The sequence below is a fragment of the Noviherbaspirillum galbum genome (assembly GCF_010974945.1).
Taxonomy (GTDB): domain Bacteria; phylum Pseudomonadota; class Gammaproteobacteria; order Burkholderiales; family Burkholderiaceae_D; genus Noviherbaspirillum; species Noviherbaspirillum galbum.
In genome coordinates, this window is record NZ_JAAIVB010000036.1 from 1 (window position 1) to 109747 (window position 109747).

115 protein-coding genes and 1 pseudogene are annotated in these 109747 nt (G+C 63.1%); 38 read left to right on the forward strand and 78 right to left on the reverse strand.

Translation table 11 applies throughout. The features are described from left to right. Nucleotides 1-140: 140 nt before the first annotated feature. On the reverse strand, nt 141-2372 hold the full coding sequence (locus G3574_RS09960) for an LPS-assembly protein LptD (protein WP_163962582.1): 2232 nt from the start codon (nt 2370-2372) through the stop codon (nt 141-143). A 119-nt stretch (nt 2373-2491) separates the two neighbouring features. Between G3574_RS09960 and G3574_RS09965 the strand changes: the two genes are divergently transcribed. From G3574_RS09965 to G3574_RS09980, 4 genes are all read left to right on the forward strand, one after another. Continuing rightward, a complete protein-coding gene (locus tag G3574_RS09965; protein WP_163962584.1) occupies nt 2492-3517 on the forward strand; it encodes an aminoglycoside phosphotransferase family protein in 1026 nt (341 codons plus the stop codon). Nucleotides 3518-3626: 109 nt separating this feature from the next. Beyond that, nucleotides 3627-4322 (forward strand): N-acetylmuramate alpha-1-phosphate uridylyltransferase MurU, encoded by a 696-nt coding sequence (gene murU / locus G3574_RS09970; RefSeq protein WP_163962586.1) that lies wholly within the window; start codon nt 3627-3629, stop codon nt 4320-4322. Nucleotides 4323-4372: 50 nt separating this feature from the next. Continuing rightward, a complete protein-coding gene (pepP, locus tag G3574_RS09975; protein WP_163962589.1) occupies nt 4373-5707 on the forward strand; it encodes a Xaa-Pro aminopeptidase in 1335 nt (444 codons plus the stop codon). A 4-nt stretch (nt 5708-5711) separates the two neighbouring features. Continuing rightward, nucleotides 5712-6848 (forward strand): FAD-dependent monooxygenase, encoded by a 1137-nt coding sequence (locus G3574_RS09980; protein ID WP_163962591.1) that lies wholly within the window; start codon nt 5712-5714, stop codon nt 6846-6848. A 121-nt stretch (nt 6849-6969) separates the two neighbouring features. Here the strand turns inward: G3574_RS09980 and pntB are convergent, their stop codons facing one another. The 3 genes from pntB to panD all read right to left on the reverse strand — a co-directional run bounded on the left by pntB (nt 6970) and on the right by panD (nt 10438). Further along, nucleotides 6970-8391: a Re/Si-specific NAD(P)(+) transhydrogenase subunit beta gene (pntB, locus tag G3574_RS09985; protein WP_163962592.1), complete on the reverse strand. Its 1422-nt coding sequence runs from the start codon at nt 8389-8391 to the stop codon at nt 6970-6972. Nucleotides 8392-8404: 13 nt separating this feature from the next. Next, nucleotides 8405-9994, reverse strand: a complete 1590-nt coding sequence (locus tag G3574_RS09990; protein WP_163962594.1) for a Re/Si-specific NAD(P)(+) transhydrogenase subunit alpha — start codon at nt 9992-9994, stop codon at nt 8405-8407. 78 nt (nt 9995-10072) lie between these two features. Then, nucleotides 10073-10438, reverse strand: a complete 366-nt coding sequence (gene panD, locus G3574_RS09995) for an aspartate 1-decarboxylase (RefSeq protein WP_163962596.1) — start codon at nt 10436-10438, stop codon at nt 10073-10075. A gap of 357 nt (nt 10439-10795) precedes the next feature. On the opposite strand from panD, the gene G3574_RS10000 reads away from it, so the two are divergent. The 6 genes from G3574_RS10000 to bfr all read left to right on the forward strand — a co-directional run bounded on the left by G3574_RS10000 (nt 10796) and on the right by bfr (nt 16148). Then, nucleotides 10796-11281 (forward strand): NUDIX hydrolase, encoded by a 486-nt coding sequence (locus G3574_RS10000; RefSeq protein WP_163962795.1) that lies wholly within the window; start codon nt 10796-10798, stop codon nt 11279-11281. Further along, nucleotides 11274-12386: a tRNA 2-thiouridine(34) synthase MnmA gene (gene mnmA / locus G3574_RS10005; RefSeq protein WP_163962598.1), complete on the forward strand. Its 1113-nt coding sequence runs from the start codon at nt 11274-11276 to the stop codon at nt 12384-12386. The genes G3574_RS10000 and mnmA overlap by 8 nt, the downstream gene beginning before the upstream one ends. 202 nt (nt 12387-12588) lie before the next feature. After that, nucleotides 12589-12828 (forward strand): (2Fe-2S)-binding protein, encoded by a 240-nt coding sequence (locus G3574_RS10010; protein ID WP_163962600.1) that lies wholly within the window; start codon nt 12589-12591, stop codon nt 12826-12828. A 278-nt stretch (nt 12829-13106) separates the two neighbouring features. After that, nucleotides 13107-13670, forward strand: a complete 564-nt coding sequence (gene ahpC, locus G3574_RS10015) for an alkyl hydroperoxide reductase subunit C (protein WP_163962602.1) — start codon at nt 13107-13109, stop codon at nt 13668-13670. 192 nt (nt 13671-13862) lie between these two features. Continuing rightward, complete coding sequence (ahpF, locus tag G3574_RS10020; RefSeq protein WP_163962604.1) at nt 13863-15446, forward strand: alkyl hydroperoxide reductase subunit F; 1584 nt, start codon at nt 13863-13865, stop codon at nt 15444-15446. A 231-nt stretch (nt 15447-15677) separates the two neighbouring features. After that, nucleotides 15678-16148: a bacterioferritin gene (gene bfr, locus G3574_RS10025; RefSeq protein WP_163962606.1), complete on the forward strand. Its 471-nt coding sequence runs from the start codon at nt 15678-15680 to the stop codon at nt 16146-16148. Between the two features lie 89 nt (nt 16149-16237). Here bfr and G3574_RS10030 read toward each other — a convergent pair whose 3' ends face one another. Further along, the gene (locus G3574_RS10030; RefSeq protein WP_163962608.1) at nt 16238-16846 is read right to left on the reverse strand and encodes a glutathione S-transferase N-terminal domain-containing protein; all 609 of its coding nucleotides are present in this window, start codon (nt 16844-16846) and stop codon (nt 16238-16240) included. 189 nt (nt 16847-17035) lie between these two features. Between G3574_RS10030 and purB the strand changes: the two genes are divergently transcribed. The 6 genes from purB (at nt 17036) to G3574_RS10060 (ending at nt 21340) form a co-directional block, all read left to right on the forward strand. After that, nucleotides 17036-18403 (forward strand): adenylosuccinate lyase, encoded by a 1368-nt coding sequence (purB, locus tag G3574_RS10035; RefSeq protein ID WP_163962611.1) that lies wholly within the window; start codon nt 17036-17038, stop codon nt 18401-18403. A gap of 113 nt (nt 18404-18516) precedes the next feature. Then, complete coding sequence (locus G3574_RS10040; RefSeq protein ID WP_163962613.1) at nt 18517-19038, forward strand: cytochrome b; 522 nt, start codon at nt 18517-18519, stop codon at nt 19036-19038. 79 nt (nt 19039-19117) lie between these two features. After that, nucleotides 19118-19639 carry a YceI family protein gene (locus tag G3574_RS10045; protein ID WP_235953279.1) on the forward strand — a complete coding sequence of 174 codons (522 nt, stop codon included), beginning with the start codon at nt 19118-19120 and terminating at the stop codon, nt 19637-19639. A gap of 67 nt (nt 19640-19706) precedes the next feature. Then, nucleotides 19707-20285 carry a YceI family protein gene (locus tag G3574_RS10050; RefSeq protein ID WP_163962616.1) on the forward strand — a complete coding sequence of 193 codons (579 nt, stop codon included), beginning with the start codon at nt 19707-19709 and terminating at the stop codon, nt 20283-20285. Between the two features lie 88 nt (nt 20286-20373). Continuing rightward, complete coding sequence (locus G3574_RS10055; protein ID WP_205609728.1) at nt 20374-20826, forward strand: MarR family winged helix-turn-helix transcriptional regulator; 453 nt, start codon at nt 20374-20376, stop codon at nt 20824-20826. A gap of 49 nt (nt 20827-20875) precedes the next feature. Continuing rightward, nucleotides 20876-21340: a c-type cytochrome gene (locus tag G3574_RS10060; protein WP_163962619.1), complete on the forward strand. Its 465-nt coding sequence runs from the start codon at nt 20876-20878 to the stop codon at nt 21338-21340. Nucleotides 21341-21483: 143 nt separating this feature from the next. Here the strand turns inward: G3574_RS10060 and G3574_RS10065 are convergent, their stop codons facing one another. The 7 genes from G3574_RS10065 to queA all read right to left on the reverse strand — a co-directional run bounded on the left by G3574_RS10065 (nt 21484) and on the right by queA (nt 28908). Continuing rightward, nucleotides 21484-22527 (reverse strand): putative 2-aminoethylphosphonate ABC transporter substrate-binding protein, encoded by a 1044-nt coding sequence (locus tag G3574_RS10065; RefSeq protein ID WP_163962621.1) that lies wholly within the window; start codon nt 22525-22527, stop codon nt 21484-21486. A gap of 100 nt (nt 22528-22627) precedes the next feature. Further along, a complete protein-coding gene (locus G3574_RS10070) occupies nt 22628-23290 on the reverse strand; it encodes a cytochrome b/b6 domain-containing protein (protein WP_163962623.1) in 663 nt (220 codons plus the stop codon). A 119-nt stretch (nt 23291-23409) separates the two neighbouring features. After that, nucleotides 23410-24348 carry a protein translocase subunit SecF gene (gene secF / locus G3574_RS10075; protein ID WP_163962625.1) on the reverse strand — a complete coding sequence of 313 codons (939 nt, stop codon included), beginning with the start codon at nt 24346-24348 and terminating at the stop codon, nt 23410-23412. Nucleotides 24349-24368: 20 nt separating this feature from the next. Then, on the reverse strand, nt 24369-26228 hold the full coding sequence (gene secD, locus G3574_RS10080) for a protein translocase subunit SecD (RefSeq protein WP_163962627.1): 1860 nt from the start codon (nt 26226-26228) through the stop codon (nt 24369-24371). Nucleotides 26229-26301: 73 nt separating this feature from the next. Then, a complete protein-coding gene (gene yajC / locus G3574_RS10085; RefSeq protein ID WP_235953284.1) occupies nt 26302-26568 on the reverse strand; it encodes a preprotein translocase subunit YajC in 267 nt (88 codons plus the stop codon). 196 nt (nt 26569-26764) lie between these two features. Continuing rightward, entirely contained in the window at nt 26765-27892 is a 1128-nt protein-coding gene (gene tgt / locus G3574_RS10090) for a tRNA guanosine(34) transglycosylase Tgt (RefSeq protein WP_163962632.1), read from the reverse strand. Continuing rightward, the gene (queA, locus tag G3574_RS10095) at nt 27886-28908 is read right to left on the reverse strand and encodes a tRNA preQ1(34) S-adenosylmethionine ribosyltransferase-isomerase QueA (RefSeq protein ID WP_163962634.1); all 1023 of its coding nucleotides are present in this window, start codon (nt 28906-28908) and stop codon (nt 27886-27888) included. Before queA ends, tgt begins: the two co-directional genes overlap by 7 nt. Before the next feature lie 227 nt (nt 28909-29135). On the opposite strand from queA, the gene recG reads away from it, so the two are divergent. Beyond that, complete coding sequence (gene recG, locus G3574_RS10100) at nt 29136-31253, forward strand: ATP-dependent DNA helicase RecG (RefSeq protein ID WP_163962636.1); 2118 nt, start codon at nt 29136-29138, stop codon at nt 31251-31253. A 100-nt stretch (nt 31254-31353) separates the two neighbouring features. Further along, a complete protein-coding gene (locus tag G3574_RS10105) occupies nt 31354-32301 on the forward strand; it encodes a hydrogen peroxide-inducible genes activator (protein ID WP_163962638.1) in 948 nt (315 codons plus the stop codon). Nucleotides 32302-32889: 588 nt separating this feature from the next. Here G3574_RS10105 and G3574_RS10110 read toward each other — a convergent pair. The 4 genes from G3574_RS10110 to ugpB all read right to left on the reverse strand — a co-directional run bounded on the left by G3574_RS10110 (nt 32890) and on the right by ugpB (nt 37342). After that, nucleotides 32890-33960: a sn-glycerol-3-phosphate import ATP-binding protein UgpC gene (locus G3574_RS10110; protein ID WP_163962640.1), complete on the reverse strand. Its 1071-nt coding sequence runs from the start codon at nt 33958-33960 to the stop codon at nt 32890-32892. Between the two features lie 48 nt (nt 33961-34008). Beyond that, the gene (gene ugpE, locus G3574_RS10115; RefSeq protein WP_163962642.1) at nt 34009-34860 is read right to left on the reverse strand and encodes a sn-glycerol-3-phosphate ABC transporter permease UgpE; all 852 of its coding nucleotides are present in this window, start codon (nt 34858-34860) and stop codon (nt 34009-34011) included. A 9-nt stretch (nt 34861-34869) separates the two neighbouring features. Further along, nucleotides 34870-35754: a sn-glycerol-3-phosphate ABC transporter permease UgpA gene (gene ugpA, locus G3574_RS10120; protein WP_163962644.1), complete on the reverse strand. Its 885-nt coding sequence runs from the start codon at nt 35752-35754 to the stop codon at nt 34870-34872. Between the two features lie 277 nt (nt 35755-36031). Beyond that, nucleotides 36032-37342, reverse strand: a complete 1311-nt coding sequence (gene ugpB / locus G3574_RS10125) for a sn-glycerol-3-phosphate ABC transporter substrate-binding protein UgpB (RefSeq protein WP_163962646.1) — start codon at nt 37340-37342, stop codon at nt 36032-36034. A gap of 220 nt (nt 37343-37562) precedes the next feature. Here ugpB and ubiA point away from each other — a divergent pair, with 220 nt between their 5' ends. The 4 genes from ubiA to G3574_RS10145 all read left to right on the forward strand — a co-directional run bounded on the left by ubiA (nt 37563) and on the right by G3574_RS10145 (nt 39544). After that, nucleotides 37563-38429, forward strand: a complete 867-nt coding sequence (gene ubiA / locus G3574_RS10130) for a 4-hydroxybenzoate octaprenyltransferase (RefSeq protein ID WP_163962648.1) — start codon at nt 37563-37565, stop codon at nt 38427-38429. Between the two features lie 106 nt (nt 38430-38535). Further along, on the forward strand, nt 38536-38856 hold the full coding sequence (locus tag G3574_RS10135; protein WP_163962650.1) for a DUF883 family protein: 321 nt from the start codon (nt 38536-38538) through the stop codon (nt 38854-38856). Then, nucleotides 38857-39222, forward strand: coding sequence for a phage holin family protein (locus G3574_RS10140; RefSeq protein ID WP_163962653.1), 366 nt, complete (start codon nt 38857-38859; stop codon nt 39220-39222). A 4-nt stretch (nt 39223-39226) separates the two neighbouring features. Next, a complete protein-coding gene (locus G3574_RS10145) occupies nt 39227-39544 on the forward strand; it encodes a YqjK family protein (protein ID WP_163962655.1) in 318 nt (105 codons plus the stop codon). 29 nt (nt 39545-39573) lie between these two features. Here G3574_RS10145 and proC read toward each other — a convergent pair whose 3' ends face one another. Then, nucleotides 39574-40398, reverse strand: a complete 825-nt coding sequence (gene proC / locus G3574_RS10150) for a pyrroline-5-carboxylate reductase (protein WP_163962657.1) — start codon at nt 40396-40398, stop codon at nt 39574-39576. Next, nucleotides 40388-41092, reverse strand: coding sequence for a YggS family pyridoxal phosphate-dependent enzyme (locus G3574_RS10155; protein WP_163962659.1), 705 nt, complete (start codon nt 41090-41092; stop codon nt 40388-40390). The genes proC and G3574_RS10155 overlap by 11 nt, the downstream gene beginning before the upstream one ends. Before the next feature lie 102 nt (nt 41093-41194). On the opposite strand from G3574_RS10155, the gene G3574_RS10160 reads away from it, so the two are divergent. From G3574_RS10160 to G3574_RS10170, 3 genes are all read left to right on the forward strand, one after another. Then, nucleotides 41195-42238 carry a type IV pilus twitching motility protein PilT gene (locus tag G3574_RS10160; protein ID WP_163962661.1) on the forward strand — a complete coding sequence of 348 codons (1044 nt, stop codon included), beginning with the start codon at nt 41195-41197 and terminating at the stop codon, nt 42236-42238. A 164-nt stretch (nt 42239-42402) separates the two neighbouring features. After that, nucleotides 42403-43539: a PilT/PilU family type 4a pilus ATPase gene (locus G3574_RS10165; protein WP_163962663.1), complete on the forward strand. Its 1137-nt coding sequence runs from the start codon at nt 42403-42405 to the stop codon at nt 43537-43539. After that, nucleotides 43536-44021, forward strand: a complete 486-nt coding sequence (locus tag G3574_RS10170) for a glutathione peroxidase (protein ID WP_163962665.1) — start codon at nt 43536-43538, stop codon at nt 44019-44021. Before G3574_RS10165 ends, G3574_RS10170 begins: the two co-directional genes overlap by 4 nt. A 22-nt stretch (nt 44022-44043) precedes the next feature. On the opposite strand, the gene G3574_RS10175 is transcribed toward G3574_RS10170, so the two are convergent. Together G3574_RS10175 and G3574_RS10180 are read right to left on the reverse strand one after the other, a co-directional pair. Next, entirely contained in the window at nt 44044-45543 is a 1500-nt protein-coding gene (locus tag G3574_RS10175) for a hypothetical protein (protein WP_163962667.1), read from the reverse strand. A gap of 294 nt (nt 45544-45837) precedes the next feature. Continuing rightward, nucleotides 45838-47067 carry a sensor domain-containing phosphodiesterase gene (locus G3574_RS10180; protein ID WP_163962670.1) on the reverse strand — a complete coding sequence of 410 codons (1230 nt, stop codon included), beginning with the start codon at nt 47065-47067 and terminating at the stop codon, nt 45838-45840. Nucleotides 47068-47358: 291 nt separating this feature from the next. On the opposite strand from G3574_RS10180, the gene G3574_RS10185 reads away from it, so the two are divergent. Beyond that, entirely contained in the window at nt 47359-48024 is a 666-nt protein-coding gene (locus tag G3574_RS10185; RefSeq protein ID WP_163962673.1) for a GNAT family N-acetyltransferase, read from the forward strand. On the opposite strand, the gene glcF is transcribed toward G3574_RS10185, so the two are convergent. From glcF to G3574_RS10210, 5 genes are all read right to left on the reverse strand, one after another. Next, nucleotides 47981-49207, reverse strand: a complete 1227-nt coding sequence (glcF, locus tag G3574_RS10190) for a glycolate oxidase subunit GlcF (protein ID WP_163962677.1) — start codon at nt 49205-49207, stop codon at nt 47981-47983. The two genes, G3574_RS10185 and glcF, sit on opposite strands and share 44 nt — an antisense overlap. Further along, nucleotides 49208-50272 carry a glycolate oxidase subunit GlcE gene (gene glcE, locus G3574_RS10195; protein WP_163962679.1) on the reverse strand — a complete coding sequence of 355 codons (1065 nt, stop codon included), beginning with the start codon at nt 50270-50272 and terminating at the stop codon, nt 49208-49210. A 27-nt stretch (nt 50273-50299) separates the two neighbouring features. Next, nucleotides 50300-51790, reverse strand: a complete 1491-nt coding sequence (locus tag G3574_RS10200) for an FAD-linked oxidase C-terminal domain-containing protein (RefSeq protein WP_163962681.1) — start codon at nt 51788-51790, stop codon at nt 50300-50302. Between the two features lie 241 nt (nt 51791-52031). Next, a complete protein-coding gene (locus G3574_RS10205; RefSeq protein WP_163962683.1) occupies nt 52032-52922 on the reverse strand; it encodes a LysR substrate-binding domain-containing protein in 891 nt (296 codons plus the stop codon). A gap of 35 nt (nt 52923-52957) precedes the next feature. Then, entirely contained in the window at nt 52958-54367 is a 1410-nt protein-coding gene (locus tag G3574_RS10210) for an FAD-binding oxidoreductase (RefSeq protein WP_163962685.1), read from the reverse strand. A gap of 168 nt (nt 54368-54535) precedes the next feature. Here G3574_RS10210 and G3574_RS10215 point away from each other — a divergent pair, with 168 nt between their 5' ends. Both G3574_RS10215 and G3574_RS10220 read left to right on the forward strand, forming a co-directional pair. Next, on the forward strand, nt 54536-55099 hold the full coding sequence (locus tag G3574_RS10215; protein WP_163962688.1) for a cob(I)yrinic acid a,c-diamide adenosyltransferase: 564 nt from the start codon (nt 54536-54538) through the stop codon (nt 55097-55099). A 162-nt stretch (nt 55100-55261) separates the two neighbouring features. Beyond that, entirely contained in the window at nt 55262-56152 is an 891-nt protein-coding gene (locus tag G3574_RS10220; protein WP_163962690.1) for a hypothetical protein, read from the forward strand. Between the two features lie 15 nt (nt 56153-56167). Here G3574_RS10220 and G3574_RS10225 read toward each other — a convergent pair whose 3' ends face one another. Then, nucleotides 56168-56857: a GNAT family N-acetyltransferase gene (locus G3574_RS10225; RefSeq protein ID WP_163962692.1), complete on the reverse strand. Its 690-nt coding sequence runs from the start codon at nt 56855-56857 to the stop codon at nt 56168-56170. A 223-nt stretch (nt 56858-57080) separates the two neighbouring features. Here G3574_RS10225 and G3574_RS10230 point away from each other — a divergent pair, with 223 nt between their 5' ends. Next, the gene (locus tag G3574_RS10230) at nt 57081-58199 is read left to right on the forward strand and encodes an ABC transporter substrate-binding protein (RefSeq protein ID WP_235953278.1); all 1119 of its coding nucleotides are present in this window, start codon (nt 57081-57083) and stop codon (nt 58197-58199) included. Nucleotides 58200-58245: 46 nt separating this feature from the next. Here G3574_RS10230 and G3574_RS10235 read toward each other — a convergent pair whose 3' ends face one another. From G3574_RS10235 to G3574_RS10245, 3 genes are all read right to left on the reverse strand, one after another. Further along, nucleotides 58246-59469, reverse strand: a complete 1224-nt coding sequence (locus tag G3574_RS10235; RefSeq protein WP_163962696.1) for a multifunctional CCA addition/repair protein — start codon at nt 59467-59469, stop codon at nt 58246-58248. Nucleotides 59470-59472: 3 nt separating this feature from the next. Next, nucleotides 59473-60186: a glutathione S-transferase family protein gene (locus G3574_RS10240; protein WP_163962698.1), complete on the reverse strand. Its 714-nt coding sequence runs from the start codon at nt 60184-60186 to the stop codon at nt 59473-59475. Between the two features lie 123 nt (nt 60187-60309). Further along, a complete protein-coding gene (locus G3574_RS10245; RefSeq protein ID WP_205609730.1) occupies nt 60310-62286 on the reverse strand; it encodes a lytic transglycosylase domain-containing protein in 1977 nt (658 codons plus the stop codon). 61 nt (nt 62287-62347) lie between these two features. On the opposite strand from G3574_RS10245, the gene G3574_RS10250 reads away from it, so the two are divergent. Continuing rightward, the gene (locus G3574_RS10250) at nt 62348-62908 is read left to right on the forward strand and encodes a 5-formyltetrahydrofolate cyclo-ligase (RefSeq protein WP_163962700.1); all 561 of its coding nucleotides are present in this window, start codon (nt 62348-62350) and stop codon (nt 62906-62908) included. 750 nt (nt 62909-63658) lie between these two features. Here the strand turns inward: G3574_RS10250 and G3574_RS10255 are convergent. The 8 genes and pseudogenes from G3574_RS10255 to G3574_RS10290 all read right to left on the reverse strand — a co-directional run bounded on the left by G3574_RS10255 (nt 63659) and on the right by G3574_RS10290 (nt 73839). Then, nucleotides 63659-64792: a deoxyguanosinetriphosphate triphosphohydrolase gene (locus G3574_RS10255; protein ID WP_163962702.1), complete on the reverse strand. Its 1134-nt coding sequence runs from the start codon at nt 64790-64792 to the stop codon at nt 63659-63661. A gap of 10 nt (nt 64793-64802) precedes the next feature. Further along, nucleotides 64803-66453, reverse strand: a pseudogene (aroKB, locus tag G3574_RS10260) (bifunctional shikimate kinase/3-dehydroquinate synthase AroKB); the annotation flags it as partial. A 34-nt stretch (nt 66454-66487) separates the two neighbouring features. Further along, nucleotides 66488-68671 (reverse strand): Ig-like domain-containing protein, encoded by a 2184-nt coding sequence (locus G3574_RS10265; RefSeq protein WP_163962704.1) that lies wholly within the window; start codon nt 68669-68671, stop codon nt 66488-66490. Between the two features lie 45 nt (nt 68672-68716). Then, nucleotides 68717-70876, reverse strand: coding sequence for a type IV pilus secretin PilQ (pilQ, locus tag G3574_RS10270; RefSeq protein WP_163962706.1), 2160 nt, complete (start codon nt 70874-70876; stop codon nt 68717-68719). Next, nucleotides 70873-71391, reverse strand: a complete 519-nt coding sequence (locus G3574_RS10275) for a pilus assembly protein PilP (RefSeq protein ID WP_163962708.1) — start codon at nt 71389-71391, stop codon at nt 70873-70875. The genes pilQ and G3574_RS10275 overlap by 4 nt, the downstream gene beginning before the upstream one ends. A gap of 65 nt (nt 71392-71456) precedes the next feature. After that, nucleotides 71457-72125: a type IV pilus inner membrane component PilO gene (locus G3574_RS10280; RefSeq protein WP_163962710.1), complete on the reverse strand. Its 669-nt coding sequence runs from the start codon at nt 72123-72125 to the stop codon at nt 71457-71459. A 14-nt stretch (nt 72126-72139) separates the two neighbouring features. Next, a complete protein-coding gene (locus tag G3574_RS10285; RefSeq protein WP_163962712.1) occupies nt 72140-72760 on the reverse strand; it encodes a PilN domain-containing protein in 621 nt (206 codons plus the stop codon). Then, nucleotides 72760-73839, reverse strand: coding sequence for a pilus assembly protein PilM (locus G3574_RS10290; protein WP_163962713.1), 1080 nt, complete (start codon nt 73837-73839; stop codon nt 72760-72762). The genes G3574_RS10285 and G3574_RS10290 overlap by 1 nt, the downstream gene beginning before the upstream one ends. Before the next feature lie 332 nt (nt 73840-74171). On the opposite strand from G3574_RS10290, the gene G3574_RS10295 reads away from it, so the two are divergent. Beyond that, on the forward strand, nt 74172-76520 hold the full coding sequence (locus tag G3574_RS10295; protein WP_163962715.1) for a penicillin-binding protein 1A: 2349 nt from the start codon (nt 74172-74174) through the stop codon (nt 76518-76520). Nucleotides 76521-76583: 63 nt separating this feature from the next. Here G3574_RS10295 and cyaY read toward each other — a convergent pair whose 3' ends face one another. Continuing rightward, nucleotides 76584-76919 (reverse strand): iron donor protein CyaY, encoded by a 336-nt coding sequence (cyaY, locus tag G3574_RS10300; RefSeq protein WP_163962717.1) that lies wholly within the window; start codon nt 76917-76919, stop codon nt 76584-76586. 29 nt (nt 76920-76948) lie between these two features. Here cyaY and lptM point away from each other — a divergent pair, with 29 nt between their 5' ends. Genes lptM through G3574_RS10315 form a run of 3 tightly spaced genes read left to right on the forward strand, consistent with a single transcriptional unit; the run spans nt 76949 to nt 79272 of the window. Continuing rightward, nucleotides 76949-77197: an LPS translocon maturation chaperone LptM gene (lptM, locus tag G3574_RS10305; RefSeq protein ID WP_328804775.1), complete on the forward strand. Its 249-nt coding sequence runs from the start codon at nt 76949-76951 to the stop codon at nt 77195-77197. Between the two features lie 12 nt (nt 77198-77209). Further along, nucleotides 77210-78496 carry a diaminopimelate decarboxylase gene (lysA, locus tag G3574_RS10310; RefSeq protein WP_163962718.1) on the forward strand — a complete coding sequence of 429 codons (1287 nt, stop codon included), beginning with the start codon at nt 77210-77212 and terminating at the stop codon, nt 78494-78496. Between the two features lie 8 nt (nt 78497-78504). After that, entirely contained in the window at nt 78505-79272 is a 768-nt protein-coding gene (locus G3574_RS10315) for a transporter (RefSeq protein ID WP_163962720.1), read from the forward strand. On the opposite strand, the gene G3574_RS10320 is transcribed toward G3574_RS10315, so the two are convergent. The 5 genes from G3574_RS10320 to G3574_RS10340 form a co-directional block, all read right to left on the reverse strand. Beyond that, nucleotides 79239-79901: a protein-methionine-sulfoxide reductase heme-binding subunit MsrQ gene (locus tag G3574_RS10320; protein WP_163962722.1), complete on the reverse strand. Its 663-nt coding sequence runs from the start codon at nt 79899-79901 to the stop codon at nt 79239-79241. The two genes, G3574_RS10315 and G3574_RS10320, sit on opposite strands and share 34 nt — an antisense overlap. Nucleotides 79902-79926: 25 nt before the next feature. After that, nucleotides 79927-80901, reverse strand: a complete 975-nt coding sequence (gene msrP, locus G3574_RS10325) for a protein-methionine-sulfoxide reductase catalytic subunit MsrP (RefSeq protein WP_163962724.1) — start codon at nt 80899-80901, stop codon at nt 79927-79929. A 111-nt stretch (nt 80902-81012) separates the two neighbouring features. Then, nucleotides 81013-82185 (reverse strand): c-type cytochrome biogenesis protein CcsB, encoded by a 1173-nt coding sequence (gene ccsB / locus G3574_RS10330; RefSeq protein WP_163962726.1) that lies wholly within the window; start codon nt 82183-82185, stop codon nt 81013-81015. A gap of 72 nt (nt 82186-82257) precedes the next feature. Continuing rightward, the gene (locus G3574_RS10335) at nt 82258-84354 is read right to left on the reverse strand and encodes a cytochrome c biogenesis protein ResB (protein WP_163962728.1); all 2097 of its coding nucleotides are present in this window, start codon (nt 84352-84354) and stop codon (nt 82258-82260) included. A 150-nt stretch (nt 84355-84504) separates the two neighbouring features. Continuing rightward, nucleotides 84505-85173: a c-type cytochrome gene (locus tag G3574_RS10340; RefSeq protein ID WP_163962730.1), complete on the reverse strand. Its 669-nt coding sequence runs from the start codon at nt 85171-85173 to the stop codon at nt 84505-84507. A gap of 197 nt (nt 85174-85370) precedes the next feature. Between G3574_RS10340 and yihA the strand changes: the two genes are divergently transcribed. The 4 genes from yihA (at nt 85371) to G3574_RS10360 (ending at nt 89776) form a co-directional block, all read left to right on the forward strand. Beyond that, a complete protein-coding gene (yihA, locus tag G3574_RS10345; protein WP_163962732.1) occupies nt 85371-86060 on the forward strand; it encodes a ribosome biogenesis GTP-binding protein YihA/YsxC in 690 nt (229 codons plus the stop codon). 218 nt (nt 86061-86278) lie between these two features. Then, entirely contained in the window at nt 86279-87310 is a 1032-nt protein-coding gene (gene hemB / locus G3574_RS10350; RefSeq protein WP_163962733.1) for a porphobilinogen synthase, read from the forward strand. Nucleotides 87311-87483: 173 nt separating this feature from the next. Continuing rightward, a complete protein-coding gene (locus G3574_RS10355) occupies nt 87484-88740 on the forward strand; it encodes a sterol desaturase family protein (RefSeq protein ID WP_163962735.1) in 1257 nt (418 codons plus the stop codon). Then, on the forward strand, nt 88718-89776 hold the full coding sequence (locus G3574_RS10360; RefSeq protein WP_163962737.1) for a magnesium transporter CorA family protein: 1059 nt from the start codon (nt 88718-88720) through the stop codon (nt 89774-89776). The genes G3574_RS10355 and G3574_RS10360 overlap by 23 nt, the downstream gene beginning before the upstream one ends. A gap of 73 nt (nt 89777-89849) precedes the next feature. Here the strand turns inward: G3574_RS10360 and G3574_RS10365 are convergent, their stop codons facing one another. The 35 genes from G3574_RS10365 to G3574_RS10535 all read right to left on the reverse strand — a co-directional run. Continuing rightward, on the reverse strand, nt 89850-90488 hold the full coding sequence (locus G3574_RS10365; protein ID WP_163962739.1) for a peroxiredoxin: 639 nt from the start codon (nt 90486-90488) through the stop codon (nt 89850-89852). 124 nt (nt 90489-90612) lie between these two features. Further along, nucleotides 90613-92475: a protein-disulfide reductase DsbD gene (dsbD, locus tag G3574_RS10370; protein ID WP_163962741.1), complete on the reverse strand. Its 1863-nt coding sequence runs from the start codon at nt 92473-92475 to the stop codon at nt 90613-90615. Next, on the reverse strand, nt 92468-92803 hold the full coding sequence (gene cutA, locus G3574_RS10375; protein ID WP_163962743.1) for a divalent-cation tolerance protein CutA: 336 nt from the start codon (nt 92801-92803) through the stop codon (nt 92468-92470). The genes dsbD and cutA overlap by 8 nt, the downstream gene beginning before the upstream one ends. A gap of 30 nt (nt 92804-92833) precedes the next feature. Next, nucleotides 92834-93619, reverse strand: coding sequence for an ABC transporter permease (locus tag G3574_RS10380; protein ID WP_163962744.1), 786 nt, complete (start codon nt 93617-93619; stop codon nt 92834-92836). A gap of 1 nt (nt 93620) precedes the next feature. After that, nucleotides 93621-94553: an ATP-binding cassette domain-containing protein gene (locus G3574_RS10385; RefSeq protein ID WP_163962745.1), complete on the reverse strand. Its 933-nt coding sequence runs from the start codon at nt 94551-94553 to the stop codon at nt 93621-93623. 220 nt (nt 94554-94773) lie between these two features. Beyond that, nucleotides 94774-95169 carry a 50S ribosomal protein L17 gene (gene rplQ / locus G3574_RS10390; RefSeq protein ID WP_163962746.1) on the reverse strand — a complete coding sequence of 132 codons (396 nt, stop codon included), beginning with the start codon at nt 95167-95169 and terminating at the stop codon, nt 94774-94776. Nucleotides 95170-95398: 229 nt separating this feature from the next. Beyond that, nucleotides 95399-96376, reverse strand: coding sequence for a DNA-directed RNA polymerase subunit alpha (locus G3574_RS10395; RefSeq protein WP_163962747.1), 978 nt, complete (start codon nt 96374-96376; stop codon nt 95399-95401). A gap of 98 nt (nt 96377-96474) precedes the next feature. Next, nucleotides 96475-97098 (reverse strand): 30S ribosomal protein S4, encoded by a 624-nt coding sequence (rpsD, locus tag G3574_RS10400; protein WP_163962748.1) that lies wholly within the window; start codon nt 97096-97098, stop codon nt 96475-96477. A gap of 149 nt (nt 97099-97247) precedes the next feature. After that, nucleotides 97248-97652, reverse strand: coding sequence for a 30S ribosomal protein S11 (gene rpsK / locus G3574_RS10405; RefSeq protein ID WP_163962749.1), 405 nt, complete (start codon nt 97650-97652; stop codon nt 97248-97250). Between the two features lie 40 nt (nt 97653-97692). After that, entirely contained in the window at nt 97693-98058 is a 366-nt protein-coding gene (gene rpsM, locus G3574_RS10410) for a 30S ribosomal protein S13 (protein WP_163962751.1), read from the reverse strand. A gap of 27 nt (nt 98059-98085) precedes the next feature. Beyond that, on the reverse strand, nt 98086-98199 hold the full coding sequence (rpmJ, locus tag G3574_RS10415) for a 50S ribosomal protein L36 (RefSeq protein WP_014004415.1): 114 nt from the start codon (nt 98197-98199) through the stop codon (nt 98086-98088). A 31-nt stretch (nt 98200-98230) separates the two neighbouring features. After that, nucleotides 98231-98449 carry a translation initiation factor IF-1 gene (infA, locus tag G3574_RS10420; protein WP_005663428.1) on the reverse strand — a complete coding sequence of 73 codons (219 nt, stop codon included), beginning with the start codon at nt 98447-98449 and terminating at the stop codon, nt 98231-98233. A 37-nt stretch (nt 98450-98486) separates the two neighbouring features. Continuing rightward, the gene (secY, locus tag G3574_RS10425) at nt 98487-99818 is read right to left on the reverse strand and encodes a preprotein translocase subunit SecY (protein ID WP_163962753.1); all 1332 of its coding nucleotides are present in this window, start codon (nt 99816-99818) and stop codon (nt 98487-98489) included. A 25-nt stretch (nt 99819-99843) separates the two neighbouring features. Further along, the gene (gene rplO / locus G3574_RS10430) at nt 99844-100275 is read right to left on the reverse strand and encodes a 50S ribosomal protein L15 (RefSeq protein ID WP_163962755.1); all 432 of its coding nucleotides are present in this window, start codon (nt 100273-100275) and stop codon (nt 99844-99846) included. Nucleotides 100276-100302: 27 nt separating this feature from the next. Continuing rightward, nucleotides 100303-100482: a 50S ribosomal protein L30 gene (gene rpmD / locus G3574_RS10435; RefSeq protein WP_163962757.1), complete on the reverse strand. Its 180-nt coding sequence runs from the start codon at nt 100480-100482 to the stop codon at nt 100303-100305. A gap of 9 nt (nt 100483-100491) precedes the next feature. Continuing rightward, nucleotides 100492-101013: a 30S ribosomal protein S5 gene (rpsE, locus tag G3574_RS10440; RefSeq protein WP_163962759.1), complete on the reverse strand. Its 522-nt coding sequence runs from the start codon at nt 101011-101013 to the stop codon at nt 100492-100494. Nucleotides 101014-101025: 12 nt separating this feature from the next. Further along, nucleotides 101026-101388, reverse strand: a complete 363-nt coding sequence (gene rplR, locus G3574_RS10445; RefSeq protein ID WP_163962803.1) for a 50S ribosomal protein L18 — start codon at nt 101386-101388, stop codon at nt 101026-101028. 11 nt (nt 101389-101399) lie between these two features. Next, entirely contained in the window at nt 101400-101933 is a 534-nt protein-coding gene (rplF, locus tag G3574_RS10450) for a 50S ribosomal protein L6 (protein WP_163962762.1), read from the reverse strand. Nucleotides 101934-101943: 10 nt separating this feature from the next. After that, nucleotides 101944-102339 (reverse strand): 30S ribosomal protein S8, encoded by a 396-nt coding sequence (gene rpsH, locus G3574_RS10455; RefSeq protein ID WP_163962764.1) that lies wholly within the window; start codon nt 102337-102339, stop codon nt 101944-101946. A gap of 14 nt (nt 102340-102353) precedes the next feature. Further along, the gene (gene rpsN / locus G3574_RS10460) at nt 102354-102659 is read right to left on the reverse strand and encodes a 30S ribosomal protein S14 (protein ID WP_163962766.1); all 306 of its coding nucleotides are present in this window, start codon (nt 102657-102659) and stop codon (nt 102354-102356) included. A 7-nt stretch (nt 102660-102666) separates the two neighbouring features. Next, on the reverse strand, nt 102667-103209 hold the full coding sequence (gene rplE, locus G3574_RS10465; protein WP_163962768.1) for a 50S ribosomal protein L5: 543 nt from the start codon (nt 103207-103209) through the stop codon (nt 102667-102669). A gap of 3 nt (nt 103210-103212) precedes the next feature. Continuing rightward, the gene (rplX, locus tag G3574_RS10470; RefSeq protein WP_163962770.1) at nt 103213-103527 is read right to left on the reverse strand and encodes a 50S ribosomal protein L24; all 315 of its coding nucleotides are present in this window, start codon (nt 103525-103527) and stop codon (nt 103213-103215) included. Between the two features lie 11 nt (nt 103528-103538). Then, nucleotides 103539-103907 (reverse strand): 50S ribosomal protein L14, encoded by a 369-nt coding sequence (gene rplN, locus G3574_RS10475; protein WP_163962772.1) that lies wholly within the window; start codon nt 103905-103907, stop codon nt 103539-103541. Between the two features lie 242 nt (nt 103908-104149). Next, a complete protein-coding gene (gene rpsQ / locus G3574_RS10480) occupies nt 104150-104422 on the reverse strand; it encodes a 30S ribosomal protein S17 (RefSeq protein ID WP_163962774.1) in 273 nt (90 codons plus the stop codon). Beyond that, nucleotides 104422-104613: a 50S ribosomal protein L29 gene (gene rpmC, locus G3574_RS10485; protein WP_163962776.1), complete on the reverse strand. Its 192-nt coding sequence runs from the start codon at nt 104611-104613 to the stop codon at nt 104422-104424. The genes rpsQ and rpmC overlap by 1 nt, the downstream gene beginning before the upstream one ends. 12 nt (nt 104614-104625) lie before the next feature. Next, on the reverse strand, nt 104626-105045 hold the full coding sequence (gene rplP, locus G3574_RS10490; protein WP_163962778.1) for a 50S ribosomal protein L16: 420 nt from the start codon (nt 105043-105045) through the stop codon (nt 104626-104628). A 2-nt stretch (nt 105046-105047) separates the two neighbouring features. After that, nucleotides 105048-105872 carry a 30S ribosomal protein S3 gene (gene rpsC, locus G3574_RS10495; protein ID WP_163962781.1) on the reverse strand — a complete coding sequence of 275 codons (825 nt, stop codon included), beginning with the start codon at nt 105870-105872 and terminating at the stop codon, nt 105048-105050. 9 nt (nt 105873-105881) lie between these two features. Next, nucleotides 105882-106211 (reverse strand): 50S ribosomal protein L22, encoded by a 330-nt coding sequence (gene rplV / locus G3574_RS10500; RefSeq protein ID WP_163962783.1) that lies wholly within the window; start codon nt 106209-106211, stop codon nt 105882-105884. A gap of 8 nt (nt 106212-106219) precedes the next feature. Further along, the gene (gene rpsS / locus G3574_RS10505; protein ID WP_163962785.1) at nt 106220-106495 is read right to left on the reverse strand and encodes a 30S ribosomal protein S19; all 276 of its coding nucleotides are present in this window, start codon (nt 106493-106495) and stop codon (nt 106220-106222) included. A gap of 10 nt (nt 106496-106505) precedes the next feature. Then, nucleotides 106506-107333 carry a 50S ribosomal protein L2 gene (gene rplB, locus G3574_RS10510; RefSeq protein WP_163962787.1) on the reverse strand — a complete coding sequence of 276 codons (828 nt, stop codon included), beginning with the start codon at nt 107331-107333 and terminating at the stop codon, nt 106506-106508. Beyond that, a complete protein-coding gene (gene rplW, locus G3574_RS10515; protein ID WP_163962789.1) occupies nt 107333-107650 on the reverse strand; it encodes a 50S ribosomal protein L23 in 318 nt (105 codons plus the stop codon). The genes rplB and rplW overlap by 1 nt, the downstream gene beginning before the upstream one ends. Next, nucleotides 107647-108267, reverse strand: a complete 621-nt coding sequence (rplD, locus tag G3574_RS10520) for a 50S ribosomal protein L4 (protein ID WP_163962791.1) — start codon at nt 108265-108267, stop codon at nt 107647-107649. The genes rplW and rplD overlap by 4 nt, the downstream gene beginning before the upstream one ends. A gap of 3 nt (nt 108268-108270) precedes the next feature. Then, the gene (rplC, locus tag G3574_RS10525) at nt 108271-108927 is read right to left on the reverse strand and encodes a 50S ribosomal protein L3 (protein WP_163962793.1); all 657 of its coding nucleotides are present in this window, start codon (nt 108925-108927) and stop codon (nt 108271-108273) included. Nucleotides 108928-109103: 176 nt separating this feature from the next. Beyond that, complete coding sequence (gene rpsJ, locus G3574_RS10530) at nt 109104-109415, reverse strand: 30S ribosomal protein S10 (protein WP_019139724.1); 312 nt, start codon at nt 109413-109415, stop codon at nt 109104-109106. Nucleotides 109416-109502: 87 nt separating this feature from the next. Continuing rightward, nucleotides 109503-109747 (reverse strand): EF-Tu C-terminal domain-related protein (locus G3574_RS10535; protein WP_456237892.1); only part of this gene is annotated, 245 nt, incomplete at its 5' end.

A 109747-nucleotide genomic window follows, 5' to 3' on the forward strand; every position in this document is an offset into this window, starting at 1 on the left:
GCCTGGGCCAGGACGGACGGCGCCGCCGCTGCGCCGAGCAGGCCTGCCGCGAGGGCAAGGGTGGCGCGGCGCTGCGAAGGCCGGAAGAAAGGACGCTGGAATCTCGAAGTTGTCATCATTCAAACTGCAATCAAAGGTTGCTAGCGTGGGCTAGGAGTCGTGGGCTGGTTCACCAGCTGGTAGCCAGGGATGCTGGTGCGCAGGGCTTCCAGCGGGTTGGAACCGAGGCGGGTCAACCCGTTCAGTTCCAGTTGGAAATACAGTGAGGTCGTTGCCTTTTCGGTGGCGGTCGGCGTGCGCTGCGCCACCACGCGGAATACCCAGCAATCCGCCTTGTATTCGAAGCCGGCCAGGCCTTCGGCGACCTTCCGGTCCGGCAGCGAGTAGTTTACACGACCTACCCCGTACCAGCGGCGCGCAATGGGCCATTGGGCGGACATGTCGACCTGTTCCAGGTTGTTGAGCACGTCGCGCCGGTATTGCAGGTTGAGCACGCTGCGCGGCGCCGGCGACCAGCGCGTGCCGTAGTTGGCCCGGCTCATCTGGTGCGCGGTCTGGCTGTACTGGATGTTGCCTTCCACGCTCAGGGTGTCGGTCAGCTGGCCGTTGGCCGAAAGCAGCAGGTCGGAGCGGCTGTCGTTGCGCGCGGTGCCCAGCGTCACGCGCTGGTCGGTGAAGTAGAAGCGCTGGCCGATGGCGAAGCGCATGCGTTCCGCGCCGTTTTCCTCGATGTAGCGCGAGATGACGGCAGCGGTGAGCTGGTTGGCATCGCTGATGCGGTCGCTGCCGACGAAGCGGTTTTCGCTGAAGAGCTGGGCGAAGCTCAGGTCGGCTTCGGCGGTGTCGAAGAGCGGGAACGCGCTCTGGTCGCGGTAAGGCGTGTAGACGTAGAACAGACGCGGCTCCAGGGTCTGGGTCATGCGCTGCCCGAAGAAGCTGGCGTTGCGCTCGAATATCAGGCCGCTGTCCAGCGAGAAGGTCGGCAGCACGCGCGACAGGCTGGTCTCGCCGGTGGGCAGGGGGCTGTCGAGCCGGTAGGTGGTGGCGTGCAGCGACACCCGGGGCGTCACGAAATAGCCGGGCTGGATGACCGGGTAGGACAGGCGCGGATTGATGACCAGGCGGTTGGCGCGCAGCAGGTCGGGATGCCAGAAGCGCGTCAGTTCCGAGTCGATGTTCCAGTCGAAGCCGTTCACGTCCTGGCGGCCGGCGTTGATGTTGATCTGCGGCAGGCGGTCGTAGGGCCGCACGATGGGCGCGGCCGGATCCTGCAGCACCTGGTAGTTCGACAGGCGCACTGTGGTGCTCAGCATGGGGCTGGGCACGTAGTTGAAGTTGAAGTCGCGCAGCAGCAGGCGCTGCGACCCGGCGGTGATGGTGCGCGAGAAGTCGCTCGGGTAATCGTCGTCGGACGCGGTGTTGATGTTCCAGTTGTACCAGAGGCCGGGGCCGAGGATGTGCGTGTGCAGCGAGCTCAGCGAGTAGCGCGTGGTGCGGGTCTGCTGGTCGTTCGGCAGCACCTCGACCCTTGTCTGGCCGTTGTAGCTCTCACCCAGGTAGCGCCCTTCCGCCCCGAGCTGCAGGCCGCGCCGCGCGAACAGCTTGGGGTACAGCGTCAGGTCGCGGTTGGGCGCGATGTTGACGTAGTACGGCACGGTGACTTCCACGCCGCCCTTGTTGGTGGTGCCGATCGTCGGCGGCAGGAAGCCGGACTTGCGCGCATCCGACAGCGGAAAGGACAGTGCCGGCGCGCCGAGGATGGGCAGGCCCTTGAAATACACCACCGAGGAGCGGGCGATGCCTTCGTCGCGCCCGGTGTCGAGGTCGAGCTTGCTGGCCTTGAGGTACCAGTCCGGGTCCGGACCCTCGCAGGTGCTGTAGGTGCCATCGGTGACGGTGGCCTGTTCCTGCGAATAGAAGTCGATGCGATCCGCCTTGCCCTGGGCATTGTTGCGCTCCAGGCGGTAGGACGGGTTCAGCACGTAGCCCTGGCCGGCGTCCATGCGCAGCTTGAGTTCGTCGCCGGAATACCGGTCGCCGAAGCGGCGCATGCGCACGTTGCCCTCGGCCTCGACCTCGTCCTCGGGAATGCGGTAGGTCGCCCGGTCGGCATTGACCGTGGTTGCGCCGCGGATGATCTCGACGTCGCGCTCGAGGATGACTTCGCGGTCAGGACGGCCGGTCATCTGCTCGGCGCTGACGTTGGCCGGCGCGTTCTTGTCGTCGGCCACGCCGGGCTGCGGCTGGGCTGGAGGCTGTGGTGCAGGCTGGGGGGATGACTGCGCAAAGGCCGGCGGAAAAGCCGCCGCCACCGCGAGGGCGATGCAGGTCAGCAAGAATTGCGAAGGTGGAAAGGCGGGAAACCGGTTCATGTAAGGCGGGGCTGGCCTGACGCTTTTTTAGGATGAATCCCTTATTATATGGGAACTCCGAACCGGTCCCGGTTCTCCATCCGACTCTTTCAACAACGAATCATCGATCCCTGCTTTACATGTCTTCAACACCTTCCCACGATGCGCGCCTGCTGCAGTTGCAGGAATGGCTTTCCGCCCAGGCCGAACCGGCCCTGAACGTCGCCACCATCCGCCCGGCGTCTTCCGATGCCAGTTTCCGCCGCTACTTCCGCATCGATGGCGCGGACGGCCAGACCTACATCGCCATGGACGCGCCGCCGCCCCAGGAAGACGTGCGGCCCTTCATCCATGTGGCCGAGGTGTTCGGCGCGACCGGCGCCTCGGTGCCGAAGATCCTGGCGCGCGACGTCGAGCGCGGCTACCTGCTGCTGTCCGACCTCGGCAACGCCACCTACCTGAACCGGCTCAGCCCCGACACCGCACACAAGCTCTACCTTGACGCCATCGACGCGCTGGTGCTGATCCAGGCCCAGAGCAAGCCCGGCCTGCTGCCCGAGTACGACCGCGCCCTGCTGCACCGCGAGCTGATGCTGTTCCCGGACTGGTACATCGGCAAGCACTTGGGCGTGACGCTCAGCGACAAGCAGACGGAGTCGCTCAACAAGGTCTTCGACGCCCTGCTGGCCAACAACCTCGCCCAGCCGCAGGTGTACGTGCACCGCGATTATCATTCGCGCAACCTGATGGTGCTCGACCAGGGCAACCCCGGCATCCTCGATTTCCAGGACGCGGTCTACGGCCCGATCACCTACGACCTGGTGTCGCTGCTGCGCGACGCCTACATCCAGTGGGACGAGGAAATGGTGCTGGACTGGGCCATCCGCTACTGGGAACGCGCGCGCCGCGCCGGCCTGCCGGTCAGCCACGACATCGACGGCTTCTACCGCGACTTCGAGTACATGGGCCTGCAGCGCCACATCAAGGTGCTGGGCATCTTCGCCCGCCTCTACCACCGCGACGGCAAGGACGCCTACCTGAAGGACATGCCGCTGGTGATGGAATACACCCGCAAGGCCGCCGGCCGCTACAAGGCGCTGGCGCCGCTGATCGTCCTGCTTGACGAACTCGAGAGCAAGGGCGAGTCGGTCGGCTTCACCTTCTAAACGTGGGTAAAATACCCTATCCCGATGTTGCGGCGGGGCGGCGGAACACATCCTGTATCCTTCGCCCCGCCGTTCGCCACGACATGGCTCCCAACAGGACGTCACCTCCATGAAAGCGATGATTTTCGCCGCGGGCCGCGGCGAGCGCATGCGTCCCCTGACGGACACTTGCCCCAAGCCCCTGCTCACGGTACGCGGCCGGCCGCTGATCGTCTGGCACATCCTCAACCTGGTGCGCGCCGGCATCACCGACATCGTCATCAACCACGCCCACCTCGGCCACCTGATCGAGCAGGAACTCGGCGACGGCTCCCGCTTCGGCGCGACCCTGCGCTATTCGGCCGAGGGCACGGCGCTGGAAACCGCCGGCGGCGTGGCCAAGGCACGCCACCTGCTGGGCGAGGAACCGTTTGTCGCCATCGCCGCCGACATCTTCTGCCCGCACTTCGACTACGAGCAGGTCAAGGACGTGCTGAAGGACGACGACGTCTGGGGCAACCCGCATCCGCACGACAAGCGCGACGTCGCCTGGCTCTTCCTCGTCAAGAATCCGCAGCACAACCAGAAGGGCGACTTCGCGCTCAACAGCTTTTCCATCGCCAACGACGGCGATCCCCGCTATACCTTCTCGGGCATCGGCGTGTACCGCATGGAAATCTTCGATGGAATCCAGGCGGGGCAGTCCGCGCCGATCGCGCCCATCCTGCGCCGCTACGCGGAGCGCGGACAGGTTGGCGGCGAGGTGTTCCGGGGCGACTGGACCGACGTCGGCACGCCGGAACGGCTGGCGCAATTGAACGCATGACGGATCGGAATGAAGCGGGCAACCACGACATCAACGAACAGGACAGAGACATGACTTCCTACGTAGCGCGACGCAATACCCTCCTCAAACAGATGCAGGCCAAGGGCGGCGGCGTGGCCATCATTCCCACCGCGCCCGAAGTGCCGCGCAACCGCGACTCCGATTTCCCCTACCGCCACGACAGCTACTTCTACTACCTGTCCGGCTTCACCGAGCCGGAAGCGGTGATCGTGCTGGTGGCCGGCAAGACCAACCAGGCCATCCTGTTCTGCCGCGAGAAAAACCTCGAGCGTGAAATCTGGGACGGCTACCGCTACGGCCCGGAAGCCGCACGCGAGGCCTTCGGCTTCGATGCCGCCCATCCGATCGCCGCGCTCGACAGCGAGATGCCGAAGCTGCTGGCCGACGCGCCCGCGCTGTTCCATTCCCTTGGCAGCTCTCCGGCGCTCGATGCCCAGTTGCAGACTTGGCTTTCCAGCGTGCGCATGCAGGCGCGCGCCGGCGTGTCCGCCCCGTCCGTGGTGCACGACGTGCACGTGCTGCTCGACGAGATGCGCCTGTTCAAGGACGCGGCCGAGGTCGGCATCATGCAGCGCGCCGCCGCCATCTCCGCGGAAGCGCACCGCCGCGCCATGCGCATGTCGCGCCCGGGCCTGCGCGAGTACCATCTCGAGGCCGAGCTGCTGCACGAATTCCGCCGCCACGGCTCGCAATTCCCCGCCTATACGTCCATCGTTGCCACCGGCGCCAATGCCTGCGTGCTGCACTACCGCGCCGGCGACGCCGAGCTCAAGGACGGCGACCTGGTGCTGATCGACGCCGGCTGCGAACTCGACGGCTATGCCTCCGACATCACCCGCACCTTCCCCGCCAACGGCAAGTTCAGCGCCGCCCAGCAGGAACTCTACGAAATCGTGCTCGCCTCGCAGCAGGCGGCGGTGGAAGCCACCCGTCCCGGCAAGCGCTTCATCGACGGCCACGACGCCGCGGTGCGCGTGCTGGCGCAAGGCATGCTCGACACCGGCCTGCTCGACAAGAACGCGGTCGGCTCGCTCGACGACGTCATCGAGAAAGGCAGCTACCGCCAGTTCTACATGCACCGCACCGGCCACTGGCTGGGCATGGACGTGCATGACGTCGGCGACTACCGGGAAGGCAACGCCGCTCCCGGCCAGGAAAAGCCTTGGCGCACGCTGCAGCCCGGCATGGTGCTGACGATCGAGCCCGGCATCTACGTCCGTCCCGAGCACGGCGTGCCCGAGAAATACTGGAACATCGGCATCCGCATCGAGGACGACGCGGTGGTGACCGCCAACGGCTGCGACCTCATCACGCGCGACGCGCCCAAGACGGTGGCCGAGATCGAAGCCGCGATGAAGCAGTGAACCGATGACGGTGGACATCGACATCGCAATCTGCGGCGCCGGCCCGGTTGGCCAGGCGCTGGCGCTGCTGCTCGTCAGGCGCGGCGTCGATGGCGCGCGGATCTTGCTAATTGATGCCAAGCCGCTCGACAAGGCAGCCGCGGATCCGCGTTCGATCGCCCTCTCCCACGGCAGCCGCCAGGTGCTGGAAGACATCCGCGCCTGGCCAATTGCCTGCGCCGCCATCCATGACATCCACGTTTCGCGGCGTGGCCACTTCGGCCGGACGGTGATCGACCGCAACGACTACGGCGTGCCGGCGCTCGGCTACGTCGCCCGATACGGCGAGCTGGTCGGACGGCTGGACGCCGAGTTGCGCGCGACTTCCGTGGTGTCGTTGCGGCCGGCCACGGTGACCGGCATCACCGAGCGAGACGACGCCGTGGAACTGCGCTTCGCGGACGGCGGCAGCAAGCTCGCCCGCATCCTGGTACAGGCGGAAGGCGGCGTCTATGCCGAGCAGGAGGCCCGCCCCTTGGCGCGCGATTACCGCCAGACCGCGCTGATTGCCCACGTCACCGCAAGCCAGCCGGTGCCGCACCGCGCGTTCGAGCGCTTCACCGAAGAAGGCCCGCTGGCGCTGCTGCCCGAAGGCGACGGCTACGCCATGGTCTGGTGCGCGCGGCCCGACACGGCCCTGCGTCTGCAATCGCTGTCCGATACGGAATTTCTCGCTGCCTTGGGCGACACCTTCGGCACGCGCCTTGGCCGTTTTCTCTCCGCTTCGCCGCGCGCGGCGTTTCCGCTGGGGCTCAACGCCCGCCACGCGGTGGGCGCGCGCACCGTCGCCATCGGCAATGCGGCGCAGACCTTGCATCCCGTGGCGGGGCAAGGGCTCAACCTCGGCTTGCGGGATGCGGTCGTGCTGGCGCGGCTGCTGGCGCAGGACTTGTCTTCCGGTGCGCTGGAACGGTTTGCCGCTCAGCGGCAGCGGGATCGCGGCATGACCATCCGGGTGACGGACGCAATGGCGCGGGTGTTTGCCAGCGCGCCCGATGGGGCGGTGTCGCAGGCCTTGCTGGGGGCGGGGTTGGGGCTGATCGATGTGGTGCGTCCGGCCAAGCGAGTGCTGGCGGAGCAGATGATGTTTGGGGTGAGGTAGGGGGTGGTTGTTGGCGCTGTTTGTCGTTTCCGCGTACCCCTGTCATCCCCGCGCAGGCGGGGATGACAGGGGTAGTCGGTGGTGACAGCCGTGGTCAATGATGACGCGGCCGTCTTCCCCACTACGCCTTCAACGCTCCCAGCACCTCATCCAGCATCTTCTTCGCATCGCCGAACAACATCCGGTTGTTCTCCTTGTAGAACAGCGGATTGTCCACGCCCGCATAGCCGGAGGCCATCGACCGCTTCATCACGATGGAGGTCTTCGCCTTCCACACTTCCAGCACCGGCATGCCGGCGATGGGGCTGGAGGGATCTTCCATCGCCGAGGGGTTCACGATGTCGTTAGCGCCGATCACCATGGCGACGTCGGCATCTGGGAAGTCCTCGTTGATCTCATCCATTTCCATCACAATGTCGTAAGGCACCTTGGCTTCGGCCAGCAGCACGTTCATGTGGCCGGGCATGCGGCCCGCGACGGGGTGAATGGCGAAGCGCACGTTGACGCCCTTTTCGCGCAGCGTCTTGGTGATTTCATACACCGTGTGCTGGGCCTGGGCGACGGCCATGCCGTAGCCGGGAACGATGATCACGTTCTTCGCGTCGCGCAGCAGTTCGGCGGTTTCCTGGGGCGTCACGGAGACCACTTCGCCCACCGGTTCGGCGGCGGCGCCGGCCGCGGCCTTGGGCTTGCCGGAATCCGAGCCGAACCCGCCGGCGATCACGCTGATGAAGTTGCGGTTCATCGCGCGGCACATGATGTAAGACAGGATCGCGCCGCTGGAGCCGACCAGCGCGCCGGTGACGATCAGCAGGTCGTTGGAGAGCATGAAACCGGTCGCGGCCGCGGCCCAGCCGGAATAGCTGTTGAGCATCGACACCACCACCGGCATGTCGGCGCCGCCGATCGCCATCACCATGTGGATGCCGAACAGCAGGGCAATCACCGTCATGATGATGAGCGGCGTCATTCCGGCCTGGATCGTTTCCGCCCGCATGAACTGCACGCCGAAGAAGATCACGATCAGCAGCGCGGCGAGGTTGAGCCAGTGGCGGCCGGGGAGCAGCAGCGGCTTGCCGCCGATGCGGCCGGACAGCTTGCCGAAGGCGATCAGCGAACCGGAGAAAGTGATCGCGCCGATCAGCACGCCGATGTAGATCTCCATTTCGTGGATGGCTTTCTCGGCGCCGTTGAAGCCGGCGGACGATGCCGGGTCGATGTAGCTGGCATAACCGACCAGGGTAGCGGCCAAGCCGACGAGGCTGTGCATGAGCGCGACCAGTTCCGGCATCTGCGTCATCTGCACGGCGCGCGCGGCGTAGAGGCCGATGGCGCCGCCGACGACCATCGCGCCGACGATCCAGGGAATGCCGGCCGAGGTCACGTGCGTGCCGAAAATGGTGGCCAGCACGGCGATTGCCATGCCGATCATGCCGTAGAGGTTGCCTCGCCGGGCGGACTCGGGATGCGCGAGGCCGCCCAGGCTCAGGATGAACAGGATGGTGGCGCCCAGGTAGGCGACGGTGGTGAGACTTTCAGACATGCGCGTCCCCTTCTTATTTACGGAACATCGCCAGCATGCGGCGGGTCACGGCGAATCCGCCGAACATGTTGATGGTGGTGAGCACGATGCCGATCACCGCGAGCCAGCGGATCCAGTCGCCCGGACGCTCGATGCCGCCCGCAATGGGCGGCGCGATCTGCACCAGGGCGCCGATGGCGATGATGCTGGAAATGGCGTTGGTCACGCTCATCAGCGGCGTGTGCAGCGACGGTGTGACGTTCCAGACCACCATGTAGCCGACGAAGCAGGCCAGCACGAAGACCGTGAAGTGCCCGAGGAAGGCGGCGGGCGCGAAGGCGCCGATGACCCAGAACAGGACCGCGGCGACGCCGAACAGGATGGCGGTGCTGGTAGCGGAAGCGGGCGCGCCGCCTCCGCCGTGGCCATGCGCGCTCTTGGCGGGCGGAGCCACGGCCGGCTTGGCGGGAGCCGCGGCCGGCGCGGCGGACAGCTTGGGCGGCGGCGGCGGCCAGGTGATGTTGCCTTCCTTGACCACGGTGGCGCCGCGGATGACCTCGTCGTCGAAGTTGACGTTGATGTTGCCGTCCTTGGTCTTGCAGAGTTCCTCCAGCAGGCGCAGCAGGTTGGTGGCGTAGAGCGTGCTGGACTGCTTGGACAGGCGGCTCGGCAGGTCGGCGTAGCCGATGATGGTGACGCCATGCCTGACCACGACCTTGCCGGGTTCGGTCAGCTCGCAGTTGCCGCCCTGCTCCGACGCGAGGTCGACGATCACGCTGCCGGGACGCATGGATTGCACCATCTCGGCAGTAATCAGCTTGGGCGCGGGCTTGCCGGGAATCAGCGCGGTGGTGATGATGATGTCGACTTCGCGGGCCTGCTTGGCGAAGGTATCGCGCTGGGCCTGCTGGAAGCCTTCGCTCATGACCTTGGCGTAGCCGCCCACGCCCGAGCCCTCTTCCTTGTAGTCCACGGCGACGAACTCGCCGCCCATGGACTTGACCTGGTCTGCCACTTCCGGACGGGTATCGTTGGCGCGCACGATCGCGCCCAGGCCGGATGCCGCGCCGATGGCGGCCAGGCCGGCGACGCCCGCGCCGATGACGAAGACCTTCGCAGGCGGCACCTTGCCGGCGGCAGTGATCTGGCCGGTGAAGAAGCGGCCGAAATGATGGGCCGCCTCGATGACGGCGCGGTAGCCGGCAATGTTGGCCATGGAGCTCAGCGCATCCATCTTCTGCGCGCGCGACATGCGCGGCACGCTGTCCATCGCCAGCACCGTGGCGCGCTTGGCCGCGAGTGCCTGCATGAGTTCCGGATTCTGCGCCGGCCAGATGAAGCTCACCAGCGTGCCGCCCTCGCGCATCAGCGCCACTTCTTCCATGCTGGGGCCGCGCACCTTGAAGACGATGTCCGACATGCTCCACAGTTCGGCGGCGCTGCCGACGACCTGGGCGCCGACGGCGCGATAGGTGTCGTCGGCGAAATTGGCTTCGTCGCCCGCGCCCGACTCGACCGCCACGGTGAAACCGAGCTTGATGATCTTTTCGACGACGTCAGGGACGGTTGCAACGCGTTTCTCGCCCGGGAAGGTTTCCCGGGGTATTCCAATCATGAGAGGCATACGCTTACCCTTGCTAAGGAAGATGGTGAAACTGGTCTGGCGAAGCGGGCCGGGCATTCGTCATGGCCGGCCGGGTCTTCATCTGTCGTTTTTCATGCCGGTGATCTGGTTCTTCTCGTCGACGAAGACGATCTTGGGAACGTAGGTTTCGGCATCCGCCTCGCCCATCGGCGCAAAGGTGCAAATGATCAGCAGGTCGCCGAGGTGGGCCTTGCGGGCGGCCGCGCCGTTGAGGGAAATTTCGCCGCTGCCGCGCTTGCCCTTGATGGCATAGGTGGCAAAGCGCTCGCCATTGTTAATGTTGTAGAGCTCGATCTTTTCGAATTCCTTGATGTCGGCCGCGTCCAGCAAATTCTGGTCGATGCCGCAGGAACCTTCGTAGTGAAGGTCCGCCTGTGTCACCGTGACGCGGTGGATCTTGGATCGAAGCATGACGCGTTGCATAGTTTCTCCTGTGCCGGCAGCGGGCGGTGCCGTTTGGGGCGGGGAATGCTGCCATATGATTAATTGTGGTGCTGATCTTACACGGAAAATAAAAAAAAGAACAACCGTTCGATTTTCCGCGCAATGGAGGAAATCCTCCATTTTTCGTTCATTCACTTTTAATCGTGCGCAGAACAAGACCAAAAAAACCGCATCATGCGGCCGTTTTTGCGTTGCAGCGAAAGTGGATCCATGGAATATTGTCCGGCGTCAAGCAGGGGCACGCCGGTTGTTGAACCATGCGGTTTTCAAGCAGTCGCCGAGCGTGACATCATGACGCCTTCTCGCATGTACAATGACGCCCTCGCCGGGGAAACTATGTCTGAAGTCTGGAAACCATCTGTCACCGTAGCCGCCATCATCGAGCGCGCGGGCCGCTTTTTGCTGGTCGAGGAAGAGACCAGCGACGGCATTCGCTTCAACCAGCCCGCCGGGCACCTCGACCCCAACGAATCGCTGATGGACGCGGTCGCTCGCGAGACGCTCGAGGAAGCCGCGCACGATTTCACGCCGACCGCCCTGGTCGGCATGTACATGTCGCGCTACCTGTCCTCGCGCACCAAGCAAGAGGTGACCTACCTGCGCTTCGCCTTCTGCGGTGACCTCGGCATGGAACACAACCGCCCGCTCGACGAAGGCATCCTGCGCACCGTCTGGATGACCCGAGACGAGATGGTGGCCTGCCAGGAAAAGCACCGCAGCCCGCTGGTCCTGCAATGCGTGGACGACTACCTTGCCGGCAAGCGCGCGCCGCTTTCCGTCATCTATACCCATCCCAGCGTCATCGGGGAATTGCATGGCTAGGAAGCGCGTGGTCATCGGCATGTCCGGCGGGGTTGATTCCTCGGTATCCGCCTGGTTGCTGAAGGAACAGGGCTACGAGGTCATTGGCCTGTTCATGAAGAACTGGGAGGACGACGATGACTCGGAGTATTGCTCCACCCGGGAAGACTGGATCGACGCCGCCAGCGTGGCCGACGTGGTCGGCGTGGACATCGAGGCCGTCAATTTCGCCGCCGAATACAAGGACCGGGTGTTCGCGGAATTCCTGCGCGAATACCAGGCGGGCCGCACGCCCAATCCAGACGTGCTGTGCAACGCCGAAATCAAGTTCAAGGCCTTCCTTGACCATGCCATGAAGCTCGGCGCAGACCTGATCGCCACCGGCCACTATGCGCGCGTGCGGCAGGCGCCCTCCGGCCGCTTCGAGCTGCTCAAGGCGCTCGACGCCAGCAAGGACCAAAGCTATTTCCTGCATCGCCTGAACCAGGCGCAGCTGTCCCGCACACTGTTTCCGCTGGGCGAGATCCCGAAAACCGAAGTTCGGCAGATCGCCGAGCGCATCGGCCTGCCGAATGCTAAGAAGAAAGATTCCACCGGCATCTGCTTCATCGGGGAACGGCCGTTCCGCGAGTTCCTGAACCGTTACCTGTCATACAAGCCGGGACCGATGAAGACGCCGGACGGCAAGACCGTGGGTGAACACGTCGGGCTGAGCTTCTATACCCTCGGCCAGCGCAAGGGCATCGGCCTCGGCGGCATCAAGTCCTACCAGAACGCCGACGGCAATGGCGACGCCTGGTATGTTGCCCGCAAAGATGTGGCCGAGAACACGCTCTACGTCGTCCAGGGGCATGACCATCCCTGGCTGCTGTCCCCGGCCCTGGAAGCCGGCCAGATCAGCTGGATCGCCGGCGAACCGCCTCAGGACGGCCCGCTCTCGGCAAAGACGCGTTATCGTCAGGCGGACGTTCCCTGCGTCTACAGGACGGAAGCGGACGGCTTTTCGCTGGCGTTCCCGCAGCCGCAATGGGCGGTTACGCCCGGCCAGTCGGCGGTGCTGTATGACGGCGATGTCTGCCTTGGCGGCGGCATCATCTCCGCTGCCATGGCGCCTGTTGAGGCTTGAGGGGCATCAGTCCGCCGCATTCCCTTCCTTTGCATTTCCCTGAAAACCGCCAGTCCGGCGGTTTTTTTTCGCGCTGGCGCATCGCCCGTAAAAAACCGCTTGCAATCGCTTCTCGAATGCCGAATAATCTGAATACGAACAATTCGCATTTGCAAAAGCGTCCAGGCCTTCCGGCCTGCCGGCGCTCATCGAAGGAAATGGAATGATTGTCTGCGTTTGCCACAATGTTTCCGATCGCAAGATCCGCCAGGCGGTGGAGGAAGGCGTGACCACCATGCCGGAACTGCGCGCCCAGCTTCAGGTAGGTACTTGCTGCGGCAAATGCCATTCCTGTGCCAAGACGGTACTCCGGGAGTGCCTGGAAGACCGGGCGCTGGAACCACAATCGGTGGCTTCGCCCGTCTTCCATGCGGTTTCTCGCGCGGGCGCCCTCGCCGCCTGATCCTGCTGTCTTCGCTTTCCCTGGGCCCCGTTCTACATGGGGCCCATGCTATCTCGACCGGCCGGCCAAAGATTGATCCAGGCCGCTGAACTCGCGGTCATGTGCCCTGTCTCTTGCTTGCGGTCCCGTAAGCAATACATCAACAAATCCCGGATAATCGTCTTCCCCTATCGGGACCATATAAATTACCAATTTTACAGTCCGATAGCCGGCATCTATCATAATCACACACGCAATAACTTTTTCCCTTCAACCCGTTACTACAACGAGAGGCAAACATGTCCCTGATTAACACCGAAATCCTGCCGTTCAAAGCCCAGGCATTCCATAACGGCAAGTTCGTCGAAGTCACCGAAGCCGATCTGAAGGGCAAGTGGTCCGTCGTCGTGTTCTACCCGGCCGACTTCACCTTCGTCTGCCCGACCGAACTGGGCGACCTGGCCGACAACTACGACACCTTCAAGTCCATGGGCGTCGAAGTGTACAGCGTCTCGACCGACACGCACTTCACCCACAAGGCATGGCATGACACTTCCGACACGATCAAGAAGATCCGCTATCCGATGATCGCCGATCCGACCGGCGCGATCACCCGCAACTTCGACGTCATGATCGAGGAAGAGGGCCTGGCACTGCGCGGCACCTTCGTGATCAATCCGGAAGGCCAGATCAAGCTGTGCGAAATCCACGACAACGGCATCGGCCGCGACGCCAAGGAACTGCTGCGCAAGGTGCAGGCAGCCCAGTACGTCGCTTCCCACCCGGGCGAAGTCTGCCCCGCCAAGTGGACCCCGGGCGATGAGACCCTGGCCCCGTCGCTGGACCTCGTCGGCAAGATCTAAGCAAGATGCAGTAGCAAGCCGCCGCGCCATCGCCGGCGCGGCGCGCGAACCCCGGGGCGATTCCCGCCCCGCAGTCCCACTCCCAGATCGCGAACACCGGTCCGGCAGGTCGATCCTGATCCGGAAGTGGCATTGCTCACCCCGAGAATGACCGTATCACCTTAGTCGTACAAACTTGAAAGCGAGACCGACATGCTAGACGCCAATCTCAAGAATCAACTGAAAGCCTACCTGGAGCGGGTCACCCAGCCGATCGAGATCGTCGCCTCGGTGAACGACAGCGACAAGTCGCGCGAGATGCTGTCGCTGCTGCAGGACATCGCGAGCCTGTCCTCCAAGGTCAGCGTGCGCGAGTCGCGCGACGACAATGAGCGCAAGCCTTCCTTTTCCCTGAACCGCACCGGCAGCAACATGGGCGTGCGCTTCGCGGGCCTGCCGATGGGCCACGAATTCACCTCGCTCGTGCTTGCGCTGCTGCAGGTCGGCGGCCATCCGCCCAAGGCGGAGCAGGACGTGCTCGACCAGATCCGCAACCTGGAAGGCGAGTTTCTGTTCGAGACCTACATCTCGCTGTCCTGCCAGAACTGCCCGGACGTGGTGCAGGCGCTGAACCTGATGGCGGTGATCAACCCGAATGTCCGCCACGTGATGATCGACGGCGCGCTGTTCCAGGATGAAGTCAGCGAGCGCCAGATCATGGCGGTGCCGACGGTGTTCCTGAACGGCCAGACCTTCGGCCAGGGCCGCATGAGCCTGGAGGAAATCCTGGCAAAGCTCGATACCGGCAGCGCGGAACGCGAAGCCGCGAAGCTTGCGCAGAAGGACGTGTTCGACCTGCTGGTGGTGGGCGGCGGTCCGGCCGGCGCGGCGGCCGCCATCTATTCGGCGCGAAAGGGCATCCGCACCGGCGTGGTATCGGAGCGTTTCGGCGGCCAGGTGCTGGATACCATGGGCATCGAGAACTTCATTTCCGTGAAGGAAACCGAGGGTCCGAAACTTGCGGCCGCGCTCGAGCAGCACGTGAAGGAATACGAGGTCGACATCATGAACCTGCAGCGCGCCGCGGCGCTGGTGCCGGGTAATGATCAGGTGGAAATCAAGCTGGAAAACGGCGCGAGCCTGAAGGCGAAGACCGTGGTCATCGCTACCGGCGCGCGCTGGCGCCAGATGAACGTCCCGGGCGAGGACGAATACCGCAACCGCGGCGTGGCCTACTGCCCGCACTGCGACGGCCCGCTGTTCAAGGGCAAGCGCGTGGCGGTGATCGGCGGCGGCAACTCGGGCGTGGAAGCGGCGATCGACCTGGCCGGCATCGTGGCCCATGTCACGCTGATCGAGTGGGACACCAAGCTGCGCGCCGACGCGGTCCTGCAGCGCAAGCTGCACAGCCTGCCGAACGTGACGGTGATCATGAATGCCCAGACCACCGAAGTGACCGGCGATGGCAACAAGGTCAATGGCATCCGCTACAACGACCGCGCGACGGGCGCGCCGCACCACATCGAGCTCGAAGGCATCTTCGTGCAGATCGGCCTGCTGCCCAACACCGACTGGCTCAAGGGCACGGTGGAATTGTCGCCGCGCGGCGAGATTGAGGTCGATGCGTATGGCCGCACCTCGGTACCCGGCGTGTTTGCCGCGGGCGACGTCACGACCGTGCCCTACAAGCAGATCGTGATCGCCATGGGCGAAGGCTCGAAGGCCGCGCTGTCCGCCTTCGATCACCTGATCCGCATCACCGCGCCGGCAGAAGAGAAAGTGGCCATCGCCGCCTGATCCCCAGCCTCGCAGGAAAAAAACGCCGGCAATATGCCGGCGTTTTTTTATGGCCGTGCGCGGGACCGTGCCTGGAAGCAAGCCGACGATGCAAATGATTCGTGCTAACGAAATGCATGGGACGCCACCCGGAGCGATGGCAAAAACACCATCCTGCGCTATCATGAATTCCACGCTAGATACTCGTCCCGCCGCGGGGCGGATCACACCACCATTACCACCGAGGAATGCATGAAAGGCGACCCGAACATCATTCGTCTGCTCAACGCCCAGTTGACCAATGAGCTCACCGCGATCAACCAGTACTTTCTCCATGCGCGCATGTACAAGCACTGGGGGCTCAACAAGCTGGGCAAGAAGGAGTATGACGAATCCATCGGCGAGATGAAGCATGCCGACAAGCTCATCGACCGCATCCTGATGCTCGATGGCCTGCCCAACCTTCAGGCGCTGCACAAGCTGATGATCGGCGAGGACACGCCGGAGATGCTGGAATGCGATCTGAAGCTGGAACTCGCCGCGCAGCAGACCATCAAGGACGGCATCGCGGCCTGCGAACAGGCGGGCGACTACGTGTCGCGCGAGCTTCTCGTTTACATCCTCGACGATACCGAGGAACACATCGAATGGCTCGAGACCCAGCGCGACCTGATCAACAAGATAGGGCTGCAGAATTACATGCAATCGCAGATGGACGAATAACGTCTGCCGCATGAGGCCGGCAACCGCCGGCAAATGAAAAGGGCAGCCTGAACGGCTGCCCTTTTTCTGACCGCGCCAGGCGCGAATGACTACTGTGGAATCGTATCCTTGAAGGACTGGCGCTCCGACAGCTTGTCGAAGAGCTTGGCGAGATTCGGATGGTCGCCGCGCCAGTCGATCTCGGGAAAGCGGAACGACAGCCAGCCCAGTGCACATGCGACGGAAATATCGGCCAGCGTGTAGTGGTTGCCGCTGCAATAGGCGGTGTCCTTCAGGCCGGCGGACATGGCCTTGAGGCCGGCGCTCACCTTGTCGAGCTGGCGCTTGATCCACTCCGGGCTTTGCTGCGATTCGGGACGCTGGGTGCGTTCGATGCGGACGAGGATGGCGGCGTCGAGCACGCCATCGGCAAGCGCTTCCCAGCACTTGATCTCGGCACGTTCGCGGCCATTGGCGGGGATGAGTTTGCCGACCGGCGTAAGCGTGTCGAGGTATTCAACGATCACCCGCGAATCGAACATCGCGCCGCCGTCTTCCATGATGAGGCAAGGCACCTTGCCGAGCGGATTGGACTGCTGGATTTTCGTGTCCGGCGACCAGACGTTCTCGAGGACGAGCTCGTAATCGAGTTTCTTTTCCGCCATCACGACTCTGACTTTGCGGACGTAAGGACTGGCAAGGGAACCGATGAGTTTCATAGAAGGCCACGGGGTGAAGTGAAACCGATTATAACATTGCGGGTTGCCACTTTTGCCAAGCTGTGGCCGCCGCGCCTCGTCCGGCGGGGCCGAAATGCGCCGATGGTAAAATGCCGGATTGCGCCGCCGGGCCGGCCGCACGGCCATTCCGGCAGTCCGTCATCCTTCCATCATCACGAACGCACCATCATGTCGCTTTCCTCCCTTTCCGCCTTGTCGCCGCTCGACGGCCGCTATGCCGCCAAGACCGACAAGCTCCGTCCCCTGCTGTCCGAAGCCGGCTTCATGCACCATCGCGTGAAGGTTGAAATCGCCTGGCTGCAGGCCTTGTCGCAAGCCGGCTTCGACGAGATCAAGCCCTTCTCCTCCGAGGCGAATGCCCTGCTCGACAAGCTTGCCGCCGGATTCGGCGAGGCCGATGCGCAGCGCATCAAGGACATCGAGGCGGTCACGAACCACGACGTGAAGGCGGTCGAGTACTGGCTGAAGGAGAAGGTCAAGGACGTGCCGGAACTGGTTGCCGCCTCGGAATTCATCCATTTCGCCTGCACCTCGGAAGACATCAACAACACCTCGCACGGCATGATGCTGAAGGCCTCGCGCGACGAGGTGCTGCTGCCCGCGCTGCGCGGCGTGATCGCCAAGCTCACCGAGATCGCGCACGCCAACGCCGCCCTGCCGATGCTGTCGCGCACCCACGGCCAGCCCGCCAGCCCGACCACGCTCGGCAAGGAAATCGCCAACGTCGTGGCCCGCCTCAAGCGCGCGGAGCAGCGCATCGCCGGCGTGGAAATCCTGGGCAAGATGAACGGCGCGGTCGGCAACTACAATGCCCACCTCTCGGCCTATCCCGAATTCGACTGGGAAGGCTTCTCGAAGAACGTGATCGAGCAGCGTCTCGGCCTGACGTTCAATCCCTACACCATCCAGATCGAGCCGCACGACTACATGGCCGAGCTGTTCGACGCGATCGCCCGCGCCAACACCATCCTGCTCGACCTGAACCGCGACATCTGGGGCTACATCTCGCTGGGATATTTCAAGCAGCGCACCAAGGCGGGCGAGATCGGTTCGTCCACCATGCCGCACAAGGTCAACCCGATCGACTTCGAGAATTCCGAGGGCAACCTCGGCCTGGCCAATGCGGTGCTCAAGCACCTGTCGGAAAAGCTGCCGGTCTCGCGCTGGCAGCGCGACCTCACCGACTCCACCGTGCTGCGCAACATCGGCGTGGCCTTCGGCTACGCGGTGCTGGCGTATGACAGCTGCTTGCGCGGCCTGAACAAGCTGGAAGTCAATCCGCAGCGCCTCGCGGAAGACCTGGACGCCACCTGGGAAGTGCTGGCCGAGCCGGTGCAGACGGTGATGCGCCGCTTCGGCATCGAGAACCCCTACGAGCAACTGAAGGAACTGACACGCGGCAAGGGTATCTCGAAGGAAGCGCTGCGCGACTTCGTGCAGGGCCTGAACATTCCGCAGCAGGCGAAGGATCAATTGCTCGCCATGACCCCGGCGAACTACATCGGCCGCGCCGCGGAGCTTGCCGGCCGCATCTAGCTTTCCTGCAAGCGGACCGGTTCCGGCTGCCAGGCGCGATCCTTCGCGCCATGCCAGCCGGAATTTTTTTGTGCTATATTAGTTCGCACTCGAACTAATTAACAAAAAGCAACATGAAGTACACCAAGACTGCGGTGTCCCTGCACTGGCTGATCGCGCTGCTGATCGTGGCCGCATTCGGCCTGGGACTGACCATGGTGGACATTCCCGGCATCACGCCCACCAAGCTGAAGTATTTTTCCTGGCACAAGTGGCTGGGCGTGACGGTGCTCGGCCTGGCCTGCGCCCGGTTGTTCTGGCGCCTGGGCCACAAGGCGCCGGCCTACCCGCCGGGCATGCCGGCCTGGCAGCGGCAGGCGGCGCATGGCCTGCACGGACTGCTGTACCTGCATATCTTTGCCGTTCCCGTGTCGGGATACGTCTACAGCCTCGCCGCCGGGGTGCCGGTTGTCTACCTCGGCATCCTGCCCCTGCCTGTGTTCATCAACCCCAATCCCGAACTCAAGCCCGCGCTCAAGCAACTGCACTACGTGCTCAACATGACGATGCTCGCCGCCGTGGCGCTGCACGTCCTCGCCGCCCTCAAGCACCAATTCGTCGATCGTGATGGCGTCCTGCGCCGCATGATGCCCTGAACCCCGTAAGGAGAATTCCATGCGTTTCACCCTGACGCCATCCCTGCGCCATGCCGCCGCCATCGGGCTTGCCGCCGCCATGGCGACCGTTGCCGCCTCGGCGCTGGCCGCCGCCCTCAAGACCGACGCCGCCAAAAGCGCGGTCTCGGCCACGTTCAAACAGCTCAACGTGCCGGTCGAAGCGAAGTTCAAGAAGTTCAATGCGCAGATCGATTTCGATGCCGCCAGGCCGGATGCCGCGAAGGCGAGCGTCGAGATCGACGTGCCGAGCTTCGATCTCGGCGATCCGGAATACAACAAGGAAGTGCAGAAGAAGGAGTGGTTCAACGGCACGCAATTCCCCAAGGCCAGCTTCGTCTCGTCTTCCATCAAGCCTGCCGCCGGCGGCAGGCTTGACGTGGCCGGCAAGCTCACCATCAAGGGCAAGAGCGCCGACGTGGCCTTTCCGCTGACGGTGAAGAAGGAAGGGAATGCCCAGGTCTTCGAAGGCACCTTGCCGATCAAGCGCCTCGCCTTCAACATCGGCGAGGGCGAATGGAAGGACACCAGCATGGTTGCCGACGAGGTGCTGATCAAGTTCCGCGTCGTCACCGCGCAGTGAGCGCAGCCTGAGGCCGCGCCGCCGATTTTCCGTTTCACCGATATTCACCAGAAAACCAGGAGTCACCATGCAGTTCAAGCAGATCCTCGCCACCCTCATCGCCGCCGGCGCCATGTCCGCCGCCGCATCGGGTTTCGCGCAGACCTACAACATCGAACCCAACCATACCTACCCCAGCTTCGAAGCCGACCACATGGGCATCTCGGTCTGGCGCGGCAAGTTCACCAAGACCAGCGGCACCATCAACCTCGACCGCGCGGCCAAGACCGGCAGCGCCGACATCGTCATCGACGCCAACTCGATCGATTTCGGCCATGCCAAGATGAGCGAGCACGCCAAGTCCAAGGACATGTTCAACGCCGCGCAATACCCGACCATCACCTACAAGGGCAAGTCGGTCAAGTTCGACGGCGACAAGCCGGTGTCCATGGATGGCGACCTGACCATGCTGGGCGTGACCAAGCCGGTCACCCTGGCGATCAACAAGTTCAAGTGCATCCCGCATCCGATGCTCAAGCGCGAAGTGTGCGGCGCCGATGCGACCGCCGAATTCAAGCGCACCGATTTCGGCCTGAACTACGGCACGCCGATGTTCGCGCCGGAAGTGAAGCTGGCGATCCAGGTCGAAGCCCTGAAGGCGGACTGAGTGGCCGGACCCGCCGATTTCGATCGTCCCGATTGAACCTGCCGAGCCGGCCCAGCAATGGCCGGCTTTTTCATTTGCCCCATTGCCGATGACCACCATCAACAAGCGCTACATGCGCAGCATCCGCCTCCTGGCCGAGTGCTATCACGCCTTCAGCCAGGTCTCGGATGCCCACGTCCGCACCCTCGGCTTGACGCCGCCGCAGTTCGACATCATCGCCACCCTCGGCAATACCGAGGGCATGTCCGGCAAGGACCTGGGCGAAAAGACCCTCATGACCAAGGGCACCCTGACCGGCGTGCTGGACCGGCTCGAAGCGCGCGGCCTGCTCACCCGGAGCATGAACCCGGACGACCGCCGCTGCATGATCGTGCAGCTCACGGTTTCCGGACAGGATCTGTTCGACCGGATCTTCGCGCCTCATGTAGAATTTTGCAGGCAGCCGCTGGCGGGTTACACGGAAGAGGATTTCCTGGCGCTCGAACGGGAACTGGCGAAACTCAAGCGCCATCTCGACTCGGCTGGCATCGAGGGCACCTAGCAGAATGCCGGCGGCGCAACGCCGCGACACACAACCACAAGGAGCGAGTATGAGACAGTTGCTGGCCATCGCCTCAATGGCGGCCATGATCGCAGTTCCGTTTTCCGTCCAGGCCCAGGCGCAATCGCCGTTCGCCAAGCCCGAGGATGCGGTGAAGTACCGGCAGTCGGCGTTTTCCATCCTGGGCACGCATACCGGCCGCGTGGGCGCGGTGGTCAAGGGCGACAAGCCCTACGACAAGGCAGCGGTCGAGGCCGACGTCGCGGTGATGGAAACGATGTCGAAGCTGCCGTGGTCCGCCTTCCCGGCCGGCTCCGACCTGCCGAATTCCAAGGCAAAGCCGGAAATCTGGAAGGAGCAGGACAAGTTCAAGGCGGCCGCGGAAAAGATGCAGGGCGAGGTGTCCAAGCTGTCCACCGCCGCCAAGTCGGGCGACCTGAACGCCATCAAGACCGCCTTCGGCGCCGTGGGACAGAGCTGCAAGGCTTGCCACGATAACTATCGCAATAAATGATGTTGGAAATGGGACCCCCGCCTTCGCGGGGGTGACAGCGGCGGATGCGCTGGCGCATCCGGACAAGGCTGACTTCCTCTGCCCCATCTCTGTCACTCCCGCGAAGGCGGAAATCCCATTTCAGCCAACCCGCCAACCGCCCCTCAGGACTTCGCCTCCGCCTTCGCGCCGTAGCGTTTGTTCCACTCCTTGATCAGCCGGTCACGGTTCTTCGCCGCCCAGTTGAAGTCGTTCTTCTTCATCAGCAGGCTTTCGTAATTGTCGGGAATCCCTTCCATCTTCTTCGCCTGTCCAGGATAGGCGACGATGGTGAAGAAGTTGCCGTGGATGGCGTTGGCTTCCTTGCTCGCCATCCAGTCGACCAGCTTCCTGGCCGCGTCCGGGTTCTTCGCCTTCTTCATGATGCCATTGGCTTCGATGTCCCAGCCCAGGCCTTCGGAAGGAAAGACGGCCGCCACCGGCTTGCCGCTGCGGATTTCCAGGCCCGCGCGGAAATCGAAGGAAATCCCGATCGGCACTTCTCCCGTGCCGGCCAGCTTGCAGGGCTTGGAACCGGAGTGGGTGTAGTAGGCGACATTCTCGTGCAGGGCGTCCATGAACTTCCACGCTTCCTTTTCACCCCACATCTGCACCCAGGCGCTGACGTCGAGGTAACCGGTGCCGCTCGAGCCGGGATGCGGCATCACGATCTTGCCCTTGTAGACCGGATTGGCGAGGTCCTTCCAGCTCGACGGCTTGGGCAGGTTCAGCTTGGCGGCTTCCGCGGTGTTGAAGCAGATGGTGGCGCCATAGACGTCGTTGCCGACCCAGGCCGGCGGCCGGGCGCTGTCGGCATAGGCGGGATTCAGCTGGGAAAAACCCTTCGGTTCGTAGGCCATGAGCATGCCGTCCTGCGCCAGCAGCGCCAGCGTGCTCGCGGCGAGACCGACCACCACGTCCGCCTTCGGATTGGCGGCTTCCGCCAGAAGGCGGCTGGTGATGACGCCGGTGGATTCGCGTTCCCAGCGTGTTTCGATGTCGGGATGCGCCTTTTCGAAGGCGGCGCGGTAGAACTTGATGGTCTCCGGTTCGAGGGCGGTGTAGACGGTGAGGACAGTTTGCTGGGCGTGCGCGCCCTGGCAGGCCAGGGCGGCGGATGCGAGCGCCGCGGCGAGGCAGGCCGCGGTCAGGGAAGGTTGGCGTGACACGGTATTCTCCAGGAAGTAGTTCCGGGAGAAGTTACCTTTCGTCGAAAATGCGAACGACGATTATTAATTAAGTTTAAGTTTGTACCCGGTCACGTGGCGCCTAGTGCGTGACCAGCAGGTACACCAGTCCGCCGCATACGGCCAGCAGCGCCAGGGCCAGCAAGCGCGTGGCCGCCGAATCGGCCGCCGGCGGCGCATCGACCGTTGCCGGCGCATCGCCGGTGATCATCGGCTTGACCAGGTTTTCACGCTTTTTCAGGAAGTAATAGGCGATCGTCGCCACATGGAGGGCGACGAGGAAGTAGATCAGCGTGGCGCCCACGTCCTTGTGCAGGCCGGTGATGCGGTCGGACACTTCCTTGCTGATGTATTTCACCAGCGGTCCGTCATAGGCGATGTCGTCGTTCGAGAACAGGCCGCCGACGGCTTGCGCGAGGAGCACGCCGATCATGGTCAGGATGGATAGGCCGCCCAGCGGGTTATGCCCGAGCGCCTTGTCCCTGAGCGCGGCCTTGCCGTTTCGGATGTAGCCGGCGATGGTCGACGGACCGTGGATGAAGCTGGAAAAGCGCGCGTAGCGGCTGCCCACCACGCCCCACAGGATGCGGAACAGCAGCAGCGCGAGAATCGCGTAGCCGCAGCGGAAATGCCATGCCATCGCGTTGCCGCCGATCTTCTGCGTCACCACGGCGGCCAGGACCAGGAGGGCAAGCGCCCAGTGGAACAGGCGGACCGGCAAGTCCCAGACACGTATGGTTTTCATCCACTCCGACCTTTCAAGGAAATCATCGCTTGTCATTCCCGCATGGGCGGGCATGCCATTTTTCACGGCCAAAAAAAACCGGCTCGCAAGCCGGTTTTTAACATATTTTCGAAACGCGTTCAGACTACCGCGCCATCGGCCGCGTCCTTTTCCTTGACCGGCTTCACCAGGTCTTCGCGCTTCACGCCGAGCCACATCGCCACCGCCGCCGCCACGAACACCGAGGAATAGATGCCGAAGCAGATACCGATGGTCAGCGCCAGGGCGAAGTTGTGCAGCGTGGGACCGCCGAGCAGCAGCATGGACAGCACCATCATCTGGGTGCAGCCGTGGGTGATGATGGTGCGGGAAATCGTGCTGGTGATGGCGTTGTCGATGACTTCGGTGACCGAAGCCTTGCGCAGCTTGCGGAAGTTCTCGCGGATCCGGTCGAAGATGACCACGGACTCGTTGACCGAGTAACCCAGCACCGCCAGCACCGCCGCCAGCACCGAGAGGGAAAATTCCCACTGGAAGAAGGCGAAGAAGCCGAGGATGATCACCACGTCGTGCAGGTTGGCGATGATGGCGGCGACCGCGAACTTCCATTCGAAGCGTACCGCGAGGTAGATCATCACGCCCAGCACCACCATGCCCAGCGCCATCAGGCCGTCGTGCGCGAGTTCCTCGCCGACCTGCGGGCCGACGAATTCCACGCGCTGCAGCTTGACGTCCGGCGCCTGGGCCTTCAGCGTGCCCATGACCTGCTCGCTGAGCTGGGCGGAGGTTTTGTTCTTCTGACTCGGCAGGCGGATCATCACGTCCTGCGCGGTGCCGAAGCTCTGCACCTGCACGTCGGAGAAGCCGAGGCTTTCCACCGACTTGCGCACGCCTTCGATGTTCGCCGCCGAGGGATACTGCACTTCCATCACGGTGCCGCCGGTGAATTCGATGGAGAGATGCAGGCCTTTGTGGAAGAGGAAGAACACCGCCGCCAGGAAGGTGATCAACGAAATGACGTTGAACACCAGCGCGTTGCGCATGAACGGGATGTCTCTCTTGATGCGGAAGAATTCCATGTCGTTTCCTTTCAATCAGCTCAGGCTTGGCCCGGCTTCCAGATCTGGCCGATGGAGACCGAGGCCAGTTTCTTCTTGCGTCCGTACCAGAGGTTGACCACGCCGCGCGACACGAAGACGGCGGAGAAGATCGAGGTCAGGATGCCCAGCGTGTGGACCACGGCAAAGCCGCGGATCGGGCCGGAGCCGAAGATAAGCAGCGCGAGGCCGACGATCAGGGTGGTGACGTTGGAGTCGAGAATCGTCGCCCAGGCTCGCTCGAAGCCGGCGGAAATGGCCGCCTGCGGCGTATTACCGTTGCGCAGTTCCTCGCGGATGCGCTCGTTGATCAGCACGTTGGCGTCGATCGCCATGCCCAGCGCCAGTGCGATTGCGGCGATGCCGGGCAAGCTGAGCGTGGCCTGCAGCAGCGACAGCAGGGCAACCAGCAGCAGCAGGTTGACCGCCAGCGCCAGCACGCTGAAGAAGCCGAAAAGCATGTAGTAGGCCATCATGAAGAGCGCGATCGCGCCGAAGCCGTAGAGCGTGGAGTTGAAGCCCTTCTGGATGTTGTCGGCGCCGAGCTGCGGGCCGATGGTGCGTTCCTCGACGATTTCCATCGGCGCGGCCAGCGAGCCGGCGCGCAGCAGCAGCGCGAGGTCGGTCGCGGCCTCGGAGGTGCCCATGCCGGTGATCTGGAAGCGGGAGCCGAGTTCGTCGCGGATGGTGGCCACGGTCAGCACCTCGCCCTTGCCCTTCTCGAACAACACGATGGCCATCAGCTTGCCGATGCGCTCGCGGGTGGCGTCGCGCATCTTGCGGCCGCCGTCGCCGTTGAGGTCGATCGAGACGGAGGGCTGCTGGTTCTGGTCGAAGCTGGCGGTGGCGCTGGAGATGTAGTCGCCGGTGATGATCGGGTCCTTGTAGAGCACGACCGGGGCGCCCTTGCCGACCTTGAACAGTTCCGAGCCGAAGGGGATGGTGGCGCTTTCCTCGGTGCCGCGCGCCACGGTCTCGTCGACCAGGCGCACTTCCAGGGTGGCGGTGCGGCCGATGATGTCCTTGGCGCGGGACACGTCCTGCACGCCGGGCAGCTGCACGACGATGCGGTCCGCGCCCTGGCGCTGGATGACCGGCTCCGCCACGCCGAGCTCGTTGACGCGCTTGGACAGGGTGGTGATGTTCTGCGCCACCGCGTCTTCGAGGGTCTGCTTCAGGGCCGTCGGCTTCATGGAAGCGACCAGCTTCGGCTCGCTGACGTCATCGACGTCGGCCAGGTTGATCTCGGCCAGCGTGGACGCCAGGACTTCCTTGCCCTTGGCGCGGGTCTCGGCGTCGCGGAAGCGCACCTCGATGTTGTCGCCGTTGCGCGAGATGCCGGCATGGCGGACGTTCTTGTCGCGCAGCAGGGTGCGCACGCTGTTCTGCAAGCCCTGCATGCGCTTGTTGAGCACCGCTTTCGTATCCACCTGCATCAGGAAGTGCACGCCGCCGCGCAGGTCCAGGCCGAGGTACATCGGCAGGGCATGCAGGTCCTGCAGCCACTTCGGCGTGTTGGACAGGAGGTTGAAGGCGACGATGTAGGTCGGGTCGGCCGGGTCGGCGTTGAGTTCCTTTTCCAGCAGCGCCTTGGCGGTGAACTGGGTATCGGTGTTGCCGAAACGCGCACGAACCGAACCGTGGGTGCCGCCGTCGAACACGATGCCGTTGGATTGGATGCCGCCCTTCTGCAAGGCCTGGGCCACGCGGTCGACCATGTCGGGACCGACCTTGACCGTCGCCTTGGCGCTGCTGACCTGCACGGCCGGGGCCTCGCCGAAGAAGTTGGGCACCGTGTACAGCGCGCCGAAGACCAGCGCGATGGCGATGATGATGTATTTCCAGAGAGGATAGCGATTCATGGTGTTCTGGCGTGGTTGATGCGGGGCGGGAAACTGGCCCGGGCGCGCCGGGCGCGCCCGCCATGGCGCCTGCTTACAGCGACTTCAGCGTGCCCTTGGGCAGGAGCGTGGAGATGGCTCCCTTCTGCACGACGACTTCGGTGCCGTTGGCCACTTCCAGGGTGACGTAGGCGTCCGCGACCTTGCTGACCTTGCCGAGCATGCCGCCGGCGGTGACGACTTCGTCGCCCTTGGCCAGCGCCTCCATCATGCTCTTTTGCTCTTTCTGGCGCTTCATCTGGGGACGGATCATCAGGAAGTAGAGCACCACGAACATCAGGATGATGGGCAGGAAGCTCATCAGGGGATTGTCTGTGCCCCCTGCGGCGGTTTGCGCGAACGCATTGGAAATGAACACGGCTTGACTCCGGGTTGAGGATGGAAACAACCCGGCATTTTAGCATTGCGTTTCACGGGCAGGTTCCATGATGCATGCCTTGCGAAAACGTCCACCGGCGCGGGCGCATCCGGCCCTGCCTATTCCTGCCCATCCATGCCTATACCCCGCGCTCCCGGTCCGCCTTGAACCTTGCCACGAAGGACTGGAATTCCCCGGCGTCGATGGCCGCCCGGATCTCGCGCATGAGCTGCAAATAATAGTGCAGGTTGTGGATGGTGTTGAGGCGCGCGCCCAAGATCTCGCCCGCCCGGTGGAGGTGGTAGAGATAGGCCCGGGAGAAATTCTTGCAGGCATGGCAATCGCAGCTTTCGTCGAGCGGCTTGTCGTCGTCCTTGTAGCGGGAGTTCTTGATCTTGACGTCGCCGAAGCGGGTGAACAGCCAGCCATTCCGGGCGTTGCGGGTGGGCATCACGCAATCGAACATGTCCACGCCGTTGGCCACGCCGGCGACCAGGTCCTCGGGCGTGCCGACGCCCATGAGGTAATGCGGCTTGTCGGCCGGCAGGCGCGGGCCGACGTGTTCGAGCACCCGCATCATGTCTTCCTTCGGCTCGCCCACCGACAGACCGCCGATGGCATAGCCCTCGAAGCCGATCTCCTGCAGGCCGGCCAGGGATTCGTCGCGCAGCCGCTCGAACATGCCGCCCTGCACGATGCCGAACAGGGCATTCGGGTTTTCGCCCTGATTGAATTCGTTGCGCGAGCGTTTCGCCCAGCGCAGCGACATGCGCATGGACTGGCCGGCTTCCTGCTCGGTGGCCGGGCGGCCGTTGATTTCATAGGGCGTGCATTCGTCGAACTGCATGACGATGTCGGAATTCAGCACCTTCTGGATCTGCATGGAAATCTCGGGCGACAGGAAGAGCTTGTCGCCATTGATCGGCGAGGCGAACTTCACGCCCTCCTCGGTGATCTTGCGCATCGCGCCGAGCGAAAACACTTGGAATCCGCCGGAATCGGTCAGGATGGGCTTGTTCCAGCCCATGAAGCGGTGCAGGCCGCCGAACTTGCCGACCACGTCGAGGCCGGGACGCAGCCACAGGTGGAAAGTGTTGCCCAGGATGATCTGTGCGTCGATTTCCTCGAGTTCGCGCGGCGACATGGCCTTGACGGTGCCATAGGTGCCGACGGGCATGAAGATCGGCGTCTCGATAACGCCATGGTTGACGACGAGGCGGCCGCGGCGGGCAAGGCCGTCGGTTTTCAGCAGGGTGAAATTCAGCATGAGGTATTGGTCAGTAGCATCGCGTCGCCGTAGCTGAAGAAGCGGTAGCGCTGCGCGATCGCATGCGCATAGGCGCGGCGGATGGAGTCATACCCGGCGAAGGCCGACACCAGCATCAGCAGGGTCGACTTCGGCAGGTGGAAGTTGGTGATCAGCCGGTCCACGGTCTTGAAGACGTAGCCCGGGGTGATGAAGAGTTCAGTGTCGTCGCTGCCGGCCGCCAGCGCGCCCGACTGCGAGGCGGATTCGAGCGCGCGCATGCTGGTGGTGCCGACGGCAACCACCGACTTGCCGGCGGCCTTGGCGGCGCGCACGGCGGCGACGGTGTCGTCGGAGATGGTGTACCACTCGCTGTGCATCTTGTGCTCGGCGAGGTTCTCGGTGCGCACCGGCTGGAAGGTGCCGGCGCCCACGTGCAGCGTCACATAGGCGAAGCCGACACCCCTTGCCTGCAGGGCATCGAGCAGCGGCTGGTCGAAATGCAGGCCGGCGGTGGGCGCGGCGACCGCGCCGGGTTCCTTCGCATAGACGGTCTGGTAACGCTGTTCGTCCACCTGGTCGGCGGCGTGCTCGATATAGGGCGGCAGGGGCAGGCGGCCGTGGGCGTCGATCAGGTTGAACACGTCGCCCGGAAAATGCAGGGTGAAGAACTCGCCGGCGCGCTCGCCCACGGTGACGTCGAAGGCATCGGCGAGGCGGATGCGGGTGCCGGGCGGAGGCGACTTCGAGGCACGGACCTGGGCCAGCACGGTGCGCGGGTCGAGCACGCGTTCCACCAGCGCCTCGATCCTGCCGCCAGTTTCCTTGACGCCGAAGAAACGCGCCTTCAGCACCCGGGTATCGTTGAACACCAGCAGGTCACCGGGCGACAGCAGATCGACGATGTCGGTGAAGACCCGGTCGCGCAATGCCTGTTGTCCCACCTCCAGCAGGCGCGACGCGCTGCGCGTCGGCAAGGGAAACTGGGCGATCAGGTCGTCGGGCAGGTCGAAATCGAAGTCGGATAGCGAGTACATGGGTTCGGGATGGCGTGGCGGCTGAAGCAGCCACCGGATCAAGCACTAGGCAAACAATGAGGCAAACATTCAGGCAGGCATTGAAAACGATTGAAACTGTGACCACATATCTGTGAAGATATACAGTGGTTTTGCCAGAGTTGCCCTACAATGGCACCTGCCGGTCCGGCGGGCCAAACCCGCTATTTTAACGCTTCCCGCGAACTTTACCGACCCGAACGCCAGACATGTCCGCATCGAACAGCCTTGCCAGGAAAGCAGCCGCCGGCACTCCCGACCAGACGGCGTCAGGCAAGGCCGCCGCGAAACCGAAAAAGGCGGCGTCCACCGCCCAGAGCAAGCTCGCCAAGCTCGGCCTGCGCACCGACATGGACCTGGTGTTGCACTTGCCGATGCGCTACGAGGACGAGACCCAGGTGGTGCCGATCCGCGACGCCGGTTTCATGGCGGGCGCGCCGTCGCAGGTGGAGGGCGTGGTGACGGAATGCGACGTCCAGTACCGGCCGCGCCGGCAGCTGGTCGTCACCATTGCCGACGATTCCGGTTCGCTGGTGCTGCGCTTCCTGAATTTCTACGGCAGCCAGCTCAAGCAGCTCGCGGAGGGCACGCGCATCCGGGCGCGCGGCGAGGTGCGGCATGGCTTTTTCGGCATTGAAATGGTCCATCCCACCTACAAGCCGGTCGAGGAAGGCGCGCCGCTGCCGAGCTCGCTCACGCCGGTCTATCCCGCCGGCGAAGGCTTGTCGCAGGCCTTCCTGCGCAAGGCCATCGCCAATGCGATGACGCGCGTCGACTGGCGCGACACCTTGCCTGCGACACTGCGCGACAGCCTGCAACTGCAAGCCTTCGATGCATCCGTCAGGCTGCTGCACAATCCGCCGCCCGACGTGGATGAACATGCGCTGATGGAGCGCACCCATCCCGCCTGGACCCGCATGAAATTCGACGAACTCCTGGCGCAGCAGCTGTCGCTCAAGCGGGCGCAGGAGGCTCGCCGATCCAAGGGCGCGGCGGCGCTGCCGGTGGTTGGCGAATTGTCCACGTCCTTCCTTGCCGCCCTGCCATTCCAGCTGACGCCGGCCCAGCAGCGCGTGCTGGAGGAAATCCGCGGCGACCTGCGACAATCCTTTCCGATGCAGCGGCTGTTGCAGGGCGACGTCGGCAGCGGCAAGACCGTGGTCGCAGCGCTTGCCGCGGCGCAGGCGATCGACAGCGGCTATCAGGCAGCCCTGATGGCGCCTACCGAAATCCTTGCCGAACAGCATTTCCGCAAGATCGCCACCTGGATGGAACCCTTGGGCGTGCGCGTCGCCTGGCTGACCGGCAGCCTGCGCAAGAAGGAAAAGACGGAAGCGCAGGCCGACATCACTTCCGGCGAGGCGCGCCTGGTGATCGGCACCCATGCGCTCATCCAGGAGGGCGTGGAATTCGAGCGGCTCGGCCTCGTGATCGTTGATGAGCAGCATCGCTTCGGCGTCGGCCAGCGCCTGGCGCTGCGCAACAAGGGCCAGGAAGGCAATGCCGTTCCGCACCAGCTCATGATGTCGGCCACGCCGATTCCCCGCACGCTGGCCATGACTTACTACGCCGACCTCGAGGTGTCGGTCATCGACGAATTGCCGCCGGGCCGCACGCCCATTGTCACCCGCGTCATCGACCAGAACCGGCGCGACGAAGTCATTGCCCGGGTGCATGCCGCCGCGCTCGAAGGCAGGCAGGTGTACTGGGTCTGTCCTCTGATCGAGGAATCGGAGGCATTGCAGTTGCAGACCGCGACCGATACCCACCTCGCCCTGAGCGCAGCCTTGCCGGATTTGAAAGTCGGCCTCGTGCACGGCCGCATGAAGCCGGCGGAAAAACAGATGGTCATGGATGCCTTCATCCGCGGCGACACGCATGTGCTGGTGGCGACGACGGTGATCGAGGTCGGCGTCGACGTGCCCAACGCATCCCTGATGGTGATCGAGCACGCCGAACGCTTTGGCCTGTCGCAGCTGCACCAGCTGCGCGGCCGGGTAGGACGGGGCTCCGCCGCGAGCGTCTGCCTGCTGCTCTACCAATCTCCCCTCGGCCCGGTCGCGAAGCAGCGGCTGATGACGATGCGCGAAACCACAGACGGCTTCGAGATCGCCCGGCGCGACCTGGATATCCGCGGCCCGGGCGAATTTCTCGGCGCGCGCCAGTCGGGCGAGGCCATGCTGCGTTTCGCCGACCTGCAGACCGATCAATGGCTGGTGGACAGCGCCCGCGAGGTCGCGCAAGCCCTGCTGCGCACGGATCCGGCGACGGTCGACGCCCATCTTGCGCGCTGGCTTGGCGGCCGGGAAGAATTCCTGAAGGTATGAGGCGGATCCACCCTCTTCCATCCTGACTTCCCCGGACGACTCCCCTTATACTTGACCTATCGGACGCCGCCCGGCGATTGCTCTGCCAGCAAGGAAACGCATGACTCTGACCGAACTGAAATACATCGTCGCCGTTGCCCGCGAAAAACATTTCGGCCACGCGGCAGAAGCCTGCTTCGTGGCGCAGCCCACGCTGTCGGTCGCCATCAAGAAGCTCGAGGACGAACTCGGCGTGACCATCTTCGAACGCGGCGGCACAGAGATCTCCATGACGCCGATCGGCGCACAGATCGTGACCCAGGCCGAACGCGTACTCGAGCAGACCGCCGCGATCAAGGAAATCGCCAAGCAGAACAAGGACCCGCTGGCCGGACCGCTGCGCCTCGGCGTGATCTACACCGTCGCCCCCTACCTCCTGCCGCCCCTAGTCAAGACCATGATCGAGCGGACGCCGCAGATGCCGCTGGTGCTGCAGGAAAACTTCACCGTCAAGCTGATCGAGCTGCTGCGCCAGGGCGAACTCGACGCCGCCATCATGGCCCTGCCCTTCGCCGACCAGGGATTGATGGTGCAGCCGCTGTACGACGAGCCTTTCGTGGTCGCCGTGCCCAGGACCCATCCCTGGGCCAAGCGCGACGCGGTCGATGCGGAAGAACTGAAATCCGAAACCATGCTCCTGCTCGGCAACGGCCACTGTTTCCGCGACCAGGTGCTGGAAGTCTGCCCGGAGATGGCGCGCTTCTCGACCAGCGGCGACGGCATCGCCCGGACCTTCGAAGGCTCCTCGCTGGAAACGATCCGCCACATGGTGGCGTCCGGCATCGGCATCACCGTGCTGCCCAAGGCCTCGGTGCCGGACATGGATGCGCAGGATGGCATGCTGCGCTACCTGCCGTTCAAGGGCGACGGCCCGTCGCGCCGGGTGGTGATCGCCTGGCGCAAGAGCTTTACCCGGCGGCCGGCGATCAATGCCGTGCGGGATGCGGTGTTTGGGTGTGATCTCCATGGAGTGGAGATGCTTGAGGAAGCGGAGATCGCGGAGAGTTGAGGGTGTGGGGGCGGGAATCCCATTGTTGTTTTTCTCCGGTGAACCGGTTGCGGTTCCCACTCCGCGGGAGCTTGCCGGGACTGGCCCCCGCGGGCCAGTTCGTTTCTTTGGACTCGCCCCCTTGGTGGGCCCCACGAAACGAACCAAAGAAAAGCGCCCTCCTGCCGTCGCCCCTGCGGCGTACCCGAAAGGGACACCGTAGGCTCGCCTTCGGCATCGCGTGACGGCGAATGATGAACTGAGGCGACCGCTATGGCCACTACACCCGCGCCCTGACTGCCAGGCTCCCTCCCTTTCAAGGGGAGGGTTGGGGTGGGGATGGGTTTCCGACGCGAGCAAAGGACAGCGTTGAAATGATCAGCGAAATAAATACTGTTCTTTAAGCACGACCGAAACCCATCCCCACCCTAGCCCTCCCCTTGAAAGGGAGGGGACAGGGCGGAGGGGGCTTGAACAGGAGGAGGTGCTGACTTTCCTGCGGCGCCGTGCTCCGCGTCGTCGGGACAAACTCGAGTCATGCCGATGCGGAAGGAGGTCGAGTCATCGAATGCTTTTCAGGTACTTACTGCGGCAGAGAACGGCATCCCCTCAATCCATCCGCTTCGTCGTCTCCGCATCAAACCAATGCACCGTCCCCGCATCGAAGCCGGCGCTGACATTCTCCCCCGCCTCGACGTTCACGCCCGCCGGCGCCCGAATCACCACGCCCTGTCCGCCGACATCACCATGCACCAGCACGTCCGCGCCGAGCGCCTCGACCATTTCCACCCGCATGTTCATTCCGCTTCGTCCCAGCACCAGGTGCTCCGGCCGCACGCCCAGGATGCATTCCTTGCCGGCCAGGGCGGTATGCAGCGCGGGCAGCATGATCTCCGCGCCGCTGGCGTCGAAGCGCGCGCCGTCGCCGCCGACGCGGCCGCGCAGCAGGTTCATAGGCGGCGAACCGATGAAGCTGGCCACGAAGGTCGTGGCCGGCCGGCCATAGACTTCGGCCGGCGTGCCGATCTGCTCGGCGCGTCCGGCGTTCATGACGATCATGCGCTGGCCCAGCGTCATCGCCTCGACCTGGTCGTGCGTCACGTACAGGCTGGTGGTGCCGAGCGCGCGATGCATCTTCTGGATCTCGAGGCGCATCTGCACCCGCAGCTTGGCGTCGAGGTTGGACAGGGGCTCGTCGAACAGGAACACCGCCGGCTCGCGCACGATGGCTCGTCCCATGGCCACGCGTTGCCGCTGGCCGCCGGATAGCTGGCGCGGCGTGCGCTGCAGCAGCGCGCCGAGTTCGAGGATCCGGGCCGCCTTCTGTACACGCGTGTCGATGTCCGCCTTGGAAAAGCCGCGGATCTTCAGGCCGTAGGCCATGTTTTCGTACACGCTCATGTGCGGATACAGCGCATAGTTCTGGAACACCATGGCGATGTCGCGGTCCTTGGGTTCGAGCTGGTTGACGACCCGGTCGCCGATCACGATGTCGCCGCCGGTGACTTCCTCCAGCCCGGCGACCATGCGCAGCAGCGTGGATTTGCCGCAGCCCGAGGGACCGACCATGACGATGAATTCGCCGTCGGCGATGTCCATGGAAATGCCGTGTATGACCTCGACCGCCTTGGGGCCCTTGCCGTAGGTCTTGGTGATGTTCTTGAGATGGACTTGTGCCATGAATGCCTTACCTGTCTTCGTTGCCTGTGCGCGCGCCGGGCCGGCGGCTTATTTTTCGGAATCGACCAGACCCTTGATGAACCACCGCTGCATGATCACCACCACCAGCCCGGGCGGCAGCATCGCCAGGATCAGCGTGGCCATGACCATGTTCCATTCGATCGCCGCGTCGCCGCCGGCGATCATGGTCTTGATGCCGATGCCGATGGGGTACATGGCAAGCTCGGTCGACACCAGCAGCGGCCAGAGGTACTGGTTCCAGCCGTAGATGAACATGATGACGAAGAGCGCGATGACGTTGGTGCGCGACAGCGGCCAGAGCACGTCCTTGAAGAAGCGCAGCGGTCCCGCGCCGTCGATGCGCGCCGCCTCCGCCAGCTCCTCGGGAACGGTGAGGAAGAATTGCCGGAACAGGAAGGTCGCGGTGGCAGAGGCGATCAGCGGAATCGTCAGGCCGGCGTAGCTGTTGAGCATGCCGAGGTCGGACACCACCTTGTAGGTCGGCGTGATGCGCACCTCCACCGGCAGCATCAGCGTCACGAAGATCATCCAGAAGAACAGCGAGCGCGCCGGAAAGCGGAAGTAGACGATGGCGAAGGCCGACAGCATGGAGATGGCGATCTTGCCGATGGCGATCGCCAGCGCCGACACCAGGCTCACCCACATCATGCGCGCCACCGGCGGCACGGCAGCATTGCCGGAAGCGCCCTGGACGATGACGGCGGAGTAGTTCTCGATGAACTGCGTGCCGGGAATCAGGGACAGCGGCGCGGCGTTGGCCTGCTCCGGCGTCTGCGTGCTGGCGACGAAGGCAACGTAGATCGGAAAGGCGACGATGGCGACGCCGAGGATCAGCACCAGGTGACTGATCAGGTCAAGGATGGGTCTTCTTTCAATCATGGCCATTCCTCACGAATACTGGACCTTGCGTTCGACATACTTGAATTGCACCACCGTCAGCGCGACCACGATGGCCATCAGCACCACCGACTGCGCCGCCGAACTGCCGAGGTCGCCGCCGCGGAAGCCGTCGGTGAACACCTTGTAGACCAGGATCTCTGTTTCCTTGCCGGGGCCGCCGTGGGTGGTGGCTTCGATGATGGCGAAGGTGTCGAAGAAGGAATAGACGATGTTGATGACCAGCAGGAAGAAGGTGGTCGGCGACAGCAGCGGGAAGACGATGGTGAAGAAGCGCCGCACCGGGCCCGCGCCATCGATGGCGGCGGCTTCGATGAGGGACTTCGGAATCGCCTGCAGGCCGGCCAGGAAGAACAGGAAGTTGTAGCTGATCTGCTTCCAGATGGCCGCCATGACGATCAGGATCATCGCGTGCGTGCCATTGAGCAGGTTGTTCCACTCGATGCCGAGGTGGCGCAGGCCATGCGCGAGGATGCCCAGCGTCGGATTGAGCAGGAACATCCAGAGCACGCCGACCACCACCGGCGACACGGCATAGGGCCAGATGAGGAAGGTCTTGTACACCGCCGAGCCGCGCACCACCCGGTCGGCGAACACGGCGAGGATGAGCGAGAGCGAGAGGCCGAAAAAGGCCACCATCACGGAAAACATGGCCGTGGTCTTGAAGGATTCGAGGTAACCCGCGTCGGCGAACAAGTCCTTGAAGTTGTCGAACCAGACGAATTGCGAGGAAGTGCCGAAGGAATCCTGGATCAGGACCGACTGGTACAGCGCCTGGGCCGCCGGCCAGAAGAAGAACAGCAAGGTCACGATGATCTGCGGGGCAACCAGCGCGTAGGGCAGCCAGGCGGACTTGAAGCGGGCGCGTTTTTCCATGTGATTGGATGATAGCGTTGGAAGTCATGGCATGCGTGCGGCTTTTGGCCGCCGGATGCCTGGTCGTTGCCGCGCGGGGCGAGGCATGGAAATGGGATCCCCGCCTGCGCGGGGATGACAGGGGATGGGGTTCTCGCCGCCATCAACGCCGTCATTCCCGCGCAGGCGGGGATCCCATCACGATGCAGCGCCCCGCGACGGGATGACAAAGGATAAAGCGAAGGATGCAAGCAGGCAATAGCGTTGAGCGCAATTGCCTGCGTGGCGCCACACCCGCTTACTTGTTGGCCTTCTCGAATTTCACCAGCAGTTCGTCGCCGCGCTTGACCGCCGCGTCGAGGGCTTCCTTCGCCGTCTTCTTGCCGTTCCACACGGTTTCGAGCTCTTCGTCGATGATGGTGCGGATCTGCACGAAGCTGCCGAGGCGGATGCCGCGGGACTTGTCGGTGGTCTTGACGATCATTTGCTGCACCGCGATCTGCGGACCCGGGGTCTTCTCGTAGAAACCCGATTTCTTGGTCAGCTCATAGGCGGCGTTGGTGATCGGCAGGTAGCCGGTCTCCTGGTGCCACTTGGCCTGGACTTCCGGCTGGGACAGGAACTTGTAGAACTTAGCCACGCCCTTGTACTCGTCGGGCTTCTTTCCGGCCATGGCCCAGAGGGAGGCGCCGCCGATGATTGTGTTCTGCGGCGCGCCCTGCACGTCGTTGTAGTAAGGCAGGGTGGCGACGGCAAACTTGAACTTGGCGTTCTTCGCGATGTTGGCGTAGGCCGAGCTCGACGAGGTCAGCATGGCGCACTCGCCGGAATAGAACTTCGCCTCCGGCTCGTTCTTGCGGCCGGCATAGACGAAGTAGCCCTGCTTGGCCCAGTTCGCCAGGTTTTCGATGTGCTTCACGTGCAGCGGGCTGTTGAACTTCAGGCGCGCGTCGAGGCCGCCGAAGCCGTTGTTCTTGGACGCGAACTCGACGTTATGCCAGGCGGAGAAGCTCTCGAGCTGGGTCCAGGATTGCCAGCCGGTGGTGAAGGGGCATTTCTCGCCGCTGGCCTTCAGCTTGGCGGCGGCGGCAACGACTTCCTGCCAGGTGACCGGCGGCTTGTCGGGATTGAGGCCGGCCTTCGTGAACATGTCCTTGTTGTAGTAGAACACGGTGGTCGAGCTGTTGAACGGGAAGGACACCATGTCGCCCTTGGGCGAAGTGTAATAGCCCGCGACCGCCGGGATGTACACGGAAGAGTCGAATTTTTCACCAGCGGTCTTCATGACCTCGGTGACGGGAACGATCGCCCCTTTGGAATACATCATGGTGGCGGTGCCGACTTCGAACACCTGCAGGATGTGCGGCGCGTTGCCGGCGCGGTAGGCGGCGATCGCGGCGGCCATCGCCTCGTCGTAGCTGCCCTTGAACACGGGCGTGACCTTGTAGTCGCTCTGGCTCTTGTTGAACTGGTCGGCGAGGCCGGCGACGCGCTCGCCGAGGGCGCCGGTCATGGCGTGCCACCAGGTGATTTCAGTGACCGCGTGGGCCGACGAAGCGGTGGCGGCGAGCGCCAGGGAAGCAAGCAGGGGCTTGAAGGGAATGCGCATGGGGTCGTCTCCAAAAATTTCCGATTTTATATGTTGTAAATGTCGGTATTGTTACGATAACTGAAAGGCCACATCGACCGCTTATAATTCGATTTTGCAGCGCAAAAAAGCGGCGTGACGCAGCGGGTGCCGGAATTCGGCGATGGCCTGGCAGGCGCGTAAGTGTAGCGCTAGTCTTGCCATAGCGTCATGCGTTACCCGAATGTTTTGTTCATCTTCCATGAATCGACTCTCCCTCTACATCCGCCTGGTCCGGCTCGACAAGCCGATCGGCATTCTGCTGCTGCTCTGGCCGACGCTGTCGGCGCTCTGGCTGGCCTCGGCGGGCAGGCCCGATCCCATGCTGGTGTTCATCTTCACGCTAGGCACGGTGCTGATGCGCTCCGCCGGCTGCGCCATCAACGACTACGCCGACCGCGACTTCGACCGCCATGTAAAGCGCACAGCCGAGCGCCCTCTCACGAGCGGCCGCATCCGCGGCTGGGAAGCGGTCATGGTGGCTGCCGTGCTGGCGATCGTTTCCTTCGCGCTGATCCTCCCGCTCAATGCGATCACCAAGGAACTGTCCGTTGCAGCGCTCCTGATTGCCGCCTCCTACCCCTACTTCAAGCGCTTCTTTGCCATTCCCCAGGCCTACCTCGGCATCGCCTTCGGCTTCGGCATCCCGATGGCCTTCGCGGCGGTGCAGGAGGCCGTGCCCCCGGCCGCATGGCTGCTCCTGCTGGGCAACATCTTCTGGGCCGTCGCCTACGACACCGAATACGCCATGGTGGACCGCGACGACGACCTGAGGATCGGCATCAAGACTTCCGCCATCACATTCGGCCGGCACGACGTGGCGGCGGTCATGACCTGCTATGCGGCGAGCTTCGCCATCACCCTGCTCGTCGGATGGCAATACGGCTTGCGCGGCTGGTTCCTGGCCGGCATGGCGGTGGCGGCCGGCTGCGCCTGGTACCACTACACCCTGATCCGCGAACGCGACCGCATGCGCTGCTTCGCCGCCTTCCTGCACAACAACTGGCTCGGCGCCGCGGTCTTCGCCGGCATCGCGCTCGACTACGCGCTCGGCCGCGGCGCAGCCTGATTGCGCTTGGCGGAATTCGCCCCGGCGTCGCCTTGAGGGGCCGCAAACACGCCCGCCGCCCTCTGCTTACACTGGATCCACCTCATGACAAAGGATGGAGAACACCATGGCATCAATGGACCAGGAAGCCGGCAGCGTGCGCGACCGGCTGATGAGCGACCTGAAGCTGATCATCAAGGACGCGGAAGACTTGCTGCGCAGCAGCGGCTCGCAGGCCGGCGACACATACCAGAACGCGCGCGCCCGATTCGAAAGCACCATCAGCACGGCGCGCGACGGCTTGTCCGACCTCGAGCAGCAGGTCATGGACAGCGGCCGCGAAGCCATTTCGCAGGCGGACGAGTATGTCCAGCAGAACCCCTGGCAGGCGGTCGGCATCGGTGCCGCGGCGGGACTGCTGATCGGCTTGATGCTGGGACGCAGATAAATGGCGATTGCGGATGCCGCGGCGCAGTTCGCCGCAACGGTGCTCGCCTCGCTTCAGACCCGCGTCGAACTGGCGGCCACCGAGGTCGAGGAACATTCGCTGCGCTATTTCGGCACCCTGGTGCTGACCCTGGCGGCGATGTTCTTCGCCGGACTGGCGATCGTGATGGGCACGCTGCTGCTGATCGTGACGTTCTGGGAATCCAGCCGCGTGGTTGTGCTATCGGTGCTGACCCTGCTGTTCGCCGTGGCGGGTTTCCTGCTGGCCCGGCAGGCGCGCGTGCGCATGGCGCACCAGCCCAAGCTGCTCGCCCACACCGTCGGCGAACTCGGGCGCGACGCCGAACTGCTCCAGCCCCCGGCGTGATGCCATGAACGAACGCGCCCTTTACCTCGCCCGGAAACGGCAGATGCTGCTGGTGGAATGCGCCATGCAGCGCGAGGACCTGCTGCAGCAGGCCGTGCCGCTCGCCTACACCCTGCAGGCGGCGGAAACCGGCGTCCGCATCGTCGACCGCGTGCGCCGCCATCCGGGATGGATCGCGGCGGCCGTGGCGGGACTGGCGATCATCCGGCCGAAGCGCCTGTCCGCCGCGCTGCGCCTGGGAACGACCGGCTTGCGGGCATGGCGGCAGTGGTCACCGGCCGTGATGCGCATCGTCGGCGAGGCGCAACGGCGCCTGGAGTAATCTACCGCGCCAGCTTCCAGCACCGGCCGTCAATCACGGCCGAATTCTTCTCCCAGTTCCTTGCCGCGCGCGGCCGCGGCCTTCAGCGCCTTGACGATGGCTTCCTTCACGCCGCTCGCTTCCATGCTGGTCAGTGCAGCGTAGGTCGTGCCTCCCTTCGACGTCACCCTTTCCCGCAGCAGCGACACCGGCTCGTCCGACTGCGTCGCGAGCTGCGCCGCGCCGGTGAAGGTGGCGATGGCGAGCTGGTTGCCCTGCTCCGCGCTCAGGCCCATTTCCTGCGCTGCCTGCTGCATCGCCTCGATGAAATAAAACACGTAGGCCGGACCGCTGCCCGACACGGCGGTGACGGGATCGATGAGGGTTTCGTCGTCGAGCCAGACCGTCTTGCCGACCGCGCGCAGGATGGCGTCGGCCGCGGCGCGCTGGCTGTCCGACACGCCATCGGTGGCCACCATGCCGGTGATCCCCTGGCCGATGAGCGCCGGCGTGTTGGGCATGGTGCGCACGATGGCGCGATGTCCGTTGAGCCAGCGCGACAGGTCGACCGCGCGGATGCCGGCGGCGATCGAGAGGATGAGTTGCGATGCGACGTGCGGCTTGAGCTGGGCCGCCACGTCCTTCATCTGCTGCGGCTTGACCGACAGCACCACCACGTCGGCACGGGCCAGCGCGTCGTCGATCTGCGGCGCGGTGGTCACGCCGAATTGCGTTTCCAGCCGGCGCAGCGCGTCGGCGTTGGGATCCACCACGTGGATGTTCGCGCCGGCGGTAAGCTTGCCGGCCAGTCCGCCGATGAGGGCGCCGGCCATGTTGCCGCCGCCGATGAAAGCGATCTTCAGTTCAGGTTGCATAGTGACGATGTCCAAAAATGGCGGTGCCGATGCGCACGATGGTGGCGCCTTCGGCAACCGCGGCTTCGAGATCGGAAGACATGCCCATCGAGAGCGTGTCCAGGTTGAGTCCCTGGTCCTGCAGCAGGGTCTGCAATTCACGCAGGCGGCGCAGCGGCACGCGCTGCTCCTGCGGGTCGTCGGCGGGTTCGGGAATGGTCATGAGCCCGCGCAGCCGCAGACGGGGCATGACCGAGATGCGCCGGGCAAGCTCGGGCACGTCGCCCGGCGCGGCGCCGCTCTTGCTGTCCTCGCCGGAAATGTTCACCTGCAGGCAGACGTTCAGGGGCGGCAGGTCGGCGGGGCGCTGGTCGTTCAGGCGCTGCGCGATCTTTTCGCGGTCGACCGAATGCACCCAGTCGAAATTCTCGGCGATGGGGCGGGTCTTGTTGCTCTGTATCGGTCCGATGAAATGCCATTCGAGCAACAGGCCGGGATGCGCGGCGCGCACCGCGGCCATCTTGTCGAGCGCTTCCTGCAGATAGTTTTCGCCGAAGGCGCGCTGTCCGGCCTGCGCGGCAGCGATCACCGCGTCGGCGCCGAAGGTCTTGGACACCGCCAGCAACGATACGCTTTGTGGCGCGCGCAACGCCGAGGCGGCGGCAGCGTCGATGCGCTGACGCACGGCTTGCAAGTTCTGGGAGATTGAGACCATAATCAGTTTACTTCAGGCAACATTGGGCACGCCGGCCGGTATTGTGCATGTGTCATGCCACAAACGCCAGCCTGGTGATTATGCCAGCCCCTAGGATCATCAATGGACATCTCCGAACTTCTCGCCTTCTCCGTCAAGAACAAAGCCTCCGACTTGCACCTCTCTTCCGGCCTGCCGCCGATGATCCGCGTGCATGGCGACGTGCGCCGCATCAACGTGCCGCCGCTGGAACACCGCGACGTGCACGGCATGATCTATGACATCATGAACGACGGCCAGCGCAAGGCGTATGAAGAGTCGCTGGAGTGCGATTTTTCCTTCGCGATTCCCGGCCTGGCCCGCTTCCGGGTCAATGCGTTCAACCAGGATCGCGGCGCGGCCGCGGTGCTGCGCACGATTCCTTCCAAGGTGCTCACCCTCGAGCAGCTCAACACGCCCAAGATCTTCGCCGACCTGGCCCTGAAGCCGCGCGGCCTGGTGCTGGTCACCGGTCCGACCGGCTCGGGTAAGTCGACCACGCTGGCGGCGATGATCAACCATCTCAACGAAACCGAGTACGGTCACATCCTGACGGTGGAAGACCCGATCGAATTCGTGCATGAATCGAAGAAGTGCCTGATTAACCAGCGCGAGGTGGGCCCGCATACCATGTCGTTCCAGAACGCGCTGCGTTCGGCGTTGCGCGAAGACCCGGACGCCATCCTGGTTGGCGAATTGCGCGACCTTGAAACCATCCGCCTCGCGCTCACCGCCGCCGAGACCGGCCACCTGGTGTTCGGCACCCTGCACACCTCTTCCGCCGCCAAGACCATCGACCGTATCGTCGACGTCTTCCCCGCCGAGGAAAAGGAAATGGTGCGCGCGATGCTGTCCGAATCCCTGCAGGCCGTCATTTCCCAGACCCTGCTCAAGACCAAGGATGGCGCCGGCCGCGTCGCGGCGCACGAAATCATGCTCGGCACGCCCGCGATCCGCAACCTGATCCGCGAAGCGAAGATCGCGCAGATGTATTCCGCGATCCAGACCGGCAGCAACGTCGGCATGCAGACCCTCGACCAGAACCTCACCGACCTTGTTCGCCGCAACGTGATTGCGCCCTCGGTGGCGCGCGCCGCCGCGAAGATTCCGGAAAACTTCCCGGGTTGAGGCGGAATCGCGCACTGGCTTGTCATTCCCGCGAAGGCAGGAATCCCATTTTTGCCTTCCCTCGTCTGGTTGAAATGGGATTCCTGCCTTCGCGGGAATGACAGGTAGAGCGCGGAAATAACGGGTTGCAGGGCAGAGATTCAACGATACAAAAGGACATCCACATGGAACGCGATCAAGCCACGAAATTCATGCACGACCTGCTGCGGCTGATGCTCGGCAAGAACGGCTCCGATCTGTTCATCACCGCCGACTTTCCGCCGGCCTTCAAGATCGACGGCAAGATGACGCCGGTCTCCAACCAGCCGCTGTCGGGCCAGCACACCGTCGAACTCGCGCGCGCGATCATGAACGACAAGCAGGCGGCGGAATTCGAGGCCACCAAGGAATGCAACTTCGCGATCAGCCCCGGCGGCCTGGGGCGCTTCCGCGTCTCCGCCTTCGTGCAGCAGGGCAAGGTCGGCATGGTGCTGCGCACGATCACCACCGCCATTCCCCGGCTGGAAGACCTGGGCGTGCCGGAAGTGCTCAAGGAAGTGGTCATGACCAAGCGCGGCCTCGTCATCATGGTGGGCGCGACCGGTTCCGGCAAGTCGACCACGCTGGCCGGCATGATCGGCTACCGCAACGAAAACAGCTATGGCCACATCATCACCATCGAGGATCCGGTGGAGTACGTGCATCCGCACAAGAACTGCATCATCACCCAGCGCGAAGTGGGCGTCGATACCGCCGACTGGTTCGCCGCGCTGAAGAACACGCTGCGCCAGGCGCCGGACGTGATCCTGATCGGCGAAATCCGCGACCGGGAAACGATGGACTATGCGGTGTCGTTCGCCGAGACCGGCCACCTCTGCCTCGCGACCCTGCACGCCAACAGCGCGAACCAGGCGCTGGACCGCATCATCAACTTTTTCCCGGAGGAACGGCGCGGCCAGCTGTTGATGGACCTGTCGCTCAACCTCAAGGCCATGATCTCGCAGCGCCTGATCCCCCTGAAAGACACCAAGGGCCGCTGCGCCGCGGTGGAAGTCATGCTAAATTCGCCATTGATCTCCGACCTCATCTTCAAGGGCGAGGTGCACGAGATCAAGGAGATCATGAAGAAATCGCGCGAACTGGGCATGCAGACCTTCGACCAGGCCCTGTTCGACCTGCACGAGTGCGGCAAGATCAGCTACGAGGACGCGTTGCGCAACGCCGATTCGGTCAATGACCTGCGCCTCGCCATCAAGCTCAACAGCAAGGACGCGAAGAACCGCGACCTGAGCAGGGGCACCGAACATCTGGGGATCGTATGACGAGCGTGTATGACTTCAAGGCCAAGGGCCTGGACGGCAAGGACATCGACCTGAAGCAGTTCCAGGGCAAGGTCCTGCTGATCGTGAACACTGCCAGCGAATGCGGCTTCACGCCGCAGTACAAGGGGCTGGAAGAGGTCTACCGGCAGTTCAAGGACAAGGGCGTGGAAGTGCTCGGCTTTCCCTGCAACCAGTTCGGCGGCCAGGAACCGGGCAGCGCGCCTGAGATCGGCGCCTTCTGCGAAAAGAACTACGGCGTGAGCTTTCCGCTGTTCGACAAGATCGACGTCAACGGCGACCATGCCCATCCCCTGTTCAATCACCTGAAGCAGGAAGCTCCCGGCCTGATGGGCTCGAAAGCCATCAAGTGGAACTTCACCAAGTTCCTCGTCGGCAAGGATGGTTCGGTCTACAAGCGCTACGCGCCGCAGACCGAACCCAAGGAACTGATGAAGGACATCGACAAGCTGCTGGCGCAATAGGCGCCCGGGTCGGGGACGTCATTCACTCCTCGTTCAAGAGCTTGAGCAGATTCAGGCGCGGTTCGCCGGGCTGCAGACCCGGAACCGGTTTCCATGCCGCGTGCGCGGCTTTCCTTTCCTTCTCGCCGGTCATCGCGTCGGGCAGCTTCCATTCCTTGTTGAATTGCAGATGGACCAGGCGGCCGTCCGTGTCGTAGCAATCCACGATGCCGCCAGTGCTGAAGTTCTGGCTGAAACGCGCGTCGGCGATGAAATTCAATTCGCGGCGTAGCGCCGCGGCCATGCTCTCCCATTTCTGCCTTGCCTGGAATCGCATGTCGTTCTCCCGAAAGCGGTCCAGCCTCTCGCCATTCGCCACCCGTTTTTCATGAGGCAGCGTGAAGAAGCTTTCACGCAGCGAATACCCGTATGCGTTCATGAATCTCGTGAATTCCCGGCACTGCGACCGATACCGGCGCAACCCCTCCGCCGTGCATTCCAGCTGGGAGCGCCGGCATGCCATCAGGTCGGAATACAGCGCATACATCCGGCGGTATTGGCGCGCGAGCGCATAGTCCACCGCGGCGAAGCGCGGTTCGCGCAATCCGAGCGAGGGATTGGGACGACTTGGCAGGTGCTCGTCCTTCAACAGTTCGATAAGTGCCCGCTCTTGCAGGATCGCGGGTCGTCGATTGCCGCGCAGGATGAGGCTGGGGCTTTCGGGGCGCGCGCCGCCGTCGAAGCCGGCCCGGCCGGGGGAAGGCGCAGCGGGCGGCGGCGCGGCGAGGGCATCCGCGCTTTCGTTCGCCGTGCCCAGCCGCTTTCCCAGCCAGGAACGCAGCCGCTGCCATCTGCCTGGCTGGGCCGCCGCGCGGATCGCCTCCCTGTTCGTCAGCCCAAGCAGGAATTCGTCCTCGACGCCATCGACCCGGGTTACAACCCGGATTCCGTGCAGCCGATGATGCTCGTCGAATTGCGGGGTGAAGCGTCCGGCCTGCTCCGCCCGCAGTGCCTGGAACCGGGCATTCAGGTCGCCGTCGCGCTGCCTGAGCGCGAGCAGGCGGCCGATCGCCTGCCTGCCGATGCGCTTGCCCTGCCCGTCATCAAGCGACTTCCACGGAGCCGTCATGGCAGCCAGGTCGTCCGGGAGGGGGACGCTCAGGACCTGGTCAGGACGTGCGCCGTCCCTGTCATCAGCAGGCAGGTTGTAGGTCTCGTTGGCGATTGCCGCTGCGTATGCCCGCTTCAGCTTGTGGAGCAGCATGAGCTGGTGGCGGATGGCGCGCCTTGCCGGGCATGACCGGCCCACGCCGCCGAACCGCTCCTCCAGGCCGAGCTGTTGGAGCAGCGTCATGATCTGCGCCGACAGGCGCTTGGCATCTTGCCGGAAGCGGCGGGAGCCGGGTTCGGGATCGACCAGCAGTTCCTGGAGGCGGTTCGTGAGGAAGCTCATCTCGTTGATCTTCCGGCGGACGTACTGCGCGATTTCCGGAGAGCGTTCGCTGATGCGCGGCAGTTCCGGCTGCAGCAGGCGCGGCTGCATTTTCCGCGATCGCTGAAGCCGGGCGCCGAGAAGGCCCGGCTGGCCGGATGTCGGCTGGCGGTTGCTGATGCTCGGTCCCTGCACCGGGCCAGGGACCGGGACCGGAGGCGGGTAGACGTAATGTATCCGGCCCGGGAGGTCTTTTACCGTGGGCAACATGGTGGCGCTCCTGTTTCTGCATTGACATGGCTAAAGTGACAAGTCGCCATGCAACGTTGCAGGAAGGAAGGCGCCGGTTGCCGGTCCTCAGTGGCAAGTTCAGTGGCAATTTCAGTGACCGCCTCGGCGAGCGCGTCAGCGGCAGCGCGCCACCGCCTCGGGCAGCCCTTCCGGACGCCCGATGTAGAAGCCCTGCACCGTCGAGACGCCGATGTCGAGGAGGGTGCGCAGTTCGGATAGCGTTTCCACGCCCTCTGCCACGATCGAGGTGCCGGTCACCTCGGAAAAGCGCGAGAACGCGGCCGCCAGGGCCCGGCGCGCGCCGTCGCGGTCGATGTCGCGCGTCAGGCTGATGTCGAGCTTGATGCGGTCGGGAGCGAGATTGAGGATGTGGCGGAAGCTGGCATAGCCGGCCCCGGCGTCATCCACCGCGATGCGCAGTCCGCGTCGTCGAAAGGGAGCCATCAGCGTGGCCAGGCGGTCGTAGTGTTCGACGGCGGCATGCTCCGTGATCTCCAGCACCACGCGTTCGAGCACGCGGTCGCTGAAGACCTCGTCGAGCGCGCCTTCGAGGATGTATTCCGGCGAGATGTTTGCCGAGACGAAGACGTCGGCGGGCAAGGCATCCAGGGCTGCCAGCCCGCGCTGGATGGCGCGCTCCTCCAGTTCCCAGCCGAGTCCGGCCTCGCGCGCGTCGCTGAACCAGAGGTCCGGCGGGCGCTGCGCCTCGCCCTCGGAGCGCGACGGGAAGCGGGAGAGCGCCTCAAATCCGACGACGCGGTCCGACGGCACGTCATAGATCGGCTGGTACACCATCGACAGGCCATCCTCGTCGAGCACGGTACGAATGCGCTGCGCGATCTGGCGATGTCCCCGGTCGCGCTTCTGCTCCGATTCGATGAACTGCGCCGCGACGTCGGCGAACACCTTCATCATGTTGTGGTCGCGCTGGTCGAGGGTCTGGTCGGCATGATGGCTGAAGCAGCAGAAGGTGCCGTACAGGCTGCCGTCCGAAAGCCGGATCGGCACGCTCAGGTGCGCGCCCACCGGCAAGGAAAAGGTCACCGGCAGTTCGGCGGCGGCGGGGTAATCCTTGGCGTCCCGCATCAGTTGCGGCAGGCGGCCCTCGGCCACGCGCATGCAGTAGGTTTCCTCGAGCGGATCGCCGGCGCCGGCCTGGATCGGGTTGCCCGGGTCCGCCGGATCCACGTGCCGGAACACGCGCCGTCCCTCGAAGAATTCCGCCACGAAAGCGACATCCATTTCGAGGTGCTGGCGAATGGCCGAGAGCAACTGGGGAAGCGATGCGCCGGACGCGAAACCGTTGCCGGCAAGACTTTGTTTAAGAAGATCCGAAAGAGCCATGACCGAGATCGTCGTTGTGCTTTTTGTATGAAGGCAGGGCCTTCCAAAGGTTCAGTCCCGGGGACGAACATGCGCGCTTCGCAACCGCGTCTCTCCAATCATTAGCTGCCTCGCCGCAAATATTAGGGTTCGGGCGGATACAAGGCACGAACCCCGCCGCGCCGGCCGTCACTCACCGCCATGTCCTCGTGATGCCGCCTTGCGCCGGGTTCCGGCCATCCCGCAAGCTGCGCGCCGGTCACGAGCCGCCAGCCACATCGACAGTCATCGTTCGCCTGTCCAGGACAGCCTATGCAAGCCCCCTTCTTTCCCGAAATCGAAACGCCGCGCCTGCGCATCCGGCCCATGACGGCCCGCGACCTGCCGGCGCTGGTGCGCGTGAATGCCGATGACCAGGTCACCCGCTACCTGCCCTTCCCTTCCTGGCGCTCGATGCATGATGCGGAAGGCTGGATGGGCAGCATGCTCAGGCTGCAGGAGCAGGGAAACACCTTCTGCTTCGTCGTCGCCGAACGCGACGGCCGGGTGATCGGCAACTGCTTCCTTTTTCATCTCGAGCGCGACAATGCACGCGCCGAGATCGGCTACGCCCTGGCAAGGGCCTACTGGGGAAGGGGTTACATGCGGGAAGCGATGACGGCCTTCATCGACCGCGCCTTCGGCGACTTGCGGCTGCGCCGCCTCGAAGCGGAGATCGACGTGCGCAACGCCAGTTCGGCGGGCCTGCTGGCACGCCTGGGCTTTCATCAGGAGGGTCTGCTGCGCGAACGCTGGAACCTGCGCGGCGAGGTCTCGGACGCCAGCCTGTACGGCCTGCTGCGGGGCGAATGGGAGGCGCGCCGCGACATACTGACAGCCACCACCACCGGGGCGGCCATGCAGCAATCGCGGCTGCGCCCGGCCGGAGCGCCGGTCAGGTGGCCAGCGCCTGATCCACGAGTTCGATCCAGTGCCTGACCGCCGTGCCGGTGCCCGACTGCAGGTGGGTGATGCAGCCGATGTTGGCGGATACGATGACATCCGGCCGGGTCGCCTCAAGCTGGGCGAGCTTGCGGTCGCGCAGCGCATAGGCGATGTCGGGATGCAGCACCGAGTAGGTGCCCGCCGAGCCGCAGCAGAGGTGGCTTTCGGTGCATAGCTGCACGTCGACGCCGATGGCGCGCAATACGCCTTCGACCTTGCCGCGGATCTGCTGGCCGTGCTGCAGCGTGCACGGCGGATGGTAGCTGACGCGCTGCTTGATGCGGCCGGCCATGGTTTTCGCCAGCTCTGCCTCGAATGCCGGCATGATCTCGCTGAGGTCCTTGGTGAGCGCGGAAATGTGCGCCGCCCGCTCGGCGTATTTCGGATCGTGCGCCAGCAGGTGGCCGTATTCCTTCACCGTCACGCCGCAACCCGATGCGGTCATCACCACGGCTTCGACGCCGGCTTCCACGTAGGGCCACCAGGCATCGACGTTGCGCCGCATGTCGTCGAGCCCGCCTTCCTGGTCATTCATGTGGTAGCGGATCGCGCCGCAGCAGCCTTCCTTGGGCGCCACGATGAGCTGCACGCCGAGCGCGTCGAGCACGCGGGCGGTGGCGGCATTGATGTTGGGGGACATGGACGGCTGCACGCAGCCGTCGAGCAGGAGCATCTTGCGGGCATGCTGGCGCGCCGGCCAGGCGCCGGAGGGCTGCTTCGCCGGCACCTTGTTCTTCAGCACCGCCGGCAGCAGGCCGCGCAGCGACTGGCCGGTCTTCATCGCCGGCTTGAAGAGCCACTTGCGCGGCAGGGTTTCCTTGAGCGTGCTGCGCAGCATGCGGTCGGAGAATGAGCGCGGCACCTGGTCGTCCACGATCTTGCGGCCGATGTCCACCAGGCGGCCATAGCGCACGCCCGAGGGACAGGTGGTTTCGCAATTGCGGCAGGTCAGGCAGCGGTCGAGGTGCAGCTGCGTCTTTTGCGTGGCCGGCTTGCCTTCGAGCACCTGCTTCATGAGATAGATGCGGCCGCGCGGGCCGTCGAGCTCGTCGCCCAGCAGCTGGTAGGTCGGACAGGTGGCGGTGCAGAAGCCGCAGTGCACGCACTTGCGCAGGATGGCATCGGCTTCCTTGCCTTCCGGCGTGTCCTTGATGAAGTCAGCGAGATTGGTTTGCATTTAGAACTCGGCGTACATCCGTCCGGGATTGAAGATTCCCGCCGGATCGAAATTGGATTTGAGTCGTTGATGGATGGCGGCGACCGCCGGCGCGAGCGGATGGAACACGCCCGCCGACTTGTCGCCCTGGAACAGGGCGGCATGGCCATCGGCGCGGCGCGCGGCCTCGCGGACGGCCTGCGGGCCGGCGTCCGTGCGCAGCCAGCGCTGCGCCCCGCCCCACTCGATCAGCTGTTCGCCCGGCAGCCCCAGCGGCTTGGCGACCGGGGCCACCGAGACGCGCCACAGCGGCTGGCCGCCGGATTGCGCGTCGAGGAAGGCATTACGGTGGTCGCGCAGTTCCTCCCAGAACGCACCCGCCTCGGGCTCTTCCTCGCCGCCCATCTTTTGCAGGGCGCTCTGCACCGCCGCCTGGGCGCCGGAGAGGCGCACGATGAGCACGCCGCCGAACCAGGCGGTGGCGGAAACCGGCAAGGGCTGGCCGCCCCAGCGGTTGAGCTGCTCGATGGCCTTGGCCTCGTCCATCTCGAAGCGCACCGTGGTTTCATGCAGCGGCCGCGGCAGGACCTTGATGGACAGGTCCAGCATCAGGCCAAGCGTGCCAAGCGAGCCGGCAAGCACGCGCGAGACGTCATAGCCGGCGACGTTCTTCATCACCTGGCCGCCGAAGCGCAGCAGCTCGCCGCGGCCGTCCATGAGCGTGACGCCGAGCACGAAGTCGCGCGCCGAGCCGACCGCGAGCCGGCGCGGGCCGGAGAGCCCGGCCGCCACCACGCCGCCGATGGTGGAAGCGGGGCCGAAGCGCGGCGGCTCGAAGGCCAGCATCTGGCGGTGTTCCGCGAGCGCGGCTTCGACTTCGGCCAGCGGCGTGCCGCAGCGGGCGGTAATGACCAGCTCGGTGGGATCGTAGGCAACGATGCCCTGGTAGGCACGGGTATCGAGCGTCTCGCCGCGCAGCTCCTGGCCATACCAGTCCTTGGTGCCGCCGCCGACGATGCGCAACGGCGTCCTGTCCGCCGAGGCGGCGAGGATGCGGGCGCGGAAATCCTGTACGACTTGTTCCATGTTGTTGTTCTTTCTTCCCCTGGAAAATCAGAAGCGCGGCAGGTCGGCGAACTTCATCTGGCCGTTCTTCACATGCATGCGGCCGAATTCGGCGCAGCGGTGCAAGGTCGGAATCGCCTTGTCCGGATTGAGCAGGAACGCGGTGTCGAAGGCGCGCTTGACGCCGCGGAAGCAGTCCAGCTCGGCCGCCGTGAACTGCACGCACATCGAGTTGATCTTTTCGATGCCGACGCCATGCTCGCCGGTGATGGTGCCGCCGACCTCGACGCAAAGTTCGAGGATGTCCGCGCCGAAGGCTTCGGCGCGCTCGAATTCGCCGGGCATGTTGGCATCGAACAGGATCAGCGGATGCAGGTTGCCGTCGCCGGCATGGAACACGTTGGCGCAGCGCAGGCCGTATTTCTGTTCCATCTCGGTGATGCGCACCAGTACTTCGGCGAGGCGCTTGCGGGGGATGGTGCCGTCCATGCAGTAGTAGTCCGGCGAGATGCGGCCGGCGGCGGGGAAGGCATTCTTGCGGCCCGACCAGAAGCGCAGGCGCTCCAGGTCGTTCTGCGACACCGCGATGGCGGTCGCGCCCGATGACTTGAGCACCTCGCTCATGCGGGCGATTTCGTCCTCTACTTCTTCCGGAAGGCCGTCGGATTCGCACAGCAGGATGGCTTCGGCGTCGATGTCGTAGCCCGCCTTCACGAAGGGCTCGACCATGCGCGAGGAAGTCTTGTCCATCATCTCGAGGCCGGCGGGGATGATGCCCGCGGCAATGACGTTCGCCACGGCGTCGCCGCCCTTCACCACGTCGTCGAAGGAGGCCATGATCACGCGCGCGACCTGGGGCTTGGGCACCAGCTTGACGGTGACTTCGGTGACCACGCCGAGCATGCCTTCCGAGCCGATGAAGAGGGCCAGCAGGTCCAGGCCCGCCGCGTCGAGCGCGCCGCTGCCGAGTTCCACCACCTCGCCTTCGATGGTGACCATGCGCACGCGCAGCACGTTGTGCACGGTGAGGCCGTACTTGAGGCAATGCACGCCGCCGGAATTTTCCGCGACGTTGCCGCCGATGGTGCAGGCGATCTGCGAGGATGGATCGGGCGCGTAGTACAGGTTGAGCGGCGCGGCGGCGTCGGAGATCGCCAGGTTGCGCACGCCGGGCTGCACGATGGCGGTGCGGCTATAGGCATCGACCTGGAGGATCTTGTTCAGGCGCGCGGTCGACAGCACCACGCCATCGGCGATCGGCATCGCGCCGCCGGACAGGCCGGTGCCCGCGCCGCGCGGCACGATGGGCGCCTGCAGGTCGCGGCAGGTCTTGAGCACGGCGATGACCTGCTGCTCGTTCTGCGGCAGCACGACGACCATCGGCAACTGCCGGTAGGCGGCCAGGCCGTCGCACTCGTAGGGTCGGGTATCTTCCTCGTTGAACAGCACCGCGCCTTCGGGCAGCAGCGGACGCAGGGCGGCCACGACCTGGCGCTGGCGCTCGAGGGTGAAGGTGGGTACGTTGGCGGGAGCGTTCATGGCGGTTCCTCGGTGTTTCGAACGTATTGCCGTTTGCTGAACCCAGCGCTCGCCGCCGTCATTCCCGCGCAGGCGGGAATGACGGCGGTTGCGCATGATCTGTTGAAAACTAACGGCAATACGTTCGTGGTTCTTCCTGGTTTGACAGGCTTACCGCCCAAGTGTATCCAAAAACACACGCGCAAATCCGCCCGCCGGGCCTGAAAAGCTTGGCACGGGCGCATGAAATCTTTTCACGGGGCTAGATCGACCGGAACGTCGATTTCAGCCAGGCAAGGAAATGCTCGACTTCCGGCCGCGAGGTCTCGGCTTGCTCGTAAACAACGTAATAGGCATGGGGCGGCGTCTTGAGCTGGATGTCCGGGAACAGCTGCACGACTTCGCCGGACGCCAGCATCGCCTGCACGAAGTGCTGGCGCGTGAGGGCGACGCCATGGCCCTGGCGCACCGCTTCCAGCAGCAGCCCGAGATCGTCCACCCGCAGGCCGGCGGAGGGCTCGGCCCAGTCGAGGCCGGCCACTTCGAACCAGGGCTGCCACGGTTCGAGCGCAGAGCGCAGCAAGGCCGCCTTGCGCAGGTCGGCCAGGGTATCGATGCCGCCGATGCGTTCCAGGTAGGTACGGCTTGCCACGGCGAAGGTTGGCTCCTCGAACAGCTTTTCCGTCACGAGGTCAGGGTACTTGCCTGCACCGAAGCGGACTTCGAGGTCGCTCTCCGACAGGCTGAGGTCGTACAGCGGCACCGACAGGAAGATCTCCACCGCGACATCGGGATGCAGGGCGCCGAATTCCGCCAGCCGTGGCAGGAGCAGGTAGCGGGCGAAGGTCGGCGGTACCGTGATCTTGATGCGCGGCTGGGCGGCGGCGCTGCGATGCGGCAGGGGAAAGTCACTGAGGGCGCGCAGCGCGGCCCGGACCACGTCGAGGTAGCGGCGTCCGAATTCCGACAGGCTGACCGTGCGGCCGTCGCGCAGGAACAGGCGTTCGCCGACGAACTCTTCGAGCAGGCGGATGCGGTGGGACAGCGCGGAAGGAGTGATGCACAGCTCGTCGGCGGCCAGCGCGAAGGAGCCATGGCGCGCGGCCGCCTCGAAGGCGGAGAGCGCATGGACGGGCGGAAGTCGGATTGCCATTGAATGAGTCGTTGCCTGGTCGTTGTCTTCCAGCGTTACCAGCGGATGATCTTGCCGGGATTCATGATGTTTTTCGGATCGAAGGCATGCTTGAGGACGCGCATGGTCTCGATGGCTTCCTCGCCATGCTCCTGGATCAGGAAATCCATCTTGTGCATGCCCACGCCGTGCTCGCCGGTGCAGGTGCCGTCCATGGAGATCGCGCGCGCGACCATGCGGGCATTGACCGCCTCGGCCTTGGCCACGTCGGCCGGGTCATGCGGATCGACCAGCATCAGCACGTGGAAATTGCCGTCGCCCACGTGGCCGATGATGGAATGGATGATGCCGCTCTTTTCGCAATCCGCCTTGGTGTCGAGGATGCATTCCGCGAGGCGCGAGATCGGCACGCAGCAGTCGGTGGAAATGGCGCGCGCGCCGTGGCGCATCTGCAGCATCGCGAAGTAGGCGTTGTGCCGCGCCTGCCAGAGGCGGGTCCGGTCTTCCTGGCGGGTCGCCCACTCGAAGCCGATGGCGTTGAACTCGGCGGCGATTTCCTGCACCGTCTGCGCCTGCTCCTGCACGCCGGCATCGCTGCCATGGAACTCGAACAGCAGCAAGGTCTTTTCGGGCAGGGAAAGCTTGTCGTGGGCATTGATGGCGCGCACGCTGTTTTCGTCGAGAAACTCGACGCGCGCCACGGGAACGCCGAGCTGTATGGTGCGGATGACGGTATTGACCGCCTCTTCGGCCGTCGGGAAGGAGCAGATCGCCGCCGATACCGCCTCGGGCTGTGGATAGAGCTTGACCGTGACCTCGGTGATGATGCCAAGCGTGCCTTCGCTGCCGACGAAGACGCGCGTCAGGTCGTAGCCGGCGGAGGACTTCTTGGCGCGTGTGCCGGTCTTGATGATGCGGCCGTCGGAGGTCACCACGGTCAGCGCCAGCGTGTTTTCGCGCATGGTGCCGTAGCGCACGGCATTGGTGCCCGAGGCGCGGGTGGCGGCCATGCCGCCGAGCGATGCATCGGCGCCGGGATCGATGGGAAAGAACAGGCCGGTGTCGCGGATTTCCTGGTTGAGCTGCTTGCGCGTCACGCCGGCCTGCACCGTGGCGGTCAGGTCTTCGGGATGCACCGCGAGCACCTGGTTCATCTGCGACAGGTCGATGGTGATGCCGCCGCGCAGCGCGAGGATGTGCCCTTCGAGCGAGGTGCCGGTGCCATAGGGGATGACCGGCACGTCATAGGCGTGGCACAGCTTGACGGCCTCGGCGACTTCCTCGGTGGTCTGGGCGAACACCACCGCATCCGGGAGCATGGGGTCGTAGGAAGATTCGTCACGGCCGTGATGTTCGCGCATCGCGTGCGAGGTGGTGAAACGGTCTTCGAACAGGGAAGCCAGGGCCTGGAGCAAGGCGTCGGGCACGGGCTTCTTCAGGGCGGCGGGATGAACGGGCTGGTTCATGGCTGTCTCCATGTGGTTTGCTCGATTGTACTCCGCAACCCCGGCCGCAGGGCACCGCGCCGCCCTTGCGGAACCGCATCCCGATCAAGGCGACGGCCCGGGTTTTATCGTATGCTGGCGCTCTTTCCGGACTTGCGTCCGGTTCCGCACCTGCTTACGAGGCCAAACATGGGAAACCGACTTTCGAAGATCGCGACGCGCACCGGCGACAACGGCACCACCGGACTGGGCGACGGCTCGCGGGTCAGCAAGGACAGCCTGCGCGTGCATGCGATGGGCGACGTGGATGAACTCAATTCCCACCTCGGCCTGCTGCTGTGCGAAGACCTGCCGCAGGCGCTGCGCGAGGAACTGGTATCCATCCAGCACGACCTGTTCGATCTCGGCGGCGAGCTCTGCATCCCGGGCTACACGCTGATCACCGACGAACACGTGGCGCGGCTCGATGCGTTGCTGGCGAAGTACAACGCCGATCTGCCGCCGCTCAAGGATTTCATCCTGCCCGCGGGTTCGCGCGGTGCGGCGCTGGCGCATGTCTGCCGCACCATCTGCCGCCGGGCCGAACGCGCCATCGTCACGCTGGGCAACAGCGAAACCCTCAACGCCAATCCCCGCCAGTACATGAACCGGCTGTCCGACCTGATGTTCGTGCTGTCGCGCGTGCTCAACCGCTTCGCCGGCGGCAGCGACGTGCTGTGGGAAAAGGACAGGAAGCGCGAGGTCGGCGCATAGGCGTTGCTTGTTGCGGGAGACAGACACGGCCGGATTCTTTCCGGCGCTGGAACCGGACTTCGGGGCACGTCACTGAGAGCGGATTCTCACTCCAGACTGATCCTCATGCCCCCTCCACTGCTTCGTTTTTCGCCGCATCTTCCGTTGCGTTGCGCGGCTTCCATGCCCGCCGGCAAGATCTCCGCCCCGATTGTCTCCGGCGCTTGCCGGCAACCCCGCATCGTCCCGTCTTGCCCGCCGGCGCACGCCTTCGGCACCTTCGCCATCCGCCGTCATCCCGCCCTGCATTGGGCGATGCCCGAGCCGACCCAGCTCGTCGAGCAACGACACCCTGCCATCCGCTGGGCGATACCGGCGCCGCGCGCCGCATCCGGCGGGGAAGCGCGCCTCGTTTCTCCTGATGGCTCGCGCGCCTGCTGGCGCGAGCATGGAAGCCTGGTGATCCAGGCCGGCGACCAGCCGCCGACGCATTACCAGACCGAGCCGGGCGGACATTGCTTCTGGCATCCGGACAGCCGCCATCTCTTCCTCGAACGGATGCAAGACAACGGCAACCGCCAACTCGTCCGCTTCGATACCGACGCGCCCGGCCAGGGCGGGCAGGATCTCGTGGCCTGGCCGGGCGCCGTGCAGCGCGGCGCGCAGGAAGGGGAAAGCAATGATTGGCTGATGCCGGTCCGCCTCGCAAGCAATGCGCGCGACGGCGCGCTGCTCGACATCCGCGCCGGCGCAGGCGACACCGCCCAGAACGACGGCACGGTGCTGCAGTGGCTGACCGGAGCCGACGGCAGGATCGCGGGCCGCGTGCGGCAGCTTGGGGAAGAAAATGTTTTCGAGGTCGCCTTGCCCGGCCAGGAGGGACAGCAGGACAAGCGGGCGCTGGCATTTGCCGAAGCGCGGCGCTGGCGCAATGAGGGTGGCGGCGGTGGAGAAAAGCCGGGGAACGGCAATCCGGAGGGAGCGCGCTACAGCGCCCTGGGATATGTCACGCCCGAAGGCAAGCGGCATTTGCTGTGGAGCGTGCGCCCGCCCCAGCGCCCGGGGAGCGAATGAGCCGGAAACCGGGCATCAGGCCCGTTTCTTGAAGCCCGGGAAACGCCGCCACCATTTGGCCGCGGCCTTGGTATTGGCCTTGACCGTGAAGTCGAGGGTGGCGACCTGTTCTTCCACCGCTTCCTGCAGCATGGTGGCGGGGCTCGCAGGCAGGAGCTTGAGATAGGCATCCGCCTCGCCGTATGCCCGCTGGATTTCCATGCCGGCCTTGCGCGCGATGTGAATCATCGTGGCGTTCGAAGACAGGCAATGCATGTAGAGCGTGTCGATGTCTTCGTTGCGGCAATGGATGGCGGCGCGCTCGAACAGCTTCGAGCCGATGCCGAGGCCGCGCGCATGGGAAGCGACCGAGACGCCGAACTCCGCGATGCGCGACTTGTCGGTTGCATCGCGCAGGGCCGGCATGCTTTCCCGGTCGGCGAAGGCGAGATGTCCCACGCCGAGCAAGCGCAGGTTGTCGTCGTACACGCCGAACACCGTGTCCCGTGAAAAATCCAGCATCTGCGCATAGCGCGTCACGAGCTCGTCGGGCAACACGGACCCGAAGCGCAGCAGGCGGTCGTCGCGGTCGAGCGCCAGGAAATGCATCAGCAGGCGCCGCCGGTCGCGCTCCGACAGTTCCTTCACCCGCACCGCGGGTTTCTGGGCTGTCGGCTTGTCCGCTTTTCGCAGCGGCTCGATTTCTCGTTGCTCGTCGGAACGCATGATCACTTCCTTTTCATGTTGCATTGCACAATGCATTGTAGGCGAAATCGCCGGCAGGTGCCCGGAACGCGAGGCCGGTCGAGTGGGGTTTGCGAACTGTCAATCGGCCCGGCGTTTCATGTGACAGGAAAGCCACAGGTCAAAAAGTGTTACACCTGTTCAACATTTCCGATGTGTACACTCGACGTACTTTGCAACAACGGGAAAGATCATGAATCGACTGATGACGAAATTGGTTGGCGTCCTCCTCCTGGCGATGTCCGTCGGCGCCGCAGCCGAAGAGGGAGTGAGCGATGGCGCCATCGTGATCGGCCAGACCATCGGCCTGACCGGTATCATCGCCGCCCCCGTCAAGGAAATGAACGAAGGCGTGAATGCCTACCTCGCGACCGTCAACCAGCAGGGCGGCGTGCATGGACGCAAGATCGAGCTGCGCGTGCTCGACGACAAGTTCGATCCCAAGCTGGCCGCCGCGAATGCTGAAACCCTCATCAAGAACGAGCACGTCTTCGCCCTGTTCCAAAGCCGCGGCACGCCGCATACCGAAGCCATCCTGCCGCTGCTGGACCAGAACAAGGTGCCGCTCATCGCGCCCAGCACGGGAGCGGCCATCTTCCACACGCCGGTGAACCACTGGGTCTTCAACGTGCGCGCCAAATACCAGGACGAAGTGATCCGCGGCGTGGAGCATTTCGCCACCGTCGGCGTGGACCGCATCGGCCTGCTCTACGTGGACGATTCCTTCGGCAAGGACGGGCTGGAAGGCTATGAAAAAGCCATGGCGGCGCGCAAGCTCACCTCGCCCGCCATCGTGAAGTTCGCGCGCGTGAATCCCGACTACGACGCCACCGCCGCGCAAGTCATCAAGGCGCAGCCGAATGCCCTCATCATCGTCAGCTCGTCGAAGAACACCATCGACATCATCAAGGCGATCCGCAAGAATGGCGGCGCCATGCAGATCATGACCTTGTCGAACAATTCCTCGCAATCGTTCGTGAAGGACCTGGGCCCGGCGGGCGTGGGCGTGATCGTTTCGCAGATCACCCCGGCGCCGCACCTGCTGTCGACCAAGCTCGGCCAGGAATTCAAGGCAGCAGCCAAGGCGAACAACGCCACCCTGTCGTATGCCGCGATGGAAGGCTTCGTCAATGCCAAGGTGCTGGTGGAAGGCCTGCGCCGCGCGGGACGCAACCTGAACCGCGAAGGATTCGTTCGGGCCATGGAATCCATGCAGCGCACGGACTTCGGCGGCCTGATGGTGACCTACGGCCCGGACGACCATACCGGCAGCGAGTTCGTGGAGCTCACGATGATCGGCAAGGACGGCAAGTTCGTGCGCTGAACATCGCTCCAGGGTGGAGGCCGCACAGGCGCCTTCACCCGCCGGCTCACTCCCCCTCTTCCCTCATCGCTCCCTTTACCGCCGCCACCCGCACGGCATGCACCGCCTCCGGAATGCGCTTTGGATCGGCGCAGCCCTTCGCCACCTCTCCCGCATTGACCGCCAGCGCCGCGCCGAGCGCCTCGCTCAGCCGCGCGGCCTGCGGAAACGGCTGATCTTCGAAACCGGTCCGGCCGCGGTGATCGCATTCGCAGGCCAGCAGGCAATCCCGGAAACGCTGCGGCTTGCGGAAAGCGTCGCAGCGTTCCAGCAGGCTGACGATGGTGGCGGCGCGCAGCTCGAACGCGCGCGCCACGTTGCCATGTTCGCGCGCGGTCATGACCGCCAAATCGCGGCAATCGTTGGGAATCTTCAGCCGCTTGCAGACCTGCTCGACAAGGGCCACGCTCTTGCCTTCATGCCCGTGGTGGGCCGGCCACCTCTCGGCCGGCGTGAGTCCCTTGCCGAGGTCGTGCATGAGCGCGGCGAAGCGCACCGGCAACGAATGCCCCTGCCGCGCGGCGCAGTCGACCACCATCATCACGTGCACGCCGGCATCGATCTCGGGATGATGCTTCTCCGGCTGCGGCACGCCCCACAGGACATCCAGCTCGGGCAGGATGCGCGCCAGCGCACCGCAGTCGCGCAGCACCTCGATCATGCGCGAGGGACGCTGCTCCATGAGGCCGCGCGCCAGTTCCTGCCATACGCGCTCGGGCACGAGCGCATCCACCTCGCCGGCCTGCACCATGGCGCGCATGAGTTGGTTGGTTTCCGGCGCGACGCTGAAGTCGGCGAAGCGCGCGGCGAAGCGGGCGAGGCGCAGGATGCGCACCGGATCTTCAGCAAAGGCATCGGAGACATGGCGGAACACGCGCGCGCGCAGGTCGTCCTGACCATGGAAGGGGTCGATGATCCCGCCGTCCTCCCCCTTCGCCATCGCATTGATGGTGAGGTCGCGGCGGACGAGGTCTTCTTCCAGCGTGACGTCGGGCGCGGCATGGAAAACGAAGCCCTTGTAGCCGGGCGCGGTCTTGCGCTCGGTGCGCGCCAGGGCATATTCCTCGTGGGTTTGGGGATGGAGGAAGACCGGGAAATCCTTGCCGACCGGGCGGAAACCGCGCTTCAGCATCTCGTCGGGCGTGGCGCCGACCACGACGTGGTCATGGTCCTGCACCGGCAGGCCGAGCAGCTCGTCGCGCACCGCCCCGCCGACGATGTAGGTCTTCATGATTTACCCGGGATAGGTTTCGTACTTGTCGAGCCGGTCCTGCTCGGCCACGGCTTCCTCGATCCACTGCGCCACGGCGGGATGCGCCGCCACGCGGTCGACATAGCCCTGCAGCACAGGCGGCAGCCAGACGCCGAAGGTGCGGAAGCGCATCGCCACCGGCGCATAGAACGCGTCGGCGATCGAGAAGTCGCCGAACAGGAAGCCTTGCGACCCGGAACGCTCGAGGCAGGTTTCCCAGATTTCCGAAATGCGCCCGATGTCGCCCTGCGCCTCGGGCGTGCGTCCCTTGCCGGGGAAGCTGGCGCGGATATTCATGAACATCGCCGTCCGCAGGCCGGTGAAGCCGCTGTGCATCTCGGCGCAGATGGAGCGGGCCACGGCGCGCGCTTCGACGTCATGCGGCCACATGCCCTTGTCGGGAAACTGCTCGGCGAGGTATTCGCAGATGGCCAGCGAATCCCAGATGGTGATGTCGCCGGCCACCAGCACCGGCACGCGTCCGGCCAGCGAATAACGGGAAATGCGGTTCGCGGTATCGGGCTGGCCGAGCGAGATGCGCACTTCTTCGAAGGGAATGCCGAAGGCGGTCATGGCGACCCAGGGTCGCATCGACCAGGAGGAATAGTTCTTGTTGCCGATGACGAGCTTGAGCCCGGCCTTGCCGGCGGCATCGAGGGTCTGGGACAGGGTCGGGTCGAGTTCGGTGTTTTGCATGCTGGCGGTCCTGCGCTACGGAAAGAAGGTCCGCCAGGAGCGTGGCCGGCGGAACAGCCGAGGATAATGCTTTTGCCGGCGTTTGCCAAATCGGCAAGCCGCCGGCGCGAGGCGGCTTGCCTGTCAGGGAAGGTCGCTGGGCGCGAAGCCGCGCGGCGCCACCATGCCGAGCCGGGCCTTGAGCGACTGCGGCGCGTTCTCGAAGAGGGCGGCGTAGTAGGTGGCGTTGGACAAGACCTTCTTGACGTAGTCGCGCGTCTCGGCGAACGGAATCGATTCGGCGAAGACCGCGCCCTCCACCGCCCGCGGCAAGGTGGAACGCCAGGCGCGCGGACGGCCCGGGCCCGCGTTGTAGGCCGCCGTGGCGAGTGCCTGCGAGCCGTCGAGATCGTTGAGCACCATGTTCAGGTAGTTCGTGCCCAGCGTGATGTTGGTCTGGGTCTCGTTCATCTGCGCCTGCGAATAGCCGCTCAGGCCGATCTTGCGCGCCACGAATTGTGCGGTGGCGGGCATGACCTGCATCAGGCCGGAGGCGCCGACGTGCGAGCGGGCGTTCTGCACGAAGCGCGACTCCTGGCGGATCAGGCCGTAGACCCAGGCCATGTCCAGGCCCAGCTTGCTGGTTGCCTGCGTCATGATGTCGCGGTGGGGCGAGGGAAAGCGCTGGGTGAAGTCGACCTCGTTGCGCGTGCGGTCGGAGGTGTTCACCATGCGGTCGAGCACGTTCCTCTGGCGCGCGAACTCGGCCGCGGCGAGGTGCTGGCGTTCGTTCATGCGGCGCAATTCCCAGTTCCACTCGCGGTAGCCTTCGAAGCGCATGTTCAGGTCGAAGAACTTGAGGGCGCGGCGAAAACCCTGGTTGTCGGCCATCGGCGCGATTTCGTCGGCGGTGGCCGCTTGCGCGCGGGGCGGGATGGCGATCTTCTGGTTCAGTTCCTCGAGCGCGAGCTGGCCGTAGAAGTTGGTCTGGTCGGCAATGGATTCGAATTTCGCGCGCGCTTCATCGGCCTGGCCTTCGGCGCGCAGGGCGCGGCCCAGCCAGTAGACCCAGGTGGCGTCGTTCGCCAGCTGCGGCGGCATGGCTTCCACGGCCTTGCGCACCAGCTTCCAGTCGCCGGCGCGCAGCGCGGCGCGGGCCTTCCACTGGTGGCCGTCGAGCGACAGCGGCGCGCCTTCGGTGCGATGCCAGTAGACGGCGGCGTCCGGCCCCAGGGCGCGCGACACCGGCAAGGCGATCTGCGACCAGGCGATGGCGCGCTCGCGGGCGCTCAGCCGGTCGGCATGGGAAGTCAGCGAGCTGACCGCGAGGTCGACGTTGCTCTTCGCCGCGCGGCCCAGCGCCATCAGGTAGATTTCACGGCCGACGCGGCTCTGGCCCGGCCCGAGCTTGAGCACCCGCTCCGGCTTTTCCAGCGCTTTCAGCAGCACCGTGTCATCCGCCTCCACCAGCGGCGCCAGCCGGCGTATCGTTCCGCCATAGCCGCTGTCGGCCACCAGCCGCATGTGCTCCCAGACGTCGTTCAGGTCGAACTGGCCGGCCTGGACCAAGGCCGTGATCAGCGAGGCGCAGGCTTCGCCGTAGCTGGCCGGATTGGTCAGCGCGGCGCGCGCCTCGTCCGCCACCTTCTGGCCCTTGAGCACGCGCGAGGTCAGCGCATAGCACTTGACCTGCGGGTCGTCGTTGAGCACGAACTGCGGATACTGCTCGTCGAACACCGTCCAGTTGCGTCCGCGGCCGAGTTCGAGAAGCCAGTCGTTGCGCAGGCGGTCGGCGATGGCCTGTCCGTCGTAGCGCTGCAGGAAATCGCGCACCTCTTGTTCCGACGCGATGTTGAGCGCGATGCGCGGCTTGAGGCGGAAGTAGTCGACATAGGACGGGATGGCATAATTGCCAAGGCGCGACGCCAGGTCGGCGGCGCGGCCGGCGTCATTGTTGCGCGCGGCTTCGCGCAGCGCCGCGAATACTTCGTCGTCGTTGGCATAGACGGGCGCGGCGGCGCGCTTTTCCGCGTGGACGGGCGGCGCATACAGGATGGCGCCGGCCAAGCCGGCGGAAATTGCCACTGCGGCCAGGCTGGCGATACGGCGTGGAGAAGACATCGGATGAAGCTTTCTGAAAGACAGGGTTAGTCCTAGCATATACGAAACAGGCTTGAAAATCATGACCGAAACGACAAGCGACAAGGCAGAATTGCGGCGCGCGCTGCTCGCGAAAAGACAGGCGATTCCCGACGAAGTTCGTGCCTTGTGGAATGCCCTCATCGGCACGCGGGTCATGGCTTGGTGGAATGCCAATCCCGTCGGCACGCTGGGCGTGTACTGGCCCATACGACGCGAACCCGACTTGCGCGATACGTACGAGATGCTCGCCGCCCACGGCGTGCGGCTCGCCTTGCCGGCCGTCGTGGCGCCCGACGCCCCGCTGGTCTTCCTCGCCTGGGAAGCCGGCGCGCCGCTGGTGAAAGACAAGCTGGGGGTGATGATGCCGGCCCGGCGGGTCGAGATCGAGCCCGATGCCCTGCTGGTGCCTTGCGTGGGGTTCAATGCGGCGAAGTTCCGGCTGGGGTATGGCGGTGGCTTCTACGACCGGACGCTGGCGGGGCCGGCCAGGCCGGTGGCGGTAGGGATTTCTTATGCCTGCTGCGAAGCGGTGTTTGCGGGGGATGCGCATGATGTTGCGCTGGATGCGGTGATTACGGAGGAGTCGGAGTTGGGGTATTGAGGAAGGTTGCGTTTTTTTCTCCGTTGAACCGGTTGCTTTTCCCAGTCCGTGGGGGCTTGCCGGGACTGGCCCCGGTGGGCTCGCCTTCGGCATTGCGTGACGGCGAACGATACGACCACCACACTCGCGCCCTGAATACCAAGCTCCCTCCCTTTCAAGGGGAGGGTTGGGGTGGGGGTGGGTTTCTTCCGCAAGCAAAGAACAGCGTCGGCATGATCATCGAAATAAATACTGTTCTCTACATGCGGCCGAACCCCATCCCCACCCTAGCCCTCCCCTTGAAAGGGAGGGGACAGAGCGGAAGGTGCTTGAAAGGACGGAGGTGCTAATTCGTCTGCGGCACCGTGCTCCCCGTCGTCGGAACAAACTCGAGCCATGCCGATGCGGCAGGAGGTCAAGTCATCGGATGCCTTCCAGGTGCTTACTACCGCGGAGGACGGCATCCCCTCAACCCATCGAGCAAGGCCACCCGAAGTGACTCCCACATGGGGGTTGAAGCAGCTTTCTTTGGGTACTTTCGTAGGGCCCGCCTAGGGTCTGCTGATAAAGAAAGTACCTGGGCCGCCGGGACCAGCCCCGGCAAGTCCCCACGGAGTGGGAGCCGCAACCGGTTCACCGGAGAGAAACCGAAATGGGATTCCAGCCTGCGCGGGAACGACGGCGTGTTGTAGAAGTTCATGAGGTGGCGCGAACGACACCGCAAGTCCGCGACGGCAAAAGCCGCCAGCAACAAAACCCCAACTCCTGCCCTCAAATCTCATCCACCGTAAACAACCTCCGATGCTCCCGCATCGCATACCTGTCCGTCATGCCGGCAATGTAATCCGCCACCTTCCTCGCCTGCCGCTGCCGGTCGCCCGGCACGTGATAATCGGGCGGCATCAGGCTCGGCTCTTCCATGAAGGCATCGAACAGCTGCGTCACGATGCGCCTCGCCTTGCTGGTCATGCGGTTGACCTGATAATGCTGGTACAGGTTCTCGCGCAGGAAGCGCTTGAGCAGGGTGGCTTCGTTGCGCATCGCCTCGGAGAAGGTGATGAGCGGCGGCGCGTAGCGCACGTCGTCGATGCTGCGCAGCGTGGTGTGCTCGATGCGTTCGCGCGAGGCTTCGATCAGGTCGATCACGAGCGCATTGATCATGCGGCGGATGGTTTCGTGGATGGCGCGGCGGCCGGTAATGCCGGGAAAGACGGTTTCGACTTCGTGCCGGTGGCGCGAATAGAAATCGACTTCGTCGAGCTGGGCGGTGGTGATCAGGCCGGAGCGCACGCCGTCGTCGATGTCATGGTTGTTGTAGGCGATTTCGTCGGCGAGGTTGGCGAGCTGGGCTTCGAGGCTGGGCTGGGTTTTCTCGATGAAGCGGCGGCCGACGTCGCCGAGCGATGCCGCATTCTTGACCGAGCAATGCTTGAGAATGCCTTCGCGGGTTTCGAAGGTGAGGTTCAGGCCGTTGAAGGCGCCGTAGTGTTCCTCCAGCTCGTCCACCACGCGCAGGCTTTGCAGGTTGTGCTCGAAGCCGCCATCGTTCTTCATGCAGTCGTTGAGCGCGTCCTGGCCGGCATGGCCGAAGGGCGTGTGGCCGAGGTCGTGCGCGAGGGAAATCGCTTCCACGAGGTCTTCGTTGAGGCAGAGGTTGCGGGCGATGGAGCGGGCGATCTGCGCCACCTCGATGCTGTGGGTCAGCCGGGTGCGGAACAGGTCGCCCTCGTGGTTGACGAAGACCTGGGTCTTGTATTCGAGCCGCCGGAAGGCGGTGGAATGGATGATGCGGTCGCGGTCGCGCTGGAACTGGCTGCGCAGCGCCGGCGCGTCTTCCGGGAAGCGCCTGCCCCGCGATGCCTCGGAACGGGCGGCGTAGGGGGCGAGGTGGGCTTCGATGTGCATGGACGCGGCGTCAGGCGGTGCGAGCGGTGCAGGCGGCGATGGTGGCCAGCAGCGCGTCCTGCGGCGCCGGCATGATGACCGAGCGACCCAGCGGCTTGAGCAGGATGAACTTGATCTGTCCGCCCTCGTTCTTCTTGTCGACCTCCATCAGTTCCAGCCAGCGCGCTGCACCGAGGTCGGGCGCGGTCACGGGCAGGCCGGCGGCCTTGACCAGCGCCGCGATGCGCTCGCGCGTCGCGGCGTCGATGAAGCCGAGCCGATGCGACAGGTCGGCCGCCATGACCATGCCGCAGCCCACCGCTTCGCCGTGCAGCCATTCGCCGTAGCCCATGCCGGCTTCGATGGCATGGCCGAAGGTATGGCCGAAGTTGAGGATGGCGCGCAGGCCGCCTTCGCGTTCGTCCTGGCGCACCACATCCGCCTTGATCTCGCAGGAACGCTGGATGGCATGCGCCAGCGCGACCGGGTCGCGGGCCATGAGGAGGCCGATGCTGGCCTCGATCCAGTCGAAGAAGGCGGGGTCGATGATGGCGCCGTGCTTGATGACCTCGGCCAGGCCGGCGGACAGTTCGCGGTCCGGCAAGGTATCGAGGGTGGCGGTGTCTGCGATCACGGCCTGCGGCTGGTAGAAAGCGCCGATCATGTTCTTGCCGAGGGGATGGTTGATGCCGGTCTTGCCGCCGACCGAGGAATCGACCTGGGACAGCAGCGTCGTCGGCACCTGCACGAAAGGCACGCCGCGCATGTAGGCCGCCGCAGCGAAGCCGGCCATGTCGCCGATCACGCCCCCGCCCAGCGCCACGATGGTTGTCTTGCGGTCGCATTTCTCGGCCAGCAGGACGTCGAAGATCTTCATCAGGTTGCCCCAGTGTTTTTCTTCTTCGCCGTCGGGCAGCACCACCGTGGTCACCTGCATGCCAGCCTCTCGCAGGAGGCCGGCGACACGCTCGAGGTAGAGCGGGCCGACCACGGTGTTGGTGACGATCGCCACCCGCTTGCCGGCAACGTGCCGCGCCAGCAGCTCTGGAGAGTTCAACAGGGATTGCCCGATGGTAATCGGGTAGCTGCGGTCGCCCAGGTCGACCTGGAGCTGGATGGGGGGATGCGGCGTGCGGTGGTCGGCGGTCATGAAAGCGTCAGGGAATCGAGGTGGTCTTGCCGTCTCCCGGAATCGTTTTCTGTACTTGCGCAAGCCGGGAAACAATGGTGTTCACCAGCGATTGTACGTTAGGTCGCCCGGTTTCGATCACGAGGTCGGCGACTTCGAGGTAGAGCGGCTCGCGTTCGCGGGACAGCTGCTCGAGCTTGGCGCGCGGATCGGGCGTCTGCAGCAGCGGCCGGTTCTTGTCGTGGCTGGTGCGGGCAAGGATGCTGTTGATGCTGGCGCGCAGGTAGATCACCGTGCCGCGGGTTTTCAGGTACTCGCGGTTTTCCGGCTTGAGGACGGCGCCGCCGCCCGTCGCCAGGATGATGCCGCTGCGCGAGGTGAGGTCGCGGATGACGTCGGATTCGCGATGCCGGAAGCTGGCCTCGCCCTCGATCTCGAAGATCAATGGAATCGAGGCGCCGGTGCGCGCCTCGATTTCATGGTCAGAATCGATGAAGGTCTTGTCGAGCTTGCGGGCCAGGGCGCGGCCGACTGTCGTCTTGCCGGCGCCCATGAGCCCTACGAGAAAAATGTTGGAAGACTGCAATTTAGTTTGAACGGAACGCGAATCCCGTTTCCATGCCCTTCGGAGTCTTTACTTTTAAGGTAAAGCCGCCCGAAGCGCAACCCGCGTCTGTCTTGATCACCATCTGGTGGTAGCTGCCGCCAATGGCATTGATTGACGGAACTACCGATGGGAAGATGGTCAGGGGGCCGATCTTGTCGCCGTCTGCCGAGCTCACGGTCGTGCCAGCAGGGAGGGGATTATTGTGCAGATCGGTCAGGCGGAATACCAGGGGCTGGTTCGAGCAGCTTGCGCCGGCGACACCATTGAGGACCATCGGATTGCCGTCGGAACTCGTCCAGTCGCGGCAGCTCTTGTTGTCGACCGCGGTTCCATTGCAGACCTGGCGGATCAGCGTGGCGTTCGAACCGCTGAACACCATTTCGATCGAGCGGCGGATATAGTTCAGGCCCCATTTGCCATCGCCATTCGGGGTAAAGGCTGTATGACCATACGGGAATGGCTGATCGCCCCTGGCAACGTCGTAGTTGCCATCCAGCGAACTGGGGCTGGTGACGTCGGCGGGATCCCACGTGGCCACGCCGGTATCGAGGAAGGGATCGCCCTGGTCGGTAAAGGACTCGCCGCCACTCACGCAGGTATCGACGAGCGGACGGTAGACCGGCGGCACGACGCCGTCCGGACCGACGAAGCTGGTGCAGGAATACTGGCCGTCGCCGTTGGCATCGACGAAATCCTCCAGGCCCTGGACATAGGCCAGCACCGTGACGCGGCCGTTGGCCGGCCGGAAATCCTGGCTGCGTAGTTGGACCGTGCAACCGCCATTGGTGGTGTTGCAGGCGCCTTGGGCGGAACTGCCGATGGCGCCGCCTTCGGTGACGAAGTTGACCGTCGTGCCGTCGGAGACCGGGTTGCCGTACTGGTCGGCCAGCAGCACCGTGACCTTGGCGATTTCATTGTCGAAGCCCCAGCCCTCGAAGTTGTAGGCATCGGGGGACAGCGACATGTTCTTCTGGATCGGGAAGCCGGTGGTGATGGTCAGCGCGTCGGACAGGCCGCTGAGGGTCAGGTTGTTGCGCGAGGCTTCGGCGATGACGCGCACCGGCGTCGGGATGGTGCCCGAGGACACGGTGGTGCGGACCACGCCGCTGGCATCGGTGGTGCCCTTGACGGGCTGCACCGTCAAGCCGCCGGTGGTGGTGGTGGCGCGGAAATTGACGTCGACGCCGGCGAGCGGGTTGTTGTTCTGGTCGACGACCTTGTAAGTCAGCTGTGCCGCTTCGAGGCGACCGAGGCCGCCCGAGCCCTTGAGGACCATGGATGTGCCGGTCAGGTTGGAGCCGACGAACTGGATCGCGCCGATGTTGGCGCTCGACACCGGCAGGGTAATGGTCTTGCTGGACGTGCCGATGGCCGCGGTGATGGTATCGGTGCCGCGCAGGCAGCCGTTGTTGGTGTAGGTGGCGGACTGGATGCCATTGCTCAGCGAACCGATCACGATGGTCGCCGTGCCGTCGCCGACGCACAGCGAGGTCACCGTCAGGCCGGACACCTTGTCGACGGGCTGGCCGTTGCTGGTGACCGGGATGCTCAGGGTCGCGGTGCTGAAGGCGGCCAGGCTGCCCGAGGGCGCGGGCGAAAAGGCCAGCGCGCCGACGCTCAGCGGCGCCGCGCCGACGGCGATGTTGGTGGTGGCGGAGCCGCTGACGGAGCCGGTGGACGCGCTGGCCGTGATGGTGAGCGCGCCTGCGGACGAGAAGTCCCTGGGCTTGACGTTGATCACCGCCACGCCGTTGGCATCGGTCAGTGCGGAGCCGCTGGCCGGCGTGAAATCGACGAGCGAGCTGTCGCTGGCGGTGAACTTGACGACCGCGTTGCTGAGCGCGGCGCCGGCGGCACTCTTGAAGGTCGCCTTGACCGTGCCGGTCTGGCCGCCCGAGAGCGAATTCGTTTCAGCGCCGGCGCTGGTGACCATGGCGACGCCAAGCTGGCCGGTCGACACGGTAGCGTTGGATGCGGTGCTGCCGGACGAGGTGCCGCTGCCGGTACCGGTGCTGGTGCCGCCCGAGCTGCCGCCGCTGAGGTTGCCGCCGGACGCGGTGCCGGCGGAACCGCCGCCGCCGCCGCAGGAAACCAGGGTCAGCACTGCCAGGCTGACGAGACAGAGGCGGCCGAGGTCGCGCGCGCTATGGGTCTTGATTTTCATAAGAATGCCTTGGTGTTGTCTGTTTTGTTCTCGTGATCGGTACGTTCAGCGCGCGACGACGCGGTCGGCGACGATCTTCGGAGTGATGAAGATCAGCAGCTCGGTCTTGTCGTTCGTGCGGCCGGTGCTCTTGAAGAGATTGCCTACCACTGGGATGTCGCCCAGCACCGGCACCTTCTGGTCGTTGTTGCGCTCGGTCTGCTGGAAGATGCCGCCCAGCACCACCGTGCCGCCGTTCTCGACCAGCACCTGCGTCTTGACGTGCTTGGTGTCGATGGCGAAACCGGCACGGGTTTCGACGCCCACGCTGTCCTTGTTGACGTCGACATCGAGGATGATGTTGCCGTCCGGCGTGATCTGCGGCGTGACTTCCAGCTTGAGGTTCGCCTTGCGGAAGGTGATCGAGGTGGCGCCGCTGGCGGTCGCGACCTGGTACGGCAGCTCGGTGCCCTGCTCGATCAGCGCCTTGAGCTGGTCGGCGGTGACCACCCGCGGGCTGGAGATGATCTTGCCCTTGCCGTCGGCTTCAAGCGCCGACAGTTCGAGATTCAGGAAGCGGTTGGCCGCTGCCGAGAACAGGCTGACCGCGAGGCTGGTCGGGTTGGCGCCGTTGATGCCCGCCGCCGGCAGGTTCACGAACTGGGTATTGTTGTAGGCGCCTTCCTTGATGTCCACCTGGCCGGTCTGCTCGCCCACGCCGGTGTAGTTGCCGGTGATCGCCGCGCGGTTGTTGCCGCCGAGCGAGTAGCCAGGGTCGCCGCCGCGTAGCGCGCGCAGGTCGCTGAAGCCGAGCTTGACGCCGAGATTGCGGCTGAACGTGTCGGCCGCTTCGACGATGCGCGCCTCGATCAGCACCTGCTTGGACGCGATGTCGGTCTTCTGCACCAGCTTGCGCACTTCCTCGATCTTGGAAGCGATGTCGGTGACGAACAGCTGGTTGGTGCGCGGATCGATCACGGCGCTGCCGCGCTTGGACAGGATGCTCTTCTTGCTGTCGCCGCCCTCGATGCCGAACGCCATCTTGAAGGACTCGGCCTTCTGGTAGTTGAGCTGGAAGGTTTCAGTCTTGAGCGGCTCGAGTTCGGCGATCTGGGCCTTCTGTTCGAGCTCCAGCTTTTCCTTGGTCAGCAGTTCTTCCTTGGGCGCGATCCAGAGCACGGAACCGTTCTTGCGCATGTCGAGGCCCTTGGCCTGCATGACGATGTCGAGCGCCTGGTCCCAGGGCACGTCCTTCAGGCGCAGCGTGAGGTTGCCGCCGACGGTATCGCTGGTGATGATGTTGAGGCCGGTGAAATCGGCGATGACCTGCAGCACGGCGCGCACTTCCACGTTCTGGAAGTTGAGCGACAGGCGCTCGCCGCGGTAGCCCTGGGTGCCCTGCACCAGCTTGTTGGGATCTTCCTTGATCGGCTTGACCTCGATCACGAGCTGGGAATCGCTCTGGTAGGCGCTGTGTTCCCACAGGCCCTTGGGCTCGATCACCATGCGCACGTTCTCGCCCTGCGGCGTGGTGGTGACGGTCTGCACCGGCGAACCGAAATCGCTGACGTCGAGGCGGCGGCGCAGCACTTCCGGCAGCGCGGTCTTCATGAAGTCGACCACGATCGACTGGCCCTGCTGGCGCACGTCGACGGCCACCTGGTTGCTCGGCAGGTCGACCACGATGCGGCCTTCGCCATTCGCGCCGCGGCGGAAGTCGATGTCGCGCAAGGCCTGCTTGCCGGCCGGGGCGGCCTTGGTGGCCACCGGCAGGCCGGCGGCATTGACCGCCGTCGCGACGCCGCCTGAGCCGTCGATTGTCACGACGACGGTGTTGTTGTCCACGGTGGTGGCGTAGTTGAGCGGACGCATCAGGTTGAAAACGAGGCGCGAGCGGTCGCCCGCCTGCACCACGTTGACCGAGCGCACGTCGCCCAGCGCGATGTCCTGGCTGGACTTGCTCATGCCGTTGGCCGTGCCGGAGAAGTCGAGCGCGATACGGGCCGGGCTGGTGATGGAAAAGCCGATGGGCGGCTTGGTCACCGGGTTCTTCAACGTGACCTTGACGATGACGTTGGCCCCCTGCTGGCTGGCGGTGATCGACTCTATCGCGTTTTCCTGCGCGAACGCGGCGCCGCCGGCGAGGAGGATGGCCGCGCCGAGGCTGGCGCGCAGGAGGCCTGCGCGAAGCTGCGTTGCGAGATGTTGGATTGTGATGGTGATCATTTCTTGTTCTCCTGCAGCTCTAGTTTGGCCGGACGCTCCACCCACTCGCCGCTGGCGTCGCGGACGATTTCCTTGACTTCGACTTCCGATTCGCTGATCCGGGTCACCATGCCGAAGTTCTGCCCGATGTAGTTGCCGACCTTGACCTGGTACACCGACTTGTCGATCTGCAGCAGGGCGTAGCTCAGGCCGGGCTTCTGCAGCGTGCCGACCATGCGGATGCTGTCGAGCGGGAAGGCTTCGAGGGGTTCCTTGCGCCGGTCGAGGTCGGGCTTGAGCTTGCCGGGCATGTTGGCCTGGGCGCGCGCGAGGGCGACCGACAGTTTCATGGCGTTGAAGGGATCGACCTCGTTCTTCGCGGCGTACACGAAGGGCGTGAACTTCTTCGGCTCGGGCAGCTTTTCCACGGTGACCGGCGTCTTGCCGCGTTCATCCTCGGTCCATTTCTGCAGATCATGCATGCCGCTGTCGCCGCAGCCTGCGAGCAGCACGGGGGCCAGCAGAGCGGCGAGCATGGCGGGAACCCCTAGTCTCAGGGATACGCGGCCGGGGTGCGATGTGTGCAACGGGCGGGTCGGTGTCATTTCTTCTGCCCCTTGTTCTTGGCATCCGCGGCGGCCTTGCGCTGCGCCGCCACCTCTTCCTTGTCGAGGTAGCGGAAGGTCTTGGCGACTGCTTCCAGCATGAGGCTGCCATCCTTGTTGGTCTGGATGTTCAGGTTGTTCAGCGTGACGATGCGCGGCAGGTTGGCGACGTCGCTGGTGAAGGCGCCGATGTCATGGTAGGAACCCGACACCTTCAGGTCGATCGGCAGCTCGGCGTAGTAGTCCTTGACCAGGGACTGGCCCGGCTTGAACAGGTCGAACTGCAGGCTGCGGCCGAGGCCGGCCTGGTTGATGTCGGACAGCAGGGCATCCATTTCCGCCTTGCTCGGCAGCTGCTTCTCGAGGGTCGAGACATACTCGCCGACCTGCTCCTTCTGCTTGCGCAGGGCCGGCAGGTTCACCGCTTGCCGCAGCTTGATCTTGTATTCCTCGCGCAGCCTGACTTCCGCCTGCTGGCCGTGCTCCAGTTCTTCCATCTGGCCGTCGATGTACAGGAACCAGCCCAGCGCCGCGACCGCCGCGGCGACGCCCACCCCGCACAGGGTGCGTGGAATGACGGGCCATTGCCCGGGATGCTGGCCGTTGAGCCCGCGGAACTGGGCCGCGACGGTCTGTCCGATATTCTTGAGGTTGAAATCTGCCATGATGCTATTCCCGCTCAAAGCTTCTTCGCGGCGGAGGCCGCCGACTGGCCGGACGGCTTCGCCGCGGCATCCTTCTCGCGGCTGCGCTTGATGCCGACGTTGACGGTGAAATCGAACACGCGCTTGCTGTCGCGCCCCTGTCCGAGGGTGGTCGAGCGGATTTCGATCAGGTCGGGACGTTCCAGCCAGGCCGAATTGTTACCGACGTTGCGCAACAGTTCCGAGACGCGCTCGTTGGACTGTGCATAGCCGCTGATCACCACGCGCTGGTTTTCCTGCTTCAGGCTGCGCAGGTAGATGCCCTCGGGCACCTGGCGCACGAGCTCGTCCATCAGGTATACCGGCTGGTTGCGGTCGCTCTGGAGATCTTCCACCGCCTGCTGGCGCGCCTTCAGCGCTTCGATTTCCTGCCTGAGGTTGCCGATTTCCTTGATCTGCGCGTCGAGCTTGCCGTTTTCCGCCTTCAGGAAGTTGTTGCGCTGGTCCTGGGTGGCGATCTGCGCGGCGTACATGCCGGCCACGCCAATGACCATGCCGAGCCCGACCACGCCCGCGATGGCCAGCAGCCGGTAGAACGCCGCCTTGCGCTGCTTGCGCTTCTCCTCGCGGTGCGGCAGTAGATTGATCTTGACCATCAGTCGAACCTCCTCATGGCAAGGCCGCAGGCCACCAGGTAGCCGGGCGCCTCGCCGCGCAATTGCTTTTCACGCACGTTCGGGCCGAGCTGCATGCCTTTGAACGGGCTGGCGACCGCGGCGGAGATCTTGGTGCGTTCGGCGATCATGTCGACCAGGCCCGGGATGATGGCGCAGCCGCCGGCCAGGAAGATATGGTCGATGTGGGTATAGGGGGTGGAGGTGAAGAAGAACTGGATGGCCCGCGTGACTTCGAGGGCGGCATTGTCGAGGAAGGGTTCGAGCAGTTCGCGCTCGTAGCCTTCGGGCAGGTCGCCGGCGCGCTTCTTGGCTTCCGCCTCTTCGAAGGACATGCCGTAGGCGCGCACGATGTCCTGGGTGAGCTGGTTGCCGCCGAAGGGCTGTTCGCGCTCGTAAAGGGTCTGGCCGTCCTGCAGCACCGACACGTGGGTGACCTGGGCGCCGATCTGGAACAGGGCGACGATCTGGCCCTGCCCGCCTTTCGGCAACTGGGAAGTGAGGCGGTCCAGCGCGCTGCGCGCCGCGTACGATTCGATGTCCATGACCACCGGCTTGAGTCCGGCGGCCTCGGCGACGGCGGCGCGGTCCTCGACCTTTTCCTTGCGGGTGGCGGCGATCAGCACCTCGACGTCGTCCGGCGCGGTCTGCACCGGGCCGATCACGTCGAAGTCGAGGCTGACTTCTTCCAGCGCGAAGGGAATATACTGGTTGGCCTCGCTTTCGACCTGGACCTCGAGCTGCTCTTCGGTCAGGCCGCCGGGAAGCACGATCTTCTTGGTGATCACCGATGCCGGCGGCAGGCCGAGCGCCACGTGCCTGGCCTTGGTGCCGCTCTTCTTCCAGACGCGGCGCACCGCCTCGGACACCTGCTCGATGTTTTCGATGTTGCCGTCCACCACCGCGCCGCGCGGCAAGGGTTCCGAGGCGAAACGTTCGAGGCGGAATTCGTTCTTGCCGTTGTCCGTCAGTTCAACAAGCTTCACGCCAGACGTGCTGATATCCAATCCGATCAACGGTGGATTTTTCTTGCCAAATAACAGTCCGAGGTCGATGTCCACGGGAGGCTCTCCCAAAACGTGGTTTATTGCGTGAACGCACCACTTGTTTCTTTGTCGAAGCAGTTGCCGAGATGGGCGACAGCGCGTAAAACTCTAAAAAACTTGTTTAAAAACCTGCATTTAGGTGATAAACATCCAAGGTTACATTAAATCCTAGCAACAAGCGTTGAACAGTGTAAAGGTATTTCCTGACGTAAATTTGTAACGAGTTGCCATTTGCCCACGCGCAATGTTGTCCGTTTCCGGACAAAGCTTGAAATTCTACTAATAACGGCGGAAGTTTCCCACCGTTATAATTGCCCGGTTCTTTTTCCTTCATAGATTGCTTCACGATGGCTTCACGATCCCCCACCGGCGGCACGCCTCAAGAGGCGCCGAAACGCAAGACTTCTCTCCTGGCGCGGGTTCTGCTCGGCCTGTTCGCCGGCATGTTCGGCCTGGCGCTGGCCGCCGTCCTTATCGTGGCCTTCATGCTGGCGATGGCCTACCCGCAATTGCCGGCACTCGATTCCATCACCGACTACCGGCCCAAGATTCCGCTGCGCATTTACACCGCCGACAACGTGCTGATCGGCGAATTCGGCGAGGAAAGGCGCAACCTCGTGCACATCCAGGAAGTGCCGGACGTCATGAAGAAAGCCGTGCTGGCGATCGAGGATGACCGCTTCTACGAGCATGGCGGCGTCGATTACATCGGCATTGCCCGCGCCGCGGTGCACAACCTGACCGGCGGCGCCAAGCAGGGCGCGTCCACCATCACCCAGCAGGTGGCGCGCAACTTCTTCCTGTCGAGCGAGCAGACGCTCAAGCGCAAGCTGTATGAAGTGCTGCTGGCATGGAAGATCGAGCAGAACCTGTCGAAGGACCAGATCCTCGAGGTCTACATGAACCAGATCTACCTCGGGCAGCGGGCCTATGGCTTCGCGTCGGCCGCGCAGATCTATTTCGGCAAGCGCCTGCAGGACCTGACGGCGGCCGAGGCGGCGATGCTGGCCGGCCTGCCGAAGGCGCCGTCCGCCTACAACCCGGTTGCCAATCCCAAGCGCGCCCGCGCACGCCAGCAATACATCCTGCAGCGCATGAACAGCCTCGGCTACCTGAACGACAAGGAGTACCAGGCGGCGCGCGAGGAAATGCTGAAGGTCAAGACCAACGTCAACGAGTTCGGCGTGCATGCCGAATACGTCGCCGAAATGACCCGCCAGCTGGTGTACGAGCAGTTCAAGGACGACACTTACACCCGCGGCCTGAACGTCTACACCACCATCACCAAGGCCGACCAGGATGCGGCCTACCTCGCCCTGCGCCGCGGCGTGATGGACTACGAGAAGCGCCACGGCTACCGCGGGCCGGAAGGCTACATGGAGATCCCGGCCGCCAAGGACGAGGCCGAGGATGCGATCGAGGTCGAGCTGGCCGAGCATCCCGACAGCGACGACATCGTCGCCGCCGTGGTGCTGCAGGCCTCGCCCAAGGAAGTGAAGGCCATGCTTTCCTCGGGCGAGGAAATCACCATCACCGGGCCCGGCCTCGGCTTCGCCACCAACCTGCTGTCGGACAAGGCGCCGCCGACCAAGAAGGTAAAGCGCGGCGCGATCATCCGCGTCACGCTCGACAACAAGGCCTGGACCATCACCCAGATGCCGGAGGTCGAATCCGCCTTCGTCGCCGCCAATACCGAGGACGGCGGCATCCGCGCCCTCATCGGCGGCTTCGACTTCAACCGCAACAAGTTCAACCACGTGACCCAGGCGCTGCGCCAGCCGGGCTCGTCGTTCAAGCCCTTCATCTATTCCGCGTCGCTGGAAAAGGGCCTGTCGCCCTCGACCATCATCAACGACTCGCCGATCAGCTTCGATGCCGGCCAGACCGGCGGGCAGGCATGGGAGCCGAAGAACTACGACGGCAAGTACGAAGGCCCGATGACGATGCGCAAGGGCCTGACCAAGTCGAAGAACATGATCTCGATCCGCATCCTGCACCGCATCGGCGCCAAGTACGGCCAGGAATACGCGACCCGCTTCGGCTTCGATCCGGATAAGAACCCGCCCTACCTGACGCTCGCGCTGGGCGCCGGCGGCACCACGCCGCTGCAGCTCGCGGGCGCCTATGCGGTCTTTGCCAACGGCGGCTACAAGATCAGCCCCTACATCATCTCCAAGGTCACCGACCAGAACGGCAAGGTGCTGTCGCAGGCGGCGCCGGACAAGGCGGGCACCGACAGCACCCGGGTGATCGACGAGCGCAATGCCTTCCTCATGGACAGCATGCTCAAGGACGTGGTCAAGTACGGCACGGCCACGCGCGCGCTGGTGCTCAAGCGTCCGGACATCGCGGGCAAGACCGGCACGACCAACGATTCGGTGGATGCCTGGTTCGCCGGCTACAACCCGAAGATCGTGGGCGTGGCCTGGATAGGCTTCGACCAGCCGAAGAACCTGGGCAACAAGGAAACCGGCGGCGGCCTGGCCTTGCCGATCTGGATCGGCTACATGCAGAAGGCGCTCAAGGACGTGCCCATCGAGGAGAGGGCCGTGCCGGAAGGCGTGATATCGGTGAACGGCGACTACTACTACGCCGAAAATCCGCCGGGCACCGGGGTGCGCAGCCTGGAACCGGGCGAACAGCCGCCCGCCGAAGGGGAAAAGACGAAGGACGACGTGAAGAGCGAGATCTTCTGATCCTTCCGACGACAAAAGGCCGGAGCTTCGCCTCCGGCCTTTTTCTTTTTGGACCCGGTCTTCTCAGTCTTCGCGGATCTCCACCGGCATGCCGCCCTGCTCGCTCGCCATGCGCGACAGCGAGGCATAGAACTCGGAGCCGTCGCGGGTATTGACCCAGCGCCCGCCTTCCCGCTTGTAATGGAAACCGCCCGACTTGGCGGCGATCCACATCTCCTGCATCGGCGCCTGGCTGTTGATGATGATCTTGGTGCCGTTGTCGGCAAAGTCGACGGTCAGCACGTTGCCGCTGCGGCTGCATTCCACGTCCAGGTCGGTATCGTCGGACACCCGCTCCAGCGCGGCTTCGATGGCCGACAGCGTGCGGTCCGCCAGGGCCAGGAATTCACTTTCAGTCATGCTACACTCCGGTGAGTTTTTGATCATCCGTGATTCTAATCGTGATGCCCGCTTTTCACCTGCCGTCCCTCCGCCCTGCCCTGGTTGCCATCGCCCTTGCCTTCTCCGGCGCGGCGCTGCTGGCGGGATGCGGCCAGAAAGGCCCGCTGACCTTGCCGGCCAGGCCGGTGCCGCAGAATCCGCCGGTGCCTGCTGGATCGGCCTCGCCGGCCGCGCCTTCGGCACCCGCTGCGCCCGCCTCGATGCCAGCGCAGGACAACAAACCCGTTTCCCAATAAACCTCAGCAACGATGTCGTACTTTTCCTATCGCAACGGCGAACTCCACGCCGAAAACCTGCCGCTGTCCGCCATCGCCAAGGCCTTCGGCACGCCCACCTATGTCTACTCGCGGCAAGCGCTGGTCGACAACTTCTCCGCTTACGCGAACGCCATTCGCGGCAATGGCCGCGATGAAAAGACGGCGCTGGTGTGCTATTCGGTGAAATCCAATTCCAACCTGGCGGTGCTCAACCTGCTGCACTCGATGGGTTCCGGATTCGACATCGTGTCTGGCGGCGAACTGCTGCGCGTGATCGCGGCGGGCGGCGATCCCCGCAAGGTCATCTTTTCCGGCGTGGGCAAGAATCACGAGGAGATCCGCCTTGCCCTCGGTCATGACATCCTGTGCTTCAACGTCGAGTCCGTCGCGGAACTGCAGCGGCTCAACGAGGTGGCGGGCGAAGTCGGCAAGAAGGCGCCGATCTCGCTGCGCGTGAATCCCAACGTCGACGCCAAGACGCATCCCTACATCTCCACCGGCCTGAAGGAAAACAAGTTCGGCATCGCCTACGACGAGGCTTTCTCGGCCTACCGCGCCGCGGCCGGCATGCCGAACCTGCGCGTGGTTGGGATCGACTGCCACATCGGCTCGCAGCTGCTCGACGACGCGCCGCTGCTCGAGGCGCTCGACCGCCTCATCGACCTGGTCGACCGGCTCGAGGGCGCGGGCATCCACCTGCATCACCTCGACATCGGCGGCGGCATCGGCATCACCTACGACAAGGACAAGCCGGTGGCGATCGGCGACTATCTCGGACGCCTGTTCGCGCGCATCGATCGCTGGCGCGCGGAAAAGCACGGCGGCGCGCCGATCCAGGTGATGTTCGAGCCGGGCCGCTCCATCGTCGGCAACGCCGGCATCCTGCTGACCGAGGTGGAATACCTCAAGCACGGCGAGACCAAGAACTTCGCCATCGTCGACGCGGCCATGAACGACCTGATGCGCCCCGCGATGTACGAGGCCTTCCACGGCGTGCAGCCGGTGCGCCAGCGCGACGCCGCGGCACGCACCTATGACATCGTCGGCCCGGTCTGCGAGTCAGGCGACTGGCTGGCGCGCGAGCGCTCCCTGGCGCTCGAGCAGGGCGACCTGCTCGCCATTCTCTCGGCCGGCGCCTACGGCATGACCATGTCCTCGAACTACAACACCCGCGGCCGCGCGGCGGAAGTCATGGTCGACGGCGACAAGATGCACCTGATCCGCAAGCGGGAAGAGCCGGGCGACCTGTTCCGGCTGGAATCGCTGCTGCCGGCCTGAGACGCGGCATGACCGGCCTGCGCTTGCCGCCTGCCTTGCTGCCTGCCTGGCTGAGCGCATTGCTTCTCGTCGCAAGCCTGGGTGCGCAGGCCGCGCATCCCCTCGCGACGGAAGACCCTGACACCCAGGGCAAGGGCGGCCAGCAGATCGAACTGGCTTCAGACTGGGTACGCGACGAGAGCACGCGCAGGCACTTCGGATCCATCGAATACACTCTGGGCCTGCGCGACGACCTCGACGGCATCGTGTTGCTCCCCGTGACGGCGAGCGTGCCGCGCGGTGTCGGCGACGTGGCCCTCGGGCTGAAATGGCGCCTGGCCGAGCACCAGGGCTGGAGCGTGGCGCTCAAGCCGGAGCTGATCCTGCCGACCGGGAACGAAAACCATGGCAACGGCACCGGCCGCGCGAGCGCCGCTCTCACCGGCGTGCTGTCCCATCATGTCCCCGGCTGGACCATGCACGCCAATTTCGGCGCGAGCTATAACCGCTACAAGCTGGCGGAAGATGCCGCAGCCAACCACAGCCTGATCTGGCGCGCCTCCGCGGCGCTGTTGCATGCGGTGAACGATGGCTTGAAGGTGGCCGGCGAGTTCGGCCTGGAACGGGCCGCCGACAAATCGCAGGACAAGGCCCCCGGCTTCTTCCTGCTGGGCCTCATCTACTCCCTGCGGGAAAACCTGGACCTGGATGCCGGCATGCGCGTCAACGTCCGGTGCTCCCAGTGCAACGGAATGACGAGCCGTCAGTTCGGCGTCGGCCTGACTTCGCGCTTCTGATCGCGCGCCATGGCGGGCCTGGACCGCTGCTGCGCCACGCGCCAGTAAAGCCGCGCGCCAAGCATGAGCGCGACGATCAGGCCGAACAGGATGGGCTGCGAGAAATCATGCTTGCCCGCCTTCATCCACCAGTAATGCAGGATGCCGAGCGGCGCGATGAGGTAGATCGTGCGGTGCAGCCATTGCCAGCGCTTGCCGCCAAGCCGCCTGACCATGCCGTTGGTGCTGGTGACCGCCAGCGGAATCAGCAGCACGAAGGCGGCGAAGCCGACGGTAATGAAGGGCCGCTTGGCAACGTCCTTCAGCATTTCCGCGACGTCGAAGAAATGGTCGAACCACAGGAAGGTGGTGAAATGCAGGGCCGCGTAGAAAAAGACGAACAGGCCGAGCATGCGCCGCACCCGCACCACCCAGTTCCACGACGTCAGCCTGCGCAAAGGCGTGACGGCCAGGGTGATGCACAGGAAGTACAGGGTCCAGTCGCCGGTATTGCGCGTGATGAACTCGATGGGATTGGCGCCGAGCCGGTCGGTGAAGGCGAACAGCGCGAGGCGGCCAAACGGAATCAGCGCCGCGGCGAAGATCGCGGACTTGATGAGCGTGAGCTGCCTGGGCGTGGGATTGAACATGCCGGTGCGCCTCGCAACAGGTTCGTCAGAAATACTTCTTCAGGTCCATGCCGCTGTAGAGCGACGCCACCTCGCTGTAGCCATTGAACATCAGCGTCTTGCGCTTCTTGGCGAAAAAGCTGTCCTCGCCGATGCGGCGCTCGGAAGCCTGCGACCAGCGGGGATGGTCGACGTCGGGATTGACGTTGGAGTAAAAGCCGTATTCCTGCGGCGCGGCCAGGTTCCAGGCGGTCTTCGGCTGGTCCTTGGTGAAGCGGATCTTGACGATGGACTTGGCCGACTTGAAACCGTATTTCCACGGCAAGACCATGCGCACCGGGGCGCCGTTCTGGTTGGGCAACGTTTCGCCGTACATGCCGAAGGTCAGCAGCGCCAGCGGATGGTTGGCCTCGTCGAGGCGCAGGCCTTCGACATACGGCCATTCCAGCACGGGACTGCCGATGCCAGGCATCTGTTTCTTGTCGGCCAGGGAAATGAATTCCACGTACTTCGCGTTGCCGGTCGGCTCGACCTTGGAAATCAGGTTCGAAAACGAATAGCCGATCCAGGGAATGACCATCGACCAGCCTTCGACGCAGCGCAGGCGGTAGACGCGCTCTTCCAGGGGCGCGAGCTTCATCAGCGCATCGAGGTCGAGGGTCATGGGCTTCTTGACCTCGCCCTCGATGGCGATGGTCCAGGGACGCGGTTTCAGCGTGCCGGCGTTGTGCGCCGGGTCCGCCTTGTCGGTGCCGAATTCATAGAAATTGTTGTAGGTGGTCGCGTCCTTGATCGCCGTCGGCTTGTCCATCACGACGAAGGCCGGGTTAGGCTTGGCCGCGAGCTTGGGGCCGTTCTGGGCGAAGGCTTCGCGCATGAGCATCTCGGCGAGCGTGCCGCCGGCGATGCTGCCCAGGGCAAGCTGCTTGATGAAGCTGCGACGGGATTCGAAGACCTCGCGGGGCGTGATCTCGGAGGAAAATGGCAGGTCGATTCCGTTGGGGTTTCGCTTGATCAACATGACTGCTCCATGGTGGTTGGCGGTTGCCAGCCTTCGTCAAATTCGTCAGAAGGAATACTGGCAACCTTACACTATTTCGCAGAATCGGGACGCCCGGTTACAGAAGCGGCGTTAAAGTTGTCCGTAGGAGTGCAGACCCGACAGGAACATGTTGACGCCGAGGAAGGCGAAGGTCGTGATCAGCAGGCCGACCAGCGCCCACCAGGCCGCCATCTGTCCGCGCAGGCCCTTCATGAGTCGCATGTGGAGCCAGGCCGCATAGTTGAGCCAGACGATCAGCGCCCAGGTTTCCTTCGGGTCCCAAGACCAGTATCCGCCCCAGGCCTCGGCTGCCCAGAGCGCGCCGAGGATGGTGGCGATGGTGAAGAACGCGAAGCCGACGGCGATCGCCTTGTACATGACGTCGTCCAGCACTTCCAGCGACGGCAGGCGGTCGGCCAGGTAGCCCTTGGACTTGAGGAGGTAGGCGCTGGACACCATCGCGGCCAGCGAGAAGGTGCCGTAGCCGATGAAGTTGGCCGGCACGTGGATCTTCATCCACCAGCTCTGCAAGGCGGGCACCAGCGGCTGGATGTCGGAAGCCTCGCGGCTGATCGTGTACCACAGCAGGAAGCCGACGGCTGCGGAAATGACGACCAGCACGAAGGGGCCGAGCTGGCGCGTTTCGTAGCGTTGCTCGTAGTAAAGATAGAACAGCGCCGTGATCAGGCAGAACAGGACGAAGACTTCGTAGAGGTTGGAAATCGGAATGTGGCCGATGTCGGTGCCGACCAGGTAGGACTCATACCAGCGCACCAGCATGCCGGTGAAACCCATCACCACCGCCGACCAGCACAAGGTGCTGCCGACCGCGCCGCCGAAGCCGGAGCGCGTCACTAGGCCGCCCCAGTAGAACAGCGTGGACAGGAAGAACAGCGTGCTCATCCAGAGGATGGCCGACTGGCTGGACAATGCGTACTTGAGGAAGAATTTCTGGTTGGCGGCATCGAGCCCGCCGCCGTACATGCCGATGGCCGACAGGGCCAGCACCGCCAGCAAGGCCATCAGCCACCGCACCGGCTTCCATCGCCATCCGAGCACCGCGAAGGTCGGGGCTGACAGCACGAGAATGGCTTTCTCGTAATAATCCATGTAGGCGCCGAAGCGATTGAGGGCGAACAGGGCGCCGGCCAGCAGGGCGGCGGCGTAGAGCCAGTCGATCGCCGACAGGCGCCGGAAGAAACCGGGCGGTGGCGAGTACAAGGATTGCGGCGTTGTCTTGGCTTGCGATTGGGTGAGTTCCATACAGTCTCCGTGCGATGCCGGCGGCGGCCGGAAATGCGGGCCGCGCTTGTTCCGTCACCTATTTACGTCAGCTTATACCGATTGCGCCAGTTTGGCCTTCAGCGTGTCGAATTCGCGCTCGAAGTCGAGCGTCTTGCGCTGCGTGCTCATGGCCATGAGGGCGTGGGTCCGCCCATCGGGATCCGGGCGCAGCCAGATCCACAACCGGCGCTCGCGAATATACAGCATGGCGAACACGCCGAGCGTGAGCAGCAGGCAGCCGAGGTAGACGACGTTCTTGCCGGGCGAGCGGGTCACCTGCAGAACCGAGGCTTTGACTTCGTCGAAACCCTGCAGTTGCAGGTAGACCGGGGCGCCGTAGAAGAACGCGTCGGACATGGCATTCGCGGCAATCTGCAGGAAACGCCCATGCTTCTCGTCGGGCGTGACCGGCGGCAGCTTGTCGGCTTCGCGCGCCGCCTGCCACAGTTCCCAGAGCGCGCCGTTCAGGATTTTCATGAAGACCTCGGCCGCCTTTTCCTGCTCGGCGGCCGGCAGGCGCTCGAGGAAGTGCGACACGGCAAGATAGCCTGCATCCTTGTCGTTGCCGGCGAAGATGGCCAGTCCGCGGCTCGCCGATTCGCGCAGCTGGTCGCGCAGGCGCGGCGCATCCTCGCGGTCGCCGGCGATGGCATGCTGGGCATAGCGCTCGGCTGCCGCCGCGCGCAGCGCCGGATTGGCGATGGCGGCGCGCAGGCGCATCCATTCCTCGACGGAATCCTTGTCGTCGGCGGGAATGCGCAGGTAGCGGAACGGTTCCGCGGGCGTGTCGCGCATGCCGGTCAGGAAGACGTAGGTGCCGTCGACCATCATCGGCTGCATGTAGTTGTGATATTCCCGGGCCTGGCCGGTCTTGTCGCGCAGCTTGTACTGCACGCTCGGGCCGACGTTCTTCAGGTCCTTGCTGCTGGTGTTCTTGGTGGCCGAGCCGAGCTGCTTGTCGAGCCGCTCGTTGAAGCTCTTGCCGGTGTTCACGGCGCGCACGTCCTGGCCGTTCTGTGCCATGTTTTCCACGTTGAACGGCCGGAAGCCGGACCACTCGATGGTGTATTCGGTGCCCTGCCCCTTGCCGAACGGCGTGCTACCGCCGACCTCGCCGGACAGGGGGATGGTGTAGTTCTGCGGCCCGGACATCGGATAGCCCGTGACCTTGAGCTTGCTGCCGCCATCGTCGAAGCTCGACTGGTAGATCGCGATGCCCTTGTGGATGAGCGGCTCGTTGACCTTGATCGTTGCCGGGAAGCTCTTGCCGGTGTCGTTGTCGCGCACGATTACTTCGCTGGCGAACAGCTTAGGCATGCCGGTGGAGTAATGCTCGATGATGAATTTCTTGAGCTGGATGGTGAAGGGCAGGTCCTGCACCAGCACGCCGTCCTGCTGCTGGAGGATGGCGGTACTGCTCGATGCTCCTTCCGGAATGAAGGCATTGCCGCGGAAGCTCGGGTTGTTGACGCTGAGCCGGTGGTTGGGCGCAATGTCGGCGATGACGCCGCTGCCGTTGAAGGCCGACTTTCCGCCCAGCCAGCGCTGCAGGCGGATCGGCATGTCGGAATCGAGCAGGCCGCCGATGCAGATGATAACAATGGCGCTGTGGGCGAAGATGTAGCCCCACTTGTTCGCCGCGCCCTGCTTGGCGGTGATCAGGACTGCGCCGTCCTTGTCGACCACCTTGACCTTGTAGCCCGCGTCCGCGACACGGTCGGCAAGCGGCTGGACGCTCGCGGCGGGCATGCCGGGGGCGGACCATTCGGCCTTGTGGTGGAAATTGCGCAAGGATTGCTCGCGGACGTTCTCGCGCCAGCTCCGCATGTCCTTGATCATCTTCGGCGTGTTGCGCACGATGCACAATGAGGTGGACACCACGAGGAAGCCCATGATCAGCATGAACCACCAGGCGGAGTAGACGGCGTACAGGCCGAGCTTGTCGAATACCTCGAACCAGAAGGGTCCGAACTGGTTGACGTAGTTCGGCATCGGCTCGTTCTGCTTGAGGACGGTGCCGATGACCGACGCGACGGCGATCAGGCTGAGCAGGCTGATGGCGAAGCGCATCGACGAGACCAGTTCGACGGCGTCGGCCACCCAACGTCGTTCCGTTTTGATTTCAAGGCCGGCTGTACTCGTTTCCATCATTCTTGCTTACCTTCATCATGCCGGCGGCGGATTGCCGTGCCGGGCTTGCCATTTCTGCTTCACCACGCCGCAAAAAGAAAAGGGGGCGGCCAAAGCCACCCCCTCCATGTATTGTGCTACGCCTTGTTTTTAAAGGATTTTCCTGAATTACTTCAGGCCGGCGACGTAGTCTGCCACAGCTTGCATTTCGTCGTCGGAAAGCCGCTTGGAAATCGTGGTCATCTGGGCGCTGTTCTTGCGGCCGCCGGCACGGAAGGACGTCAACTGGGCGACGGTGTAGTCCTGATGCTGGCCGGCAAGACGTGGGAACTGGGCCGGAATGCCGTTGCCGCTGGCGCCATGGCAACCGGCGCAGGCCGGAACGTTCTTCTCGCCGATGCCGGCGCGATAGATCTTCTTGCCGAATTCGACGGTATCCTTGTTCTTCGCGGCGCCCTGCTTCGGCTCCTGCTTGTCGAGGTAGGCGGCGATGTTGCGGATGTCGTCGTCGTTGAGTGCCTTCGCAATCGCGGTCATGACCGGATTGTTGCGCTGGGGCGTCTTGAAATCGTGCAACTGCTTGGAAATGTAGGAGTCGAACTGGCCGGCAAGGCGGGGATTCTGGGCGATCGTGGAATTGCCTGCGGCGCCATGGCAAGCCACGCAGGCCGTGATGTTGCGCGACGCGTCGCCATTGGAATACAGGGCTTCGCCCTTGGCGGGGTCGGCCTTCGGTGCCGGCTTGGCATCGGAGGCATGGGCAACCTGAGTGGCCGAGGAGACGGCGAGGATCGCGACGAACATGGACTTCAACAACGGGACAAACGCACGGTTCATTCAAACACCCTGGGAATTGATTTTAAAATTCTGGCCGATTGCAATGGTCTAACGGCTTGAACGGAAAATTCGTGTCACGGTTTCCGGTCGCGCCGCGAGCGTCGCTGGCGCCTCTGCGCCGCAGCAAACCAATAACCCCTTATTGTACAATAGCTTTCAGGCATTTTCGCCTCTCCCTCGCTGCAATTTCTCCTTCTATGTCTCTACTTTGGCAAGCCCGCTTCTTCACGACCGTGAACCACCTACGCGATTTGCCAGCCTTGCAAGTCCCCGAAATCGCCTTCGCCGGACGCTCCAATGCCGGCAAGTCCACTGCCATCAACACCATCTGCAACCAGAAACGGCTGGCCTTCGCCTCGAAAACGCCGGGGCGGACGCAGCACATCAACTACTTCTCGCTCGGCGGCGCGCACGTCGCCCAGCACCGCAAGGATCCGACCATCGTCGACGAAATCCGCGCGATGCTGGTGGACCTCCCGGGATACGGCTATGCCGAAGTGCCGGGCGAGGCGAAGATCCACTGGAACCAGCTGCTGGGAAACTATGTCCAGAAACGCGAGCAGCTCGCGGCCCTCGTGCTGATCATGGATGCGCGCCGTCCGTTCACCGAACTCGACATCCAGATGCTCGAGTGGTTCGCGCCCACCGGCAAGCCGGTGCATTGCCTGCTGACCAAGGCGGACAAGCTCAACCGCAACGAGTCGACGAATGCCATGCGCCTGGCGCGCACCGTGCTGGAAAGCTACGTGGATGCCGAAGGCCAGCGCTTTCCGTTCACGGTGCAGCTGTTTTCCGCGCTCAAGCGCATCGGCATCGAGGAAGCCGACCGCAAGATAATCGAACTGCTCGGGCTGGAAGAAAACGATGCCGTGGAGGACCGGACCTGATGGCGACACGCATCGTCCGGACAAAAAAAACCCTGGAGAAAGGGGAAGATCTCCAGGGCAGTAACGCCTTATCGCTTATGCCACGATAGGCCCCGCTCAGGGAGGAGAAGCGGGAGGTGATGAACACCTGCTTCTCTGAGTCGGAGCTGGCATAAAAGTTCATGAATTTCCCGAGAATCTGACGACCTTCATCAACACTCTTTCACTCTATCAACGTCATGTCACGTCCCCTTCCCCCCCACTCCCACCACGCCGGCGGCCAGTTCCCCGGCGCACGCATGCGCCGCATGCGCCGCGATGCCTTTTCCCGCGCGATGATGCGCGAACACGTCATTACCGCTGCCGACCTGATATACCCGGTCTTCATCGTTGACGGCAAGAACCATCGCGAGCCGGTGGCGTCCATGCCCGGCGTCGAGCGTGTGTCGGTGGACCTGCTGATGCCGGTGGCGGAGGACTGCGTCACGCTGGGCATCCCGGTGCTGGCCCTGTTCCCGGTCATCAATCCCTCGCTGAAGACGCCCGACGGCATCGAAGCCATCAACCCGGACGGCCTGGTGCCGCGCGCCGTGCGCGAGCTCAAGCAGCGCTTCCCGGAGCTTGGCATCCTCACCGACGTGGCGCTTGATCCGTACACCAGCCACGGCCAGGACGGCGTGATGGATGACAGCGGCTACGTGCTCAACGACGAGACCAGCGAGATCCTCGTGCGTCAGGCGCTGGTGCAGTCGGATGCGGGCGTGGACATCGTCGCGCCCTCCGACATGATGGATGGCCGCATCGGCGCCATCCGTGCGGCGCTGGAGTCGCAGAAGCACATCCATACCCGCATCATGGCGTACTCCGCGAAATACGCCTCGGCCTTCTACGGCCCCTTCCGCGACGCGGTCGGCTCGGCCGCCAACCTCGGCAAGGGAAACAAGGCGCAGTACCAGATGGACCCGGCGAACAGCAACGAGGCCCTGCGCGAAGTGGCGCTGGACATCGCCGAGGGCGCCGACATGGTCATGGTCAAGCCCGGCATGCCCTACCTCGACATCGTGCGGCGGGTGAAGGATGAATTCCGGGTCCCCACCTTCGCCTACCAGGTGAGCGGCGAGTACGCCATGATCAAGGCCGCGGCGCAGAACGGCTGGCTCGACCACGACAAGACCATGATGGAAGCAATGCTCGCCTTCAAGCGCGCCGGCGCCGACGGCGTGCTGACCTACTTCGCCCGCGACATCGCGCGCCGACTGAAGGCCGGTTGAAGGAAAGTTGAAGTTCGGCTAATGCAAACAAGGCGGGCCGGGGGCGGTTTCCCTCGGCCAACCTGATGACACCCACTAAAATCGTCCGCCGCACGCTTCCTGGTTTGGGCTAAGATTGCCCCAAACGATGGCACAGTCTTGCCCATAATAACGCCGTCAAAGCGGAGACGACCATGCAGGAAAAAGTCATCACACTGGCCACGCCGGTGTTCTTCCTTCTCATCTTCATCGAGTTCTTCGTCGGCCTGGCGCGCCGCCGGAACAACTACCGCATCAACGACGCGATCAACAGCCTGAGCCTCGGCGTGCTGAGCCAGGTGGCGGGCGTTTTCCTGCGCGTGGTCCGCATCGGCATCTATGCCTGGCTGGTGCAGCACGTCGCAATCTTCAAGCTGCCGGCGAACAGCGTCTGGGTCTGGATCTCGGGCCTGCTGCTCTACGACCTGTGCTACTACTGGCTGCATCGCATGGGGCATGAAGTGAACGTGCTCTGGGCGGCGCACGTGGTGCACCACCAGAGCGAAGAGTACAACCTCACCACGGCGCTGCGCCAGACCAGCAGCGGCGCCATCCTCGGCTGGATTTTCTACGTGCCGATGGCGGTGCTCGGCTACCCGGTCGAAGTGTTCGCCGCGGTCGCGCTGATCGACCTGCTGTACCAGTTCTGGGTGCACACCGAGCAGGTCGGCAAGCTCGGCTGGCTGGACCGGGTGCTCGTGACGCCGTCCAACCATCGCGTGCACCACGCGGTGAACGATGTCTACCTCGACAAGAATTACGGCGGCATCCTCATCCTGTGGGACCGACTCTTCAGCACCTTCATCGAGGAAAGCGACCATGAGCCGGTGGTGTACGGCACGCGCAGCCCGCTGCGGAGCTGGAACCCGGTCTGGGCCAACCTCGAGGTGTACAAGGGGATGTGCCAGGATAGCTGGCGCGCGGCGCGCTGGCCCGACAAGCTTCGGGTCTGGATTGCCCGCCCCGGCTGGCATCCGGCCGACGTGGCGGCGAAATGGCCGGCGAAAGCCTTCGACATCACGCATGAACGCTACGACCCGAAGCTGTCGCGCGCGGAACAACTCTATAGCCTCGCGCAGTTCACCCTGATGCTACTGGTGACCACGCATTTCCTGTCGGCGGTGCTGCGCCTTCCCCTGCCCCAGCAGCTCGCCTATGCCGGCTGGATCGGCGGCGGGTTATGGATCATCGGCGGCCTGCTGGAGCGCCGGCCCGTGTATCTGGGCCTGGAGGTCTTGCGCCTGGCGGGAACGGCTGTCGGCGTGGCCGTGGCCGGCGCATGGTTCGGCGGCGTGGCCCTGCCCCTGGCGGCGCAGGTTATGATCGCGGTGTTTGCCGCGGGCTCGGTGCTGGGACTGTGGCTTGCCTACAGACCTTCCTCTGCCGCGCATGGATATCTATCAGCTCAGTAACGGACAATTCTCCCTGCTTCCCGCCGCGCCGGCGTCGCTTCCCGCCGAGGGTTTCCTCTGGCTGGACGTGACGCACGACGAAATCGCCGCCGATCCCGCCGCCTGGCGGCAGGCGGTCGAGAGCATCACCGGCACGCATGTCTACGATCCGCACCTGAGGGATGCGGTCAACCTCGCGCATCCAACCTATTTCGATTCAACGCAAGACTACGCGATGGTGGTGTTCCGCAAGCTCGCGCTCGACGGCGCCGACCAGACGCCCGAGCCCCGGCAGACCAATCGCCGCATCCCCGCCGCCCTGACCAAGCTCGCCACCCGGCCGGTCACCTTCATGATCATGGACCGCGCCCTGGTCACGGTACGGGCGGCGCAAAGCCGCACGGTGGAAACGCTGCAGGCGAAACTGCGCGAGTCGCGCGCGAGGCAACCCGGCTCGCCCGAGGAACTGATGCTGCGCCTGCTGAACGCGATGGTCGACCAGTACCTCGACCTGCGGCATCCGCTCACGGCGCAGATCGACCGCTGGCAGCGAGCGCTGCTCAGCCCGCAACATCCCTTCAACGACTGGAACGCGCTGCTCGACGCGCGCATCGAGTTGCGCAAGCTTGACCAGCTTTGCGAAGGCCAGCACGATGCGATGCAGGAATTCCGCGACCATGTGGTCGATACCATCGACCCTGCGAACCCGGCGATCAACAAGGACTTGCTGCTGGTGCGCGTGAATGACGTGATGGAGCACGTCTCGCGGGTGCTGCATCATGCCCAGCGGCTGGAAGCGACGCTGGAGTCGGCGGTGCAGATTCACTTTTCGGCGATGGCCCACCGCACCAGCGAAATCATGCGCACGCTGACCGTGATCACCGCGCTGTTCATGCCGCTCACCCTGATCACCGGCATCTTCGGCATGAACTTCAACGACATGCCGCTCCTGAAGAGCAAGGATGGCTTCTGGATCACGATGGGCGTGATGGCGGTCATCGTGGCGGCGCTGCTGTTCTTCTTCCGGCGGAAGAAGTATCTCGACGACCAGCCCTGAAAATGCAACGCCCCGCTCGAGGCGGGGCGTGGATGCCAGACGCAAGCCGTGGGGCAAGCGGCGGAGCAGGCCTTTACTTGTTCGGTTGCGGCGTGATTCGAAGGTAAGGACGCGGCGCGCTGTAGCCCTTCGGATACTTCTGCTTGATCACGTCTTCATCCTGGATGCTCAGTGGGATGATGACGTCGTCGCCGTCGCGCCAGTTGCCGGGCGTTGCCACGGTGTAGCCGTCGGTAAGCTGCAGGGCGTCGATCACGCGCAGGACTTCGTCGAAATTGCGGCCGGTGCTCATCGGGTAGGTGATCATGAGCCTGACCTTCTTCTTCGGGTCGATCACGAACAGCGAGCGCACCGTCATGGTCTCGGACTGGTTCGGGTGGATCATGTCGAACAGTTCCGCGACCTTGCGGTCGTGGTCGGCGATGATCGGGAAGCCGACAACCGTGCCCTGGGTTTCCTCGATGTCCTTGATCCAGGAAGTGTGCTTGTCGGCCGGGTCGACGGACAGGGCGATCGCCTTGACGTTGCGCTTGTCGAATTCCGGCTTGAGCTTGGCGGTCAGGCCGAGCTCCGTGGTGCAGACCGGCGTGAAGTCGGCCGGGTGGGAAAACAAGACGACCCACGAATCGCCAGCCCATTCGTGGAAGCGGATCTTGCCAATGGAGGAATCTTGTTCGAAGTCGGGTGCCGTGTCGCCTAGCCGCAGAGTCATGTTGTCCTCTCGATGGGTAATGATCGTTGTGAGAACGCTAATATAGCGCCGTCGCGCACCGGCCTCAAGGAAGTTGACGTTACTTTCTTATGCCTCACAGGCATATCGCGCGGGCAACCCAGTGTCAGCCTTTCCCTGCGGCATCGAGCGACCTCGTGAACTTGTCCGCGTTCTGGTAGCCGATGACGCGGCCACCCTGGATTTCCTTACCTTGCCTGTCGAAGAAAATGATGCCTGGCGGACCGAAGAGCTTGAAGCGGCGCAGCAACGCCTTGTCGTCTTCGTTGTTCGCCGTCACGTCCGCCTGCAGCAAGACCATGCCTGCCAACTGGCCTTGGACGCGCGGATCGCTGAACGTCAGCTTTTCCATTTCCTTGCAGGAAACACACCAGTCGGCGTAGAAGTCCAGCATCGCGGTCTTGCCATTGGTGCTGGCCAGCGCGGCATCGAGTTCCGCGACGGACTTGATGCGCTTGAACTGGACGTGCGCTCCGGCTTTTGCGCCCGTCAAGTGCGCGAGCGGCGCAAGGGCATCCCGCCCGCCCGTGGCGGCGCCCACGAGCTGCACCGCGCCCAGCAGGACGAACACCACGCCGAACGCCTTGGCGACCCATTTCCAGCGGCGGGCGAACAGCAGGTAGGCACCATAGCCGATGCCGAGCGCTGCCCAGCCGACCATCGCGATCCAGGCTGGCAGGACCGGCATGACGATCCAGATGGCGAGCCCGAGCATCAGGACGCCGAAGAAATACTTCACCGATTCCATCCAGGCGCCGGCGCGCGGCAGCAGCGTTCCGGCGGACACGCCGATGAGCATCAGCGGCACGCTCATCCCGATGGCCATCGCGAACAGGGCGCTGCCGCCGATGATGACATCCCGCGTCTGGCTGATGTAGAGCAACGCGCCGGCGAGCGGCGCGGCCACGCAGGGGCCGACGATCAGGGCGGAGATGGCTCCCATCGCGAAGACGCCGGCCATCTTTCCGGCAGCCTGGCGGTCGGACGCGCTCACGAGTTTCTGTTGCAGGGCCGCCGGCACCTGCAACTGGTAAACGCCAAACATCGACAGGGACAAGCCTGCCATCAGCAAGGCGAACGCGCCGAGCATCCAGGGGTTCTGCAGGGCCGCGGACAGGCCTTCTCCCACGAATCCGGCCGCGATGCCCAGCGCCGTGTAGACCAGGGCCATGCCCAGGGAATACGCGACGGACAGCGCGAATCCGCGCCCCCTGCGTACCTGCGTTCCCTCGCCCAGGATGATGGACGAGAGAATGGGCATCATCGGCAGCACGCAGGGCGTGAAGGACAGGCCGATGCCAAGCAGGAGGAACAACGGCAGGATGGCGGACAGCTTGCCGCTCTTGAGGGAAGCTTCGATCCGGCCCATGTCGGATTCATCCTGGATGGCGGCTTGCCGCGTGCCGCCCGTTGCCTGGGAAGCGGGCGTGTCGATGGCGGGCGAGTTGACGGATGAGTTGGCGGCGCCGGAAAGCGACATCCCGCCATTACCGGCGGCGGATCCCGACTTCAGCTGGGAAAGCAGGCCGGCGCCTCCGGTGGGCGACAGGGATGCGGTCGATTCCATCGGCGGATAGCACAAGCCTTGGTCGGCGCAGCCTTGCCCGGTCACGCGCAAGGTGAAATTGCCGCTGGCGTCGACCGGCACGGTGATGGTGACGGCCTTGCGATAGGTCTCTACGTTCTTCTGGAAAGTCTCGTCGTATTTCACCTTTCCGGGAGGAATGACCGGTTCGCCGACGGTTGCGCCGTCAGCCTTGACGGCGAAGCGCTCGCGGTACATGTAGTAGCCGTCGGCGATGGTGTAGGTGACCTCGGCGGTTTTCTGGTCCAGCATGCGCGCCGAAAACTTGAATGCCTTTTCAGGATCGAGAAAATCTTCTTCGGCGTGCGCGACGGCAGCGGCCAGCAGCAGCATCGCCACCTGGAGCAGGCGGACGAGCCGGGACGAAAAGGTGGACTTAAACATGGCTTTCCTTTGCGGTTTCCTGAACTACCCATCCAAGATAGGCAGGCAAACCGGCGGTGACTGGCATGGCGATCAGTTCGGGAACCTCGTAGGGATGCAGGGCCTGGATCGCGGCTTGCAATTCGTCGTAGCGCGCGGCGCTGGTCTTGATGAGCAGCGGGATCTCGGTTGCTTCCTCGAGCTCGCCATCCCAGCGGTACAGCGAATGAACGGCAGGCAAGATGTTGACACAAGCGGCGAGCTTTTGCTCCACGAGATGGCGGGCAATGCGCTGGGCCGTGGCCTGGTCGGGAACATTGGTGACGACCGCGAGGATCTGGTGTTCCATGGGGGATCCGGGTGGAAGATGGCGATGCGTTTACTTTAGCAAACGGCGGCGCGTCAGGAGCGTGGCGGCATAGAATCCGGCGACGCAATAGACGGCAAGAATGGCAAGATCGCGCGCCGGATGCGCCGGAACGCCGCCCAGGATGAGGGGCCGCACCAGCTGGATGGCGGCATTCAGCGGCAGCACCGAGGCAATCGCCTGCAGCCAGCCGGGAAGCTGCGCCGTCGGGTAATAGACGCCGGAAAGAAAGGTCATCGGCGTCAGGACCAGCGTGAAGTAGTAGGTGAAGAAATCGTAGCCGCGGGCGATCGCATTCACGATCAGCCCCAGGGAGGCGAACGTCATGCCGATGAAGAACAAGATGGGCGGCAACAGAAGGATGGCTGGATGCAGTCCGATGCCGAGCATGAAAATCACCAGCAGGATGGCGACGCCGGAAAACAGCGACTTGGTGGCGGCCCACAGCATTTCCGCCAGAACCACGTCGTCGAGGTCGAGTGGCGCGTTCAGCAGCGCTTCCCAGGTCCGCTGCACGTGCATGCGGGAAAAGGCCGAGTACAGCGTCTCGAACGACGCGGCCATCATGACGGACATGCAGATCGAGCCGGATGCCAGGAATTGGATGTAGGGAATGCCATCGATCTGGCGCAGCAGGCTGCCGAGGCCATACCCGAAGGCCACCAGGGTGATCAGCGGTTCGGCGATGTTGCCCAGGACGCTGGCGACGGCCAGTTTTTTCCATACGAGAAAGTTGCGTCGCCAGATCGGAAAGAAACGCCGGGAAAACCGCGGTGGGGTCGAATCGAAGGCAGCCATGTCAGTCTCGCATTTCCCGGCCGGTGAGCTTGAGGAAAAGATCCTCCAGGTTCGCCGGACGATGCAGGTAACGCACTTCGCGCGCCTGGTGCAGGCTGTCGAGCAGCGGCTTGGCATCGTTGGTGTACGCGAACACGGTCTCGCCGCTGATCTCCAGGCGGGCCGCGAGACGCCGGCCGCTGCCCTCCGCCCAGGCCATGGCATTGTCGCCATACACTTCCACGACCTCGGACTCGATGTGCCTGGCGATCAGGTCGCGCGGCGATCCTTCGGCGATCATCTTGCCGTGGTCGATGACCGCGAGGCGGTCGCACAGGCGTTCAGCCTCATCCATGAAGTGGGTGGTCAGCACGATCGTCTTGCCGGCGTTGAGCAGGCTTTTCAACCGGTCCCAGATCATGTGTCTCGCTTGGGGATCGAGGCCGGTGGTCGGCTCATCCATGAAGATCAGGTCGGGGTCGTTGACGAGCGCGCGCGCCAGCGTCAGGCGGCGCTTCATGCCACCCGACAGCTCACCGATCGGCGAATCGCCTTTTGCGGAGAGGTTTGCGAAGTCGAGCAGCATCGGGATGCGATCGCGGATCGCCTGCTCGCTCATGCCGAAATAGCGGCCGAACACGAGCAGGTTTTCCGTCACGGTAAAGTCGGGATCCAGGTTGTCCGCCTGCGGAACCACGCCAACCCGCATGCGGGCACGGCGGGCCTCTTTCGGAATGGGATGTCCAACCAACACGATGTCGCCGCCGTCCGGCGTGGTCAATCCCAGGCAAAGCCGTAAGGTCGTCGTCTTGCCTGCCCCGTTGGGACCGAGCAGGCCGTAGCATTCGCCCGCACGCAAGGTGAAGCTGATGCCGTCGACCACGGTTGCCCGCGCTTCGCCGGTCCCGTAGGTCTTCTGCAGATTCCGCACGGATAGAATGCCAGGTTCTTTCATGCCTGATTCATGCCTGCCTTTTATGCTTGCCTTATGGCTGTTGACGCTGAAGGAGAGCGTGCGCCCGAGTCGATCATGCTTCCATCTTGCCACAATCGACGGGATCGGGGATTGAGCTCGCTTTTCCGCTCGAATCTTGTTCGGGGATCTCATGCGGGCCGACTTGTTAAGTCGAAAAAAAAGCCAGGCAATTGCCTGGCTCGGGATGACGCTTTCTTGCTTATTCTGCGGTTGCGACTTCTGCTTCGTTGCTGATTTCCGGACGGTCAACCAGCTCGACGAATGCCATCGGCGCGTTGTCGCCCTGACGGAAACCCATCTTCAGGATACGCAGGTAGCCGCCATTGCGAGCGGCATAACGTGGACCCAGCTCGCCGAACAGCTTGGTGACGATTTCACGGTCACGCAGACGGCTGAATGCGAGGCGCTTGTTGGCGACGGTGTCGCTCTTGCCCAGCGTGATCATCGGTTCGACCATGCGACGCAGTTCCTTTGCTTTCGGCAGGGTGGTCTTGATGGCTTCATGACGCAGCAGGGAAACGGTCATGTTGCGCAGCATGGCGAGACGGTGGGAGGATGTACGGTTCAGCTTACGGAGGCCGTGACGATGACGCATGATGATTCCTTTCAGTTTGAGTTTGGATCCAGCTCTTCTATCGATCAGTTCAACTGAGCGCGGGCCGGTAAGGTATGTTGATAAAACGAACAACGATAGTGAAACAGCGACGGCAGCGGACTTGCTGCCGCGCAGAAGGCCGTGATTTTACACGAACTTCAGCTCCGAGCTTGGTGTTCATCCCGAAACCGGCCTGACGGTCGCTTCGGGATGAAAAGAAGCCAGGAAATTACTTCTCGAGACCGGCGGGCGGCCAGTTTTCCAGCTTCATGCCAAGCGTCAAGCCACGCGACGCAAGCACTTCCTTGATTTCGTTAAGCGACTTGCGGCCGAGATTCGGCGTCTTGAGCAGCTCGTTCTCGCTGCGCTGGATCAGGTCGCCAATGTAGTAGATGTTTTCCGCTTTGAGGCAGTTGGCCGAGCGGACGGTGAGTTCGAGGTCGTCCACCGGGCGCAGAAGGATCGGATCGACTGCCGGCGCGCGAGACGGTGCCTCGGCTGCCGCTTCGGTCCCCTCCAGCGCTGCAAACACGTTCAACTGGTCGACCAGCACGCGCGCCGATTGACGGATTGCCTCTTCCGGGGAGATCACGCCGTTCGTCTCGATGTTCATGACCAGCTTGTCCAGGTCGGTACGCTGCTCGACGCGGGCGGATTCGACGGCATAGGAAACCCGGCGAACCGGCGAGAACGACGCATCGAGAATGATGCGTCCGATGGTCTTGTTGGCGTCTTCGGACAGGCGGCGCACGTTACCGGGAACGTAACCACGGCCCTTTTCCACCTTGATCTGCATGTCCAGCTTGCCGCCAGCGGTAAGATGGGCAATCACGTGTTCCGGGTTGATCAATTCCACGTCATGGGGCAGATCGATGTCGGATGCGCTAACGGCGCCTTCACCTTCCTTCTTCAGGGTCAGCGTCACTTCGTCACGGTTGTGCAGCTTGAACACCACGCCTTTGAGGTTCAGGAGGATGTCGACCACGTCTTCCTGAACACCGTCCAGGGAGGAGTACTCGTGCACGACACCGGCAATGGTGACTTCGGTGGGCGCGTAGCCAACCATCGAAGAAAGCAGCACGCGGCGAAGCGCGTTGCCGAGCGTATGGCCGTAACCACGCTCGAACGGCTCCATGACCACTTTGGCATGTCCTGCGCCAAGTGCTTCGACTTCGATGATACGGGGCTTCAACAGGCTGTTTTGCATTTAATGTCCTTTTCAATACCCTCGGCTCGTTACACCGATAAGGCTGATGGCATTACGAAAAAACCCGCATCAGTGATGCGGGCGGGGGAACGGGAAGATTAGCGGGAATACAATTCGACGATCAACGATTCGTTGACGTCGTTGGCGATTTCGGTGCGATCCGGCAGCGCCTTGAAGGTGCCTTCCATCTTCTTCGCATCGACAGCAACCCACGACGGCATGCCGCCTTGTTCAGCCAGCGACAGCGCCTCGACGATGCGCGCCTGTTTCTTTGCCTTCTCGCGCACTGCAACGACGTCACCCGGCTTGACCTGATAGGAAGCGATGTTGACGACCTGACCGTTCACGGTCAGTGCTTTGTGGCTGACGAGTTGGCGAGCTTCTGCGCGGGTGGAACCGAAACCCATGCGATATGCCACGTTGTCGAGACGGCTCTCAAGCAGCTTCAGCAGGTTTTCGCCGGTGTTGCCCTTGCGGCGATCTGCTTCAGCGAAATAGCGGCGGAACTGACGCTCCAGGATACCGTACATGCGCTTGACCTTTTGCTTCTCACGGAGCTGGTTGCCGTAGTCGGAGGTACGGGCACCGGAGGTACGGCCATGTTGGCCAGGCTTGGAATCGAGCTTGCACTTGGAGTCGAGCGAACGGCGTGCGCTCTTCAGGAACAGGTCGGTGCCTTCACGGCGGGAAAGCTTTGCTTTGGGTCCGATATAACGTGCCACGGAAATTTCCTTTACTTGATGACGCCTCAACCAAACTAATGAAAGTTTGTAGGCGCTAGTCTGACCCGTTTGGCCAGACAGTGGGCTTAAGAACAAAACCCGCCAAGGTCATTGGCGGGTAGCTTGCTACGAGAAACGACCGCGCGCGATTAGATGCGGCGACGCTTCGGGGGACGGCAACCGTTGTGCGGAACGGGTGTTACGTCCTGGATCAGGGTGATCTTGATACCAAGGTTGTTCAGCGCACGAACGGCAGACTCACGGCCAGGGCCGGGGCCCTTGATCCGTACTTCCAGATTCTTGACGCCGCACTCTTGAGCGACACGACCAGCGGATTCCGCAGCGACCTGCGCAGCGAACGGGGTCGACTTACGGGAACCCTTGAAGCCGGCACCACCGGAAGTTGCCCAGGACAGGGCGTTACCTTGACGGTCAGTAATCGTGATGATGGTGTTGTTGAAGGAGGCATGGATATGCGCGATGCCTTCAGCAACGTTCTTTTTGACTTTCTTGCGCACGCGAGCTGCTGCGGCGTTGTTCGGGGCTTTTGCCATGATTTATCCTTGGATGCGACTACAGTTCTAATGCACTGAATTACTTCTTCAGCGAGGCTGCTGCCTTGCGCGGCCCCTTGCGCGTACGTGCATTGGTGCGGGTACGCTGTCCACGGACGGGCAAACCTTTACGGTGACGCAGTCCACGGTAAGAACCGAGGTCCATCAGACGCTTGATGCTCATCGAAACTTCACGACGCAGGTCACCCTCAACGACAAACTTGCCGATAGCGTCGCGCAGTTTTTCCAGTTCGTTATCGTCCAGATCCTTGACTTTCTTGGTGGTCGAAACCCCAGTCTGGTCGCAAATCTGCTGTGCGCGTGGACGGCCGATACCATAGATGGCAGTCAAGCCAATCACGGTGTGCTGGTGGTTGGGGATGTTGACCCCTGCAATACGTGCCATTCGTTATTCCTCGATCAATAACGTTAATTAACCTTGGCGCTGTTTATGACGCGGCTCGGTGCAGATGACACGAACGACGCCTTTGCGCTTGATGATCTTACAGTTGCGGCAGATCCGCTTTACTGATGCGAGCACTTTCATTTTTGCCCTCTTTCTAACAGTTCTAGTTACTTTACTTTGTACGGAACACGATGCGTGCCCGGCTCAAATCATAGGGTGTCAATTCCACCGTCACCTTATCGCCAGGCAAGATACGGATATAGTTCATTCGCATCTTGCCGGAAATATGCCCGAGGACTACATGCCCGTTTTCCAACTTGACCCGAAAGGTCGCATTCGGAAGATTCTCGAGAATCTCACCCTGCATCTGGATTACGTCGTCTTTTGCCATGCGGTCTCTATCTTCTTTCCTACCCGGGATTTCCTGGTCAGCGACCGGGAACACCACCTTTGAAGTTGGCTTTGCGTAGCAGCGATTCGTACTGCTGCGACATCACATAGTTTTGTACTTGTGCCATGAAGTCCATCGTCACAACCACGATGATCAGCAGCGAGGTCCCACCAAAATAGAACGGGACTTTCCACTTGGCGATCAGGAACTCGGGCAGCAAACATACCAGAGTGATATAGACCGCTCCAGCCAAGGTCAGTCGCATCAATATCTTGTCGATATACCGCGCGGTCTGGTCACCTGGTCGAATACCTGGGACGAACGCACCGCTTTTCTTCAGATTGTCAGCCGTCTCTTTGCTGTTGAACACCAGTGCAGTGTAGAAAAAGCAGAAGAACACGATGGCAATCGCATAGAGCAGCGCATGAATCGGCTCGCCGGGCGCCAACGATGCAGCAAGATCCTTCAAGAAGCGTACGAACCCGTTGCTGGTATCACCCGAGGTGAACCAACTGGTGATCGTTGCCGGGAACAGAATGATCGACGATGCAAAAATCGGCGGAATCACGCCTGCCATGTTCAGCTTCAGCGGCAGATGACTACTTTGGCCACCGTAGATCTTGTTACCGACCTGACGCTTTGCATAGTTGACCAGGATCTTCCTTTGGCCGCGTTCGATGAACACGACGAGGAAGGTCACCGCAGCAACGATCAGACAAATCAGAATCGCGGCAATTGGTCCCATCGACCCCGTCCTCACCAGCTCGAACAAGCCGCCGATTGCATTCGGCAGACCCGCTGCGATACCTGCAAAGATGATGATCGAGATACCGTTGCCAAGACCACGCTCGGTGATCTGTTCACCAAGCCACATCAGGAACATCGTGCCGGTCACCAGCGTTACCACCGTCGTAAAACGGAACGCGAGACCAGGATCAATCACCAATCCAGCCTGAGACTCCAGTGCGACACCAATACCTAGCGCCTGAAAAACAGCAAGTGCCAGCGTACCGTAACGTGTGTACTGCGTGATCTTGCGGCGTCCAGCTTCGCCTTCCTTCTTCAGCGCCTCCAATTGCGGAGACACGATGGACAGCAACTGCATGATGATCGATGCCGAGATATACGGCATGATCCCCAACGCAAATATCGTGAACCTAGACAGCGCACCACCGGAGAACATATTGAACATTCCCAGGATGCCGCCCTGATTTTGCTTGAAGAGCTGTGACAGCTGGTTAGGATCAATACCGGGAACAGGAATATGCGCTCCTATCCGGTACACCACCAATGCAGCAAGCAGAAACCACAAACGGCCCCATGGAAAGCCACTTGCTGCACCCTTAGCGAGTTGCGGAGTTGTCGCCAATTATTGCTCCGTACTAATCGATTGCTTAAGCAATCGTACCGCCGGCTGCTTCGATAGCGGCCTTCGCACCCTTTGTTGCGACCACGCCCTTGACGGAAATCTTCTTAGTGATTTCACCGGACTTGATAACGCGAACAAACCGTGCCAATTCCGGAACGAGTCCGGCTTGTTTCAATGCCAGCAGGTCAACTTCCGCCACGGGCAACTTGTCCAAGTCAGCGAGACGAACTTCTGCCTTGAAAGGCGTTGCCAGCGACTTGAAGCCACGCTTCGGCAAGCGGCGTTGCAAAGGCATTTGACCGCCTTCGAAGCCGACCTTGTGGAAACCGCCGGAACGGGATTTTTGACCTTTGTGTCCACGGCCGGCGGTCTTGCCCAAGCCTGAACCGATGCCACGGCCGACGCGGCGTTTCGCATGCTTTGCGCCGTCAGCCGGTTGAATAGTGTTCAATTCCATGATTTTCTCCGCTCGTAAAGCAAGGCTTTACGAAACCACCTTCACGAGATAGGAAACTTTATTGATCATGCCGCGCACTGCCGGCGTGTCCTGCAGTTCCGACACCGAATTCGTACGGCGCAGTCCGAGACCACGTACGGTTGCACGGTGATCCTGACGGGTACCAATCAGGCCCTTGACCAGCTTGACTTTAATCGTGTTTGCCATGTCTTCACCTTAGCCCAGGATTTCTTCGACCGATTTGCCGCGCTTGGCTGCAATTTCGGACGGCGTGTTCATGTTGGCCAGACCGTTCAGGGTCGCACGAACCATGTTGTAAGGATTGGTGGATCCGTTGGATTTCGCGACGACGTTCGTGATGCCCATTACTTCGAAGATAGCACGCATCGGACCGCCGGCGATCACGCCAGTACCATCCTTTGCAGGCGAAATCATGACGGAAGACGCACCGTGCTTACCCGTGACAGTATGCTGAAGCGTACCGTTGCGCAGGGTTACCTTGATCATCTTCCGACGGGCTTCTTCCATCGCCTTTTGTACGGCCACCGGCACTTCTTTCGACTTACCCTTGCCCATACCGATACGGCCATCGCCGTCACCAACGACCACCAACGCGGCGAAACCCATGATGCGGCCACCCTTGACCACTTTGGTCACGCGGTTGACTGCGATCATCTTTTCGCGCATGCCGTCGTCGCGCTCTTCGCCCTGGGGCGCCTTTGCTTGCATTTTTGCCATGACGATTATTCCTTAGAACTTCAAGCCAGCTTCGCGGGCTGCTTCTGCAACGGCTTTCACGCGACCGTGATAGCGGAAGCCGGAGCGATCAAATGCAACCTCGGTGATGCCAGCTTGCAGCGCTTTTTCTGCAACGCGCTTTCCAACCAAGGCTGCAGCTGCAGCGTTTCCGCCTTTGCCCGACTGGCCAGCGAGCTGCTGCCGAACTTCTGCTTCGACTGTCGACGCAGATGCGAGCACTTTGGCGTCTGGGCCAATAATGTTCGCGTAGATGTGCATGTTCGTACGATGCACAGCGAGTCGGTTGACTTTGAGCTCTGCAATCTTGAGCCGGGTCTGCCTTGCGCGACGCAGACGCGATTGTTTCTTGTCCATCATCGACCCCTTTACTTCTTCTTGGTTTCTTTGAGCGTAACCACTTCGTCCACATAGCGGACGCCCTTGCCTTTATACGGCTCGGGGCTGCGGTACGCACGAACTTCAGCGGCGGTCTGACCGACTTTTTGCTTGTCGACACCCTTGATGAGGATCTCGGTTTGCGTCGGAGTCTCGCACTTCACGCCAGCCGGCATCTGGTGAACGACCGGATGGGAGAAGCCGAGGGACAGGTTCAGCTTGTCGCCTTGCGCTTGTGCACGGAAGCCCACTCCTACCAGGGACAACTTCTTCTCAAAACCTTTGGTCACGCCAAAGACCATGTTATTCACCAGTGCACGCAACGTTCCGGACATGGCGTTCGCCTCACGGGACTCGTTTGCAGGGGTGAACAACAGAGTGTTATTTTCATTTACGACATTTACCAAGCCGTTGAGCGGCATGGAGAGGGCGCCAAGCGGGCCCTTGACAGAAATTCTGTCCGCAGCAATCGTGACTTCGACACCGGCCGGAAGTGCGATTGGCATTTTACCTACACGAGACATCTTGCACTCCTTAGGCCACGTAGCAAATCACTTCGCCACCGACACCGGTAGCGCGCGCTTTGCGATCAGTCATTACGCCCTTGGGAGTGGACACGATAGCCACGCCAAGACCGTTCATTACCTGGGGAATGTCATTTTTCCCCTTGTAGATACGAAGACCAGGACGAGACACGCGCTCAAGGCGCTCGATGACCGGACGACCAGCGTAATACTTCAAACCGATCTTCAACTCAGCCTTACCCTCAGCTTCTGCCACGGCAAAATCTTCGATATAGCCTTCGTCTTTCAGCACCGTTGCAATCGCGACCTTCACTTTGGAAGACGGCATTGCCACCGTGGTTTTCTGGACGACTTGGGCGTTACGGATACGGGTCAGCATATCGGCGATAGGATCGCTCATACTCATTGCTTGTTCTCCTATTACCAGCTTGCTTTAGTGATTCCCGGGATTTCACCACGCATGGCGATTTCACGGATCTTGGTACGTGCCAGACCAAACTTACGGAACGTCCCACGCGGGCGACCAGTCAGTTTGCAGCGATTGCGCTGGCGAGTCGGGTTCGCATTACGCGGCAACGCCTGCAACTTCAGGCGCGCTTCGTAGCGCTCTTCTTCCGACTTGGTTTGGTCATCAATGATGGCCTTCAACTCAGCGCGCTTGCCTGCAAACTTTTTAACCAAGTCTGCGCGCTTTTGTTCACGGTTAATCAGTGCCAGTTTTGCCATGGCATCCTCAATTTCTGAACGGGAATTTAAATGCGGCGAGGAGTGCCTTCGCCTCTTCGTCGGTCTTTGCGGTCGTGGTAATGCTGATGTTCATGCCACGGAGCGCATCGATCTTGTCGTACTCGATCTCGGGGAAGATGATCTGCTCTTTGACACCGATGTTGTAATTGCCACGGCCATCGAACGAACGGCCGTTGACACCACGGAAATCGCGAACACGGGGCAGCGCCACAGTGATAAGACGGTCAAGGAACTCGTACATCCGGGGACCGCGCAGGGTAACCATGCAGCCGATCGGATAGCCTTCGCGGATCTTGAATCCAGCGATTGCCTTCCGGGCTTTCGTTACCACGGGCTTCTGGCCAGCGATTTTTGTCAAGTCACCGACCGCATGCTCGATGATCTTCTTGTCCGCGACCGCTTCGGAAAGACCCATATTAAGGGTGATCTTCTCGAGTCGAGGGACTTCCATTACCGACTTGTAGCCAAACTTCTTGACCAAGTCAGCAACGACTTTTTCTTTATAGAATTCTTGGAGACGGGCTACCATGTCTTACACCTTAACGACTTCGCCATTAGATTTGTAGACGCGGACTTTCTTTCCGTCCACTACCTTGATCGCCGCGCGGTCTGCCTTGCCGGTCGCCGCATTGAACAGGGCGACGTTCGAAACATGGATCGGCATTGCCTTGTCCACGATTCCGCCCGTTGCGCCGGTCATCGGGTTCGGTCGCACTGCCTTCTTAGCGACCGCGACACCTTCAACGACGACGTGCTCTGCGTCAACGCGCTGCTGGACAACGCCGCGCTTGCCCTTGTCTTTTCCAGTCAAGACGATAACTTCGTCATTCTTAAGAATCTTGTTCATGACGACACTCCTTACAGGACCTCTGGCGCCAGCGACACGATCTTCATGAAGCGCTCAGTGCGCAGCTCACGTGTAACTGGGCCAAAAATACGGGTTCCAATGGGCTCAAGCTTGTTGTTAAGCAAGACGGCAGCGTTGCTATCAAACTTGACAAGCGAACCATCCTGGCGACGAACACCTTTTGCAGTGCGGACAACCACAGCGTTGTAAATTTCGCCTTTTTTCACACGGCCGCGGGGAGCCGCGTCCTTGACGGTGACTTTGATGACGTCGCCAATTGTCGCGTAACGACGCTTGGAACCACCTAGCACCTTGATGCACAGAACTTCGCGCGCACCAGTATTGTCGGCTACCTCGAGCCGGCTTTCAGTTTGAATCATAGTATTTTCTTTCCCAACTTAATCCGCTTGTCCGCCCAATGCGGCCGCGCGGTCAGTCTTGGTCCTGTCAGCTGACTTTGGCGAAGCCACGCCGATTAGGTGGACGGTTACAAAACTCCCGTGGCGGCAAGATCGCTGCACACAGTTCGTATTGTGAGGCACTGCTACGTTCGTCGCGAGATTGCGAGAACCAAGCCCAGCATTATGTCAGCAAAACACCGGGCTTGCAACTACATTTGTGTTCAAACGATTTGGGCGACTTGAACGACGCGAGTAAGGTACCAAGCTTTGGTCTTGGAAACCGGGCGACCTTCCTGAATCTCAACTGTATCGCCTTCTTTCGCCTGATTGGTTTCGTCGTGCGCATGATACTTGTTGGAACGAACAACGATTTTTCCATACAAGGGATGCTTAACGCGACGCTCCACCAGTACGGTGACCGTCTTGTCCATTTTGTCAGAAACGACCTTGCCGACCAGGGTACGCTTCAGCGACTGCTTGACTTGATCGTTCATTACTTGGCGTCCTTCTGATCCATGACCGTTTTCACGCGCGCGATATCGCGGCGAACCTTTTTCAGCTGAGCCGTGTTGCTCAGCTGTTGCGTAGCGACTTGCATGCGAAGGCTGAATTGCGCCTTGAGCAAATCGTTCAGCTCTTTCTGAAGCGACGCTTTGTCCTTGTCGCGGAGTTCAGATGCTTTCATTTTCTACTCCTGTTATTGGCCGACCTGGCGAACCACGAACGTGGTCGACAGGGGCAGCTTGGCTGCAGCCAGGCGGAAGGCCTCCCGAGCCAATGCTTCGTCGACGCCGTCCATTTCATAGAGCACTTTGCCAGGTTGAATTTCAGCGACGTAGTACTCCGGATTGCCTTTACCGTTACCCATACGGACTTCGGCGGGCTTCTGAGAAATCGGCTTGTCAGGGAAGATACGAATCCAGATACGGCCGCCGCGCTTGATGTGACGTGTCATGGCGCGACGAGCGGCTTCAATTTGACGAGCGGTAATGCGACCGCGCGCGATTGCCTTAAGGCCGAACTCGCCAAAAGAAACGGCGGTTCCGCGCTCATGCGAAATGCCCTTGTTGCGGCCTTTCTGCTCTTTACGATATTTTCTGCGTGAAGGTTGCAGCATTATTATTCTCCTGCTTTCTCGGGCGCGGTACCAGCGGGCTTGCCGCCGCCGCGTACGCGTTTGCCGGGTGCATTTGCACCGTCCGAACCGTCGGCCTTCTTAGCACGCGGCCGGCCGCCGGGCTTTCCATCATCACGGCGGGGACCACGACGCTTCTTGTCGTCTTCCGCGGGCGTTTCGATGGTGGGAGCTTCGCCGCTTGCGAGGCGGTCGCCCTTATATACCCAGACCTTGATTCCGATGATGCCGTAAGTCGTTTCTGCCTCGCCGAAACCGTAATCGATGTCGGCACGAAGAGTATGCAGAGGTACACGACCTTCGCGGTACCATTCCTTGCGCGCAATTTCGATACCATTCAATCGGCCGGACGACATGATCTTGATGCCATGGGCGCCGAGACGCATTGCGTTCTGCATCGCACGTTTCATCGCACGGCGGAACATGATGCGCTTTTCGAGCTGTTGCGCGATCGAGTCAGCGATCAATTGTGCATCGAGTTCAGGCTTGCGAATCTCTTCGATGTTGACATGCACGGGCACGCCCATCATCTTCGTGAGATCGGACTTGAGCACTTCGATGTCTTCGCCTTTCTTGCCGATGACGACGCCAGGCCGCGAGCTAAAGATCGTGATGCGTGCGTTCTTTGCGGGGCGCTCGATAACGATACGACCAACGGATGCATTCTTCAGCTTCTTCTTCAGATGAGCGCGAACCGCGAGGTCTTCGTTGAGCATTTTTGCGAAGGTGTCGCCGCCGGCATACCACTTCGACGTCCAGTTATGGGTAACCGCAAGGCGGAAACCATTCGGATGAATTTTCTGTCCCATCGTGACTCCTTAGTTGCCGACAGTCACGTAGATGTGACAGGTTTGCTTCGAGAAGCGGTCACCACGACCTTTTGCGCGTGCGATGAAACGCTTCATGACGGAGCCTTTCTCGACGTAGATCGTTTTGACCTTCAGTTCGTCGATGTCAGCGCCGTCGTTGTGCTCGGCGTTGGCGATAGCAGATTCCAGGACCTGCTTGATGAGCACTGCCCCTTTCTTGGGGCTGAAAGCGAGAATGTTCAGCGCTTGATCGACTTTTTTACCGCGGATCAGATCGGCAACCAGGCGGCCTTTTTGGGCCGACAGGCGCGCGCCACGGAGGGTAGCTTTAGTTTCCATATCGGACCTTATTTTTTAGCCTTCTTGTCAGCCGCGTGACCTTTGAACGTACGGGTGAGCGCGAATTCGCCGAGCTTGTGACCAACCATGTTTTCCGAAACATAAACGGGGACGTGTTGTTTCCCGTTATGCACTGCGATCGTCAAGCCGATAAAGTCGGGCATGATCGTCGAACGGCGGGACCAAGTCTTGATGGGCTTTTTGTCTTTCGACGCTTGAGCCGTTTCAACCTTCTTGATCAGGTGGGCGTCGCAAAACGGCCCTTTTTTCAATGAACGAGTCATGTGCTATCCCTTATTTCTTACCACGGCGCGAGACAATCATGGAAGTCGTACGCTTGTTGCGACGAGTCTTCTTGCCCTTGGTCTGCTGGCCCCACGGGGACACCGGATGACGTCCAGCAGCCGTACGACCTTCACCACCACCATGGGGGTGGTCGATAGGATTCATCACGACGCCACGAACCGTCGGGCGAACGCCGCGCCAACGCATGGCACCCGCTTTACCGATCTTGCGCAGATTGTGTTCACCGTTACCCACTTCACCGACCGTTGCGCGGCACTCGATGTGAACGCGGCGGACTTCACCGGAACGCAGGCGAACCTGAGCGTAGGAGCCGTCGCGAGCCATCAGAACTACGCCAGCACCTGCCGTGCGTGCGATCTGAGCGCCTTTACCGGGGAGCATTTCGACACAGTGCATCGTCGTGCCAACCGGAATGTTGCGGATAGGGAGGCAGTTGCCCGGCTTGATGGAAGCCTCGGCGCCATTCATGAGCTGGTCGCCCACGGCCACGCCCTTCGGCGCAATGATGTACTGGCGCTCGCCATCGGCGTAGCAGAGCAGTGCAATGTGCGCGCTGCGGTTCGGATCGTATTCAATACGTTCGACCTTTGCCGCGATACCGTCCTTGTTGCGACGGAAGTCGATCACGCGGTAGTGGTGCTTGTGGCCGCCACCGATGTGACGGGTGGTGATGTGGCCATTGTTGTTACGACCGGCGGTCTTGGACTTCTTCTCGACCAGCGCGGCGAACGGACGACCCTTGTACAGGTCGGCGTTGACAACCTTCACCATACCGCGACGTCCCGCGGACGTCGGTTTCATTTTCACGAGTGCCATTATTTAGCCTCCTCGGTGAAGTTGATTTCCTGGCCGGGCTTCAGGCAAACATACGCCTGGCGAGTATTGTTGCGGCGACCCATGAAACGGCCTGCACGCTTTTCCTTGCCTTGACGGTTCAGAACCTGAACGGAATCGACCTCGACTTTGAACAGCAGTTCGACTGCCGCCTTGATTTCCAGCTTGGTCGCGTCCGGAGCAACACGGAAAACAACTTGCTCATTTTTCTCTGCGACGAAGGTTGCCTTTTCCGAGATAACCGGTGCGAGCAAAACCTTCATCAAACGCTCTTCGCTATGCTTGACAGCTGCATTCATGCCAGCATCTCCTCAATCTTTGCCAATGCCGGCTTGGTGATCAGGACTTTCTTGTAGAACACCAGGGAAACCGGGTCGGCGTGACGCGGCTCGACGACCAGCACGTTCGGCAGATTGCGCGAAGCGAGCAACAGGTTTTCGTCGACGTTGTCGGTAATGACAAGCACGGAGTCCAAACCCATGCCCTTGAGTTTCTGCGCGAGCAGCTTTGTCTTGGGGGCGTCTACAGACAGGTTTTCGACTACGGACAGACGATCTTCGCGAGCAAGCTGGGAAAGGATCGAGCAGACACCTGCGCGATACATTTTCTTGTTGACCTTCTGCGAGAAGTTTTCGTCAGGCGAGTTCGGGAAGGTGCGACCACCTCCGCGCCACAGCGGGGAGGAAGACATACCGGCGCGTGCGCGGCCAGTCCCTTTTTGGCGCCAAGGCTTCTTCGTCGTGTGGCTGACTTCTTCGCGGTCCTTTTGCTTGCGGTTTCCGCTACGTGCGTTTGCCTGGTAAGCGACGACGATCTGGTGAATCAGCGCTTCGTTGTAATCGCGACCGAAAATGGTATCCGGTGCCGCAACATTCGATGCAGCCTGACCCTGGTCATTCAGGAGCTTGAGTTCCATCGATTAGGCTCCCTTCTTTGCTTTGACTTTGACAGCCGGGCGAACGATCACTTGGCCGTTCTTCGCGCCGGGCACAGCACCCTTGACAAGGATGAGCTGGCGTTCGGTATCGACGCGGGCGATCTCGAGGTTTTGGACGGTAGTGGTGACGTCACCGAGGTGACCGGTCATGCGCTTACCAGGGAAGACGCGTCCCGGGTCTTGGGCCATACCGATGGAACCGGGCACGTTGTGCGAACGGGAGTTACCGTGGGTCGCGCGACCGGAACCGAAGTTGTAACGCTTGATGGTACCAGCATAGCCTTTACCGATCGAAACGCCCTGGACATCGACTTTCTGGCCAGCTTCGAACATGGAGACTGCGATGTTCTCGCCTGCCTTCAGCTCGGCAGCCTTGGCTGCATCGATACGGAATTCTTTGAGGACGGTACCAGCTTCGACACCTGCTTTGGCAAGGTGGCCGGCTGCCGCCTTGTTCACGCGGGAAGCACGACGCTGACCGTAGGTGACCTGAACGGCGGTGTAGCCGTCAGTTTCGTCTGTTTTGATTTGCGTCACGCGGTTGTTCGACACGTCCAGCACGGTCACGGGAATTGTATCCCCGTCGTCCGTGAAGATGCGCATCATACCAACCTTGCGACCAACAAGGCCTAGGCTCATTGTTTTCTCCATTCCCACCTGCGATTGGGCGGGGCTGATGTTTGTACAACTAAAACGTCAAGGCACGGTGAAGCTTGCCTTGACCGAAGCCGAGCATTATAACCTGCATTTTTTCGAGCCACAATCCACTTCTTGAAGAAATTGTGGTATGTGGCTGGTTATAAGCGAATTGCTATTTACTGAAGCTTGATTTCGACGTCGACGCCAGCGGGCAGGTCGAGTTTCATCAGTGCATCGACAGTCTTGTCGGTTGGATCGACGATGTCCATCAGACGCTGGTGCGTGCGGATTTCGAACTGGTCGCGGGAAGTCTTGTTGACGTGCGGCGAACGCAGGATGTCGAAGCGCTGGATACGCGTGGGCAGCGGAACGGGACCCTTGACGACGGCGCCGGTGCGCTTTGCCGTATCGACGATTTCAAGAGCGGACTGATCGATCAGGCGATAGTCAAATGCTTTGAGGCGAATGCGGATTTTCTGGTTTTGCATGGTGTAGTCCTGAAAAGAGCGAGCTGCGGACGGAATTGTCCGCAGCATGATTTAGTCAAAGAGCGGTTTTGCTTGATTGAAACCAGATTACTCGATGATTTTAGCGACGACGCCGGCGCCGACGGTACGACCACCTTCACGGATAGCGAAGCGCAGGCCTTCCTCCATCGCGATCGGGTTGATCAATTGCACCGTGATCGACACGTTGTCGCCCGGCATCACCATCTCCTTGTCCTTCGGCAGTTCGATCGCGCCCGTCACGTCCGTCGTCCGGAAGTAGAACTGCGGACGGTAGTTGTTGAAGAACGGCGTGTGACGACCACCTTCGTCCT

Excerpts from the sequence above, each read along its gene's own strand:
- G3574_RS10155 (WP_163962659.1), bottom strand. The coding sequence starts at position 41,092 with ATGGTCTCAATCTCCCAGAACTTGCAAGCCGTGCGTCAGCGCATCGAC.
- G3574_RS10250 (WP_163962700.1), top strand. The coding sequence starts at position 62,348 with ATGACCGAAACGACAAGCGACAAGGCAGAATTGCGGCGCGCGCTGCTC.
- rpsC (WP_163962781.1), bottom strand. The coding sequence starts at position 105,872 with ATGGGACAGAAAATTCATCCGAATGGTTTCCGCCTTGCGGTTACCCAT.
- ubiA (WP_163962648.1), top strand. The coding sequence starts at position 37,563 with ATGAATCGACTCTCCCTCTACATCCGCCTGGTCCGGCTCGACAAGCCG.
- proC (WP_163962657.1), bottom strand. The coding sequence starts at position 40,398 with ATGCAACCTGAACTGAAGATCGCTTTCATCGGCGGCGGCAACATGGCC.
- G3574_RS10240 (WP_163962698.1), bottom strand. The coding sequence starts at position 60,186 with ATGCAAAACACCGAACTCGACCCGACCCTGTCCCAGACCCTCGATGCC.
- rplQ (WP_163962746.1), bottom strand. The coding sequence starts at position 95,169 with ATGCGTCATCGTCACGGCCTCCGTAAGCTGAACCGTACATCCTCCCAC.
- G3574_RS09990 (WP_163962594.1), bottom strand. The coding sequence starts at position 9,994 with ATGCCTCTCATGATTGGAATACCCCGGGAAACCTTCCCGGGCGAGAAA.
- G3574_RS09980 (WP_163962591.1), top strand. The coding sequence starts at position 5,712 with ATGACGGTGGACATCGACATCGCAATCTGCGGCGCCGGCCCGGTTGGC.
- G3574_RS10060 (WP_163962619.1), top strand. The coding sequence starts at position 20,876 with ATGAGACAGTTGCTGGCCATCGCCTCAATGGCGGCCATGATCGCAGTT.
- G3574_RS10285 (WP_163962712.1), bottom strand. The coding sequence starts at position 72,760 with ATGGTCAAGATCAATCTACTGCCGCACCGCGAGGAGAAGCGCAAGCAG.
- rplX (WP_163962770.1), bottom strand. The coding sequence starts at position 103,527 with ATGAACAAGATTCTTAAGAATGACGAAGTTATCGTCTTGACTGGAAAA.
- G3574_RS09960 (WP_163962582.1), bottom strand. The coding sequence starts at position 2,372 with ATGAACCGGTTTCCCGCCTTTCCACCTTCGCAATTCTTGCTGACCTGC.
- G3574_RS10165 (WP_163962663.1), top strand. The coding sequence starts at position 42,403 with ATGGAACGCGATCAAGCCACGAAATTCATGCACGACCTGCTGCGGCTG.
- ccsB (WP_163962726.1), bottom strand. The coding sequence starts at position 82,185 with ATGGAACTCACCCAATCGCAAGCCAAGACAACGCCGCAATCCTTGTAC.
- secD (WP_163962627.1), bottom strand. The coding sequence starts at position 26,228 with ATGAATCGCTATCCTCTCTGGAAATACATCATCATCGCCATCGCGCTG.
- rpmC (WP_163962776.1), bottom strand. The coding sequence starts at position 104,613 with ATGAAAGCATCTGAACTCCGCGACAAGGACAAAGCGTCGCTTCAGAAA.
- G3574_RS10145 (WP_163962655.1), top strand. The coding sequence starts at position 39,227 with ATGAACGAACGCGCCCTTTACCTCGCCCGGAAACGGCAGATGCTGCTG.
- G3574_RS10380 (WP_163962744.1), bottom strand. The coding sequence starts at position 93,619 with ATGGCTGCCTTCGATTCGACCCCACCGCGGTTTTCCCGGCGTTTCTTT.
- queA (WP_163962634.1), bottom strand. The coding sequence starts at position 28,908 with ATGTACTCGCTATCCGACTTCGATTTCGACCTGCCCGACGACCTGATC.
- tgt (WP_163962632.1), bottom strand. The coding sequence starts at position 27,892 with ATGCTGAATTTCACCCTGCTGAAAACCGACGGCCTTGCCCGCCGCGGC.
- G3574_RS10335 (WP_163962728.1), bottom strand. The coding sequence starts at position 84,354 with ATGGAAACGAGTACAGCCGGCCTTGAAATCAAAACGGAACGACGTTGG.
- yihA (WP_163962732.1), top strand. The coding sequence starts at position 85,371 with ATGTCTCTACTTTGGCAAGCCCGCTTCTTCACGACCGTGAACCACCTA.
- G3574_RS10395 (WP_163962747.1), bottom strand. The coding sequence starts at position 96,376 with ATGCAAAACAGCCTGTTGAAGCCCCGTATCATCGAAGTCGAAGCACTT.
- rplB (WP_163962787.1), bottom strand. The coding sequence starts at position 107,333 with ATGGCACTCGTGAAAATGAAACCGACGTCCGCGGGACGTCGCGGTATG.
- rpsM (WP_163962751.1), bottom strand. The coding sequence starts at position 98,058 with ATGGCACGTATTGCAGGGGTCAACATCCCCAACCACCAGCACACCGTG.
- G3574_RS10230 (WP_235953278.1), top strand. The coding sequence starts at position 57,081 with ATGACGAAATTGGTTGGCGTCCTCCTCCTGGCGATGTCCGTCGGCGCC.
- murU (WP_163962586.1), top strand. The coding sequence starts at position 3,627 with ATGAAAGCGATGATTTTCGCCGCGGGCCGCGGCGAGCGCATGCGTCCC.
- dsbD (WP_163962741.1), bottom strand. The coding sequence starts at position 92,475 with ATGTTTAAGTCCACCTTTTCGTCCCGGCTCGTCCGCCTGCTCCAGGTG.
- G3574_RS10360 (WP_163962737.1), top strand. The coding sequence starts at position 88,718 with ATGGATATCTATCAGCTCAGTAACGGACAATTCTCCCTGCTTCCCGCC.
- G3574_RS10280 (WP_163962710.1), bottom strand. The coding sequence starts at position 72,125 with ATGGCAGATTTCAACCTCAAGAATATCGGACAGACCGTCGCGGCCCAG.
- rplD (WP_163962791.1), bottom strand. The coding sequence starts at position 108,267 with ATGGAACTCAAGCTCCTGAATGACCAGGGTCAGGCTGCATCGAATGTT.
- ugpA (WP_163962644.1), bottom strand. The coding sequence starts at position 35,754 with ATGGAAAAACGCGCCCGCTTCAAGTCCGCCTGGCTGCCCTACGCGCTG.
- G3574_RS10175 (WP_163962667.1), bottom strand. The coding sequence starts at position 45,543 with ATGCAGCCGCGCCTGCTGCAGCCGGAACTGCCGCGCATCAGCGAACGC.
- G3574_RS10315 (WP_163962720.1), top strand. The coding sequence starts at position 78,505 with ATGACCGGCCTGCGCTTGCCGCCTGCCTTGCTGCCTGCCTGGCTGAGC.
- cutA (WP_163962743.1), bottom strand. The coding sequence starts at position 92,803 with ATGGAACACCAGATCCTCGCGGTCGTCACCAATGTTCCCGACCAGGCC.
- G3574_RS10050 (WP_163962616.1), top strand. The coding sequence starts at position 19,707 with ATGCAGTTCAAGCAGATCCTCGCCACCCTCATCGCCGCCGGCGCCATG.
- mnmA (WP_163962598.1), top strand. The coding sequence starts at position 11,274 with ATGGCTAGGAAGCGCGTGGTCATCGGCATGTCCGGCGGGGTTGATTCC.
- rplR (WP_163962803.1), bottom strand. The coding sequence starts at position 101,388 with ATGGACAAGAAACAATCGCGTCTGCGTCGCGCAAGGCAGACCCGGCTC.
- rpsQ (WP_163962774.1), bottom strand. The coding sequence starts at position 104,422 with ATGAACGATCAAGTCAAGCAGTCGCTGAAGCGTACCCTGGTCGGCAAG.
- G3574_RS10215 (WP_163962688.1), top strand. The coding sequence starts at position 54,536 with ATGGGAAACCGACTTTCGAAGATCGCGACGCGCACCGGCGACAACGGC.
- rpsK (WP_163962749.1), bottom strand. The coding sequence starts at position 97,652 with ATGGCAAAAGCCCCGAACAACGCCGCAGCAGCTCGCGTGCGCAAGAAA.
- G3574_RS10140 (WP_163962653.1), top strand. The coding sequence starts at position 38,857 with ATGGCGATTGCGGATGCCGCGGCGCAGTTCGCCGCAACGGTGCTCGCC.
- rpsS (WP_163962785.1), bottom strand. The coding sequence starts at position 106,495 with ATGACTCGTTCATTGAAAAAAGGGCCGTTTTGCGACGCCCACCTGATC.
- G3574_RS10295 (WP_163962715.1), top strand. The coding sequence starts at position 74,172 with ATGGCTTCACGATCCCCCACCGGCGGCACGCCTCAAGAGGCGCCGAAA.
- rpmJ (WP_014004415.1), bottom strand. The coding sequence starts at position 98,199 with ATGAAAGTGCTCGCATCAGTAAAGCGGATCTGCCGCAACTGTAAGATC.
- glcF (WP_163962677.1), bottom strand. The coding sequence starts at position 49,207 with ATGCAAACCAATCTCGCTGACTTCATCAAGGACACGCCGGAAGGCAAG.
- G3574_RS10185 (WP_163962673.1), top strand. The coding sequence starts at position 47,359 with ATGCAAGCCCCCTTCTTTCCCGAAATCGAAACGCCGCGCCTGCGCATC.
- G3574_RS10255 (WP_163962702.1), bottom strand. The coding sequence starts at position 64,792 with ATGCACATCGAAGCCCACCTCGCCCCCTACGCCGCCCGTTCCGAGGCA.
- lysA (WP_163962718.1), top strand. The coding sequence starts at position 77,210 with ATGTCGTACTTTTCCTATCGCAACGGCGAACTCCACGCCGAAAACCTG.
- secF (WP_163962625.1), bottom strand. The coding sequence starts at position 24,348 with ATGGAATTCTTCCGCATCAAGAGAGACATCCCGTTCATGCGCAACGCG.
- G3574_RS10245 (WP_205609730.1), bottom strand. The coding sequence starts at position 62,286 with ATGTCTTCTCCACGCCGTATCGCCAGCCTGGCCGCAGTGGCAATTTCC.
- G3574_RS10355 (WP_163962735.1), top strand. The coding sequence starts at position 87,484 with ATGCAGGAAAAAGTCATCACACTGGCCACGCCGGTGTTCTTCCTTCTC.
- yajC (WP_235953284.1), bottom strand. The coding sequence starts at position 26,568 with ATGAGCTTCCTGCCCATCATCCTGATGTTCGTGGTGCTCTACTTCCTG.
- G3574_RS10105 (WP_163962638.1), top strand. The coding sequence starts at position 31,354 with ATGACTCTGACCGAACTGAAATACATCGTCGCCGTTGCCCGCGAAAAA.
- G3574_RS10070 (WP_163962623.1), bottom strand. The coding sequence starts at position 23,290 with ATGAAAACCATACGTGTCTGGGACTTGCCGGTCCGCCTGTTCCACTGG.
- G3574_RS10265 (WP_163962704.1), bottom strand. The coding sequence starts at position 68,671 with ATGAAAATCAAGACCCATAGCGCGCGCGACCTCGGCCGCCTCTGTCTC.
- rplE (WP_163962768.1), bottom strand. The coding sequence starts at position 103,209 with ATGGTAGCCCGTCTCCAAGAATTCTATAAAGAAAAAGTCGTTGCTGAC.
- pntB (WP_163962592.1), bottom strand. The coding sequence starts at position 8,391 with ATGTCTGAAAGTCTCACCACCGTCGCCTACCTGGGCGCCACCATCCTG.
- ahpF (WP_163962604.1), top strand. The coding sequence starts at position 13,863 with ATGCTAGACGCCAATCTCAAGAATCAACTGAAAGCCTACCTGGAGCGG.
- G3574_RS10340 (WP_163962730.1), bottom strand. The coding sequence starts at position 85,173 with ATGAACCGTGCGTTTGTCCCGTTGTTGAAGTCCATGTTCGTCGCGATC.
- G3574_RS10200 (WP_163962681.1), bottom strand. The coding sequence starts at position 51,790 with ATGAACGCTCCCGCCAACGTACCCACCTTCACCCTCGAGCGCCAGCGC.
- G3574_RS10135 (WP_163962650.1), top strand. The coding sequence starts at position 38,536 with ATGGCATCAATGGACCAGGAAGCCGGCAGCGTGCGCGACCGGCTGATG.
- rpsE (WP_163962759.1), bottom strand. The coding sequence starts at position 101,013 with ATGGCAAAAATGCAAGCAAAGGCGCCCCAGGGCGAAGAGCGCGACGAC.
- rplC (WP_163962793.1), bottom strand. The coding sequence starts at position 108,927 with ATGAGCCTAGGCCTTGTTGGTCGCAAGGTTGGTATGATGCGCATCTTC.
- rpsN (WP_163962766.1), bottom strand. The coding sequence starts at position 102,659 with ATGGCAAAACTGGCACTGATTAACCGTGAACAAAAGCGCGCAGACTTG.
- G3574_RS10205 (WP_163962683.1), bottom strand. The coding sequence starts at position 52,922 with ATGGCAATCCGACTTCCGCCCGTCCATGCGCTCTCCGCCTTCGAGGCG.
- purB (WP_163962611.1), top strand. The coding sequence starts at position 17,036 with ATGTCGCTTTCCTCCCTTTCCGCCTTGTCGCCGCTCGACGGCCGCTAT.
- G3574_RS10110 (WP_163962640.1), bottom strand. The coding sequence starts at position 33,960 with ATGGCACAAGTCCATCTCAAGAACATCACCAAGACCTACGGCAAGGGC.
- rpsH (WP_163962764.1), bottom strand. The coding sequence starts at position 102,339 with ATGAGTATGAGCGATCCTATCGCCGATATGCTGACCCGTATCCGTAAC.
- infA (WP_005663428.1), bottom strand. The coding sequence starts at position 98,449 with ATGGCAAAAGACGACGTAATCCAGATGCAGGGTGAGATTCTCGAGAAT.
- rplW (WP_163962789.1), bottom strand. The coding sequence starts at position 107,650 with ATGAATGCAGCTGTCAAGCATAGCGAAGAGCGTTTGATGAAGGTTTTG.
- rplP (WP_163962778.1), bottom strand. The coding sequence starts at position 105,045 with ATGCTGCAACCTTCACGCAGAAAATATCGTAAAGAGCAGAAAGGCCGC.
- rplF (WP_163962762.1), bottom strand. The coding sequence starts at position 101,933 with ATGTCTCGTGTAGGTAAAATGCCAATCGCACTTCCGGCCGGTGTCGAA.
- G3574_RS10055 (WP_205609728.1), top strand. The coding sequence starts at position 20,374 with ATGACCACCATCAACAAGCGCTACATGCGCAGCATCCGCCTCCTGGCC.
- G3574_RS10235 (WP_163962696.1), bottom strand. The coding sequence starts at position 59,469 with ATGAAGACCTACATCGTCGGCGGGGCGGTGCGCGACGAGCTGCTCGGC.
- bfr (WP_163962606.1), top strand. The coding sequence starts at position 15,678 with ATGAAAGGCGACCCGAACATCATTCGTCTGCTCAACGCCCAGTTGACC.
- pilQ (WP_163962706.1), bottom strand. The coding sequence starts at position 70,876 with ATGATCACCATCACAATCCAACATCTCGCAACGCAGCTTCGCGCAGGC.
- rplV (WP_163962783.1), bottom strand. The coding sequence starts at position 106,211 with ATGGAAACTAAAGCTACCCTCCGTGGCGCGCGCCTGTCGGCCCAAAAA.
- G3574_RS10000 (WP_163962795.1), top strand. The coding sequence starts at position 10,796 with ATGTCTGAAGTCTGGAAACCATCTGTCACCGTAGCCGCCATCATCGAG.
- G3574_RS10275 (WP_163962708.1), bottom strand. The coding sequence starts at position 71,391 with ATGCTCGCCGCTCTGCTGGCCCCCGTGCTGCTCGCAGGCTGCGGCGAC.
- G3574_RS10160 (WP_163962661.1), top strand. The coding sequence starts at position 41,195 with ATGGACATCTCCGAACTTCTCGCCTTCTCCGTCAAGAACAAAGCCTCC.
- pepP (WP_163962589.1), top strand. The coding sequence starts at position 4,373 with ATGACTTCCTACGTAGCGCGACGCAATACCCTCCTCAAACAGATGCAG.
- rpsJ (WP_019139724.1), bottom strand. The coding sequence starts at position 109,415 with ATGCAAAACCAGAAAATCCGCATTCGCCTCAAAGCATTTGACTATCGC.
- G3574_RS10045 (WP_235953279.1), top strand. The coding sequence starts at position 19,118 with ATGGCGACCGTTGCCGCCTCGGCGCTGGCCGCCGCCCTCAAGACCGAC.
- cyaY (WP_163962717.1), bottom strand. The coding sequence starts at position 76,919 with ATGACTGAAAGTGAATTCCTGGCCCTGGCGGACCGCACGCTGTCGGCC.
- ugpE (WP_163962642.1), bottom strand. The coding sequence starts at position 34,860 with ATGATTGAAAGAAGACCCATCCTTGACCTGATCAGTCACCTGGTGCTG.
- recG (WP_163962636.1), top strand. The coding sequence starts at position 29,136 with ATGTCCGCATCGAACAGCCTTGCCAGGAAAGCAGCCGCCGGCACTCCC.
- msrP (WP_163962724.1), bottom strand. The coding sequence starts at position 80,901 with ATGTTGATCAAGCGAAACCCCAACGGAATCGACCTGCCATTTTCCTCC.
- G3574_RS10320 (WP_163962722.1), bottom strand. The coding sequence starts at position 79,901 with ATGTTCAATCCCACGCCCAGGCAGCTCACGCTCATCAAGTCCGCGATC.
- G3574_RS09965 (WP_163962584.1), top strand. The coding sequence starts at position 2,492 with ATGTCTTCAACACCTTCCCACGATGCGCGCCTGCTGCAGTTGCAGGAA.
- ugpB (WP_163962646.1), bottom strand. The coding sequence starts at position 37,342 with ATGCGCATTCCCTTCAAGCCCCTGCTTGCTTCCCTGGCGCTCGCCGCC.
- ahpC (WP_163962602.1), top strand. The coding sequence starts at position 13,107 with ATGTCCCTGATTAACACCGAAATCCTGCCGTTCAAAGCCCAGGCATTC.
- panD (WP_163962596.1), bottom strand. The coding sequence starts at position 10,438 with ATGCAACGCGTCATGCTTCGATCCAAGATCCACCGCGTCACGGTGACA.
- rplO (WP_163962755.1), bottom strand. The coding sequence starts at position 100,275 with ATGGAATTGAACACTATTCAACCGGCTGACGGCGCAAAGCATGCGAAA.
- G3574_RS10010 (WP_163962600.1), top strand. The coding sequence starts at position 12,589 with ATGATTGTCTGCGTTTGCCACAATGTTTCCGATCGCAAGATCCGCCAG.
- rpmD (WP_163962757.1), bottom strand. The coding sequence starts at position 100,482 with ATGGCAAACACGATTAAAGTCAAGCTGGTCAAGGGCCTGATTGGTACC.
- G3574_RS10180 (WP_163962670.1), bottom strand. The coding sequence starts at position 47,067 with ATGGCTCTTTCGGATCTTCTTAAACAAAGTCTTGCCGGCAACGGTTTC.
- G3574_RS10040 (WP_163962613.1), top strand. The coding sequence starts at position 18,517 with ATGAAGTACACCAAGACTGCGGTGTCCCTGCACTGGCTGATCGCGCTG.
- glcE (WP_163962679.1), bottom strand. The coding sequence starts at position 50,272 with ATGGAACAAGTCGTACAGGATTTCCGCGCCCGCATCCTCGCCGCCTCG.
- rplN (WP_163962772.1), bottom strand. The coding sequence starts at position 103,907 with ATGATTCAAACTGAAAGCCGGCTCGAGGTAGCCGACAATACTGGTGCG.
- G3574_RS10030 (WP_163962608.1), bottom strand. The coding sequence starts at position 16,846 with ATGAAACTCATCGGTTCCCTTGCCAGTCCTTACGTCCGCAAAGTCAGA.
- G3574_RS10385 (WP_163962745.1), bottom strand. The coding sequence starts at position 94,553 with ATGAAAGAACCTGGCATTCTATCCGTGCGGAATCTGCAGAAGACCTAC.
- G3574_RS10225 (WP_163962692.1), bottom strand. The coding sequence starts at position 56,857 with ATGCGTTCCGACGAGCAACGAGAAATCGAGCCGCTGCGAAAAGCGGAC.
- G3574_RS10210 (WP_163962685.1), bottom strand. The coding sequence starts at position 54,367 with ATGAACCAGCCCGTTCATCCCGCCGCCCTGAAGAAGCCCGTGCCCGAC.
- G3574_RS10170 (WP_163962665.1), top strand. The coding sequence starts at position 43,536 with ATGACGAGCGTGTATGACTTCAAGGCCAAGGGCCTGGACGGCAAGGAC.
- hemB (WP_163962733.1), top strand. The coding sequence starts at position 86,279 with ATGTCACGTCCCCTTCCCCCCCACTCCCACCACGCCGGCGGCCAGTTC.
- G3574_RS10220 (WP_163962690.1), top strand. The coding sequence starts at position 55,262 with ATGCCCGCCGGCAAGATCTCCGCCCCGATTGTCTCCGGCGCTTGCCGG.
- G3574_RS10365 (WP_163962739.1), bottom strand. The coding sequence starts at position 90,488 with ATGACTCTGCGGCTAGGCGACACGGCACCCGACTTCGAACAAGATTCC.